Source organism: Streptomyces sp. NPDC043854 (assembly GCF_056436005.1).
This window is the reverse complement of sequence record NZ_JBWKDK010000001.1, coordinates 1-114,097: the sequence shown is the minus strand read 5'-3', so window position 1 is coordinate 114,097 and position 114,097 is coordinate 1. Positions and strand designations below refer to the sequence as shown.

The following is a 114,097-nucleotide window of genomic DNA, read 5'->3' as shown; positions in this document are numbered from 1 at the left end:
CCGTCCCGGCGCGGGCAAAACGACCGCCCTGCGCCGGCTGGCCGCGCTGCTGCCCGCCCGCGCGGCCACCGGCTTCACCACGGAGGAGATCCGGCAGTCCGGCGCCCGCGTCGGCTTCGCCCTGGAGACCCTGGCGGGCCGACGGCAGGTGCTCGCCCATGTCGACCTGCCCGGTCCGCCGCGGGTGGGCAAGTACGGAGTCGACCTGGGCGTCCTGGAACGCCTGGCGCTTCCGTCGCTGCGGTCGGCGACAACCGGGGAGGCCACAGGCCGGCTGGTGCTCATCGACGAACTGGGACGGATGGAACTGGCGTGCGGGGCGTTCCGGGACGCGGTCGACTCGCTGTTCTCCGCAGATGTCGACGTCGTCGCCACGGTCCACGCACACCACGACCCGTTCACCGACGCCCTCAAGCAACGTACCGACGTCGAGGTCGTCCACCTCACGCCGGCCAACCGGGACGCCCTGCCCGTGGAGCTCGCGTCCCGACTGAAGCAGTCCGGGGCGCACGGCTGAAGCAACCCGGCCTGTTCGCGGCTCAGCCGCGTGGGATCGCGAAGTACGTGAGCACTGCGGTGGCCGGGTTGAGCGCGGGCCAGGGCGCGGGGCAACGGAGGACGGCGACGGCCGAGGTCGGGAACTTGGTCTCGATACGGTCCAGGTCTCGGTCGGGGGCTTCGCCGGCCAGGAGCAGGATCAGCTCCTGCAGGCCCGGGTTGTGGCCGATGAGGAGCAGCCGGGCGACCTCGGCAGGCGTGTCCCGTACGGCCTCGAGGAGGTCCTCGGCGTCGGCCCCGTACAGCCGCGGCGCGAAGCGTACGGGCGGCTGACCGGGAAGTTCCGCGGCGGCCAGCTCCCAGGTCTGGCGGGTGCGCCGGGCCGGGGAGCACAGGACGAGGTCCGGCAGCAGGGCGGCCTGAGCCAGCAGCCGCCCGGCTGCGGGGGCATCCCGCAGTCCGCGCGGGCCGAGGGGACGCTCACGGTCGGGCACGCCCTGCGGCCAGGCGCTCTTGGCGTGCCGAAGGATCACCAGGTCCGGCATGGGCCGAGCCTAGTGGACAGTCGGCAGGCCGGATGGCAGCGCATACTGATCGCCACGTCCCGGCCGGGTCGCGCGGGTGATCACCGTACGTCGCGGTCACGCCCGCGGGCCGCAGGGACATCGCCCCCGGTCACCCACCGGCTGGCCTCGGTGCCGCGGACCTGCCGTTCCGGAACGGCTGCCGGGGAGATCCTGACCGGACTCCGGCAGCGGGGTCCCGTGGCGGCGGCCGCCACGAAGCCCGGACCACAACGCGGCCCGGGTACGCAGACGACCTATGAAACGGGCTCCCTGCGCCGGCATTGTCCGGATCAGGTGCTGGGGGTCGCCTTCGGGTCACCACACCCTCCGGCCTCTCAGCCCGACAGCCGCTGTCGGCCCCGGCGGACGTCATTCTCTTCCGCCAAAGTCGGCTACTCCGGTCGAGCTCCCTCGCTCGCTTCATAGGCCTACTTGTCCCTTACCCCGCAGCCAACTAGGGAAACATCCGGATTTGCCAAATTTATCCCCGTCGAGGCCGGTGCTTCTTGCCCGCGGGGCGTCGACCCCGCGAGTCACGCCGCACCCCTTTGCTCGGCCGACGCCCTCGGCGGTGTAACACCCTGTGCGGCGGCGCGGTCGGCGCTCCGTGACCCGGACGGCCCCCTCACCGGCCACCCGTCGGCCAGACCCTGGTTACCGTGCGGGAAGGGTGAGTTCGCCTCCGCGGTAGAAACCTTCCCGCTCCTCGACAACGTACGGGGCCATCACCTCACGCCGCCGTTTCTCCGCGTCCGAGGACCGCCACGCGTCACACGCTTGCCTGGAGTCCCAGACAGACACGCCGGTGATCTCCTGTCCGTCCTCGGACCAGTACGCGTAAGCGTGTCGCATGCCGTCCGGGAGGGAACCGGGGCGCCACGCACGCTCGAACTCCTCCAGCTTGCCCGGCTTGATGCGGCGCGTTGTCACCCAGACGAAACGCTCCTCCATTCCGGCCTCCTCACGAGCGAGAATCGACCCTCCCCCCTCTTCGACCACCGTAGGTCCATGGGGCACCTTCCGCCTGGGCGGCGGAAGGAGCAGGCCGGCTGCTGCGCGAGGGCGACGCCCCGCTCGCCGCAATCGCCCGTTCCAATTCCTCCCCGAGGAGACCTCCTGGGGGCCGGCCCCGCACCACCGAGGCCGCCCCGTCGACGCGGAGCGTGGCCGGTCCGACAGGGATCGGGGCGAGGACATGGCTTGACACCGCTGTCCTGCGACCCGCAGGATCGCTCCGTGAACCTGTCAGACAGCCAGACAGGTGGTCGGATGCCCCGGCGCGTCAGCGCGATGGAAGCGGTGTTCGGTCACCTCCGCAGCGCCATCGAGCGCGGCGACTACGCCGTAGGCGACAAGCTCCCGTCCGAGGCGGAGCTGTGCCGCGTCCTGGAGGTCAGCCGACCCGTGCTGCGGGAAGCACTGCGGGCCCTGCAGGCCATGGGCCTGACGGTCTCGAGGACCGGCAAGGGCACCTTCGTCGTCGCGAACACCGTCGAGGACCCCACCTTCGGTGACTACGCGGCCAGCGACCTGCTGGAGGTGCGCCGGCACGTCGAGATCCCGGTCGCCGGGTATGCGGCTCTGCGCCGTACCCCGGAAGACCTGGATCACCTGGCCCACCTCCTCGACCGGATGGAGCGGGAGACCGATACCACCGCGTGGGTCGCGATGGACACCGTTTTCCACCTGGCCGTGGCCGAGGCCGCCCAGAACCCGGTCTTCCGCCGGGTCATCGAGGAGATCCGCGACGCGCTGGCGCGTCAGTCGGCATTCCTCACCGAGCTGGGCGGTCGACGCGATCAGTCCAACCGCGAGCACCGTGCGATCGTCGAAGCGCTGATCGACGGTTCCGAGCACGACGCGGTGGAGGCCATGTCCCACCACCTCCACCGCGTCGAGTCCACTCTCACCGACATCGTGCGCCACGGGCGTACGGAGGCCGACGGCTGAACCCCGCAGTCGTCCACGACGGCCCACGGGGCACGCACGCCTGCACCGCGGGCCGACGCACGCCCCCGCACACCGGTCAGCAGCAACCCACCATTGATCGAGGCAGTGATGCGCAGCAGTCTCCTCGCGGACGCCCCCGCGATCCGCGAACCCCTGCACTCGCCGGTCGCCCACGTCACCCGGGGCGGGGTGATCGAGGGTATCCACTACGGCTCCGTCGTCGTCCTCGGCGGCGACGGCGAGGTCCGGTTCCACATCGGCGACATCGAGGCCGCCTTCCATCCGCGCTCGGCCCTCAAGCCCGTCCAGGCCGTGGCCATGGTGCGGGCCGGGTTGCCGCTCGACGGTGGCCTGCTCTCGCTCGCGATGGGCAGCCACTCCGGCGAGGAACGCCACCTCGCCGGCACCCGACGGATCCTCGAGCTGGCCGGCGTCACCGAGGGCGACCTGCGCAACGTCCCGGACATGCCGTACGACCCGGCCGTCCGGGACTCCTGGGTGCGCGAGGGCCGACCGCCCTCCCGGCTCGCCCAGAACTGCTCCGGCAAGCACGCCGCGATGCTCCATGTCTGCAAGCTCAACGGCTGGCCGCTGGAGAACTACCTCGACCCCGCCCACCCACTCCAGGCAACGATCGCCGAGACGGTCGAGGACCTCACCGGTCAGCGGATCGCGCAGGTCACCGTCGATGGTTGCGGCGCCCCGCTGTTCTCCGTCTCCCTCCACGGCCTCGCCCGGGCCGCCGCCCGCATCGCCACCGCCGCACCGGGCACACCCGAGCTGCGCGTGGCGGATGCGCTGCGTGGGCACGCGGAGATGGCCTCCGGTACGGGACGGGACGTGGCCGCGCTGATGCGTGCGGTGCCCGGGCTGCTCACCAAGGACGGCTTCGAGGGCGTCCAGGTCGCCGCGCTGCCGGACGGCCGCGCCGTCGCCGTGAAGATCGCCGACGGGGCGAACCGGGCGCGCATCCCGGTGGCTGCGGCCGCCCTGGCACGGGCGGGAGTCGACCCGGAGTTGCTCACCGGGTTCGCGGGGGAGCCGATGGCCGGCGGCGGCCGACCCGTCGGCAGCGTCCGGCCGGTGGAAGCGCTGGACCCGCTGACCGGTCTCGCCCCCGCCTGACCCGACTCCTGACGCGACTCCCGACCCTACTCCTGCCCCGACCCGCTTCAAGACCCTGGCCCACCCACCTCAGGAAGAGGACCCGCACACCCATGACCGCCGCCACCCGGAGCGAACACGACCTGCTCGGAGACCGCGACGTCCCCGCCGACGCGTACTGGGGCGTCCACACCCTGCGCGCCACGGAGAACTTCCCCATCACGGGCACGCCGATCTCCGCCTACCCGCATCTGATCGACGCCCTTGCCGCCGTCAAGGAGGCTGCCGCCCTCGCCAACGAGGAACTCGGCCTGCTGGATCCCGAGAAGGCCGCCGCGATCGTCGCCGCCTGCCGCGAGATCCGCGAGGGCAAACTGCACGACCAGTTCGTCGTCGACGTCATCCAGGGCGGCGCCGGCACCTCGACCAACATGAACACCAACGAGGTCGTCGCCAACCGGGCGCTGGAGCTGCTGGGTCATGCCAAGGGCCAGTACGAGCATCTGCACCCCAACGAGGACGTCAACCTCGGCCAGTCCACCAACGACGTCTACCCGACTGCCGTCAGGATCGCGACCGTCTTCGCGGTGCGCGGCCTGCTCGAGGCGATGGCCGTCCTCCAGGACGCCTTCGCCCACAAGGCCGTCGAGTTCCGCGACGTACTGAAGATGGGCCGTACGCAGCTGCAGGATGCCGTGCCGATGACGCTCGGGCAGGAGTTCTCGGCGTTCGCGGTCATGCTCGACGAGGACCGCAGCCGGCTCGCGGAGGCCGTCGAGCTGGTTCACGAGATCAACCTCGGGGCGACTGCGATCGGCACGGGTCTCAACGCCCCCGCCGGATACGCCGAGTCGGCCCGCCGCCACCTCGCCGCCATCAGCGGGCTGCCCCTGATCACCGCCGCCAACCTGGTCGAAGCCACTCAGGACTGCGGCGCTTTCGTCCAGATGTCCGGCGTGCTCAAGCGCGTCGCCGTCAAGCTGTCGAAAACCTGCAATGACCTGCGACTCCTCTCCTCCGGGCCGCGCGCGGGCCTCGGCGAGATCAACCTGCCGCCGGTGCAAGCGGGTTCCAGCATCATGCCCGGCAAGGTCAACCCGGTGATCCCCGAGGTCGTCAACCAGGTCGCCTTCGAGGTGATCGGCAACGACGTCGCCGTCACCATGGCCGCCGAGGCCGGGCAGCTCCAGCTGAACGCCTTCGAGCCGATCATCCTGCACTCCCTGTCGGAGTCCATCACACACCTGCGCGCCGCCTGCCTCACCCTCGCCGAACGCTGTGTGGTCGGCATCACCGCCAACACCGAGGTTCTGCGCGCGACCGTCGAGAACTCCATCGGCCTGGTGACCGCCCTGAACCCGCACATCGGGTACACGGCCGCCACCGACATCGCCAAGGAGGCCCTCGTCAGCGGCCGGGGTGTGGCCGAGCTCGTCCTGGAGAGGGGGCTGCTTCCCGCGGAGAGGCTCACGGCGTTGCTGCGACCGGAGGTCATCGCCGGCAGCGGCGCGCCCGTGGCCTGATGGACGACCTGCGGTAAGGCTTCCCACCAGCCCGGCTCAGCCCACGGACCACGACGAGCCGCGGAGGCTCCGCTCTGGCGGCACTGGGTCGGGACGGCCAGGAATCCTGGTCGACCACCACGATCCCGCCGCCATCGCCACCGCCCTGCGTGCCGTACTCGACGACCGGACAGCGGCGGCCGGGATGGCGTCCGCGGCACGCTCCGCAGCCGGGGACGCGCGCTGGCAGACCGTGGCCGCCCAGTACGCCAGGGGCCGGGCAGGGCACGTACGACGAAGTCTCCGCACCCCACGACATCATCCGACACCGTGTCGTGCCCGCTCGTCGGTCAGTCCACCGGGTCCGCAAGGGTGTTGGGGACGGAGCGGGCGCGGCGCACACGGAGTGCGTGGCCCGCGAGGACGGCGAGGAGGGCGGCCGCGTACACCACGGTCCCGGCGCCGGGCAGCGCTCGCGAGGTGAGGTAGGCCGCTGCGCCCGCGACGGCCACACCGAGCCATTCCCAGCGGCCGTCGAGGGCCACGAGCGCGATCAGGAGCAGTGCGTACCAGGAGTAGCCGGGGGTGGTCAGGAGGAAGGCGGTGCCGGTGACGAGGAGGGCTCCGGACCAGGGGCGTTCGGGGTCGCCGCGGACGATCGCGTACAGGCTGATCGCGGCCATGCCGACGAGCACGGCCGCCGGCGCCCAGGAGTCCGGGAGGACGAGGCGCAGCAGGGCGTAGCGGTTGCCGGTGGCGGGGTCCTGGTACCCCTCCTCCTCGGTGTATCCACCGAGGTAGCCCAGTACGGAGGACCGGGAGAGGAGGACGTACGGCAGGTAGAGCGCCGTGAGGACGCCGGCGGCGGGGAGCAGGGTGGCGGCGGCGTCCCGAGGCCGGCGTACGCCGGACAGCGCGCCGGGGAGCAGCACGGCGGGCAGCAGCTTGGCAGCGGTGGCCAGGCCCAGCAGCGCGCCGCCGACCACCCGGTGGCGGACCGTCAGGGCGAGGCCGGCCACGGACAGCAGGACGGCGAGCACGTCGGCGTGCGCGTTGTTGACCGCTTCGACGGCCACTGCCGGGCACCAGGCCCACCAGGCGGCGTTCCGGGGATCGCCGCGGCGCCGCAGGACGCGCAGCAGCACCAGGGTGGTGGCCACGGCCAGCACCGCGCCGCCGGTCTGGAGCGCTTTGTGGCGGACGCCGTCCGGGGAAAGGGTGTGGACGAGGAGGAAGTACGCCTCGCCGGCGGGCGGGTAGATCGTGTGCACCGTGGGGCGGTTGATGCGGGTGCAGCCGCCGGCCGGCAGCGACGAAAGGTCCGGGCGGCCGCAGGCCTCGGTCGGCGGGAAGAGCCAGCCGTCGCGGAGGGCTGCGAGGGCCGGGTCTGCCGGGGCGTGGTCGTACGGGGAAATGCCGGCGGCCTGCACCCGGCCGTCCCAGGCGTAGCGGAAGGAATCGGTGCTGGTCCGGGGTGCGGCGGCCAGGCCGGTGGCGGCCACGGCGATGCCCCCGGCGAGGACCAGGGCCGCGGTGTGCCGTGCGGGCGCGCTCCGCAGCGTCCACACCGCCGCCCCGGACAGCGCCCAGCAGAGCGCGTACCGCCAGCTGAGTCCGGCCGGGTCGGCGAAGTACCCGTCGTGGCGGACGGTGAGGACGAGCGCGGCAGTGAGGGCGGTCAGCAGGACGGCGGTGGCCGCGGTGGCACGGACCGTGCCGGCCCGGGCCGGGCCGGGGGCGCGGGTGCCGCCGGACCGGGCCTGGCCGGTGGCGCCGGTGGCGTGCCGGGCCTGGCCGGTGGCGCCGGTGCCGGACCGGGCCGGGTCGGGGGCCGACGGGGCGTGGCGCGGATCGCCGGGATCGGGTCGGGCCGAGCGGGGGTGGGTCACGGGACCACCCTGGCAGCGGTCGGGCCGCCGACGGGCCCGGCATGGCGGGCCGTTCGCGTTCCGTAAGGTGTCGGACCCGCCTCCGCAACCGGTCCAGGCGGTTGCATGAGGGCATGGAAACTCCTCCCGGCCGACGGCGCCCCACCTTCCCCAGGCTTCGGCCACCGGCCCTGCGCCGGCCCGTCCTCCGTCCGCCCTCGTTCTCGGGCCGGTTGCACGATCCCCGCACGGCGACGGCGGTCGGGCGGTGGCTGGGCGCGGCCCTGGCCGTGTGCTTCCTGACCGGACTGGTCAGCCACTTCCTCCAGCAGCCGCCGCCCTGGCTCGCCGGCCACCTGCCGTCGCGGCCGGCCTGGGGCTACCGGCTGACCCAGGGGCTGCACGTGGCCGTCGGGCTCGCGGCGATCGTGCTGCTGTTCGCAAAGCTGTGGGCGGTCTACCCGCGGTTGTTCGTGTGGCCGCCGGTCCGCTCGGCGCGGCACGCGCTGGAGCGGCTGTCGGTGGCGGTGCTGGTGGCGGCGGCGGTCTTCCAAGTGCTGACCGGGCTGCTGAACATCGCCGAGTGGTACCCGTGGCCGTTCTCCTTCGTGCCCGTGCACTATGCGGTGGCGTGGGTGGTGGCGGGATCGGTGTTGCTGCACCTCGCCGTGAAGGCGCCGGAGATCCGCTCCCACTGGAGCCGCAGGTCCGCCGGAACGCTCGCCCTGCCCGACGGGGAACGGGACGGGCCCGACCGGCGGGCCCTGCTGCTCGGCGTGGGCACGGCCGTGGGCGCGGTCACGGTGACCACGGTGGGGCAGGCGTTCACCCCGCTGGCGTCCCTGGACCTGCTGGCACCCCGCCATCCCGGATACGGACCGCAGGGACTGCCGGTGAACCGGACCGCGGCCGCGGCCGGGGTGACGGCAGCGGCCGCGCGGGACTGGCGGCTGGAGGTGCTGGGCCCGGCCCCGTACCGGCTGACGCTCGCCGAGCTGGCCGCCCTGCCGCAGCGCCGGGTCCGGCTGCCGATCGCGTGCGTGGAGGGCTGGAGCATGGACGCCGACTGGGGCGGCGTACGGATCCGGGACCTGATGGAGCGGGCGGGGGCACCGCCCGGGTCCGGGCTGCGGGTGGTGTCGCTGGAGGTGGCCGGCGCGTACCGGGTGATGCAGATGGGACGCGAGTACGCCCAGGACCCGCTGACCCTGCTCGCGCTGCGGCTGAACGGCGAGGTGCTGTCGGCCGACCACGGGTACCCGGCGCGGATCATCGCGCCGAACCGGCCCGGTGTACTGCAGACCAAGTGGGTCACCCGACTGGAGGTGCTGTGATGTCCCCGTCCGAGCCCTGGCCGGCGCCCGATCCGGAGCCGGAGCCTGCACCTGCGCCTGCGCCGAAAGCGGCCGCACCAGGGTCCGGCTCGGCGGCGGGTGCCCGATCCGCCCCCGGGCCGGAATCCACACCCGGTCCGGGATCCGGTCCGGTGTCCGGCCCGGCGCAGGGGCGCAAAGCCGGTACCGCGGCCGGATCCACCGGCTTCACCGGCCCCGCGGCCGGGGCCGGATCCGGTGGGGGAACGGGGACGGGAGGGGGGGGGGGGGGGCCCCGGGGGGGGGCCCCCCCCCCCCCCCCCTCCCCCCCCCCCCCCCCCCTCCCCCGTGGCCCCCACCCGCTGGGCACTCGGCACCTTGGGGGTGCTGCTGATCGGCATCGGCGGATGGCACCTCGCGGCGCAGCCCGACCCGTACGGCGTACTGGTGTGGCTGGGCGGGGCACTGGTCCTGCACGACGCGCTGGTCGCACCCCTGGTGCTGGTCATCGGCCTGCTCGTGGCGGCCGTACCCGCGCGGCCCGTGGTACGCGGTGCACTGATCACGGCGGGGGCGCTGGTCCTGGTGACCCTGCCCCTGCTCCTGCGGCCGGGAGCACCACCGAACCCGTCTGCGCTGCCCCTGCCGTACGCCCGCAACCTGCTGCTGGTGCTGGCGGTCGTGGCGCTGTGCGCGACGGTCGCGGCGCTGCTCGCCGCACGGCGACGGACACGGCCGCCGGAGCAGGGTGGCGTCCGGCAGCGGGCGGAGGACTGAGTTCCGGGCGCGAGCGGTCCGAGTCCGGGTCAGGGTTCGACTTCGACTTCGACTTCGACTTCGAGTTCGGTAAAGGTCCGGCCGGACACCGTCCAGCTCCGTATGGTCGTCCACCCCGCGCGTTCGGCGTGGCGGCGGAGGGCCTGCGGCCCGACACGGGCCCAGGCGAACGGGACACCGGGAGTGCCGCGGCAGTCGTCGAGGCGGACCTCGCACCGCTCGTCCACCTCGACCGGGGCGGCTTCGGCGATCACCCGGCCGCCGGGGCCCAGCAGGGCGGCCGCCCGGCCGAGCAGCGCGTCCGGGTCTCCGCCGATGCCGATGTTGCCGTCGATCAGGAGAACGGTCCTCCAGCGTCCCTCGCCGGGCAGCGGGCCGAAGACCGACCGGCACAGGGCCGTCCCTCCGCGTCGGACGGTCCGGGTCACGGCGGCCGGGCTCACGTCCACGCCGAGGACCCGGTGGCCGCGGCCGGCGAGGGCTGCGACCAGGCGGCCGGGCCCGCAGCCGATGTCGAGGACGGCGCCGCGGCACCGGGTGAGCACGCTCTCGTCGGCGGCGTCCGCGTCGGCGAGCCACCGCTCCACCTCCAGCGGCAGCAGCCATCCGTCCCCACGGCGCAGGAAGAGCGGGCCGCGCCCGGCGCGCAGGGCCCGGGCGTACGGATCGTCCTGCCAGGGAGCCGCACCGGCCGGGTATCCCGAACGGGGTGCCGTTGCGCCGGGGGCGGTCACCGGGCGGCCCGCAGCGTGCCCGTGAGCCGGGCGTGCAGGGCGGCGAACCTGCCGTACGGAGCAGCTGCGGCCACCTCGTGGGCATCGGCCGCGGTGTCCACGTCCCGCAGGACGGGCAGCCGCCCCACGCGCAGCCCCGCCGCGCGCAGCCGCCCGAACTGCACGGCCCCGGTCTGGGGCACCGACATGGGTACGCCGAGAAGCAGGGCCGGATCGGGTGCGGCCAGCCCCAGGGCCCAGAAGCCTCCGTCCTCCGCGGGTCCGAACCAGGCGTCGTACCGGCCGAAGTCCAGGCCCGGCGACAGGAGTTCCGGGGTGACCTGGGGCGTGTCCATGCCGATCAGCAGGGCCGGGCCGGCGCAGTCGGCGAAGGCCGCGGCCAGCCGCTCGTCGAGGCCGTTGCCGCGCTGCGGTACGACCTCGTAACCGGACGGCAGCCAGTCGCCGGGACGGCCGTCGAGGACCAGGACCCGGCGGTCGGCCGGGGCCGCGGCCACGACGTCGAGGGTGTCTGCCAGGGCCGCCCTGGCCAGGCCGGCGGCCTCGGACGGGGTGAACGGCGGGGTCAGCCGGGTCTTCACCCGGCCGGGCACGGGCTCCTTGGCGATCACGAGCAGAGTGGTCACCGGGCACCCCCCGCGGACGAGGCCGGGGAGGCGGAGCGGGGCGGCTCGGCAAGCACGGCGCGCATGTCGCGGACCGCCTGCCAGGTGCCCCGCCAGGTGCCGGTGACCTTGGACTTCCCCGCCCGGGGCAGGTAGGGGACGTCCTCCTCGCGGACCCGCCAGCCGGCGTCCGCGGCCCGGACGACCATCTGGAGCGGGTAGCCGCTGCGGCGGTCGGTCAGGTGCAGGGCCAGCAGTGCCTCCCGCCGGGCGGCCCGCAGCGGCCCGAGGTCGTGCAGTCGCAGGCCGGTGCGACGGCGCAGCATCCGGGACAGGGCCAGGTTGCCCGCCCGCGCGTGCGCGGGCCAGGCGCCGCGCCCCCGCGGCCGGCGGCGGCCCAGCACCAGGTCGGCCTCGCCCGCGGAAATCCGGCTCACGAATCCGGTCAGCAGCCCGGGGTCGAGGGAGGCGTCGCAGTCGCAGAAGCAGACGAACTCGGCGTCCGACGCGAGGAGTCCGGCGTGGCAGGCGGCCCCGAAGCCGCGCCGGGCCTCGGGCACGACGGTGGCGCCGAGGGAACGGGCGATGTCCGCCGATCCGTCGGTGGAGCCGTTGTCCACGACCAGGGCCCGCCAGCCGGCGGGGATACGGGCGAGGACCCAAGGCAGCGCCTCGGCCTCGTTCAGGCAGGGAAGGACGACGTCCACGGCAGTGTCCAGGGGGTGATCAGTCACGCTTGTCACCGTAGGAAGCCGATCCCGGAAATGGAGCGATCGACTCCTTACGAAACGCGGACGGCAGAGCGGGGCAGGCGAGCGGAGGGCGACGGTCCACGGTCCTCCGTACGACACTGGTGCGCATGAGCACGCCAGCAGCCCCCGCCCGGATCCTCGTCGTGGACGACGACCCGACCGTCGCGGAAGTCGTCACCGGATACCTCCGCAGGGCCGGCCACACGGTCGGCCACGCCGCCGACGGCCCCGCCGCCCTCGCCCTGGCCGCCCGCGACATGCCCGACCTGGTCGTCCTCGACCTGATGCTGCCGGGCCTCGACGGGTTGGAGGTCTGCCGCCGGCTGCGCGCCGACCGCCCGGTGCCCGTGATCATGCTGACCGCGCGGGGCGGGGAGGACGACCGGATCGCAGGCCTCGAACTGGGTGCGGACGACTACGTCACCAAACCGTTCAGCCCGCGCGAACTGGTCCTGCGGGTGGAGTCCGTACTGCGCCGCAGCCGACACGGCGCGGAGCCCGCCGGCCGGGGTGCGGGCACTCCGCTGCGAGCGGCCGGGATCACCGTCGACCCCACCACCCGCAAGGCGTCCAGGAACGGCGCTGAACTGGCCCTCACCCTGCGCGAATTCGACCTCCTGGCCCACTTCATGGCACACCCGGGCCGGGCCCACACCCGCGAGCAGCTCATGCGGGACGTGTGGGGCTGGGACTTCGGGGACCTGTCCACCGTCACCGTCCACGTCCGCCGGCTCCGTACCAAGGTCGAGGACGACCCCGCCGCGCCCCGGCTGATCCACACCGTGTGGGGTGTCGGATACCGCTTCGAGGACGCGACGCCGGACGGGGCCGACGCGCTCCCCGCCGGGCAGGAGGAGGGCCGGTCGTGACCGACGTCCTGCTCATCGCCCTCTTCGCCCTCGGCGGCGCGGCCTGCGCCGGGGCGGCCGGGGCGCTGGCCCTGCGCCTGCTGCGGCGGCGGTCGGTCTCGGTCTCCCTGACCGTGGTCGCGGCGGTGGCGGTCGCCGCCATGCTCGCCGGAACGCTGGCCGTGGCCCGGGCCATGTTCCTCTCGCCCCACGACCTGACGGTGGTCACCCTCGTCGTCGCGATGGCCGCCGTCGTCTCGTTGGCCACCGCCCTGCTGATGGGCCGCTGGGTGGTCGCCCGCAGCCGCGACCTGGCACTCGCCGCCCGGGACTTCGGGGAGGGCGGCAGCTTCGCCGCCCCTCCCGCACCTGCCACCGCCGAACTCTCGGAACTGGCCCGGGAACTCGCCGCCACCAGCGCGAAGCTGGCCGCCTCCCGGGAGCGGGAACGCGCCCTGGAAAGCTCCCGGCGCGAGCTGGTCGCCTGGATCTCCCACGACCTGCGCACTCCGCTCGCCGGACTGCGGGCCATGGCCGAGGCCCTGGAGGACGGCGTCGCCGACGACGCCGCCCGCTACCACCGCCGGATCCGCACGGAGGTGGAACGCCTCGACGTCATGGTGGGCGATCTGTTCGAGCTGTCCCGCATCCATGCCGGCGCGCTGGAGCTGGCCCCCAGCCGGCTCTCCCTGCGGGACCTGGCGGCCGACGCGCTGCTGGGCGCCGATCCGCTCGCCCGCGAGCGCGGGGTGAGGCTGATGGGTGAGGAGATCGTCCATGTGCCGGTGGACGTGGACGGCAAAGAGATGACCAGGGTGCTGGCCAATCTCCTGGTCAACGCCATCCGCCACACCCCGGCCGACGGCACCGTCGCCGTGGCCGTCGACCAGCGTGCGGAATCGGCCGTGCTGTCCGTCACCGACGGCTGCGGCGGCATCCCCGACGAGGACCTGGAGCGGGTGTTCGACACCGGATGGCGCGGCAGCCCCGCGCGCACGCCCCCGTCCGGCGCCGGGCTCGGGCTGGCGATCGTACGCGGCATCGTGGAGGCCCACGCCGGTCGCGCCGAGGTCCGCAACGTCCCCGGCGGCTGCCGGTTCGAGGTGACGCTGCCCCTGGCCTGACCGTGGCCTAACCGGCGACGCGGTCGGCACCCGCCGGGGCCCGCTGCTCGGCGCCCGCGAACTCCGCCATGCCCTCGGCGAAGCCGACCTCCGGCAGCCAGCCCAGTTCCCGGCGGGCCCGCGAGGAGTCGGCCGTGATGTGCCGGACGTCCCCGAGCCGGAACTCCCCGGTCACCACCGGATCGGGACCGCCGTGGGCCCCGGCCAGTGCCGTGGCCATCTCACCGACGGTGCGGGGCTCACCACTGCCGACGTTGTACGCCAGGTGGCGCCCGTCGCCCGTGGCCGCGAGACACGTCAGCGCCGCCGTGTTGGCCCGCGCGACGTCCCGGACGTGGACGAAGTCCCTGCGCTGCCGCCCGTCCTCGAAGACCCGCGGCGCCTCGCCCCGGGCCAGGGCGGACCGGAAGAACGAGGCCACGCCCGCGTACGGGGTGTCCCGCGGCATGCCCGGCCCGTACACGTTGTGGTACCGGAGCGAGACCGCCGAACCGCCGGTGCAGCGGGCCCACGAGGCCGCCAGGTGCTCCTGGGCCAGCTTGGTGGTCGCGTAGACGTTGCGGGGGTCGGCCGGGGCCTCCTCGGCCACGAGCCCCGGCACCAGGTCGGCGCCGCAGTGCGGGCAGCGGGGCTCGAACCGGCCGGCCTCGAGGTCCGCCAGGGCCCGCGGTCCGGGTCGCACCACACCGTGGTCGGGGCACTCGTAGCGGCCCTCCCCGTACACCACCATCGACCCCGCCTGGACCAGCCTGCGCAAACCGGCCTCCGCCATGCCGGCCAGCAGCACGGCCGTCCCCAGGTCGTTGCAGGCCACGTAGTCCGCCGCGTCGGAGAAGTCCTTCCCCAGCCCGACCATGGCCGCCTGGTGGCACACCGCGTCCACCCCGCGCAGGGCCCGCCGGACCGCGTCGGCGTCCCGGAGGTCCCCGCGCAGGAACTCCGCGTCGGGGAGCAGCGGCTCCGCCGGATGTGCGGCCGGCAGCAGCACGTCGAGCACCACCGGTTCGTGCCCCTGCACCCGCAGGTCATCGACCACATGTGCGCCGATGAACCCGGCGCCTCCCGTCACAAGTACGCGCATGCCCGCACGCTACGCACCCGGGCGTGCCGCCGGGGGATCCCACACCGCCCCGTAAGGCTTCCGTCATCCCCGCCGGTCCGGCACCTACGCCTTGGCGAGTTCGGCAGCTCCGAAGGAGACGTCGAAGCGGTCGCACCAGATGGCGACACTGCTGTAGTCGGCCAGGTTCACATCCGCCGGGATCCCGTAGTTCTGGTCGCCCTTGTTCCCCTTGAGCTTGCCGAGGCTGACGTGCTTGCCGTCGTCGAACACCCGCCAGCCCGCCACGCCTTCCTTCACCGGCGCGTCCGTGAGCCACACCCTCAGGTCCGGCCCGTTGCTCGTGTCCAGGCCCTCCAGTCGGAGCACGTGGGAACCGTCGGCCAGGCGCACGAGCTTCGCCTTCCCCTCGGTCTTGTGCTCGTGGCTGATGAAGGAGCCTTGGGCAAGGGTCTGCGGCTGGGCGGCCGGAGCCGGGGATCCGGGGACGGGCGTCGCGGCATCCCCCTTCGGCGAGCTCTGCGCGGGTGCGGGGAGCGCCTCGCTCACCGTCTCGTCCTGCCACAGCTTCCACGGCTCCAACAGGTACAGGCCCACCGCCAGGACGCTCGCCAGCAGGACGGCCACGACCCCCACCAGCGGTCCGCGCCGCCCACGACCCAGCTTCATCTCGCTACTCCCTACTCCGTGCCCCGCGGGGCATGCGTCTTTTCGACTGCATTCAACGGGACGGCGCGCCCGCAGGCCATTACGCCCGTATTACGGCCGGGAACCGCGTACATCCGGACCACGGCGACGAGGCCGGGGCGGCGTGGAACCCACTCTCCTGCGCGGCCCGACGTGACTGTCCGTCGTCGCCTGGCAGAGTGAGGGCTTCGTGAGCGAGGTCGAAGTGGCCGACCACGGGGCTACGGCTGCCGACGGGGTCAGCCGAGCTCGAGGCTGGTGATGCCGAACAATCCGGCGTGGTCGATGTGTGGGGGCGCGCCCGTGTACATGCGCGCGGTCTCGAAGGAGGGCGTGAGGCCGAGTTGCTCCGCGAGCCGCACGGCCGGTCCGTTGACGTCAGGTACGTCGATCGCGACGGGCTTGCCCGGCAGGGTGTCCGACAATGCGTTCACCAGGGCGGCCGCCACATCGGGTGAGGCGGCGTAGAGGGGCCCGATGCGTGAGGCTGCGCGGCCGGCACGTATGACGGCGAAGCCCTGTATTTCCCCGTCGCGCACCGCGGCCAGGGCGCTGCGGTGCGGAGCGGAGATCCAGGACGCCAGGAAATGGTCGCGGCCCGCGGGGAAGAAGCGGCGGTCGTAGGCAGCGAGTCGGTCGAAGGGCAGGCTTCGGGCATCGACGAGGACGACATCGCTCGTCAGCGCGGTGTCCGCTGAGGGGGTGCCTTCGTAGCGGATGTTGTTCCAAGCTGTTCGGAAACCGGATGTGCGGTAGTTGTCTTGTTGGGCGACCACCCCGTCGAGGCCCACGGTGCGGCCGGCCAGCCGCGCCAGACCGGCGCGCCACAGCTGGATCCCGTAACCCTGGCCGCGCAGCGGTGGGCAGGTGATGTAAAGGCCCAGGAAGCCAAAGGTGTCGCCGTAACGGACGACCGAGATGCAGGCGACGGGCTCCCCGTCGAGTCGCCCGACCAGGAAGCCGTGCGGATCTGCGGCGAAAAAGGCCAAACCATCGGTGAGGCCGGGGTTCCAGCCCTCGGCGTCGGCCCAGTCAGCCATGCGCGCGAGATCGTCGGCGCTGGCGGTGGTGATCTCAAAAGCTGACACTGGTCACTCCAGGAACGTAGTCGGCGACGTGACGAGGCGTCGGACAGGACAGCGGGCAGAAGGAGCGGCCCCGGTCCGGGACCTGTGCTCCGCCCACCCCAAACGCACCTCACCTCGGCGATGAGCTGCTTGACGAGTCTGTCCGTTCACGGGCCGGGAGAGCACGGCCAATCCAGGGAAAGTGGTCTGACGGATACCCGTCCTCTCCACTCCGTGGACAGGACGAACCAGACGATGAGCAGTCGGCGACGGCGCCCACGGCCGTCGGCGTGGTCGTCGTCGCCGCAGCGTGCAGCAGACGAAGAACGTTTACGTCGTGTACCTGACCATTGGCACCGGGAATTCTCTTGTAGGGCTGAGGCCCGCAGCTGCGTCTCGTAGGCCCGGTGCCGCGCGCGTACTGTGGAAGTGTGGCCGGACGGGTACGCCGGTGGAGGCACTGCTGACCGCAGCTGCGGCGACCGCCCGCCGCGATGCGGTGTTCTGCTCCCACACAGGAGGGAAAAGGCAATGCCCGAGCACAGGGTCGGCACACAGGAGGAATTCGAAGCGGCCCGAGAAGAGCTGCTCGTGGAGGAGAAGAAACTCACCCGGCGCAGCGACGAGCTCGCGCGGAAGCGGCGGGAGCTTCCCTGGGTGCCGGTCGAAAAGGACTACAGCTTCGAGACCGAGCACGGCACCAAGTCACTCGCGGACCTCTTCGACGGGCGCTCCCAGCTGCTCGTCTACCACTTCATGTTCGGCCCTCCGTACAAGGCCGGATGCACGGTCTGCTCCTCGATCGCGGACACCCTCGACCCCAACGTGCCCCACCTCAAGGCCCGCGACGTGACGCTGATCTGCTCCTCGCGGGCGCCGCTCGACAAGCTCCTCGCCTACAGGAAGCGGATGGGCTGGAGCTTCGACTGGGTCTCCCCCGTCGGCAGCGACTTCCACCGCGACCTCGGCTTCCTGCACACCGAGGAGGAGCTGAGGCCGTTCCTCGAGGGCGGGATTCCACCGACCGTGACTCAGATGGCGGAGGCGTCCGGCACCGACGTGCTCGGGTACGTCACCGAGGGGCCCGGGCTGAGCGCCTACGCGCGATCGGACGACACCGTCTACCGGACGTACGTCACCACCGCGCGCGGCCTCGAGCCCGCCATGGCCTACTACGGCCTTCTCGACCGCACGCCGATGGGCCGCCACGAGGACGGCGAGGAAGCCTTCTGGCTGCGCCGCCACGACGAGTACGGGAAGACCTGAGAGGTCGTTCGGAGCGGGCCGGGCGCGATGTGGAGGGCTCGGTCTCACAGACTGGCCAGCAGGCGCCCGGTGTGACCCGCCATGACGGTCCAGAACAGGCCCGCATATCCGCGCTCACCGATCCTGGTGTTGAATCCAGCGCCAGTCCGCGGACCGCAAGGCCCTTGAGGGGTCCGGACGTACCGCTGAATCCGGACGTCGCGCCCGAGGCGAACGCCATCACCGGGGAGCCCCAGAAACGCGGCAGCGAAGCTGAAGGATGACCGCGAGGGTCACGGCCCGTTCGGGCGCGGAAACCAGCAACTTTGTCCCTCTGGTTTGGGAGGGCAGCAACCAGGGCCGCACCGGTCAACGTTCGCCCTGTCGGGCGGTCCGGGACGATGAGGTCCCCCACGCACGGGTCATGGATGGCTGGAAGACTCCGCCCAGGGAGCCAACGCGCCGTGAATTCCTCGTAGTTGTTACCGCGGGATTAGCCGATCTGTGCGTGAATGGTCAACCGGGTGGTACAGGCTGCCGCCTCAGGGTGGGGTCGCGCGGATGGCTGGGGGGCATGCGTGGTTGTCGGAGAGAGACCGATCATCGAGGAGCCCCGCCTGGCGGTCCGGCGCCGGTCGTCCGGCTCGTGGTCGCGGCGGGGCCTGCTGTTGTTCTTCCTGCCCGCGCTGGCCACCGTTCTGACGGGGCTCGCCACGCTGGCCGTGTCGGGCAATCTGCTGCTGCCCTTCGAGAGCGTCGTCGTCCTCGAAGGCAAGATGGCCTCCAAGAGGGACTTCTTCGAGGACGAGGAGGTCCAGCGGATCCTGCTGAAGCACCACATCAAGGTCCACATCACCAGTTCGGGCTCGCGCGAGGTCGCCCTGCGGGACATCGCCGCCTTCGACTTCGTCTTCCCCTCCGGCCAGCCGGCCGGCGATCTGATCACCGGAATGCGCGCGGCGGCCGGCCAGTACGCCAAGGTCCACCGCCCGTTCGTCAGCCCCATCGTGCTCGCGACCTACCGGGAGTACGCCCAGACCCTGCGCGACGCCGGCATCGCCACCCCGCTGCCCGCCGAGGGCGCCGACCAGCCGCTCTACTACTCGCTGGACATGCAGAAGTTCCTCGACAGAATCGACCAGGGAAAGCGCTGGAACGACCTCGGCATCCACCGGCACGGGATCTCCAACGCCAACCGGATCGTCGCCCAGAGTCCCGACGTGTGCGGTTCCAACTCGGCCGGCACCTATCTGGCGCTGGTCTCCTTCACCCGGCGCGGCAACGGTCCCGACGTGCCTTCCACCGCACAGGAGGCGAGCAGCCGCGCACAGTCCGTCAAGCACCTCATGGAGCAGGGCCTGCCCGCCGCCGACGTGTTCAGGACATACATCTCGCCGGAGGGCAAGGGGATCGCCCCGGTGGTCGTGGCGTACGAGCACCAGTACCTCACCTATCAGCTCCGGTACCGCGCCGAATCCGAGCGGCTCGACTCGGAGCGGGTACTGCTGTACCCCTCCAGCCAGTTCGTCACCCAGCCCCAGTTCATCGCCCTGAACGACAAGGGCGAGCGCCTCGCCGAACTCATGGTCTCCGACCCGGAGTTGCGTCGGCGCGCGATGGAGCTGGGCTTCCGGATCCTGGACCCGGCCGGCGAGGTCGCCGGCGACCAGCTGACGCAGTTCCTGACCGAGCGGAGAATCCCGGTGCCGGCCCTACGGAGTGACAACACCCGCTCGCCCATGCCCCGGATCCGCCATCTGGAACAGATGATCTCCATCGTCGGCGACTGCCCGCCCGCCCAGTTCCCGGACGGGGCGCCGTGACGGCGCGCGACACCTCCGGCCGGCGGCGCCGCAGGGCCCTGGCCGCGCTCACGCTGGCCTGCCTGTGGGTGCTGGCCATGCTCACCGCCTGCTCCCCGGGCAGGGGCGAGCCGGTGACCCTGCGGGTCCTCGCCAGTTCCGAACTCGCCGACATGGAACCTCTGTTCGACGACTTGCGCCGCGACACCGGCATCAGGCTGACGATGGAGTACCAGGGCACCGTGGAGGCTGCCGCCTCCCTGGCCTCCGGCCGCTACCGGCACGACCTGGCCTGGCTCTCCTCCTCCCGCCCCTTCCAGCTCCTGCTGAAGGAGAGCGGACGGCAGACGGACAGCCCGCTGTCGACGAGCACCATGCGCTCCCCCGTCGTCGTGGGCATGAAGCCCGAGGTGGCGCAGCGGCTGCGGCGAGCGGCCCCCGACGGGCACCTGTCCTGGGCGGACCTGGCCGACGCCGCGGCGGCCGGCACGCTGAAGTACGCCATGGCCGACCCCCGCAGGTCGAACAGCGGACTCGCCGCGCTGGTGGGCGTCGCGACCGCCGCCGCGGGCACCGGCAGCGCGCTGCGCCCCGAGGAGGTGTCCTGCGACCGGCTGCGCGGCTTCTTCTCCGGGCACGCGCTGGCCGAGGACTCCTCCGGCCGCCTCACCGACGCGTACGCACGGGGCGAGGAGGGCCTCGACGCACTGATCACGTACGAATCCGAACTGCTCTCCCTCAACCGCGCGGGCACCCTGCGCACCCCCCTGGAGATCGTCTACCCGAAGGACGGCATCGTGCTGTCCGACTACCCGCTGATGCTGCTCGACCCGGCCAAGCGGGACGCGTACGACCGGCTGACGTCCTGGCTCCGGAGCGAACCGGTGCAGCAGAAGATCATGGAGCGTACGCTGCGCCGGCCTGTCGACCCCGGCCTCACCCGCATACCCAGCCTGCGCGCCCCGCTCGGCAACGCGCTGTACTTCCCGGACAGCCAGGCGGTCGTCGACCGGCTGCTGGCCCACTACGGCAGCGCGCGGAGCGGCCGCCCGGCACGGGTGATCTTCCTGCTCGACTTCTCCACGTCCATGCGCGGCGAGCGGATCGCGAACCTCCGCGCGACGATCGACGGGCTCAGCGGCGCGGACGACTCCAGCTCCGGCAAGTTCACCCGGTTCCACCAGGGCGAGACCCTCACGGTGCTGCGCTTCGGCGGCCGCGTACTGGACGAGCGGAGCGTGACGTACACGGGAGCGCCCGACCTGGACCGGCTGCGCGGCATGGTCGCCGAGGACGGCTTCGACGCGGGCACCGCCGTGTGGTCGGCCCTCGACCACGCCTACCGGACGGCGGCCGACGCCGTGGCGAAGGACTCCCGGCAGCGCGTCTCCATCGTGCTCATGACCGACGGGGAGAACAACGCCGGGATGAGCCTCGATGCGTTCCTCGCCCGGTACGCCGCCCTGCCGCCGGCCGCCCGCGCGGTCCGCACGTACACCGTCCGGTACGGCGAGGCCGACGCGCGGGAGCTCGACCGGGCTGCCAGGGCCACCGGCGGGCACATGGCCGATGCCACCGGGCAGTCCCTTCTCAATGCCTTCAAGGAGATCCGTGGGTGTGACGAGTGAAGCATGGTGGGCCGTCTGGTGGCCCTGGATGCTGCTGTGGGTGGCCACCGGGGCGGGCCTCGCGGCGCTCCTGGCGGTGGCGTTGCTGCGGCTGGTCCGCGCCCGGCGGGCCGCCGCCCAGGACATCACGGACGGCATCTGCTTCTACCTGCACGACCGAACGGTCATGGACCACTACCAGATGCGCGGCTACACGGCCGCCCTGCGCAAGGAGGTCGAACAGCGCACCAGTGACAGCAAGGACGGCACCGTCCGTGCGAAGGTCTTCGGTGTCGGCGCGGACGGCGGCCGCAGGGAGAACACCGAGATCGTCAGCCGCTACATGGAGGTCGCGGAACCGATCTCGGTGATCGGCCTGATCATGAAGGTCCTGGAGGAGAAGCGCGTCATCGTCCACGTCGACCTCCCGAGCCAATCCGTCACCCGCAGCACCGCTCTGCGGACGGCCGCCGACGCGCAGGGCGCCGTCCGGCTGCGCGACATCGAGGGCTTCGTCCTGATCCGGGGCCGGTTCCGCACGACGGGCGACGGCCCGGCGGGAGCCGACTCGACCGTCTTCCTCGCCCCGTACGGAGACCCGGCCGACCCCTCGCGGGGCCCTCGCGTCCGCGTTACCTGCGCCACGGAGGGCCTGCGCAACCAGGTCCCCCAGGGCGCCTTCTCGGCCCGCTGCCTGGGCAAGGTCCAGGAATGGAACCCGGACGAAGGGTTTCTGGAGGTCCAGGCGATGGCCATCTTCCGCTGAGAAGACGCAGCCGCCGGGACGTGCGGGTGGCGACGGCCCGCTCGACGAGGGCCCGGATCCTCGTGGGACCGGATGCCGTGTCGGTGCTGCGGGCAGCGTTCCCGTTACGGGCTCGGGGGGATCTCGTTCACCGGTCATGAGCTTTTCTGATTCCGCGGTGGCCGCGGGCGTGTGCGACGACTCGAACGAAGCCGTGGTCATGGCGGTGCGGCAGCTGACGCGGAGCACCCCCTGGACAGTGGTGGGGCGGGTAGCGCTGGACTTCCCCGCCCACCATCCGCAAGGCGTCACGCGTGGCCATGACCACCGCCTGTACGTGTCGACGGCGGAGATCACCGAGGCAACCCGTTTCCACGAGCGTCCGGTGGACGGCTACGACCGGACCCCCGGCCGGGGCCAGGGTCATGTGTTCGTCACGGACGCCCAGGGCACGGCGCTGGGCCGGGTGAGCGTGGGCGAGGGCACGATCTACCACCCGGGTGGTATCGACTTCGACGGCGAATCCCTGTGGGTACCGACGGCGGAGTACCGGCCCGACTCCCATTCCATCGTCTACCGGGTGGACCCCGACACCCTGGACGTGCGGGAGGCCTTCCGCTTCGACGACCACATCGGCGGGATCGTGCGGGACCGCCACAGCGGCCTGCTGCACGCCGTCACCTGGGGTTCCCGCCGGCTGCTCACCTTCACCGTCGACGGCCGGCTCACCCACCGGGTCGACAACAAGAGCCACTTCGTCGACTACCAGACCTGTGTGACCGCGGGCGGCGGCCACATGGTGTGCACGGGCATCGCAGAGTACCCCCTGGCCGGGGCGGGCGTCTTCAGCCTCGGCGGCATCGCCGTCGTCGACATCGAGTCCGGCCGCATCGAGCACGAGGCTCCGGTGACCACGCTGTCCCCGGCCGGCCGCGTGGTCACGTACAACGCGGTGCACCTGGAGACGGACGGGCTCGTCCTCCGGATGTTCGCCGTCCCCGACGACGGGGAGAGGGCTGGCGAGTCACACCTGATCACCTTGGAGACGGCCCTGGTTTCTTGACCCGAACGGCGAGGAAGTAGAGCCCCTCGTACATCAGCTCGCCGTTCAGCTCCGAGCGCAGGCTCTGCGGGGTGAATCGGCGCCGGTAGATGGGATATGTGGTTCCGGCGACGGAGCGCAGCTCTGTCCTCTCCTCGTGCAGGTCGCCGTCGGCGCGCAGGTCGATCACGATCAGCTCGCGCGCCGTACGACGTGCCTCCGCGAGGAATGCGGCGCGCTCCTCAGGCCGGAGCAGCCCGTAGAAGTTGGCGGTGACCATGCGGTCGAAGGATCCGGCGGCGAACGGCAGGGGCGGGAACAGCGCCCGCACACGCTGCGCCCGAGGTACCCGGGCGTGCGTCAGTTCCAGCATCTCTCCGCTCTGGTCCAGGGCGACGACCGGGCCGCGGAGGAATTGAGTCCATATTCCGGTTCCGCAACCGACGTCGAGCACCCGCCCCTCGGGCAGCGCGGTGAGCAGTTTCCCGATGTCGGCGGTTTCCCGGTCCAGGCCGGCGTTCACCACGGGATCGCCGCGATAGCTGGTCTCGTCGTAGACCGGGGCACGATCCCGGTAGTACTGCTCCCGCACCAAGTCACGCATGCCCGACAGCTACCCCCGCCCGAACAACAGGCAAACGGCGGGGATCCTGCCCATCGGGAAAGGGCCGGAAAGAGCGCCTGACCGCGGGGCGTCGAGACCAGCGAGTCACGCCGCACCACAGTGTTCGGTGGCCGACGTAGGAGCAACCCTCCGCAAGCCGCAGTGGCGGGTGGTTCCCATCCGGTTGAATGAATGCCGTGACACATGGTTTGGGTTTCACCGAGAAGGACCTGCGCCGGTTGGCAGGCACGCGCTCCTACGACCGGGGACTCGGCTACCTGTCCGCCGTCTCCCGGCTGGAGATCGGGGAAGACGCGATCACCGCAACCGTGGACGGCAGCGACGCCTACGAAGTCGAGCTGGTCGAAGACGAGGACGGTGGTCTCACCGGCTGGTGCGACTGTCCCTACGGCCAGGAGGGCAACTTCTGCAAGCACTGCGTGGCGGTGGGCCTGACCGTCCTGGGGCATGCCGAATCCGTGCCGCGGCAGCGGTCCGCGGCCGCCTCCCGCACCCGGCTGCTGGACGGCTGGCTGGAGTCCCGTACACGTGAGGAACTGGTCTCCCTGGTGCGGGAACAGCTCGCCGACGACCGTGACCTGCGCCGCCGCCTGGAGCTGCGCGCGGCCACCGCCGGAGAGGACATCGGCATCGTCCGCGAACGCGTTCTGAGCCTCCTGGACACCCGCCCCTTCGCCCGGTACGGCTACGTCGAGTACTCCGACGCCCACGCCTACGGCCAGCAGGCGGCCGAGGCGGTCACCGCCCTGCGGGCGCTGACGGCAAGCGGCCGGTCGGCGGACGCGGTGGAGGTGGCCCGGGAGGCGCTGCGGGTGCTCGGCCGTACATACGGGGAGATCGACGACTCGGACGGGTTGATCGGCGAAGTGGCGACCCAACTGGCCGAGTCCCATCTGGAGGCATGCCGCACGGCCCGGCCGGACCCGGCGGAGACCGCCGAGTGGTTGGTGCGCCACCTCCTGGACGACCTGAACGACGCCACCGGCATCGACCTCTTCGACTACCGGGACGTGCTGGGCGAGCCGGGCCTGGCCCGAGCCCGGGAGATCGTGGTGGCCGCCTGGCGGGCCAAGCCCAAGGGGTGGGCGGAGAAGCACCTCATGGAGCAGCTGCTGAGAGCTGCCGGCGGCAGCGTGGACGCGCTGGTCGCGGTCCACGCCGCGGACCTCGCCCCGAACGGTCGTACGCACCTGGTGATCGCCAAGGAGCTGGAGGCCGCGGGCCGCGCGGTCGATGCGTTGGAGTGGGCGGAACGCGGCTTGCGGGAGGCCGTGACCGACTGGGGTCCGGACGACGGGCTGGTCACCTTCGTCTGCGACCGGTACGCGCGGGCCGGCCGCCTCGCCGACGTGGTCACGATCCGCCGGGACCTGCTGCGGACCCGCCTCTCGCTGGCCGCCTACCAGCATCTGCGTACGGCGGCCCGCGCGGCCGGTGCCTGGGAGGGCGCCGAACGCGCAGGCGCCCTGGAGACACTGAAGGCCGCCGCCCAGCCACAGAAGAACCGCCGGTACGGCGGCTCGGCACTGATGGACGCCCTCATGGACGACGGCGACCTGGACGTCGCCTGGCAGGCGGCCGCCGACGGATACGCGGACCAGCGGCAATGGCTGGCCCTCGCCGACCGGGTCCGCGACCGGCGGCCCGCCGACGCACTGACCGTCTACCTGCAGGAAATCGAGCCCCTGCGCACGCAGACCGGTGACGGCACGTACGAACGCGTGGCGGAGCTGCTGCTCAGCGCCCGCGCCTGCCACCGCACGCTGGGCACCGAGGCCGAGTTCGCCACCTACCTCGCCGCCCTGCGTACCGACCAGAAGCGCAAGCGGAAGCTCATGGCGATCCTCGACCGCCACGGACTCTGAGCGGCGACCGGAGCGTTCAGGCCCTTGCGGCTGGCCGGGGGCCGGACGGACCGCCGGGGAGCGGTGACACCTGGTGCAGTGTCACGGACGCGTGAGCGCGCCCGATCAGGCGCAGCGCCTGTGGGACGTCTTCGAACGCCTGGAGCAGATACCGGGTCCGTTCCCTCACCGATCGTTTCATCAGCCCGTTCCCACCGCCCGGCAACACGTCGGCCACCTGCACAGCGGCAGGCGAACGGAGCGTCATGACGGGGTGACCGGCACACCGGCCGCTAATGTGAGTGCCCCGTCTCCGCATTCCGCACGACCCGGCCGGACGACGCCTCACGCGTCTTGCGGGCAGGCCGCCGGGATGCCCCGGTGCCGGCCGGCACCAGGCCGCCGACTTGCACGGATCCTGCTCCTCGGCCACGCCTCATCGGCTCCGCCACGTCATGACGGGCCATGAATTCCCCTCGGAAGGAAAAGAAGTGAGGATCAAGCGCACGATCGGCAGCGGTCTCGCGAGACGTGCCCGGCTTCTCGCCATGGCGTCCGCACTCCTGGCCGCCGTCGGACTCGCCGTCCCCCAGGCGAATGCCCACCCCTCCCCCACCCGGTACGACGACGCCGTGCTCACCCGCTTGGGCGAAACCATGGCGGCAGTCGACGTGGCCGGAACCGCTTGGTACATCGACCACGAGGCGAACCGGCTCGTCCTCGTCGTGGACAGCACCGTCCCGGCCGCGGAGCTCTTGCGGATCCGGAACGCCGCGGGGACCGACGCCGAGGCCTTGAAGGTCGAGTCCATCCCCGGAAAGCTCACGACGCTCATCTCCGGCGGCGACGCCATCTACGCGAACACCTGGCGCTGTTCGCTCGGCTTCAACGTCCGCAGCGGCACCACCTTCTACTTCCTGACCGCCGGACACTGCACCAAGGGCGCGGGCACCTGGTACGCCAATGCGTCACGCACGACGGTGCTCGGCCCCACGACCGGCTCCAGCTTCCCGGTGAACGACTACGGCATCGTCCGCTACTCCAACCTCCTGATCACGAAGCCGGGAACCGTCGGCAGCCAGGACATCACCTCCGCCGCCAACCCGTCCGTCGGCCAGTCGGCCTGTCGCCGCGGCTCCACCACCGGCACCCGGTGCGGCACCGTCACCGGGCTCAACGCCACCGTGAACTACGGCAACGGCAACATCGTCTACGGCATGATCCGCACCAACATCTGCGCCGAACCCGGCGACTCCGGCGGTCCCCTCTACTCCGGCAGCACGGCCCTCGGCCTCACCTCCGGCGGAAGCGGAAATTGCACCTCCGGCGGCACGACGTTCTTCCAGCCCGTCGTGGAGGCACTCAACGCCTATGGCGTCAGCGTGTACTGAGCCCCCGTTCGCGACGAAGGACGGCGGTGAGGTCCTGGCGGTTGGTCGTGGCCTCGGAGGCCTCCCGCCAGGACTGATCAGTCGAGGACCGCGGTGGCCTCGATCTCGACCAGGTGCTCGGGCACGTCCAGCGCCGCGACGCCGATCAGCGTGGCAGGCGGCACCGGGGCGACCCCGAGCTTCGCGGCCGCCCGGGAGACCCCGTCCATGAGCAGGGGCATCTTGTCGGGGGCCCAGTCGACGACGTAGACGGTCAGCTTCGCGACGTCGTCGAAGGAACCTCCGGCCCCGGCCAGGGCGGTGCCGATGTTGAGGTAGCACTGCTCGACCTGGGCGGCCAGGTCGCCCTCGCCGACCGTGACTCCGTCGGCGCCCCAGGCGACCTGTCCGGCGATGAAGACCATCCTCGTACCGGACGTGATCGCCACTTGCCGGTAGACGTCGGTCTTGGGTAGTCCGTCGGGGTTCAGCAGGGTGACGGCCATGGCTGTCTGCCTCCTCGTGCTCTCTTGCGGTTACTGGGAAACCGTAGGAGAGTGGCCGCTGACGTGGAAGAACGCACTTTTCGGTGACTGGGGAACCTCATGGTGACCAAGCAGGTCAAGGGCTCGGCCAAGGACGAAGCCGATGTGACACGGGCGGATTCCCTCGCGCGGGAGATCTTCACGGACATCGCCAACAAGTGGGCGCTGCTGATCATCGAAGCGGTGGGCGACCGCACCCTGCGCTTCACCGAGCTGCGGGGCGAGATCGAGGGCATCAGCCACAAGATGCTCACGCAGAACCTGCGCCTGCTGGAGCGCAACGGCCTGGTCGAGCGCACGGTGCACCCCACCGTGCCGCCACGCGTGGAGTACACCCTCACGGAGCCGGGCCGGGCCCTGCGCGCAACCGTCGACGCCATGTGCGACTGGACCCACCGCCATCTGGGCGCCATCGAAACGGCCCGCCACCGCTTCGACTCGGCCTGACCGCGGCGTACTCGGGATCAGTACGCCTCACAGCGATCAGTACGCCTCACAGCGCTCCCGGGTGGCCGTGGTCACGGGCGAAGGATCCGAACACCTGGCGTGCCGCCCCCTGGGTGTGCAGAAAGCGGTGGTCGAGGATCGCGGCCAGGTCGTCCAGAGCGGCACGGAGCACGGCGGCCGACAACCTGACGTCGGGATGGCGGGCCACCGAGGCCTGGTCCGCCAGGTTCATGGCGCCCGGGAGCTGGCGGGCGAGCGAGATGGCGTCGTCGCCGTCGTGGAAGTAGTACGACTCGGCGTACTGGAGGAAGTCGACGGAGACCACGGAGATGTCGGAGGCGAGGCTGTCGAGGATCGCAGCGCCCGCGTCGGTGTCGACCTGGTCCGTCGCGGGATGGGTGCGGACCAGATGCGAGATCCGCAGCGCGAGGGCGCGGCGGCGGGCCAGAGCCGGAAAGATGCCCAGCGTCCAGGCCACCGTTGCGCTCAGCAGCGCGAATCCGAACAGGGACTCCATCGGGGCGGCGATCCTCAACCAGCCCTCGGCGGGGGCGATGTCACCCAGACCGAGTGTGGAGATGTGGACCAGGGACACGTACAGCGCGTCCAGGAACTCCGCGTGCTCGGCGGGCCGCAGACCGGGCGTGTAGGTGAAGGCTTCCGGCATGTGCGGCCAGTAGACGAGGGCCCAGCCGAGGACCGCGGTGAAGGACCAGGCGGCGACGACGGCCGCCATTCCGATGGGACCCGCGAGCCCTGTGGCCCGACGGCGCGGGGAGGTCTTCGACAGGCGCCACACACCGGTCATGACCAGGCGGCTCAGGCCCCCGTGGCGGGTCGGGTGCCACAGGGTGTGGAACACGTCCCGGAGGACGATCAGCACCAACACCCCGCCTGCGGCGGTCGCCGGCCAGCCCATCCGGGTGCCTCCCTGGTTGCCTCGGTGTGGCCGTCGCGGTGTCCATCGGTGGGCCCGGCGCCGTGTTCTGGTTGATCCTGTGCGGTCTGCCGGGCACGGCGACGACCCGCCGCATTTCGGAAACCGTATCGGCCGACTCCGACGGCAGTCCACCACCGCCTCCCGTCGGCCCCGCCGCCGTTTGGCACAGCCGGCGGAGGCGAGGGTGTCGCGGGGGGTGTTCAGCACGTGGCCGGCCTCGTCAGATCAGGCCATCAGGCCTCTTCGGCCCTCGTTGCGGGCTTCGCCGTCCACCGGGGTGACACACACGAACGAACGACGCGAGCAAATGCGAAGTCAGTGCACCACGATTGATGCATGCACATTTCATTCGGCATCGATTAACAGGCAATGTGCGGCCTTTGATCAGATGATCAGCCCGGACGCTGGCTAAAGTTCGACCACCGGGCCGGCATATGCGATTGCCGGTCACGGGCGTCCACGGAGAATGCGACTGATTGCAGGGGCATGTCAGAGATTGATGTACCGGCACGCCGGAAACCATCAAGAGCGACGCTCGACCTGGCCAGGGCACTCACCGAGGCATCGCGGGACCGGCTCTCCGGAACGCTGCTGGTGGCAGGTGATCCGGGAGGAGCCTTCCACCTGCAGTGCGGGGCCCTCATCGAAGTGGCTTCACCCGGCGCCCCGGGGGTCGAGACGCTGCTCCTGCGCTCGGGCCGGGTCAGCGAGACGGACTGGACATCGGTCACCCGGTCGGGAGCCGTGGCCGGCCGCATCGGGGGCGAACTGGTCGCCCGGGAACTGGTCGGCAGCGCGGAACTGCACTTGATATGCGTGATGGCCGCACTGGACGGAGCCCTGGCCATGGGCATGGGACGGATCGACGGATTCACCGTCGACCAGCATGTGCACTCCTGCCGGCTGGCTGCGCCGGAGGGCATCGAACCGGAATGGCTGGTGCACGAAGCCGGGCGTCGGATCCGGGTCCTCGGTTCCCTCGCGCCCTCCCTCTCCCCCTTCCGCAGCCGACTCGCCCGGACCGACGCCGGCTCCGCACAGCTGGGCGGCCCGGCCACCGGCGAGCGCAGGGAGATCCTCCTGCGGGCCAACGGCCGCCGCAGCGTCCGGGACATCGCCTTCCTGCTCGGCCGCAGCCTGTACGCCGTCACCGTCGCAGTCTCACGGCTGATGGGCGAAGGCCTGATGGAAACGATGGTGAGCGCCCAGCCCCAGAGCAGTGGCGGCCCGTCCCCCACCGGCAGCCGCCCCCCTCAGGCGGAACTGCCGCACCGCCTCCCGGGAGCGAGCGGCATCAACGCAGTCCTTCCGCTGCGGCCCGTGGGTGGCCACTGGCAGCCCCCGCCCGCACTCGTCGCGAAGTACCTGGCCCCCGGCGGACACCTGTGAATGCCCGTGCCGGCCGTACATGGAACGAACACAACAGGAGAGTCGTGACAACCAGGAACACGCAGCTCGTCACCGAGATGCGGGCGCTTCGGGAGAAGGTCGTCGGCGTCACCGACGTCGTGGTGGCCTCCGTCGACGGTCTGCTGATCACAGCCGAGACCGACGACGTCGCGGATCCGGAGAGCCTGGCCGCACTCACTGCGGCAACCCTCAACATCGCCCGCCGCACCGGAACCATGACCAGCAAAGGCCTACTCCACCACACCGTCTCGCGGTTCACCGACGGATACCTCGTCGCGCAAGCGGTCGGCGAGATGGCGCTCATCGGTGTCCTCGGCGACGCGGGCCTGGACGTCGGACGCCTGCACGCCGAAACGCAGGCCTCCGTGCAGCGCCTCACCGCGCTGCTCACCTCCGCCGAATCCCCGACTCCGGGCAACTGACCAAGTTCCGGAACCACACACAACCAAGGAGCACGATGAGCGGAACGGAAACCCGAGGGGCCCAGAGCCTGTCCGAGCGGGTTTCGAGCCTGGTCAAGAGCCTGCGTTCGGAAGTGCCGGACTGCGTGGCCGCAGGCATCATCGACATGTCCACGGGCATGCTGCTGTCGGTGGAGACCGTCGACTCACACCCGGCGGAAGTCCTCGACATGCTCGCGGCGGCAACCCTCGACCTGTTCCAGGGCCGCAACGTCGTGATGATCGAAGGGATCTTCAAGGAGCGCCGCGGGATCATCAGCGACCGCCACTACTTCCAGGAGATCCTGGTCAACAGCGATAACCTGGCGCACCTCTTCCTGCGGATCGACAGCGCCGACGAGGTGGTCGCCGTGGTCGTGTGCCGCAAGACCGTGAACGTGGGCATGCTCTTCGCCCAAGCCCGCCGCGTCCTGAAAGACCACGGACAGCTGTAACCGGTCAGAGTCTCGGCGGTGGCCAACCTCGATCTTCCGTGACGGTCCGCCGGTTTCTTCGGCGGGCCGTTTCGGTTGTGCTGTCGGTTCTGTCTGCCCCTTTGTGCCCCGATCGACCGGACGGCGGTTCACCCGGAGGTGCAGATCGCCTCGACGAAGCGGCCCACCTGTCCGTCGGAGAGGTTCCGGGCGAGATCGGCTTCGCTGATCATGCCGACGAGGCGGTGGTCGGCGATGACGGGCACCCGCCGGATGCGGTGGTCCTGCATCGTGGCCAGGACCTGGTCCGCTCCCGCTTCGGCGTCAACCGTCACGGGTTTGCCCTGCGCGAGCTGCCCGGCCGTCATGTGGCTCGGGTCCTTTCCCTTGGCCAGGCACTTGATCACGATGTCACGGTCGGTGATGATTCCGTGCAGGCGGTCGTCCGGGCCGCAGATGGGGAGCGCTCCGACATCCAGCTCGCTCATGCGGCGTGCTGCATCCATGAGCGTTTCGGTCTCCTGCACGCAGGCGGCGCCGGCATGCATGATCTCCCGTGCGGTTTTCATGGCTGCCTCCTCGGCTTGTCCCCTGTCCAGTCTGGCTTCGGGTCCACGGGCCCGCGCGTCGGGCATGCCGATCCGGCTGTCGCCGGCATGCGGCCCGGTTCCGTGGTCGGCGTCGCGCTGCTGGAACACATCGTGTCGGACGGCGTGCTCTGGATCGACCTGCAGGATCCTGTTCTGGCGGCCGTACTGCTCACACATGGCGGACTGGTGCGGCAGCAGGTCGAGCCCGGCACACGGTGCACGGACGAGCCCCCGCCGGAGAGGAGGGAGCGCGCATGGACGGTGCGGCGAGAGACGCGGGTGCAGCGGACCTGGTCGTCCCGCTGGGGCGACCGGGGCGGACGGCGCTGGACGTCGCGGGCGGGAAGGGCGCGAACCTCGGAGAGCTCATCCGCGCCGGCTTTCCGGTGCCCCCGGGGTTCGTCGTCACCACGGCGGCGTACCGGCCGCCCGATCTCGGCCCGCTGGGAACGGTCGCTCCGGCGGCGGTCCGCGAGGCGGTCGAGAGGACCGGGCTACCGGACGATGTGGCCGGCGCGGTGCGTGCCGCGTACCGGAGTCTCGGCGGCGCGGTGGCGGTGCGTTCGAGCGCCACCGCGGAGGATCTGCCGGAGGCGGCGTTCGCAGGCCAGCAGGAGACGTTCCTCAACGTCATCGGGGAGCAGGACGTTCTCGACGCGGTCGTCCGCTGCTGGGGTTCCCTGTGGACCGACCGGGCGGTCGACTACCGCGCCGGTCACGGCATCGACCACGGCCGGGTGAGGATGGCGGTCGTCGTGCAGCGCATGGTGGACGCCGAGTTCGCGGGAGTGGCGTTCACCAGCGACCCCGTCACGGGCAATCGGCATGTACTGGTCATCGACGGGAGCCCGGGGCTCGGCGAGGCCGTGGTCTCCGGGCTGGTCTCCCCCGAACACATCGTGGTCGACACACGGCGCTCGAAGGTGGTCCACCGCACCACCGGACATCACGAAGTCCTTGTGCGGCCCCGCCCCGGCGGCGGCACCGAGCAGGTCACCGGGCCCCGGGCCGCCGCTGCGGCGCTGCCTGCTTCGGCGGTACGGCAACTCGTCCGCGTCGCCAGGGACGTCGAACGGCATTTCGGCCGGCCGCAGGACATCGAATGGGCCTGGGCCGACGGGCAGCTGTACGTCCTCCAGACGCGCCCGATCACCGCTCTGCCCGAGCGGACGGGCCTTCCGGGCCTGCCGGGCCTGCCGGGCCGCTTCCAGCGGATGGTGAACGCGATGCTCCGCGAAGTCCTGCCGGTCCGCCCCTACCCGATCGACATGACGGCGTGGCTGGTGCCGCTGATCGCACTGCTGGACAAGGCCGTCAAAGCGACCGGCGTCGCCTGTCCGCCGGCTTCCCGGATGTTCATCGAGGACGACGGCGTGGTGGTCCGCGTGAAAATGCCGCTGCCCCGCCCCACGTCGCGGCTGCTCACGGCGCCCGTCCGCCTCGTACGCGCGGCCAGACGCCGGGACCCGGCCCGGTGGAGGTCCGATCCGCTCATCATGACCATGCGGCGGCGCGCGGACGAGCACCGGGCACAGGACATCGGCGGCTGTTCCTGGCCTGAACTCACGGCCTCGCTGAAGGAGGGCCCCCGGATCGCCGCACCGCTGCTGGAACTGCGGCTGCGCTACTTCCCGCGAACCCTGCTGGCACTGGCGGTGCTGTACGCCTCGCTGTCCCTGCTCCGGCGGCGCCGGCTCCTCGGCGCCCTCCTGGCCGGTGTGGACACCCTGACCGCCGACGCGAACCGCGCGCTGGAGGACCTGGCAACCGCGATCCGGGCCGACACGGGGCTCTCGGAGGCCTTCGCCCGGCGTACCGCCGACGAGCTGTACGAGGCGCTGCACACCGGCCTGCAGGAGGCGGCTCCCGCCTTCGTGGCCGGCTTCGACGCGTTCCTCGACCGGTACGGACACCGGGACACCGTGACACCGCTGCTGCTCACGCAGGGGACGTGGCGCGACAGGCCGGACATCGTCCTCGGCATGCTCAGGAGCCTCGCCTCCCAGGACCCGCCGCCGCCCGGGCCGCGCCCCGGCGAGCAGGCGGAACAGGCCCTCTTCCACCACCCGGTGCTCCGCCTGGGACCGGGACCGATCCGGTCGGCGGTCCGTGTACTGCTCCGGCAGGCACGCTGGTTCCAGCAGATCCGCGACGACACGCGTTTCCTGGCGATGCTGCCGCTGCCTGTGATGCGACAGGCCCTGCTGGAGATGGGACATCGACTCGTCGCCGCCGGGGTGCTCGACACGGCGGAGGACGTCTACCATCTGCGCCTCGACGAACTCGACCGCATCGGTACCTGGCCGCCCGCGCCCGAACTCGCCGCCGGGCTTCGCGAGCGGGCATCCCGTCGCAAGGCGCGGCGCGCCGCCCTCGCCCGGACCCCGCTCGTCCCGCCGCCGCCCGCGCTGCCACCCGGCCGGACACCTGCGGACGTTCTGCTGCGCGGAGTCCCGGGCAGTGCCGGCACCGCGGAGGGTCCGGTCCGTGTGGTCCGCGGTCCGGACGGATTCGCCGCTCTCCGCAACGGCGACGTCCTGGTCGCCGCCTATACGAGTCCCGCCTGGACACCCCTCTTCCGCCGGGCGGCCGCCGTCGTCACCGACACTGGCGGCATGGCCTCCCACGCCGCGATCGTCGCCCGCGAATACGGCATCCCGGCGGTCATGGCCACCGTCGACGCGACCACGCGGCTGAGCGACGGCCAGAAGGTCCTCGTCGACGGCGACCACGGGCTGGTCCTCCCGACCGGTCGCTGAGGAATCCCAGCCCCCAGCGCGGGCGCGGCCGGGGCCGTCAGGTCCCTGCGGGGCCGGCGTCCGCACTGCCGTAGCCACCGCCGCCGGGGGTGTGCAGGACGAACACGTCCCCGGGGCGCACCTCCACGGAGTCGCAGCCCGCCATCGCCACGACAGTGCCGTCCGCCCGCTCGACGTGGTGGGCACCGAGCGCGCCCGGCTCCCCTCCCGCCATTCCGTACGGCGGTACGCGCCGGTGCCCGGACAGCACGCTGACCGTCATCGGCTCCCGGAAACGGATCCGGCGCACCACGCCGTCGCCGCCGTGCCAGCGGCCCGCTCCGCCGCTGGCGGCGCGTACCGAGAACTCCTCGACGAGGACCGGCAGGCGCAGCTCCAGCACCTCCGGGTCGGTCAGGCGGGAGTTCGTCATGTGCGTCTGCACCGCCGAGGCCCCGTGGAAGCCGGGCCCGGCCCCCGCGCCCGAGGCGACCGTCTCGTAGTACTGGTGGTGCTCGTTGCCGAAGGTGACGTTGTTCATGGTGCCGCTGCCCTCCGCCTGGGCGCCGAGGGCCGCGTAGAGGGCCCCGGTGACTGCCTGGGAGGTCTCGACGTTGCCCGCGGCGATGGCGGCGGGCGCTTCGGGTGCGATCATCGAGCCGGGCGGGGCGATGATGCGCAGCGGCCGCAGGCAGCCGTCGTTCAGGGGGATGTCCTGGGCGATCAGCGTGCGGAAGACGTACAGCACGGCGGCCGTGACGACCGCGGTCGGGGCGTTGAAGTTCGCATCGAGCTGGGGCGAGGTGCCGGTGAAGTCGATGGTCGCGGAACGCTGTTCGCGGTCGACGGTGACGCGGACGGCGATCATGGCGCCGGAGTCGGTCTCGTAGCGGTACTCCCCGTCGGCGAGGGTGTCGAGGGCCTGGCGGACCGCGCCCTCGGCATTGTCCTGGACGTGCCGCATGTACGCCTGCACCACGTCGAGACCGAAGTGGCGGATCATCCGGTCCACTTCCTCGACGCCCTTGGCGTTGGCGGCGATCTGGGCCCGCAGGTCCGCGAGGTTGGTGGCGGGAGCGCGGGAGGGGTAAGGGGCCTCGCTGAGGAGGGCCAGGGTCTCGTCCTCGCGCATCCGGCCGTCCTGGACCAGCAGCCAGTTGTCGAACAGGACGCCCTCCTCGTCGATGCGGCGGCTGCCGGCCGGCATGGATCCGGGGGTCAGGCCGCCGATCTCCGCGTGGTGGCCGCGGGAGGCGACGAAGAACAGGATCCGGTCCTCGTGGGCGGTCCCGCGCTCCCCGAACACCGGGCTGATCACGGTGATGTCGGGCAGGTGGGTGCCACCGTGGTACGGGTCGTTGACCGCGTAGGCGTCGCCCGGGCGCATGGTCCCGGCGCGCCGGTGGACGATCTCCCGGACGGCGGTCCCCATGGAGCCCAGGTGGACCGGGATGTGGGGCGCGTTGGCGACGAGGTTGCCCTCCGGGTCGAACAGGGCACAGGAGAAGTCCAGCCGCTCCTTGATGTTGACGGACTGGGCGGTGGCCGCGAGGCGGGCGCCCATCTGCTCGGCGACGGAGACGAACTGGCTGTTGAAAATCTCCAGCATGACGGGGTCGGCGCGGGTCGCCACGTCCACGGTGTCGGGGGCGGCCACCCGTTCCATGCGCAGGTGGCCGAGCTCGGCAACGGTGGCTTCCCATCCGCCGTCCACGACGGTGGTGGCGTTCGCCTCGGTGATCACAGCGGGCCCGCGGACCACCGCGCCCGGCCCCAGCCGCTCACGTTCACGGAGCGGGACGGCCCGCCAGGCCCCGTCGGTGTAGAGGCGCGTGGTGGGGGCAGCCACGTCCTCGTACGCCGTCCCCGGGGTGAGGAGGTGGCGGAGGTCGGGCTGCGGTGTCAGCCCCCGGGCCTCGACGGAGAGGGAGTCGACGGACACGGGCCGGTCGAGCAGGAACGAGTAGAGGGCACGGTGGCGCTGCGCGAACTCCCCTTCCATGGCGGCGGCTCCGGCCAGCTGCACCGTGACCGGTGTGTCGGTGCCGTCGTAGCGCAGCCGAGCGGTCCGCGTGACACGGACGGAGGCGTCGGGAACCTCCTCGTCGTGCAGCACCGCACGGGCGGCGGCTTCGAGTTCGTCTGCGGTGGCGTCGATCACCGCCATGTTCGCTTCGGCCAAGGGGAGTTCGACGGACCGTTCGCGTACGGTCGTCACGTCCGCGAGGCCGATGCCGAGCGCGGACAGCACCCCGGCCAGGGGCGGCACCAGCACGGTCCGGATGCCGAGCGAGTCCGCAACGGCGCAGGCGTGCTGGCCGCCGGCCCCGCCGAAGGTCGTCAGGGCATAGCCCCGGATGTCGTGACCGCGCTGTACGGAGATGCGTTTGACCGCGGCGGCCACGTTGGCGACGGCGACCTGGAGGAAGCCCTCGGCCACCTCCTCCGGGGTCCGCCGGTCGCCGGAGGCCTCGTGGATGCGGGTGGCCAGTGCGGCGAACTCCCGCCGGACGAGCCCGTCGTCCAGCGGCTGGTCCCCGCCGGGGCCGAAGACGCGAGGGAAGTGGGCGGGGGAGATGCGCCCGAGCATCACGTTGGCGTCGGTCACGGTCAGCGGGCCGCCGGCGCGGTAGCAGGCGGGGCCGGGGTGCGCGCCGGCGGAGTCGGGGCCGACGCGATAGCGGCCGCCGTCGAAGCGCAGGACGGAGCCGCCGCCGGCGGCCACGGTGTGGATGTCCAGCATCGGCGCCTGGAGGCGGACCCCGGCGACCTGGGAGACCGACACCCGCTCGAACTCGCCGGCGAAGTGCGAGACATCGGTGGAGGTGCCGCCCATGTCGAAACCGACGACGCGGTCATGCCCGGCCTGCTGCGACAGCCGGGCCATCCCGACGATGCCGCCGGCCGGGCCCGAGAGCACGGCGTCCTTGCCCCGGAAGTGTCCCGCCGCGGCCAGCCCCCCGTTGGACTGCATGAACAGCAGCCGGATGCCGTCGAGCTCCCGCGCCACCCGGCGCACGTACCGCCGCAGGACCGGGGAGAGGTATGCGTCGACGACGGCGGTGTCACCGCGTGGGACGAGCCGGGTGAGCCGCCCCGTGGCGCAGGAGAGGGAAATCTGGGGGAAGCCGAGGCCGGCGGCGAGCTCCCCGATCGCGTGCTCGTGCGCCGGGTGCAGGGCGCTGTGCAGGCAGACCACGGCGACAGCGCGGACACCGTCGTCGTACGCGCGCCGCAGTTCGGCGGCGAGGGCATCGAGGTCGGGCGGGCGAAGGACCTCACCCTCGGCGGTGACACGCTCGTCGACCTCGACCACGCGCTCGTACAGGGCCTCGGGCAGTACGATCTCGCGGGCGAAGAGGTGCGGGCGGTTCTGGTAGCCGATCCGCAGGGCGTCGCGGAAACCCCGGGTGATGACGAGGAGCGTGCGTTCGCCGGTGTGCTCCAGCAGGGCATTGGTCGCCACGGTCGTTCCCATGCGCACGCTGTGCACCGCCTCGGCGGGGATCGGCTCGCCCGGGGGCAGTCCCAGCAGCGTCCTGATGCCCTCGATGGCCGCGTCCTGGTAGCGGTCCGGTATCTCGGAGAGGAGCTTGAGGCTCCGCAGGCGCCCGTCCGGCAGGCGTGCCACCACGTCCGTGAACGTGCCGCCCCGGTCGATCCAGAACTGCACACCGGAGCGGGTGCTGGAGGGCATGCGCGCCTTCTCCTTCCCGTGCCTGCTGCGCCGGCGGGCCGCCGCCGGCGGCTTCCAGCATGGCCCCTGTGGGGCCGGGGTGCGGGGTTGCCACGCACGGCCGGCCCTGCGGCCGGACGGGCCTCCCACCGGACGGACGCGCCTTCGGGTCGATGTGGCAGCCGTCCCCGTTAGAAAATGGACTATGCGCGACTTCCCGGAGCATTTCTGGCGTCGACGGCCCGGCTCGACCGCGGGTTCCCCGTCTCCCCCTCGGCGTCCCGGCTCAGGACACCACCAGGAACATCAGGAACACGCCCGGCCCCCGGGGGAAAGGGCGCCGCGGCCGCAGCGGCTGTCCTCCCTCCTGAGCGTGCGCAGCGTGGCCGGCGAGGTGTTCCTCCTGCAGCTGGCCGTCGTGGTGCTTCTCGTCGTCGCCGCGGTGGTGGCGCTCGTGGTGCAGGCCCGGAGCGCCGCCATGCTGGACGCCCGGCACCGTACGCTCGCCGCCGCCGGAACGTTCGCGGAATCCCCCGGGATCGTCGCGGCCCTGCGCAGCGCCCATCCGAGCGCGGTGCTGCAGCCGAGCGCGGAGGCGGCGCGGAAGATCGCCGGGGTCGACGGCATCAACGTGTACACGCTCGACGGGGTCACCCTCACCCACAGCAATCCGAAGCAGATCGGGAAACACGTCGTCGGCCCCTTCTCCAAGGCGGCGGCCGGCGCGTCCTTCACCGAGACGTTCGAAGGGTCCCTGGGGCAGTCCGTCGTCTCGGTGGTGCCCGTCAAGGACCCCGCGGGCCGCGTCATCGCCATCGTCTCCTCCCCGGTCACGGTCCAGAACGTGCAGAGCATGGTGAACCGGCAGCTGCCGGTCGTCCTCGGCAGCGCAGCCGTCGTACTCGCCCTGTCCGCGGGTGGAACGGCTCTGGTGAGCCGCCGGCTGCTGCGCCGGACCCACGGCCTGGGGCCGGCCGAGATGACGAGGATGTACGAGCACCACGACGCGGTGCTGCACGCGGTGCGGGAGGGCGTGCTGATCGTCGGCGGCGGCGGACGGCTGCTGCTGGCCAATGACGAGGCGCGGCGGCTGCTGGAGCTGCCGGCGGACGCGGAGGGCCGCCCCGTCGCGGACCTGGGTCTGGAGGAGGGGATCGCCGAGCCGATCGCATCGGGTCGTTCCGCGACCGACGAGGTGCACATGGCGGCCGATCGGCTGCTGGCGGTGAACATCCGGCCCACCGCCCCCTACGGGCAGGCCGGAACCGTCGTCACGCTGCGCGACACCACCGAGCTGATGGCACTCTCCGGCAGGGCGGAGGTGGCCCGCGAGCGGCTGAAGCTGCTCTACGACGCGGGGGTGCGGGTGGGAACGACGCTGAACGTGGAGCGCACTGCGGAGGAGCTGGCGGAGGTGGCGGCCCCGCGGTTCGCCGACGTGGTCACGGTCGACCTGCTGGACCCGGTGCTGCGCGGCGAGGAGCCACCCGAAACGAGCACCGAGATGCGCCGCACCGCCGCCGTCGGGCTTCAGGGCGACCACCCGCTGTACCCCGTCGGCAGGCTGATCCGGTTCGTTCCCGACAGCCCCATGGCCACCGGGCTGGCCGACGGCCGTGCCGTCCTGGAGGCGGACCTGCGCGCCACCCACGGCTGGCGGAACCAGGACCCGGCCAACGCCCGGCGGATCCTGGACCGCGGCATCCACTCCATGATCGCCGTGCCCCTGCGGGCCCGGGGAGTGGTGCTGGGCATGGCCGGCTACTGGCGGGCACAGGACTCTCCGCCGTTCGACGAGGAGGACGTGTCCTTCGCCGAGGAGCTGACCGCCCGGGCGGCGGTGTCCGTCGACAATGCCCGCCGCTACACCCGCGAGCACACCATGGCCGTCACCCTGCAGCGCAGCCTGCTGCCACGGGGCGTGCCGGAGCAGTCCGCCGTCGAGGTCGCGCACCGCTATCTGGCCGCCCAGGCCGGTGTGAGCGGTGACTGGTTCGACGTCATTCCGCTGCCCGGGGCCCGGGTGGCCCTGGTCGTCGGCGACGTCGTCGGCCACGGGCTGCACGCCGCCGCCACCATGGGCCGCCTGCGCACCGCCGTGTACAACTTCTCCACCCTCGACCTGCCCCCGGACGAGCTCCTGAGCCACCTGGACGAGCTGGTCGCCCACATCGACGCCGACCAGCAGGAGTGGCAGGGGATCACCGGAGCCACCTGCCTGTGCGCCGTCTACGATCCCGTCTCGGGGCAGGTGACGGCCGCCACCGCCGGCCATCCGAGCCCCGCTCTGGTCCGCCCCGACGGCACCGTGTCCTTCCCCGAGGTGCCGGTCTCCCCGCCGCTGGGCCTGGGCGCGGGGCTGCCCGTGGAGACCACGTCGCTCACCCTGCCCGAGGGCTCCCTGCTGGCGCTCTTCACCGACGGGCTGATCGAGAGCCGCGACCGCGATCCGGACGCGGGCCTGGCAGCGCTGCGTGCCGCCCTGTCCGGGCCCGCCCGCACCCCGGAGGACACCTGCACCGCGGTGATCGACGCGATGCTGCCCGCCAGGCCCAGCGACGACATCGCGCTGCTGGTGGCCCGTACCCGCCGGCTGGATCCCGCGCGGATCGCCGAGTGGGACGTGCCCCCCGACCCCGCGGCGGTGTCCCCGGTGCGCAACGCCTGCTCCCGCCGGCTGGCCGACTGGGGCCTGGAGGAGATCGCCTTCACCACGGAGCTCATCCTCAGCGAGCTGATCACCAACGCCATCCGCTACGGCAGCGAGCCCATCCGGGTGAGGCTGCTGCACGACCGCAGCCTGATCTGCGAGGTCTCCGACGGATCCAGCACCTCCCCCCACCTGCGCCGGGCCGAGGACACCGACGAGGGCGGCCGCGGCCTGTTCCTCGTCGCGCAGTTCGCCGAGCGCTGGGGCACCCGCTACACCACGCGCGGCAAGATCATCTGGAGCGAGCAGGCCCTCCACGACGGGGCGGCCCTGCCCGGGGCGGATCCGGGAGAGGCGCTCCTGGCCGCGTGGGACGACGAGGCGCTCTGAGAGCGGCGCCGGTGCGGGAGCCGCGGGGAAGGCGGCGGACACCACCGGCTCGGACTGCGTTGCCGGGGCCGCCGAACGTACGCTGGCCTCGATCGGTACGCGACCGCCCGTTATGGAGCCTTTGTGCCCGCATCCCGCCTCCGTAAAGCCTCCGTCGCCGCCTTCCTGGCCCTTGTGGCGGCGCCCCTCGGCGCCTGCGGAGAAGAGCCCACGGCCGCACCCAGAACGCCCGCGGCGGCCACCTCCGCCGCGGACGCCGGCGGTATGGCGGCCCTGACCGCAGCGGCGAAGAAGGAGGGCGCCCTCAATGCGATCGCGCTCCCGAGCGACTGGGCCAACTACGGCGCACTGATCGACGGCTTCGAAAAGAAGTACGGGATCAAGGTCACGGTGGAGAACCCGGAAGGTACCAGCCAGGACGAGATCAACGCCCTGAAGGAGCACCGGCGCGACGGCCGCGCCCCCGACACGATCGACGTGGGGGGCTCGTTCGCGCAGTCCGCGGCCCGGCAGGGCCTGCTCGCTCCGTACGAGGTCGCCGCGTACGACAAGATCCCCGAGGAGCAGAAGGATCCGCGGGCCCGCTGGTACAACAACTACGGCGGCTACGTCTCCATCGGCTGTGACGCCAAGCGCGTCAAGACCTGCCCCTCGACCTTCGCCGATCTGCGCAAGCCCGAGTACAAGGGCCAGGTCGCGCTGAACGGCAACCCCACCAAGTCCGGCTCCGCCTTCGCCGGAGTGTATGCGGCGGCCCTGGCGAACGGGGGTTCCTTCGACGACATCCAGCCCGGTATCGACTTCTTCGCCGGGCTCAGCAAGAACGGCAACTTCATCCCGGTCGAATCCTCATCGGCCACGATCGAGAAGGGCCAGACCCCGATCAGCATCGACTGGGACTTCCTCAACCTCGGATACGCCGACGATTTCCGCAAGAAGGGCGCGGACGTCGACTGGCGGACCGCCATCCCCTTCGACGGCAGCTTCGCCGAGTACTACGCGGAAGGGGTGAACAAGGACGCCCCGCACCCCGCGGCGGCCCGTCTGTGGCAGGAGTACCTCTTCAGCCCGGAGGGCCAGAACCTCCGGCTGGGCGCCCATGCGCGCCCCGTCCTCATGGACGCCATGAAGAAGGACGGCACCCTCGATGAAGCCGCCGCGGAGAAGCTGCCGACGGTCGAGGGCACCCCGGCGTTCCCGACGGAGGCGCAGACGGAGAAGGCGAGGAAGACCGTCAACCGCGAGTGGGCGAAGGCCGTCTCGGGCTGAGTGCCCGGGCCCCGGTGCCGGGCGTGCGCCGTGCCGCAGCCGTTCGCCGTTCGCCGCGCCGGATCGGGTGCACCAGGAGGCGAACCGGGCCCACCGGTGGAAGGGCTCGGGCAGCAGCCCGCAATGCGCGGCCGCCGCCCCTGGCCGGGCCGGGGGTCCTGCCAGGGGCGGCAGCCGGACCGCCGCGCGGTCAGAAGTCGGCGTGGACGCGGGCGTCGGCTCGGCCGACGGATTCGAGGCCGTACATGCGGCAGTAGAGGGCGCGGATGTACTCGATGTCGCGGTCCCGGGCGCGGGATTCGGCGACCGGGTAGAGGACGGTGAGTTCCCAGGACTTCTCGCGGTTGATGTCCCCGTCCTTGTCGCGCCACTGGCCGCGGGCCTCCTGGAGGGTCAGGCCGGCGGGGAAGCGGGGGGTGATCACGTCGGCGACGAACTTCGAGAACTCCTCGTCGCCGATGGGCGGTTGGCCGCCGTGCCGGCCCGTCCCGAAGTACAGGTGGGTGGAGACGTACGGGAGGCCGCGCTCCGCCGCGGCCGCCTCCTGGCGTGCGGCCGGGGCGGCGTCCGAGACCGGGCTGCCGGAGGCGACGAAGAACGCGGCCGAGGCGAGCACGGCGACGGCCGCGGACATCGGGATCCGGATCTGGCGCATGAAGGGGCTTCCTATCGTTCGGTCGGGGATGTGGGGGTGGCGCGGCGCGCACCGGCGGGCAGTGCGGCCCGCAGGTGGACGGCCGCGTCGCGCAGGCGCGCGGGGACCCCGGCGGTGCGGCACAGTGCCCCGGCCGTCCTGCCGAGGGTTTCGGTGGTGCGGGCCGAGCCGATGCCGGCGGCGCGGGGGGCGAGGTCGGCGATCAGCTGCTCGGCCTCGGTCCACGCGCCGGCGCCGGCCAGCGCGGACAGCAGCTGCGCCGTGAACAGGTGCCGGTACGAGGGGCCGGGGGCGGTCGCCGCCCGGTGCAGCAGCGGGACGGCCCGGTCCCAGCGGCCCAGCCGGGCCAGCACCCAGCCCTGGTGGCCGATCAGCTCGGTCTCGTCGATCCACCAGGCCCAGTGCGGGTCGTGGCGGGAGATCCCGTCGAGGAAGCGGCTGCGGGCCCGGTCGATGAGGTCCAGGGGTTCGCGGCAGGCGCCGAGCAGCGCGGTCGCGTGGGCCCGGCGGATCAGGGTGAGGCTGTGGACCCTGGCGGGCAGCGGGCGCGTGCCGGGCACTCGGGAAACGGTCTCGAGGGCGGCCCGGGCCCGGCCGGTGTGGGTCTGGAGCATGGCGTGGTTGAGGTGGACGAGGCGGGCGGTCCAGTGGTCCCCGGCGAGGTGGGCGAGGTCCAGCGCCCGCCGGTTGGCGGCGTGGGCGGGCGCGTAGCGGCCGGCGTCGAAGAGGATCCAGCCGATGACCTCGCACAGTTCGGCGAGGGCGGCCAGCCGGTCGCGGTCCCGGCGCCGGGCGGGCAGGCCGGCGGGGGCGGCGGTGAGTTCGGGGAATTCGCGTACGGCGGCCCGGGCGGCGGGGACCGCGGCCGTGGCGCCGTGTTCCGCGTCCAGGGCCACGAGCCGCTCGACGGTACGGAGGGCGGCGCTGCTCACCGGGCCGCGGTCCGGGAACCGGTGCCGGTGCCGCTGTCGGTGTCCGTGCCGGTGCCGCCGGTGCCGCCGGTGCCGCTGCCGGCGCCCGTGCGCGTACGGGTGCGGGGAGCGCCGGCGGTCCGGCCGAGGGCGCGGAACGCGGCGGCCACCTCGGTCAGCCAGGCCACTTCGGCGCGGAAGTCCTCGTACGGGGGCCGGTGCGGCATGTCGGAGGGCTCGGACGGCTCGGCGCGCGGGGCGGTCGGGCGGTCCACGGCGGCCCGCAGCTGCAGGGCCTCGCCGAGGGGCGTGGTCGGGTCCTCGGGCAGGCCGAGGGAGCGGGCGACCCGGGTGAACTCGGCCTGGGGGAGGCAGGCGCGCAGCATCAGCTGGCCGTCGCGGATCTCGACCACGCGCCGGTAGAGGCTGTAGTGGGGGTCTCGGGGCGGCAGCAGGTCGCGCGGCCAGGAGCGGGGCGGGTCGAGGGCGATGTCGGGGGTGGCCCGGTGCAGGGCCTGCCACAGGGGCCGGAGCCGGAGGTAGGCGTGGTAGCTGCGGATCCAGCCGCGGGCCCGGGTGAGGTGGATGCCCCAGGAGGGGATGGTCCACCCGGTGACCTGGAGCAGGGCGCCGACGCTGCCGCAGGTCCACTGGACGGGGTCGAGGGCGGCTCCGTCGAAGTGCAGCCGGGTCCCGGCGATCTGGATGCCGCGGGTCACGCAGTAGACCAGGATGAGGCTCGCGCCGACGGTCACCGTGCGCATGCCGACGACGAGCCACTGGCGGTTGGCGACGCGGGTGAAGCGCAGGGACAGCCGTACCGTCTCCCACTGTCCGATGGCGCAGATCAGCAGGTAGCCGGACATGTAGAGGGCGTATCCGCCGTCCTGGATGCTGAGCAGGATCGTCGAGGTGGCCGTCTCGGACTTGGCGACCGGGCCGACGTGGAAGGAGGCCGCGACCAGTGCGGCGAGCGCCGCGGCGAAGAACAGGACGCGGCGGCGGCTCCTGCGGCGGGCCTCGGCGGGCGGCGCCGACCAGTGGACGAGCACGACCTGCTGTGCGGCGGTCAGGACCACGACCGCGACCTGGGTGATCAGGGAGGTGATGTTCGGCAGGCCGACGAAGGCGGAGATCTTCAGCCGGATCAGGTCCAGGTCGACGAGGAAGCTGATGCCGGAGCAGAGGAAGTACACGCACAGCGCCCACAGGGCGGTGTCGCGGGGCCGGCGCCGCAGGTCGGGCAGCCGGTAGGCGAACGCGGCGAGGCCGACGAGGGTGCAGATCCACGCCAGGGCCGTGTAGAGCGCCGTCACGGCTGGTCCGTTCGGCCGAGGCCGAGTTCGATCCGGGCCACGACGTCGGCGGCTTCGGCCGGGACGCGCCAGGCGGGCTCCACCCAGCGCTGGCCGGCGCGGGACAGCAGCAGCGACGCCAGCGTCTCCGCCTCCTGCTCCTCGTCGTCGCTGTAGCGGGAGCGCATCAGCAGGCCGCGCACCTCCCCCGGGTCGACGTCGGACAGCAGGCGGCTCGAGTCGTCCTGGCTCAGCTGGACCGGGCCTTGGTGGTCGAAAGCGATGTGGGCGAGTTCGTGGGCGATGATGTGTTCCTTGTGCGCCGGGGAGGCCGACTTCTCGAAGGCGACGATGTCGAATTCATCCAGCTTCAGCCAGATGCCGAACAGGTGGCGGTCCGGGAATGAGGTGGGAATCAGATGGATCGGACGTCCGCGCCGCGCGCACAAATACCGGTGGAGTTCGTCGATGCCGAATCCCTGCTCCATGCCCCACTCCGCGATCCGCGCCTCGCATGTGCGGCGGACCTGCTTGAGCCGGCGTCTGAGCAGTCTGCCCTCCGAAGTCGGTAAGCCTGCGCCAGGTATCTTCATTCCCATCTCCGAGCAGACGACGCGGCCATGATGCCACAGCGGCAACTCGCCACCGTCCGGGGCGAGTTCGATTCGGCCAAGGAGACTTCGGGCGGTACGGGCGGAATTCCGGCACCGCATGACGGATTTCCGGCGCGGGCGGGAGTACGCCTGGCAATTGCCCGGTGAGGCCCGGCGGGTGGCACACCCGGCCCGGGCCGATCGGCCTCGCTTCCTGCGGTCCGGGCGCACGCCTCCGCGGTCGGACGGACTGGCCGGATTGGCCGGATCACCGCGGGCGGCCGCGGGGCCGCCGGTACCCGACTCCCTTGATCACGCCAGGGTTGTACGCTACCGTACACATCGATTATACGTTGCCGTATAGAAACGGGGAGGGCCCAGCCGTGCCGGGACAGACGAAGACCACCCACAGCGGGAAGCGGCTGGTCCGCTGGGCGAGCGGGATCCTGATCTGGCTGGGGGCCGGGCACCTGTCCCTGCTGGCGTTCGCCGCCCGCGAGGACATCGCCGGATGGGCGGACCGCGGCATCTGGGCCGCCGTCCCACTGGCGCTCGCGGACCGGGGCGCCGACCCGACGGTGGGGTCCCTCCAGAACGCGGTCACCTTCTGGGCCGGCCCGGGGAGCTTCGCCGTGCCCCTGGTCCTGCTGGGCTGCCTGATGTGGCACCTCGCCGGGCGCGGGGTGGCGGTGCCCGCCTGGGTCGGCTGGGGCCTCGCCGCCTGGTGTGCGCTGGGCGGCGTCCTGCTGGTGCCGTCCCCCTACTTCGCCGGGACCGCCGCCGGGGTGCTCGTCGTCCTCGCGGCGCGGCGCGGGCAGGCGCGGCCGGAGGCGGCCCGCGGGTGACACCAGGGGTGAGCCCGGGGTCCGCGGCGGCGCGTCGCCGGGGCGCCCGGGGCCGCCTGCGCCGAGGATGGGGCCCCGAGCGGCTGGAGGCACCGTGGAGATCAGTGAAGGGACCGTGTCCTTCAGGGGCCGGCGCACCTGGTACCGGGTCGCCGGGCCCCGGCCCGCCGACCCGGGGCGGCCGCCGCTGCTGGTGCTGCACGGCGGGCCCGGGGTGCCGCACGGCTACCTCACCGACCTGGACGACCTGACCTCCCGAGGCCGCACCGTCGTCTACTACGACCAGGCGGGCTGCGGCCGGTCGGATCCCCTCGACAACCCGGCGCAGTGGACCCCGGAAACCTTCGTCGAGGAGGTCGGCGCCGTCCGCGACGGGATCGGGCTCGACCGGGTCCACCTCCTCGGCCACTCCTGGGGCGGCATGCTCGCCCTCGAGTACGCGCTCCGGCGCCCCCCGGGGCTGGCGAGCCTGACCCTCGCCGGGACCAGCGCGAGCGTCCCGCTGCTCGCCTCCGAGGTGCGGCGCCTGATGGAGCGCCTGCCGGCCGGGGTGCGCGAGACCCTCGTCCGGCACGAGGCCGCCGGGACCACCGGCAGCCCCGAGTACGAGGAGGCCGCGGCCTCCTTCTTCAAGCTCTGGGTGTGCCGTGTCACGCCGCTCCCGGAGCACGTGGCGCAGGCCTTGGCCACCGTCAACGCGGACCTGTACGGGGCCATGTTCGGCGCCGAGTGGAACGTCACGGGAACGCTCAAGGACTGGGACGTCACCGCGCGCCTCGGCGAGCTCGACCTGCCGGTGCTGGTCACGACGGGCCGGTACGACGAGATCACCCCGACGGCCGTCCAGCCCCTGGTGGAGGGGATCCCCGGGGCCCAGTGGATGGTCTTCGAGGAGAGCGCGCACCTGGCGATGGTCGAGGAGCCCGAGCGCTACCGGGCCGGGCTGGACTCGTTCCTCTCCCGTGTGGAGAGCGACGCCCGGCACCCGTAGCCGGCCGGCCGGGGCACCGCGCCCGCCCCGCCGGGCGACGGGCGGCGCCGTGCCGGCTGGACCAGGCCCGCAAGGGGAGCCCGCTTCCACCAGGGATCCGGCGGACCGGCTCACGGGGACGGATGGCCCCCGTGCGGGGAGGAGCCATGGGCGGGGGCGGATTCGATGGTGCCGCCCAGCCGGTCGCGCAGGGGGCCGAGGGCCTCGGGGGTGGCGGCCGTCACGACCCAGCGGGGGCCGACGAGGTAGGTGCCGCCGTACATGCGGGCCTCCGTCAGCCAGGCGCTGCGGCGCTCCTCGGTGGAGAAGGTGGCCATCCGGTACGCCTGCGGGCCCGTGCCGCACGCCCCCTCGCGGAGCTCCTCCGCATCGACCGTGATCTCGGGCGCGCAGCCGAGCACGGCGGCTATCTCCTCGAAAGAGCCGGGGCGGGCGGCGGTCGGGCTCGCGGGCGGTGCCGCGGACGCGGCGGCGGGGCCGGAGCCCCGCGGCGGGTCGGCCGTGCCCCCGCCGGCGCAGCCGCCGCACAGGAACAGCACCGGCAGGACGGCGCAGGCCGCGAGGTGGCGGGAGGTCGGGGGCACGGCTGCCTCACAGGGGTTGGGGAGGGGCGGGGGACTGCCGAGGGGCCGTCAGGCGGCCTTCTTGCCGGTCTCGGTGACCGCGAACCACAGGTTCTGCTTCTTGTGGCCGTTCGTCTGGCCGGGCTCGGTGTCCCCGGTGAAGGTGTAGACGGGCCAGCAGTCGATCGTCAGCTGCTCGCTCCCGTCCGGCCGCTTCACCGTGCCGATGAGCTCGGGCCGTATTCCGGTGGTCTTCGTCTTGTCCACGGGGGCGGCCGGCTTCCAGGTGTCCGTGCAGGAGCCGACGCACCCGATCTTCATGGGCCACGCACTGTCCTTGTCGAAGCGGTAGAGGGTGCGCCACTGGCCGTCCACCAGAATCTTGCCGAGTTTTTCGTTCGCTGCCACGGAGAGCTCCGTTCCCGTCTTCGCCGACTGGTCGCCCGATCCGGAACCGGATCCGGATCCGTATCCGGACCCCATTCCCGATCCCATTTCCATTCCGGAATGGCCTCCTGTCTTCTGTTTCTTGTCGACCGCCTTCTTGCCGTCCGGCGCCAGTGCGTGCCATGTGCCGCCGACGCCTTCGCCGTTCGCCTCACCTGCCTTCGTGTCCTTGGCGTACCGGTACACCGGCCAGCCCGCGAGGGTGAGCTGCTTGGTGCCGTCGGAGCGGGTGACCGCGCCGAGGAGGCCCGCCTCGATTCCGGCCGAGGCCGACGCGTCGTCCGCGGGGACCGGCGGCCAGGCGGTGGCGCAGTCCCCGTCGCAGTTGGACTTGGGGGGCTGCGGGGTGTCCTTGTCGAAGCGGTAGAGGGTGGCACCGGCGCTGTCGGTGACCACACTGCCCACGTTCGCGATCTCCCGTACGGCGAGCTGGCCCGCCGCCCCGCCCTTGCCGGCGGCGTCCGCCCCGGCGCCCGAACCGCTCAGCTGCCCGGGGTTCGCCCCGTACCCGCCCGTTCCGTTTCCCGAGCCGTACGCGTCCGCCAAGGCCTTTCCGGCACCGGCGGGCTGTACGGAATTCCCGCCGCCGGCGGTGTTTCCACCGCTGCCGCAGCCGGCCGCCAGCAACAGGACGGCGGCCACCGATCCGGCAGTTGTCACGCGGCGCATCTTGTTCACGGTCACTCCTTCGGGTTGGTCCCGGGGGGTTGTCTTGCTGAGTAATTCATAAACCCTGCGGAGGTCCCGCAATTGAAATGCCCGGGAATTTATCAGATCCCGCTAATCGCTGAACTCCGGTCGGCGGCCTCCGGTTGCGGCGGGCTCATTCCTGAATGCGCAGCGCGAGCGCGGGGCAGCGGCGCACGGCGCGCAGGGCCTTCGGCCGCAGCCGTGCCGGGAGCGGCATGACGGCCTTGTCCGGGTAGCCGTCGATGTCGAGGCGCACGACCTCCGGCAGGAGGTCCACGCACAGGCCGTGGCCCCTGCACAGGGTCCAGTCCACGACGAGCTGTTCGGGGCTCTCGTCGTCCTCGGGCAGCGCCAGGGACCCGAGGACACGGCGTCCGCAGCCGCTGCCGAGGGCGTGGTCGCGCAGTTCGTCGGGGAAGGTGGCGAGCGCGGACGCGACGAAGGACGCGGTGCCGTCGGGATGGCTGCAGGCGCCGCGCTTGCGCACCGCCTGCATGCGCAGCTCGATCGCGTCCAAGGCGGCGCGGCCTCCCCCGGAGACCGCCTCCTCCAAGGCGGAGGCGAGCGAGGGCAGCCCTCGGAAGCACGGCCCGCACTGGCCGGCGGTTTCGTCGGCCATCCAGCGGGCCACCCGGGCGATCTCCCCCGCCGGGCAGGTGTCCTCCGGCAGCGGCAGCACCGCCCCGGCCCCGAGCACGGCCTTGACCGTGGCCAGGGACTGCCGGGACAGCAGCACGTTGCGGGCCGCCTGGGCGGTCAGCCACCGGCCGTGGTAGCCGCCGATCAGGACGCCCTGGCCCGGCGAGGAGCCGCACAGGTCCAGGACGTACGCCAGTGAGGTCCCGAGCGGCACTTCGAGGACGGTCGAGCCGGCGACCGTGAGCAGGGTCGTGCCCGGCTCGGTCGGGAGGCCGGCGGTGCGGTAGCCGGCGGCGCCCATCCGGGCGGCAATGGCGAGCTGGGCGTAGGTCTCGGTGTTGGACAGCAGGGTCGGCACGCCGCCGAGACCCCGGTCGCTGGTCCGTACCTTCTGCCCGGACGGGACCGTGGGCCCGCCCTCGATGCCGTTGATCATCGATGTTCCCTCGCCGGTGACGAAGCGCTCGGGCAGCATGGCGACCCGCACCAGGCCGCCGGCCCCCCGTTCGGCGATGGCGGTGCGCAGGGACCGCTCGACGTCGTCCCGGGTCACGCCGAAGACGACGTCCTCGGCGTTGATCGCCGAGGCGGCGAGCAGGGCTCCGTCGATGACCAGGTGCGGGGAGTTGAGCAGGATGGCCTTGTCCTTGAGGCAGCTCGGCTCGCCCTCGCTTCCGTTGACGACGAGGGCGGTGCGCCCGTCGCGCGCACGGGCGGTGCGCATGACGGCGCGCAGCTTGCGGGCGAACGGGAATCCCGCTCCGCCGCGGCCGCGCAGGTCGATGTCCTCGGCGAGTTCCACGAGTTCCTCGGGCCCGTACGAGGGCACGGGCCCGTGTACGGCGAGGTGGTCTTGCCGGTCCAGGCGCGGCAGGATGTCGAGCCCTGCGAGCACCCGGGGCTGGCCCACGCAGCCGAGGGCCGGGGTCACCGTCACGACCGCCTCCGTGCGCCGCCCGCGGGCCGGCCGCCGGGCCGGTCGGTGGAGACGTCGAGCCGGCTGGTGACGAAGGCCGAGCCCGCACCGTACGGCGGGCTCGCGGGTACGGGGGACAGCGGCGGCCGCGGCGAGGGCACGCCCTGTGCGGTGGCGGAGGCGAACAGCGGGTCCTGCACCGGCTCGGCGAAGGTGCCGGCGTACGGATCCGGGGGCGGGTCGGCTAGCAGCCCCGGCCGGGATCCGGCGGGGCTGCCGTCCGCCTGCCGGGCGAGCCGCGCGGTCAGTCGCTCGGCGGCCCACTCCGCGGGCCGCCGCAGGAACCGGTCGGACGACCGCGGCCCGTCCGGTCCGGGGACCCGGGCCCCGGCCTGCGGCTGCGCGGCGGCCGGCCGGCCGCGCTCCGCGCGCAGCCTCCTGCGGAGCCGTACGAGGAGCACCGCGGCGACCGCGACGAGGCACATCCCGTACGCGACGGTGACCCAACCGCTCGCGGAGCGGCCGGACTTGAGGCCGTGCACCAGCGACGCACCCCAGGCCGGGTAGGCGCCGACGTGCAGGGCCCGCCACCACAGGGAGCGCCCTTTGGTGGCGAACGCACTGCGCACCGCGCCGGAGACGGCGACGCTGACGAAGAAGTATCCGGCCAGGCTCCCGAGCCCGATCAGCACCGGCTGGTCCTGGTCCGTGAACGGAACGAGGGCGCTGACGACGCCGGTGCGCGACTCGGCGATCTTGATCCAGATGTGCAGGACGAGGAAGCCGAGGCCGGCGACGGCGAGTCCGCGGTGCACCCCCTGGGCGACGATCCTGAGGCCGGAGGTGAACAGGAGGCGGTCGGTGGCGGCGAGGCCCCACAGCACGGCGGAGGTGAGGGAGACGAGCGAGAGGACGCCCGCCCCGTAGTCGAGGAAGTCCCACAGGTTGGTGAGCGCGCCCGCCCGGGCGGCGACGCCCAGGGCGAGCAGGGCGGCGAGGGCGGCGACGGCCAGGGCGGCGGGGTGCAGGCCTCCGGCCGCGGACAGCATGGGCGGCCGGCGCAGGGCCCGTCGGCCGGCGGCCGCGGCGGCGGCCGCGCCGGCACGGCGTCTGGTGCTGCGGGCCCGGTGAGAGCGGGGCGCGCGGGTCTGGGACAGGGGCATCGGTTCTCCCATACGCCCGGGCCCGAGGCACTCCACTTCGCACTCGGCGCCCGGGGTAGTCGACGGAACTGCTCCGCGGCGGGCCGGAGATGAGGGCCGCGCCGGCCGGGAGCGGGGGCCGGAGTGCAGAAGCATCGTGGACCTTTGCAACGCCTCCACAGGATTTATCGAATCGTGACAAGTTCTTGTGCGTGTGGCATCGTCCTGCCGATCGCCCCCGGAAGATTCCGTTCCAACGGTGTGGTGGGAACCGGGGTGACGCCTTGTCCGCCACCACACGTCCCCGTCGGCAAAATCGAGGCAAAGCCGCGGGACCGCAAGTGGATGGCCCTCTCCTGGAGGGTGTACGAGGAGCTCAACTCCCTCGTCTGCACAGGCGCCGACGAGGGAGGGGGCTGCTCGACGGGCCTGCTGACACCCCCATGGGGCAGGCCGTACCCCGGCATGAACGAGGTAACAATGTGCGAACTGCTGAACCGTATCTGGGCCCGCCCCCGCGGCGAATGGACCCGGGTCCTGCGCAGGGAACTGCCCGCGCTGGCGTCCGGGATGGTGGAGGAGCTGAGGGACGGGATCCCGGGCTTCGCCGCACTGGTCGACGACCTCGACGATGAGGTGGTCAGAGCGCAGTTCGAGGCCGCCCTGCTCACCGCCCTCGGCTACCGCGAGCCGGTGACACAGGACCAGGGCCCGCAGGCGGAGCACGGCGCCGCCCCCGACCACCGGCCCGGAGCGGCCCGCGGTGCGGGCGCGTACGACGCCGCCGCCGGGCATCCCGACCTCGACGAGGACGGCCTCGGGGCCGGCGACGAGTACGAGGACCCGGACGCGGACCGGTACCCGGACCCGGGCCGGGAGCTGGACCCCGACGAGGGCGTGCTGGGCGAGATCCGTGGCCGGATTCCGCAGCAGGGCCGCAGGAGGATCGCGGCCCCACTGACGGTCGTGTCCTCGGACGGCGTGGGCGGCCCCGCCTCCGAACGGGCGCGGCGGGAGCTGTTTTCCGCCCTTATATCTGACATGCCCATGGCCGAAATCGCCCTGTCGGAGCTGGCCCGCGCGGCCGGCTGGCCCCTGCCCCCCGAGATACGCGCCATCGCCCTGGCGACGCCCGGCGAGACCCAGCAGCTCGCGGCCGCCCTGGACGACGCCCTCGCCGGCATGGTCGGAGGCCAGCCGTGCCTGCTGGTCCCGAGCCCGGAGGACCCGGACGCCCGCACCGCTCTGGATGCCCTGCTGCGCGGCCGGTTCGCCGCCGTGGGCCACCCGGTCGCCCCCCGCGACACCTCCCACTCCCTGCGCTGGGCCCTGCGGCTGCTGGCGCTCACCCCGAACCGCCCCGGCCTGGACGGGCGGCCCCTCTTCGTCGACGACCACCTCTCCACCCTGCTGCTCCTCCAGGACGAGCCGCTGGCGCACGCACTGGCCGCGCGCTGGCTGCGACCGCTGGCCGATCTGACACCCCGCCAGAGCGAACGGCTCGAAGTGACCCTGCTCGCCTGGCTGGAGGGGGGCGGAGCGCCCGAGGCGGCGAAGGCGCTGAGCGTGCACCCGCAGACGGTGCGCTACCGCATGCGCCAGCTGGAGAAGCTCTTCGGACCCGGACTGCGCGACCCCCGCACCCGCTTCGAGCTCGAGATGGCACTGCGCAGCCGCCGCCTCATGGCCCAGGTGCGGCGCCAGTACTCGCGGGTGGGACGCAAGGCGCGCGCCGCCGCGACCGACTTCCGTCCCCTGGGCGGGGGGCGCATGGCCCGCGTCAACGGCCTGTAGCGGCCGCCGGCCGTGCGCGGGGCGGCGCCCCTCCCCCGCGCCCCGCGCACGGCCCGGTCCGGCGCCCCCTTCGGCCCCGGTCCCCCACCGCCCACGCGGCGCGAGGGGCCGGGGCCGCGGCGTGTCAGCGGCCGGCGGGTACCGGCGGGGCCGCGGAGCACAACGCGGCATCGAGGTCGAGGAGTTCGGCGTACGCCCGCGAGCAGGACCGGCACCCCGCCAGGTGGCGGGCCAGGAACCGGCCGCGGGGTGTTCCGCGGCGCCGGACGGCCGCACCGAGCACGCTGCCGAAGCGGCGGCAGCGGTCGTCGGCGGCGGAGTCGAAGTGGGCCCGCAGATACGCCTCGCGCAGTCCCTCGCGGGCCCGGAAGGCCAGCGAGGTCACGGCGCTCGGGGTGATGCCGAGCAGGAGGGGCACGGGGTGCGGGCAGTCGTCCTCGACGAGGGTGTGCCACAGGACGGCCTTCCACCGCTCGGGCAGCGTGTGGAAGGAGCGGGCGACGAGCCTGCGGTCCTCGTGCTCCAGCAGTCGGCGCTGCGGGTCGTCCCCGCCCGGCCCCGGCGGGCACCACGGCTCGACGTCGGGCGTCAGGACGGTCCGCCCCGCCCCGGCCCGCCACTCGATGGCCGTGTGGCGGACCACCGTCAGCAGGTACGGGCGCCAGCGGTCGCGCGGTCCGGCGCCCGAGCGGACGGCCTGGAGGGTGCGGATGAAGGCCTCGGAGGCCAGGTCCTCGGCGTCCTGCGGGGCGCGGCAGCAGCGGCGCGCGCAGGCGAAGGCGGCGGCGCCGTGCCGCCGGTGGAGGAGCTCGCAGGCCTCGGGGGCGCCCGTCCCGGAGGCGTACGCCTGACGGAGCCGCCGGATGAGGTCCCCGTCGGAGGGCTCGCCCCGCCGGGCAGCGGAGCCGCCGGAACCGGAGCCGGGTCCATGGCCGGGCTCGGGGCCGGGCTCGGGGCCGGGTCCCGACCCGGATCCGGATCGGGGCGCTAACCGGGGCGGGGACTCGGCCGCGGAGGCGCGGGCGGACAGGGAAGCGGGCCCCTCCGCGCGGTGCGGACGGGCCGTGGGACGGCGGGAGCCGGACATGGCGGGCACTCCTGGGTGTGTTCCGGGACCCCTCGGGCCCCTGCGGGCGTCGGCACAAGCACGTGCGCGGTGCCGGCCCGAAGTCTGCTTCGGGCCGACACCGCTCTCGGGGCGACGCAGGGAAGGGGGGAGGGGGTGTACGCCGCCGCCGAGGGACCGGGTGGATCAGCGGCAGGCGCGCCCGTCGTTGATGCAGCCCACCGCACGCCGCATCAGGCCGTCCGACATCACGTTGATGAAGTCGCCGTGGTCGGTCGCCGGCTTGTGCAACTGCTCGGGGAAGCTGTCCACGGCGAAGCGCGAACCGGACGGCACGCTGTACACGATGCGCTGCACCAGCTGCGGAATGGCCTTGAAGCCGGGCTTGCAGGAGCCGTCCTTCTTGGCGAAGTCCACGTGGGTGCGGTGGTTGGCGCTGTCGATGTTCCTGCCGTCCCAGCAGCTCTGGAAGTTGAACGTCCGGACCACGTCACTGCCCTTGGGGCACACCGGGTACTTGTCCTTCAGCTGGCGGTTCTCGAAGCCGGTGCAGCTCCACGAGGCGTTGGCGTTGCCGTTGCCGTTGGTGAGGGCCTTGGCGTCGCCCGTGATGATCCGCAGGAAGCGGGGCATGGCCTCGACCTTGGAGACGGGACTGCCCTTGAACTCGATCGTCACCTGCTTGGGCTTCAGGATGGTGCCGACGTTCAGGTCCTGTCCGCCGCCGGGCGCCTTGGCGTCGCGTTCGGCCCGGCCGTCGCGCAGTCGCAGCACCGGCCAGTAGTAGGTGGACTGGTCGCCGTTGGTGCAGGTGGTCCCGGAGGCCGCGAGGCTGTTGTTGGTGGAGAACGCGTCCGTGGTCAGGTTGCCGACGTAGTCGTGCATGTGGTGGGCGCCGTTGCTGACTCCCGGCGCGACGATGACGTTGTCGGGGTTGAAGTGGCCGTTCTCGTTGCGGCCGCAGTTCACCGAGAAGGACCCGCGGGACGCGCCCGAACGGGCGCCCGGCTTGTTGACGTTCGGCTTGACCGAGCCGATGGCGACGAAGTCGCTGCGGGCCGGGCCGCCCTTGGCCTGCTGGGCACCGCTGCTCTGCGCGGCGGCGCCCTGTTCGGCGGCGCCGCCCGCGGCGGCCGGCTCGTCCTTCGGGTCGGCGGCCGCCGCCTTCTTCATCTGGCAGCCGCTGAGGCCCTCCAGCCCCTGCGGGCGGGCGCCCGCCTTGGCCAGTGCGTCGCCGATGGCGGAAATGGTCGTGCCGCGCTGCTGTTTCAGCCCGCTGAGCAGGGCGTCGCCCTTGGCACGGCCCGAGGAGAGCTGCGTGTACGCGTCGGCGACCTGGGTGTCGAGCTGCGCGAGGTTCTTGTCGACCTCGCCCCGGGCCTGCTCGGGAACGTTGTCGAGCTTGTCCCCCACGTCGGGGCAGTCGATGGTGGCCGTCGCCGGTGCCGCGCGGCCGTCCTGTCCGGCGAAGGCGCCCTGCGACACGAACAGGACCCCGCCGCCGCCCAGGACCAGGGCGGACACCATGACGAGGACCTTGTGCGACGTTCGCAGACGGCGCTTGTGGCCCTTTTGACTCATGCGATCACTTCACTTCGTCGGTCGGGAAAGGGTGGAGGAGGCGGGGACGGGTACGGGGACGACACCGGAGCCCGAGCCGGAGCCCGCAGCGGGGCGGGACCCCGCGGGCGGGGTGTCCGCGAGCCCGTCGAAGTCGACGAGTCCGGTGGCCTCCAGCACGGAGATGTGGTCCAGGACGGTGTTGTTGGCGTCCGTGGCCAGTGCCCTCACCATCGAATTGCGGGTCTGCGCGCGCACTTGGGCCACCAGCGTGAACACCTTCCCGTGCGCCCGGCGCAGCAGCTGGGCGAACAGCTGCTCGTACTGGGTGCCCTGGGCCGCGGCGAGCTGGGCCAGCCAGGCCTGCTGCTGGGCGCTGGGCTGGTCGGGCAGTTCCATGCCGAGGGCCTGGCCCACTTCCAGGACGCGGCGGTCCAGTTCGGCGTGGCCCTCGATGAGGTGCTCGCCCGCGGTGCGGACGGCCGGGCGCTTGCCGCGCTGGAGCGCGTCCCGTCCTGCGGGCAGTTCCCAGAGCCCGGCGAGCCGCACCTTGCGGACGAAGTCCCGGTCCTGGGCGGTCAGCGGCCCGAAGGCCGTGCTCATGGTGCCGAGGCCGTCGTCGTCGCCCGCGGCGGTTGTGGTCGCCGCGGCGGATCTGTCGCCGAAGCTCTGCACCGGAATCAGCAACGCGATCAGCGTGAAGGCGAGGGCGCCGATGACGGCGCCCGTGCCCAGCACGTGTTTCGAAGCGACCGACAAGCTGCCGACGGCCGACCGGCGGAATGACAGCACTGTGCCTCCTTGCTGCGAGGGGCCGGGAGGGGCGGCAGGGGCGGAAGGCCGCGGCAGTCGTGCCGTCGTGCACCCGCGCTCCCCGGGTGCCAAGGGACGCTAGTGCCAGTTGTGCTGTCCGTTTGGAAGGACCATCACGAATGGACAAACATCCGGGCAAGACCCCGGAGGGCTGGTACCGTGCCCCGGCGCTGCCTTCCCGCGCGCACCGTCCCCGCGCACCTCCGCGCGCACCGTCCCCGCGCACCTCCGTGCGCGCCGGTCCTAGAGCGGCCGGGCGCGTGCGATGAGGAGGGCGACGTCGTCGCGGTCGTCCGGCCGGCGCAGCCTGCCCAGCAGCAGGTCGCAGGTCTCCTCCAGGGGGCGCGCCGGGTCGTCGAGGAGCGCGGTGAGGGCCTGGAGCCGGATGTCGATGTCCTGGTCGCGGGTCTCGACCAGCCCATCGGTGTACAGGACCAGTTCGTCGCCCACCCCCAGGTCGAGGGCGGTGGCCTCGAAGGGCACGCCGCCGACCCCCAGGGGCGCGCCCGTCGGCAGGTCGAGGAGCTCGGGCGGGCGGCCCGGGCCGGTCCGTACGGGCGGCAGGTGGCCGGCGGTGGCGATGCGGCACGTGCCGCCGTGCGGGTCGTAGACGGCGATGACGCAGGTGGCCATGGTGTGGCCGACGCCGGTGGCGGTGTGGTCCAGGCGGGTCAGGACGGCGGCGGGGTCGAGGTCGAGCTCGGCGAGCGTGCGGGCGGCGGTCCGCAACTGCCCCATGGCCGCGGCCGCGTTGATGCCGCTGCCCATGACGTCCCCGACGACGAGGGCGGTCTTGCCGTCGGGCAGCGGGACGACGTCGAACCAGTCCCCGCCGACCTCGGCGCCGCTCCCGGCCGGCTGGTAGCGGTAGGCGATCTCCAGGCCCGGCGTGGGCGTCGGGTGGTGCGGCAGCAGGTGGCGCTGGAGCGTCAGGGCGGTGTGGCGCTGCTTCTGGTACCAGCGGGCGTTGTCGATGCAGACGGCCGCGCGGGCCGCCAGTTCGCCGGCGAGCAGGACGTCGTCCTCGTCGAACGGCAGCGGGTTGGAGGTGCGCTGGAGGCCGAGGGCGCCGATGACCTCGCCGCGGGCAATGAGCGGCACGGCGAGGTAGGAGTGCAGTCCGGCCTCGGCGAGCAGCTCGGCGGCCTCGGCGTCGCGTGCGATGCGGCCGAGGTCCTGCTTCGAGGCGTGCGCCAGCAGGGCGGGGCGGCCGGTGCGTACGCACTGGGTGACCAGCCGGGTGGCGTCGTAGCGCGCGAGCGAGCCCACCGGGTCCGCCGCCCGGGTGGCGGGGGTCGGCCGGGCCGCCTTGACGGCCAGGGCCCGGAACTGCACGGTGCCGCCGGCCCCGACGCCGGGCGGCTGGTCGCCGGTGAGGACCTGGTCGATGACGTCGACCGTGGCCACGTCCGCGAGCTGCGGCACGGCGATGTCGCCCAGCTCGCGGGCGGTGACGCCGAGGTCGAGGGTGGTGCCGATGCGCACGGAGGCGTCGGCGATCAGGGCGAGCCGCTGCCGGGCCTGGGCCACGGCCTGGGAGGTCTTGTACTGCTCGGTGACGTCGACGACGGAGGCGGCGATCCCGATGGGCCGCCCGCCCGGATCGTCGAGCCGGTAGAAGGAGACCGACCAGGCGTGGTCCTGGTCGGGATCGGCGGGGGTCCGGCCGGTGGTGAACTGGTCCAGCAGGGGCACGCCGCTGCGCAGGACCTCGGCCATGTGCGCCTCGATGGCCGTGTCGAGGTGCGGAAGGGCCTCGTGGATCTTGAGGCCCAGGTGCTGCGCGGCCGGCAGGCCGTTGATCCGTTCGAGTGCCGGGTTGACCAGGACGTAGCGCAGGTCCGTGTCCAGGACGGCCAGGCCGATCGGGGACTGGGCGACGAGCCGCAGCGACAGGGCGAGGTCGCGCTCCAGGCGGCGCAGGGTGGCCTGGTCGGAGGCGATCCCGAGGGCGTAGTGCCGGCCGCCCTGGTCCTCCAGGCGCATGTTGCGGAACTCGGCCAGGCGGGTGCTGCCGTCCTTGCGCAGGACGGGGAACACCCCGGCCCACGGCTCCCCGGTCGCCATGACCTTCTCGAAGAGGGCCAGGACCAGGCCCAGGTGCTCCTGGTCCACGAGCAGGCGGGCCGCGTACCGGCCCAGGGCCTCCTGCGCGGTGTAGCCGAACAGGCCCTCGGCCTGCGGGCTCCACAGGGTGATCCGCCCCTCCGCGTCGAGGACCACCGCCGCGACGCCGAGCACGTCCAGCAGGCCCCGCCCGCTGGAGGCGCCGACGGGCTCGGGAGCGGCACCGGGGGCGGCGCCGGAGTCGGAGCCACGGTCGGAGCCGCGGTCGGAGCCGGATCCCGCTCGGGACCCGGGATCGGCCGGGAGGCCGTCCGCCGTGTTCATGCCGACCGCTCCTTCCCGTCCGCCGCCGAGGGAGCGGTGCACCGGCCCGCTCGTGGTGCTCCGGGCTCCGACCCCCGGGTGCCTCCATCCTCCCCCCGACGCCCCCGCCCGGCAGCCGCAGCCGCGCACGGATTCGGCCGTACGAGGCCCCGGGGCGGCCGGGTGCCGGGCGCGGGCGGGGAGCGCAAGGCCGTACGGGTGACGGTGCGGCCGCCGCTGCACCGGGGAGCTCCGAGGGCACTGCGGGAACGCGTACCGCCCGCGCCGCCGTGCTCCGCCGACCGCTGCTGCTCCTGCCGTCCTCCCCAAGTCGTACGCCCGCCGGCCCACCCCCCGGCTACCGGTCGGACCCGCGCTGACCGGCCCTGATGCCCCGCGCCGCGCGCGGTTGCGGGCCGGTCGCCGCCATGCGCGGGCAACACCCGTGGCGTGTCGGCCAGTTGTCCGGATGTCCAGTCATTCGCGAGGAGCATACGAGTCGGCCCTTCGGACGGATTCCGCCCGGCCGCGGCGTGCAACAGGGTGGTGGCGCCACCGACTTAACGGGAAGGGAACCGCTCTTCGTGAACATCACACGCCTCGGGCCGGCGCTCGCCGCCGCAGGTCTCCTCGCCACCACCGTCCCCCTGCTGTCCGCCACGCAGGCCTCGGCCGCCCCGGCAGCGGAGTTCACCCCGCAGAAGCCGGCGTGGGCGCGGTGCAGCGCCGACCTGCCGGCCTCGTACGAGTGCGCCACCCTCAAGGTGCCGCTCGACTACCGGCGGCCCCAGGGGCGCACCATCGACGTCGCCATATCCCGGATCAAGAGCGAGAACCCGGCCAAGCGGCACGGCGCGCTGCTCTTCAACCCGGGCGGTCCGGGCGGCACCGGGCTCGACATGCCGCTGATGGCCCAGGAGTTGATGCCGAAGGAGGTCCGCGACCAGTACGACCTGATCGGCTTCGACCCGCGCGGCACCGGCGCCAGCAGCCCGATCACCTGCGCAATGACCGAGGAGGAGCAGAACATCGTCCGGCCGTACCGGGAGGAGACCTTCCCCGCGGACGTGGAGTGGGCGCGCAGGGTCGCCGACAAGTGCCGCGAGAAGTCCGGGTCGGTACTGCCCTTCATCACCACCCGCAACACCGCCCGCGACATGGACGCGATCCGCGCGGCCCTCGGCGAGAAGAAGATCAGCTACGTGGGCTACTCGTACGGGACCTACCTCGGCGCGGTCTACACGCAGATGTTCCCGAACCGCACCGACCGCTTCGTCCTCGACAGCGGCGTCGACCCGCAGCGCGCCTGGCGCGGCATGATCCAGGTGTGGGCGACCGAGGCGGAACCCGCCTTCAAGCGGTGGACGCAGTGGACGGCCGAGCGCAATGCCGAGTTCGGGCTGGGCGCCACCCCCGACGCGGTGTCGAAGACCTTCTGGGATCTGGTCGCCCGGGCCGACCGGGAGCCGATCGAGATCGAGGGGCAGAAGTACTCGGGCGATGACATCCGCGCCGGGCGGGCCATGTTCTTCTACCCGGCGCAGGCGGCGCCGGCCGTCAAGGCGCTGAAGGACGCGGCCGAGGGCAAGCCCGCCGCGCTCCCCGCGGAGCAGCGCAGGCTGCTGAAGCCTGCGGCGGAGCCCGCCTCGGACACCGGTACGGCCGTGTTCTGGTCCGTGGTGTGCGGGGACGTGGAATGGCCGCGCTACCCCGAGCAGTACGCGAAGGAGGCCGCGGCCGACAAGGCGAAGTACCCGCTGTACGGGGACTTCGCGTCCAACATCAAGCCGTGCGCCTACTGGCAGCGGCCCATCGAGCCGCCCACGAAGATGAACACCAGGGCGAACGTGCTGACCGTGCAGAACGAGTGGGATTCCCAGACGCCGCTCACCAGCGGCGAGGGCCTGCACCGGGCCCTGAAGGGCTCGCGGATGCTCCTGGTCCGCGGCGGTGAGGGCCACGGCGTGTACCTCACCGATCCCAGGTCCTGCGCCGACGCCGCGGTCAACGCCTACCTCGGAACCGGCAGGCTGCCCGCCGGGGACGTGACCTGCCAGGCCGCCCCGGGCGGCAACGAGCGCAAGGCGGACCTCGTGCCGCAGTCGCCGCAGCGCTTCCCGGGCGCCGCACCCAACCGGTTCTGAACCGGGGCCGGGCCGCCGCCCGGGGTGCCGCCACGGCAGCCCCGGGCGGCGCTGCGGGCCCGCGCCGCACCCCGCGTACGGCGGACCGGGCCGGCTACCGGCGCTGGCGCGCGCGGGCCGGCGGCTCGGACACGGCCGGGCCGGCCGCGGTCCGGCCGCCGGCCCGCAGCGGGGTCAGCAGCCCCGCGACGACGATGAGCAGGCAGAACGCGCCGGCCGCCACGCTGACGGCGGGGACCCCGTGCCGGGCGGCCAGGACGGTCAGCAGGGCCGCACCCACCGGGCCCGAGGCGTTGTGGACGGTCCAGAAGGCCGAGGTGACCCGGCCGAGCAGGCGGTCCGGGGTGACCTCCTGGCGCAGGGTCATCGAGACGACCCCGCCGAGGGTCATCCCGAACATGAACACGGCCGCGAGGACGGCGGTCACCGGCACGCTCCGGCTGACGCCGATCCCCGCCACGGCCGCCGCGATCAGGGCGGCCGAGCCGAGCCAGCAGGGGCCGAAGCCGAAGACCCGGCGCAGGGTCCCGGCGGCGAGCGCCGCGGCGACCACGCCGATCCCGCTGACGGCGATCACGTAGCCGAGGGTGGCCGCGTCCTGGCCGAGGTCGTGCCGGATCCGGTAGATCAGCAGGTCGGTGGCGCCCATGGTGACGAAGGTCAGCAGGGTGAGGAGCACGGTGAGCGGGCGCAGCTGCGGATGGGCCCACAGGTAGCGGAAGCCGACGACGAACATCTCCCGCATCCGCCCGCCGCCGGAACCGGAGCCCGCCCCGCCGACCCCGCCGACCCTGCCCGCCCCGCCGGCGCCCCCGTACCGGCCGAAGGAGACCCAGCGCAGGCTGACGGCGGAGATCAGGAACGTCGCCCCGTCCACCCCGAGGGCCCAGTCGGCGCCCACCGAGGCCGTGATGAACCCGGCCGCCACCGGCCCGCCCAGGGTCCCGACGGCGAAGGTGCCCATGAGGCGTGCGTTGGCGGTGGTCAGGTCCCGCGGGGGCACCAGGTTCGGCACGGAGCTCACGTACGCCACGTCGAACAGCGTCTTCAGGGCGGTGACCAGCGCCGTCAGCAGGTACAGCACCCAGATGCGGGGCCCGGCCAGCCAGACCACCGGGACCGCGCCCAGCAGCACGGCCCGGGCGAGATCGCACGCGATCATCAGGCGGCGCCGGTCCGTCCGGTCCACCACGTACCCGGCGAACATGCCCGTCGCGATGCCGGTGACCCCGGAGATCACCGTGACGACGCCCATCTGGACGATGGACCCGGTGGCGTCGAGGACGAGCAGCGGCAGGGCGAGCAGGGAGATCGAACCGCCGAGGACGGACAGCGCCTGGCCGAGCCAGAAGACGTTGAAGTCCCGGTTCCGCCACAGGGGGACGGGGTCCGGCACCCCGCTCAGCCCAGCAGGGCGTACACGGTGGAGGCGGTCGCGGCCGGCTCCTGCGCCCCGTTCGCGGTCATCGTGATGTCGGCGAAGGCCATCCGCTTGCCGAGCTTGGTGACCCGCACCTCGATCAGCACGTCCGTGCCGGTCACGGGACGCTGGAAGCTCGTCGACTGCTGGACGGTGGTCATCGGCCCGTACCCGCCGCGGGCGGCGCTGATAGCGATGACGGTGGCGGTGTCGGCGGCCGCCATCAGGGCCTGGCCGGACAGGCCGCCGCCGTCCCGGGCCAGGGCCCCGGACCAGGGCAGCCTGAGCACGGCGTGCCGGTCGCCGGTCTCCTCGACGGTCAGGCCCAGGTCGAGGACCCAGGGGGCGAAGTTGTCCTTGAGGACCTTGTCTGCATCTGCCGGTGTCAGGGTCACCCGGAGATTGTGGCGGCCCGGCGGGGCCGCCACAACACCCTTGGTCCCCCTGATGTGCCGGAGCGGGTCAGAGCGCGGCGGCCAGCTCGGTGCCCTGGCGGATGGCCCGCTTGGCGTCCAGCTCGGCGGCGACGTCGGCACCGCCGATCAGGTGCGCCTCGATGCCGGCCGTGCGCAGCGCCTCGTACAGGTCGCGCCGCGGCTCCTGGCCGGTGCACAGGACGACCGTGTCGGCCGGGACGAGCCGCTGCTCGCCGCCGACGGTGATGTGCAGGCCCTCGTCGTCGATCCGGTCGTACGCGGCGCCCGCGACCGAGACGACGCCGCGGTGCTTGAGCTCGGCGCGGTGGATCCAGCCCGTGGTGGTGCCGAGGCCCGCGCCGACCTTGGTGGTCTTGCGCTGGAGGAGGTGGACCTGGCGGGGGGAGGCCGGCCGCTCGGGGGCGGTGAGGCCGCCGGGGCCCTCGTACGCGGTGTCGACGCCCCAGTGGCGGAAGTAGACGGCGGGGTCCTGGGAGGCGCCCTCGCCGCTGTCGGTGAGGTATTCGGCGACGTCGAAGCCGATGCCGCCGGCGCCGACGACGGCGACGCGCTCGCCGACGGGGGCGCCGTCGCGCAGCACGTCGAGGTAGCTGACGACGCTGGCGTGGTCGACGCCCTCGATGTCGGGCGTGCGCGGGGTGACGCCGGTGGCGACGACGACCTCGTCGTAGCCCCGGAGGGTGTCGGTGTCCGCGACGGTGTCCAGCCGGACCTCGACCCCGGCCTCGGCGAGCCGGTTGCCGAAGTAGCGGATGGTCTCCTCGAACTCCTCCTTGCCCGGGATGCGGCGGGCGATGTCGAGCTGTCCGCCGATGTGGCCGGAGGCCTCGAAGAGGGTGACCCGGTGGCCGCGTTCGGCGGCGGTGACGGCACAGGCGAGGCCTGCGGGGCCGGCGCCGACGACGGCGACGCTCTTGGCGAGGCGGGTGGGCGACAGGACGAGCTCGGTCTCGTGGCAGGCGCGCGGGTTGACCAGGCAGCTGGTGATCTTGCCGCTGAAGGTGTGGTCGAGGCAGGCCTGGTTGCAGCCGATGCAGGTGTTGATGGACTCGGGGCGGCCGGCGGCGGCCTTGGCCACGAAGTCGGCGTCGGCGAGGAAGGGGCGGGCCAGGGAGACCAGGTCGGCGCGGCCCTCGGCGAGGATCTCCTCGGCCTTCTCGGGGGTGTTGATGCGGTTGCTGGTGACGAGGGGGACGGAGACCGCGCCCATCAGCCGCTGGGTGACCCAGGTGTACGCGCCGCGCGGGACGGAGGTGGCGATGGTGGGGATGCGGGCCTCGTGCCAGCCGATGCCGGTGTTGATGATGGTGGCGCCGGCTGCCTCGATCTCCTTGGCGAGGTGGACGACCTCGTCGAGGGTGGAGCCGCCGGGGACCAGGTCGAGCATGGACAGGCGGTAGATCAGGATGAAGTCGGGGCCCACGGCCTCGCGGGTGCGCCGGACGATCTCCAGGGGGAAGCGGACGCGGTTCTCGTACGAGCCTCCCCAGCGGTCCTCGCGGCGGTTGGTGGCGGCGGCGATGAACTCGTTGATGAGGTAGCCCTCGGAGCCCATGATCTCGACGCCGTCGTAGCCGGCGAGCTTCGCGAGGCGGGCGGCGCGGACGAAGTCCTCGACGGTCTGCCCGACCTCGGCGTCGGTGAGCTCGTTCGGGACGAAGGGGCTGATGGGTGCCTGGAGGGCGCTGGGGGCGACGAGGTCCCTGTGGTACGCGTAGCGGCCGAAGTGGAGGATCTGCATCGCGATCTTGCCGCCCTCGGCGTGCACGGCCTCGGTGATCAGGCGGTGCTCGGCGGCCTCCTCCTCGGTGGTGAGGCGGGAGCCCCCCTCGAAGGGGCGGCCGGCGTCGTTGGGGGCGATGCCCCCGGTGACGATGAGGCCGGCGCCGCCGCGGGCGCGCTCGGCGTAGAAGGCGGCGAGGCGCTCGAAGCCGCGCTCGTGCTCCTCGAGGCCGGTGTGCATCGAGCCCATGATCACGCGGTTCGGCAGGGTGGTGAAGCCGAGGTCCAGCGGGCTCAGCAAGTGCGGGTACCGGCTCTGGGAACTCATGGGGGCGCCTCCTCGCGCGGGGTGGATGCACCCTGTTGTAGCGAGCCGGCCCCGGTTATGCAACAAGGTGCATAACCGGGGGCCCAGGGCCCGACCCCTCTGCCCCGCAACGACGGGCCGGCGCCCGTCGGCCCTGTGGCGCAGTTCACGCCCCCGGGCCGCTGCGGGGTGGCCCCAGCCGGGCGAAGCCCGCCTCCGGGGTGTGCAGGGTGACGGTGCCCCCGCCGAGCATCTCGGCCTTCCGCCGGAGCGCCTGTACGGCCGCCGGGCCCGGCCGCCCGTACACGTCGATCGACCTCAAGCGGATGTGCGGACCGAACTCGCGGAATTTCGGTCCGCCGATCTCCATGTGGAACTCCATCGACTCCGTATCGGGATGGACGGCCACCACGCTCATCGTGGACTCGGACTCGTCGAGGTAGCAGCCGTAGGCGATCAGCTGCGGCTCGTGCGCCTCGACGAGCGCGGCGAGCTCGCGCATCAGGTCCCTGACCTCCGAGATCCTCCCCTCGTGGATGTCCGAGTGGTCCACGTAGTAAATGGGAGCTGCGTACATGGGCGCTGCGTGGATGGGGTCCGCGGGGACGGGTTCCGTCATGGCGCCCGAACCTACCGCCGGACCCCCGAGCCGTCCGGTCAGGCGCGGCGGAGGCGGACCGTGACGATCTGGAAGGGGCGCAGTGTCAGCGGGACCGCGCCGTCCGTGGCGAGCGGGCCGACCGCCGTGCCGGGCAGGGGCCGCTCCAGCAGGTCGCTCTCCACCGCCGCCGTGAGCGGGAAGTCCGCCGTCAGGGTGGCCGTCGCGCGGCCGCCCCGGGATTCGTACAGCCGGACGACCACGTCGCCGCTGCGGTCCTCGGCCAGCTTGACGGCCTCGAGCACCACGGCGTCGCCCGCCACCGTGACCAGCGGGGCGACCGGGTCCGCCCCCGGCACCACCCGTTCGGGCAGGTTGAGCGCGTGCCCCTCGCGGACCGCGTCCGCGATCCGCGCGCCCGGCGCGAGGGAGAACCGCACGGTGTGGGCGCCCTGGTCGGTCTCCGGGTCGGGGTAGCGGGGGGCGCGCAGCAGGGAGAGGCGGATCGTGGTGGTCTGGCCGCCGTCGGGCCGCATGGCGCGGGTGACGTCGTGGCCGTACGTGGAGTCGTTGAGCAAGGCCACGCCCCACCCGGGTTCCTCCGCGTGGATCCACCGGTGGGCGCAGATTTCGAACTTGGCCGCCTCCCAGGAGGTGTTGGTGTGGGTGGCCCGGTACACGTGCCCGAACTGGGTCTCGGAGGCGGTCCGTTCGGCCTTGACGTCGAGGGGGAAGGCGGCCTTCAGGAGTTTCTCCGTCTCGCGCCAGTCGACCTCGGTGACGATGTCCACCGTCGCGGCGTCCGCCCGCAGGGTGATCCACTGGGTCGCCTTCGACCGGCCGAAGGACCGGGTGACCCGGACCGCCGCCGCGTCCGGGCCGGCTTGCGCGACCTCCAGGACGTCCGCCTCGACGAGGTCGGTCACGTTGTTGCGGTAGAAGGCGTCGATGTCCCACGCGTCCCACATGTTCGGGAAGTCCGGGTGGATCTGGAGCAGGTTGGCGGCCTCCCCCGGGGCCACCGACTCGCGGCCGGCGTCGAGGTCGTACGCCGAGACGATCAGCCCGCGGCCGTCGACCTCCACCCGCAGCCGCCCGTTGCCCAGGATCCACCCGCCGCCGGGCCGCTCCCGGAGGTCCACCGGCCGCGACGGCGCCTCCGGCAGGCCCGCTCCGCCCGCCGGGACGCCGCGCCGGGCGTGCGGGGCGCAGTTGAAGACCAGCTCCGCGGTGCCCTCCCCCGCGAGCGCGACCTGCGCCGCGAGGGTGATCGCACGCAGTTCGTCCGCCACCCGGGCGTACGTCGCGCGGGCCTCGCGGTGCACCCAGGCGATCGACGATCCCGGCAGGATGTCGTGGAACTGGTGCAGCAGCACGGTCTTCCAGATCCGTTCCAGGTCCTCGTACGGGTAGGCGTACCCGGGCACCCGCACCGCCGCCGTCGCCGCCCACAGCTCGGCCTCGCGGAGCAGGGATTCGCTGCGCCGGTTGCCCTGCTTGGTCTTGGCCTGCGAGGTGTAGGTGCCGCGGTGCAGCTCCAGGTAGAGCTCGCCGGCCCACACGGGCGCGTCCGGGTACTCGGCGCGGGCCTTGTCGAAGAACGCGTCGGGCGTCTCGACCTCGACCCGCGGGGAGCCTTCGAGGTCCCGCTGCCGCCGGGCCCGGGCGAGCTGCTCGCGGGTGGGGCCGCCGCCGCCGTCGCCCCAGCCGAACGGGGCGAGCGAGCGCGAACCCCGGCCCTTCTCCCGGTAGTTGCGGGCGGCGTGGGCCAGCTGCGAGCCGCCCAGGTCGCAGTTGTAGGTGTCGACGGGCGGGAAGTGGGTGAAGACGCGGGTGCCGTCGATGCCCTCCCACCAGAAGGTGTGGTGGGGGAACCTGTTCACCTGCGACCAGGAAATCTTCTGCGTCAGGAACCACTCGGAGCCGGAGAGCCGGACGATCTGCGGCAGCGCCGCCGTGTAACCGAAGGAGTCGGGCAGCCAGACGCCCCGGGTCTCGATGCCGAACTCGTCCAGGAAGAACCTCTTGCCGTACAGGAACTGCCGCACCATGGCCTCGCCGCCGACCATGTTGGTGTCGGACTCCACCCACATGCCGCCGACCGGCACGAACCGGCCCGACGCGGCCTTCTTCTTGATCCGCTCGAACAGCTCGGGCCGGTGGGTCTTGACCCACTCCAGCTGCTGGGCCTGCGACATGGCGAAGACGAACTCGGGGTGCTCGTCCATCAGGCCGAGCACGTTGGACGTGGTCCGGGCCACCTTGCGGACGGTCTCGCGCAGCGGCCACAGCCAGGCCGAGTCGATGTGGGCGTGGCCGACGGCGCTGATGCGGTGTGCGGAGGCGTGGGCGGGGGCGCCCAGGACCGGGGCGAGGCGGGCGCGGGCGGCGGCCGCCGAGGCGGGCACGTCGGCCAGGTCCACCGCGTCGAGGGCCTCCTCCAGGGCGCGCAGGATCCCGTACCGGCGGGCGTCGGCCCCGTCGAGCTCCACCATCAGGTCGTGGAGGACCTCGAGGTCCTGGACGAGTTCCCAGACCTCGGACTCGAAGACGGCCAGGTCCATCCGGGCGAGCCGGTAGAGCGGCCGGTCGCCGCTGGTCTGCCGGTCGCCCTCGTACGTGGGGCTGTGCTCGACGAGGACCGGGTTCGAGGCGGCCTCGACGTACCACTCGATCCGCTCGCCGCCATCCGCCGCGTCGGCGACGCGCACCCAGTCGTTGTACGGGTTGAGCGCCTTGACCTCGCTGCCGTCGGCGCGGTGGACCAGGCCCTCGCACTGGAAGCCGGGCATCATCCGGTCGAAGCCCAGGTCGAGGACGGCCTCGACGGTACGGCCCGCCCAGCCGGCCGGGACGCTGCCGGTGACCCGGAACCAGGTGGTGCCCCAGGCCGGACCCCACTGCGCGCCGACCGCGCAGGGCTCGTACGGGGCGGCCAGGCCCTCGGCGACGGACACGGGCTCGCCCGGGGCCTCCCACCGCTCGACGGTGAGCGGGACCGGGCGGGAGTGGACTGCCGGCTTGATGCGCTCCTTCAGGACACGGCGCAGGCGGTCTTCGGTGATGCTGCGGTCGTCGTGCATGACGGCGGCTCCAGGGGGAGGGGGCGGGCGCGGAGCGGGACGGGGCGGGCTGGAAGGGGGCCGGGCGGCGGGGCGCCTCAGGTCTTGACGGCTCCCTCGCCCACCCCCTTGAAGAAGTAACGCTGGAGGGCGAAGAAGAGGAGCACCATCGGCAGGAGTGCCGCCATGGCGCCGGCCGCGATGATCCGCTGGTCGTTCGTGGTGGTGGCGCCGGCCAGGGTCTTCAGGCCGAGCTGGAGGGTGTAGTGCTCGCTGTCGGTGAGGACGAGCAGCGGCCAGAGGAAGTCGTCCCAGGCGCCCATGAAGCTGGTGATGCAGACGACGGCCAGGGAGCCCTTCGCGGCGGGCAGGAAGACCCGGGCGAAGCGGGTCCACTCGCCCGCCCCGTCGAGAACCGCGGCCTCCTCGATCTCCCGGGGGACGGCGAGGAAGGCCGAGCGCATGATCATGATGTTGAGGACGGAGACCGCACCCGGGAGCCAGACGCCGACGAGGGTGTCGACCAGGCCCATGCCGCGGACCGTGAGGAACATCGAGACCATCACGGATTCGAAGGGGAACATCAGGGTGGCGACGAGCACCGTGAAGACGGTCCTGCGGCCCTTCCAGCCGGCCCGGGACAGGGCGTAGCCGGCCATGGCGGAGAACAGCAGGTTCGAGGTGACGGCGAGGGCGGCGACGGTGAGGGTGTTGCCCGCGTACTGCAGCAGCGGGAAGGACTCGGCGACGCGGGCGTAGTTGTCGAGGGTGGGCTGCGCGGGCAGCACCCCGTCGTACACGTTCTCGGTGCGGCCGCGGATCGAGGTGAGGAACTGCCAGGCGATCGGCCCGATCAGCACCGCGAGCATCAGGAGCAGCACGGCGTACCGGGCGGCCCGTCCGGCCAGGCGGCGGCCCCGGTGGCCCCGGTGGTCCCGGCGGGCCTGGTGGTCCCGGCGGCCCCGGCGGGCGGTGCGCGGCGGGGCGGCGGTCGCGTTCACGTCTCGTCCCCCTTCGCCAGGCGGCGGCCCAGCAGGCTGAAGCCGAGGGTGAGCAGGAACAGCAGGAGGGAGATGGCGGAGGCGTAGCCGGTCTCGCCGGCGAAGCCCAGTCCGACCTGCCGGATGAGGAAGGGCAGGGTGCGGGCCCCGCCGCCGGGGCCGCCGCTCTCGCCGCCGAGGATGTATATCTCGGTGAAGACGCGCAGTGCGGAGATCGCGGAGAGGGTGCCGACCAGCAGCATCATCGGCTTGACCTGCGGGATGGTGATGCTGAGGAAGCGGCGGACGGGGCCGGCGCCGTCCAGGGCTGCCGCCTCGTGGAGGGAGGCGGGCACGTTCCCGAGGGCTGCGAGGTAGAACACCATGTAGTAGCCGAGGCCCTTCCAGACGGTCACGATCATCGCGGAGACGAGCAGCATGGTGCTGTCGGTCAGGAACGGGACCGGCTCGGAGACGATCCGCAGCCGCCGGAAGACCGTGTTGACGAGCCCGTCGCTGCGCAGCACCCACTGCCACATCAGGCCGACGACCACGGCCGAGGCGATCACCGGCGTGTAGAAGGCGGAGCGGAAGAACCCGATGCCCGGGATCCTCGCCTGCACCAGGACGGCGAGGGCCAGCGGCAGCAGGACCAGGCACGGGACGACGACCAGCAGGTACAGCACGCTGTTGCCGGCGGCGGTCCAGAAGTCGGGGTCGGCCAGGGCGCGCCGGTAGTTGTCGAGGCCGACGAAGGTTCCGCCGCGCAGGATCCGGGCGTCGGTGAGGGACAGGATGACGGTGTTGGCGAACGGCCACAGGCTGAACAGCGCCACCGTCACCAGGCCGGGGGCGAGGAAGAGGTACGGGGTCCACCACCGTCGGTGGCCCGGCCCCGGCTCCGCCTCCATGGCCCGCAGGGCCGCCCTGCGTGCGCGGGTCACTTCCGGGCCGTGTCGGCGAGCAGCTTGTTGGCCTCCTCCTGGGCCCTGCGTACGGCCGTCGGGGCGTCCTGCTGGCCCGTGACGGCCTTCTGCACCTCGCGTACGACCGCGTCGCCGACCTGGTTGGTCCACTCGACCGGGGTGTTGGCGTCGAGTGCGGCGGACTTCAGCTGTTCGGCGCCGACCGCGCGGGCGACCGTGTCGGCGTCCCTGCCATCGCCGCGGTCGGAGAAGCGGGGGTCGGCGAGGCCCCGGGCGTTGGACGGGTAGATGGTCGCGTTCCTGGAGAACTCGACCTGGTTGGGGCCGTTGGTGACCCACTTGGCGAACTCGACGGCCGCGTCGAGGTGACGGGTGTCCTTCCTGATGCCGAGGGACTGGGCGTAGACGCCGATGTGGCTGAGCTTTCCGGTGACGGCTCCGGCGACCCGGGTCTGGGCGTAGACCTGCGGGGCGTTCTGCTTGATGTCCTTGACGAAGCCCGGGGAGCCGGGGCCGAAGACGAGTTTGCCGCTGCCGTAGAGCTGGTTGATGTCGTCGGCCTTGAGGAGGGACTCCTTGGGCATGGCGCCCTTGGCGTAGAGGGAGGTCATCCGCTCGACCCAGGCGACGGCCTGGAGGGTGTCGAAGACGAAGCGCTCCCGCCGGTCGTCGAGGAGGGGGATGCCCATCTTCTGCCAGTCCCCGGGGAGCCTGCCCTTGGGGTCGGCCATGAAGGCGGAGAACCGGCCGCCGGAGCGGGCGGCGATCTGCTCGGCGTAGTCGAAGAACTGCTCGACGCTGGTCGGCGGTGCGTCGGGATTCAGTCCGGCCTTGCGGAAGAGCTCCTCGTTGTAGGTGAGGATCTCCGGGGTGACGTACCAGGGGTACGCGAACACGCCGTCGCCCTTGCCGGGGAGCTTGAACTGCTCCCAGGCGCCGGGGACGTACTCCTTGGCGGCGTCGCCGTCGAGTGCGGCGACGTCGGCGAGCAGGCCGCGGTCGCCGAGGAGCTGGAAGGAGTCGGTGGAGAGGTTGACGACGTCGGGGAGGGCGCCGGCCTGGGCGTCGGCGACGAGTTTCTCGTTGTAGCCGTCGCCGGGGACGTCCTCCCACCTGACCTTCGCCGCGGGGTGCTTCCTCTCGAAGGCGTCGATGACGCCCTGGACGTACGCGGTGTACTTGGGCTTGAGCTGGAGCGTGCGGAACGTGATCTCGCCGGCCACCCTGCCGGTCCTCTGCGCCTCCTCCCCGTCCGCGGGGCCGCCGCTCAGGCCGCACGCGGAGGCGGCGAGGAGGGTGCCGGCCACGAGCATGGCGAGGGCTGTGCGGGGCAGGTGCACACGGTTCATCGTCGACTGCCTCCGGGGTAGTTCCGGCCTCGCTGCCGGATCGCGGGTGCCCACGCTGGGCCCGGCGGCGGCGCGCGTCAATGAGGCCCGGACGCGTGTGGCCGGTATTCCGCTCGTGCGCTTTGCCTCGCCCGCCGCAAAACCGCTTCAGCCGCCGGTGTGCGCTGTTCCGGGCCGGGGCGACCGGGCGGTGCAAGGAGGCCGAAAAGCTGTTCCGGGCGGCCGGCCCCACAGGACACACTCGTCCCATGACCGATCGTGACCACGGTGAACCCCGGCAGCCCGAAGTCCCCGCGCGTGCGCCCGGTTTCGGCCCGGCACCGGAGCCGTACTCGCCCGCCCCGGCCGGGGCCGGGCGGTCCCGGCGCGAGTCCGCCGTGATCGCCGGGGCGCTGGCGGCGGTCGTGCTGGCCGCCACCGGCTTCGCGTACGCCGTGTGGGGCGGCGGTGACGGCGGCGGGGCCGGGAAGTCCGCCGCCGCCAGCGGGACGCCGACGGCGAACCCCTCGGTGTCCGCGTCCGTGGACAAGGGCGACGGCAAGGGGACCGGCAACGGGCCGGACACCGTCGACCCCAACGCCGGGATCAAGCCGGGCGAGGCGCCGATCTGGCTGCGGGAGAACCGGACCGAGGTGGCGGGATCGGGGGCCAGGCAGTTCGGCCCGTGGCGCGTGGGCGACGTCGTGGTCCGGGCGATGGACAAGGAGGTCACCGCCTACGCGGTGGCCGACGGCCAGGAGAAGTGGAAGGTGGCACTCCAGACTCCGCTGTGCGGGGCGCCGCAGGCCCCGGCCGCGGGCGGGAAGCTGGTCCTCGGCGTCCGGGAGAGCGACAGCGCCACGGCCAAGTGCACCGCCCTCCAGCAGGTGGACCTCGCCGCGGGCAAGGCGGGCTGGAAGGTCCCGGTACCGCAGGAGAACCGGTACGACACCACGAACGAGTTCCAGATGGCCGTCTCCGGCGACACGGTGGCCGTCGCCCGCTCCGCCGTCATGAGCGCCTTCTCCGCCACCGACGGCCGGAAGCTCTTCGGGACGTCGAAGCCGAACGGCTGCTATCCGGTGGCCTTCGGCGGCGGGGCCAGGCTGATCGCCGTACGCAACTGCCCCGACCCGAAGGACCCGGCCGGGGGCCTGGCGATGGTCGAGGAGCTGGATCCGGCCACGGGCGGGTCCCGGTGGAGCCACCGGTACGAGAAGGGCTGGAACCTCGGCCGGATCCTGTCCTCGGAGCCGCTGGTCGTCGCCGCCTACCACTCCGGGAGGAAGGCCTGGAGCCTCACCGCGTTCACGGCGGACGGGAAGGTCCGCTCGCACGGCGAGCCGCCGTTCGGGATCGACCAGCGGTGCAACGGCTGGGGCGACGGCTCCGGCCGCCTGCACGAGTGCAATGCCGCCGTGGCCGACGCCGACACCCTCTACCTCGCCGGCGGCAAGGCGGCCGGGACCCTCGGCATCGACCTCACCGACGAGGTCGTCGCCGTCGATCTCGCCACCGGAAAGGAGAAGTGGCACGCCAAGGCCCCGAAGAACCGCAGGATCTGGCCGCTGGCGATCGAGGACGGCAAGGTCCTCGCCTACCTTGCGCCGGGCGAGGGCGAGGCCGGCGAGGCCGGCGCGGTCGCCGCGCTCGCCCCGGCCGACGGCGCCCTGACGGTGGTCCTGCAGAGCCCGGCGGCCGCCGCCGGCGCCCAAGGGGTGTTCTACTCCCACAACGTGCACGCCGCCTGGGCCGGCGGGCGGCTGTTCCTGCTCAACGGGACGGTGAAGAGCCCGGCGCGCGGGAACGTGACCCACGCGCTGCTCTCCTTCGGCAGGTAGGACCGGGAGTCCTGCCCGGGACTCCTGCATCCCCACTCCCGGGACTCCTACTTCATGGGGTAGTCGGCCTTCTCGGCGAGCTTGCCGTCCTTGAAGCAGAAGCGGTACACGGTCTCCTCGCCGACGGCGGTGTCGCCGCCCGCGATGTACCAGGAGCAGACGCTGTCGGCGGGCTGGGCCGGGCCGCCCTCCTTCAGGGCCTCCTTGAGGAACGAATCGCCCGAGGGCAGCTTCGCGCGGACGGCGTCCTCGGGGTCGCCGACCTTCACGGAGGCGTACACCTCGGGCTCGATCATGGTCTTGCCGGCGGCGTCGACCACCTTCCCGATGCCGAGTACCAGCGCCACGGCGATCGCGATGCCGACGACCAGCGCCACTCCGCAACCGATCAGACAACCCTTGCGCTGTGCCATGCCCGTTCCTCCGTGCGTGTTCTGTGCGTCGTGTTCCTGTGTGACACGCAGACCTTCGCAGGCAGGCGGGGGCGTGCGCTGTCCCCGAAAGTCGCAGGCCGGCGCAACGATGGTCGTCCGTAAGGCGGGTGACGCCCGGTGTACTACCCCGGCCCGGGGCCGGGTGTCAGGTCCGCCGGGTCGGTGTTCGCCCCGCACAGCACCACGGCGACGCGCTTGCCCAGCGGTTCCGGCGCGGTGCGCAGGGCGGCCAGGGCCGTTGCCGCGCCCGCCTCGACCACGATCCGGTGCTCCTCCCACAGGGCCCGCCGGGCCGCGGCGATCTCCGTGTCCGGGACCAGGACCGAGCGGACGTCGCCCTGCTGCGCGGCGGCCAGCGCGTCCGCCGAGACGCGGGTGGCGCCCAGCGAGTCGGCGGCCAGCGACTCCACGGGGACGTCGACGGGCCGGCCCGCCGCCAGCGCCGCGTTCAGGGCCCGGCAGTTCTCCGGTTCGGCGGCGACCACGCGGATGCCGTGTTCCCGGGCGGCGGTGGCGACACCGGCGAACAGCCCGCCACCGCCGACGGCGACGACCACGGTGTCCACCGCGGGCAGCCCGGCCCGGATGTCGTCGAGCAGGGTGCCCGCGCCCGCGGCGACGAGGGGGTGGTCGTAGGCGTGGCTGCCCAGGGCACCGGAGGACGCCGCGAACTCCTCGGCGGCGGCCTGCGCCTCGGCGAACCGGTCCCCGACGAGCCGCACCTCGGCCCCGTACCGGCGCAGCCGCTCCACCTTGATCCGGGGCGCGTTGACCGGCACGAACACGGTGGCGGGCACGGAGTGGGCACGGGCCGCCCAGGCGCAGGCCAGGCCCGCGTTGCCGCCGGAGGCGATGGTCACGCCGGCCTCGGGCAGGGCGCCGGCCTCGCGGTGGGCGGCGAGGAAGTTGTGTGCGCCCCGGGCCTTGAAGGAGCCGGTGTGCTGGAGGTGTTCCAGCACGTACCAGACGCCCTCGGCGGCGGGCACCACCGGGGCGGGGCGGACGGCTCCGGCGATCCGGTCGGCGGCGGCGCGCACGGCGGCGCGGTCGAGCTGGTGTTCCACGGTCGTTCTCCCCTTCGGGCTCGAGGATGGAGATGGCGTCAGGACGTGAGGGGCGGTCAGGCGCCGGGCCGCGCGGCCCGGATCAGCTGGCGCAGGGCGCCGTGGTAGACGTCGTGGCCGGTCAGGGCGGGCAGTACGTCGTTCAGCCCGGCCGACAGGACGGGGAACTCCCCCGGGTCCAGCGCCGCCAGGGCCGCCCGGGAGGCGGCGGTGGCCCCGGCGGGGTCGCGGTGGTCGACGAAGGCGGCGCAGCCCAGGGTGAGCAGGTACATGCGGCGGTAGACGGTCATCGCCTCGGCGGGGGTCATCCCGGCGGCCACGCTGTCGGCGAGCGCGGGCTCGACGAGCCGGGCCAGCAGCCGGCGGCCCAGCCACGGCCGGGCGCCGCGCAGCACGAGCAGTCCGGGGTGGGCGGTGAGCAGCCGGTAGAGGGCGGTGAAGCGGCGCTCGGTGGCCTCGGCCCAGTCGGTCCCGGCCGGGATCTCGGGCAGCTGTCCCGCGAGGTGCTCGGTGCACAGGTCGAGCAGGCCGGCGAGGTCGGTACAGCGGCGCTGGACGGTGGCGTGGGAGACGTCGAGCCGGTCGGCGAGGGCGCGGAAGCTGAGCGCGCCGTGCCCTTCCTCGTCGATGATCCGCAGGGCGGCGACCGCGATCGCCTCGGGTGTCGCCCGGTCCAGGGCCGCTGATCTCCTCGGCATGAGATACAGCGTATCAGCCGGTGTCACATACGCCGTATCTCCCCGATCGTGTGACGGCGGCTACGCCCATATTGCTGGTCATCACCGCACAACGAACGACTTGCGTTGACAGTGGGTAGTCGCACGGCTGCACTGGGCGCACCACAGCGCCGTCCAGCCTCCGCCCGCTCCCCACCGCAAGGAGTCTCCGTGCCGCCTCGCCTGTGTGCGTCGCTCCCCTGCCTGACCGCGGCCGCCCTGCTCGCCCTGTGCCTCGCCCCCGTCCCGGCGGCCGCCGAGCCGACCGCGACCTCGGACACCCCGCTCGCCCTCACCCCGCCCATGGGCTGGAACAACTGGGCGCACTACATGTGCGACATCGACGAGGCCAAGGTGGTCGCCAACGCCGACGCGCTCGTCTCCAGCGGCCTCGCGGCCAAGGGCTACGACACGGTGACCGTCGACGACTGCTGGATGGCCAAGAGCCGCGACGCGCAGGGCGCGCTGGTCGTCGACACGCAGAAGTTCCCGCACGGCATGGCCTGGCTGGGCGAGTACCTGCACGCCAAGGGCCTGAAGTTCGGCATCTACCAGGACGCCGGCTCCCTGACCTGCGAGAAGTACCCGGGCAGCGGCTCCCCCGAGGGCGGCGGCCCGGACCACTACGCGCAGGACGCACGGCAGTTCGCGTCCTGGAAGGTCGACTACGTCAAGATGGACGGCTGCAACCTGTGGGTGCCGCCGGGCAAGACCAAGGAGCAGGCCTACCGCGACGCGTACGCCGCCGTGGCGGAGGCGCTGCGGGCGAGCGGACGCAGCATGGTGCTCTCCGCCTCCGCGCCCGCCTACTTCCAGCAGGGCGAATGGGGCAGCCCCGACTGGCACAGGGTGCTCGGCTGGGTCGGCTCGACCGGCCAGCTGTGGCGCGAGGGCAAGGACATCAAGGTCTACAACCCGGCCGCGCCGGCGACCTCCCGCTGGAGCTCCGTCCTCGGCAACTACGGCTACAACCGCTGGCTCGGCCGGTACGCGGGCCCCGGCAACTGGAACGACCCCGACTTCCTGATCGCGGGCGCCCCGGGCCTCACCGACGCGGAGAGCCGCAGCCAGGTCGGGCTGTGGGCGATGATGGCGGCCCCCTTCATCCTGTCCTCCGACGTCTCCGCGCTCACGCCGGGCGGGCTCGCCGCCCTCGGCAACACCGGCCTGATCGCCCTGGACCAGGACCCGATGGGCCGCCAGGGCGCGGTGGTCTCCGCCAATGCCACCTTCGAGGTGCTGGCGCGGCCGCTGGCGAACGGCGACCGCGCCGTCGCCGTCCTCAACCGGTCCGGCAGCACCCGCGACATCTCGGTCCCGCTCGCCGACATCGGCCTGTACGACTGCACCGTCGACGCCGAGGACCTGTGGACCGGCAAGCACACCGAGGTCTCCGACTCCCTGACCGGGCGGCTCGCCGCGCACGACACGGCGGTGTGGCGGCTCACCCCCCGCGCCGGGTGCGGCGAGGCCGTGCCCACCGGGCAGATCACCGGTGACGGCGTGAAGTGCATGGACGGCGCCGACACCGCCGGCGCCGGCGCGGTCGTCCTGTCCGCGTGCACCGCGGCCTCCGACCAGCGGTGGGTCCTCGGCGAGGCGGACAGCCTGCGGCTGGACGGCACGTGCCTGACGGCGAGCGGGGGCGAGCTGGTGGAACTGGCCCGCTGCGTACCGTGGAAGGAACGGCAGAGCTGGACCCATCTGCGGGGCGGGAACCTGGTCGAGAAGGTGAGCGGGCTGTGCCTGACCGCACCCCCCGCGCCCGCGACGGCGGACGCCCCGGCCGAGCGGCTGCGGCTGGCCGAGTGCGGCGACCACCGCGTGGACCAGGCCTGGTCCCTGCCGGTCTGACGGGCATCCGCATGACGAACCTCCGCACCGCGGGCCGGCGCCGCCGGGCGGCCCGGTCCCTGCGCCCCGCCGCCCTCGCCGCCCTGCTGACCCTGCTGTGCGCGGGCCCGCCCGCGCTCGCCGGCGTACGGGCCCACTCCCCGACGGCGGTGCCGGGCGCGCCGGGCTCCCCGGGAACGCCGGGTGCGCCGGGTGCGCCGGGTGCGCCGGGTGCGCCGGGTGCGCCCGGCGGGGTCAGGCCGCCCGGTGCGGCCGCCTTCGACGCCGGCCCGGCGCGGGCCGCGCTGAGGCGGCTGCTGCCGCGCCATGCCGACCAGTTCACGCTCGTACCGGACGCGGCCGCCGGGGCCGACACCTTCACCGTGTCCGGGCAGGCGGGGGCGATCACGGTCCGCGGATCGACCGGCGCCACCCTGCTGACCGGCGTCGGCTGGTACCTCCAGCACGTCGCCGGCGTCGACATCGGCTGGCCCGGCGACAGCATCGGGATGCTGCCCGCGCGCCTGCCCGCGGTGCCGGCCCCGGTCACCCGCAGCGCGCTGGTCCCCCACCGGTACGCCCTCAACGACACCGACGACGGCTACTCGGGCCCGTACCGCTCCTTCGAGCAGCACCAGCGGCAGATCGACCTGCTGGCCCTGCACGGCATCAACGAGGTGTTCGTGCAGGTCGGCGCCGAATACCCGTACTACCGGGCGCTCCAGGGCTTCGGCTACTCCGCCGCGGAGCTGCAGGCGTGGATCCCCGCGCCCGGCCACCAGAGCTGGTGGCTGCTCCAGAACCTGAGCGGGTTCGGCGGCCCGGTCTCCGAGCGGCTGATGCGCGAGCGCGCCGAACTCGGCGGCCGGATCGCGGAACAGCTGCGCGGACTCGGCATGACCCCGGTCCTGCCCGGCTACTTCGGCACCGTTCCCCCCGGCTTCGCCGACCGCAACCCGGGCGCGGTGACGGTGCCGCAGGGCGACTGGGCGGGTTTCGAGCGGCCCGACTGGCTGGACCCGTCCTCGGCCGCGTTCCCGAAGGTGGCGGCGGCGTACTACGCGGAGCAGCGCGCCGTGTTCGGGGACAGCACCATGTACCGGATGAGCCCGCTCCACGAGGGCGGGGCGGAGGGCGCGGTCGACGTGAAGGCGGCGGCCGGAGCCGTCCAGTCGGCCCTGCACGCCGCCCACCCGGGGGCGCTGTGGGCGGTGCTGGGCTGGCAGGACAGCCCCCGCGGGGAGCTGCTGGCCGGGGTGGACACCTCGAAGGTGCTGATCCTCGACGGGCTGTCGGACCGGTACAACCGGCTGGACCGGGAGACCCGCTGGGGCGGGGTGCCGTACGCGCTGGGCACGATCTACAACTTCGGCGGGCACACCACCGTCGGAGCCAACACCTCCGTGTGGATCGACCGGTTCGGCGCCTGGCGGGCCAAGGGCAACAGCGCGCTGAGCGGCATCGCCTACCTGCCGGAGGCCACCGGGACCAATCCGGCCGCCTTCGACCTGTTCACCGATCTGGCGTGGGAGCCGGGGCCGATCGACCAGAAGGCGTGGTTCGCCGGGTTCGCGGCGCGCCGGTACGGGCGGCCCGACGCGGAGGCGGCGGCCGCCTGGGAGGAACTGCGCACGGGCCCGTACAGCACCTCGTCGGGGCTGTGGTCGGAGTCGCAGGACAGCCTGTTCGCCGCCCGGCCGAGCCTGACCGCGGTGGGCGCCGCGTACTGGAGCCCCCGGTCGATGCGCTACCCGGCCGATTCCGTACGCCGGGCCCTGGACCACCTCCTCAGGGTGGACCCGCTGCTGCGCGGCTCCAGCGCCTACCGCTTCGACCTGGTGGACACCGCGCGGCAGGCGCTGGCCAACCACTCGCGGGTGCTGCTGCCGAGGATCCGGGCGGCGTACGAGGCGAAGGACCTGGCGCAGTTCCGGGCGCTGACCACGGCATGGCAGGACGCGGAGCGGCGGTTGGACGCCCTGACCGGCTCCGATCCGAACTTCCTGCTGGGCGACTGGCTGGCCCCGGCCCGCGCCGCGGGCGCCGACCCGGCGGAGCAGGACCGGTACGAGTACGACGCCCGGTCGATCCTGAGCGTGTGGGGCGCGCGCAGCACCAGCGAGGGCGGCTTCCTCCACGACTATGCGAACCGGGAGTGGAGCGGCCTGGTCAGGGAGCTGTACGCGCCGCGCTGGGCGGCGTACTTCAAGGCGCTGGACGAGGCGCTGGTCAGGGGGACCGCGCCGGCGGAGATCGACTGGCACGCCTTCGAGGAGGCGTGGGCCCGCCGGACCACCCGGCATCCGGGCGGCGCGAACGGCCCGAGCGGGGACCCGCACACGCTGGCCACGGCCGTGGCGGAGCTCCTGAAGGCGACCGGGTAGGCCGACCGAGTGGGCCGGGGCCCGGGGGGCGGGCGGCACGCTGCCGCCCGCTGCCCGGCCTCTCTGCTGTCGGCTGTCGGCTCGCGCCGTGTACACGATCCGATGGGTGGATGATCGGACCGCGCAGGAGGGTCACCCCTTCGGGGGAATCTCGGTACCCCTGCGGGGGAGAACCCCGCCCGCGGGCCGCCGCTCGGGGCGGGCGGTCGTTTCACTGGCCCCCGGAAGCGAACGGGGCGGCCGCCGAATCGATACGGCAGCCGCCCCTGCCGATGCCGTGACGGCCCGACGCGAGCAGGAGTGCACCGAGCATGTCCCAGACCGGACACGAGCGGCCCGGCCGGCCCGGGCAGGACGTCCCCGCGCAAGGGGCGGCAACCGCCGGGAGCCCGGAGACCCCCGCCGGCCGGTCCGCGTCGGTGCCCTGGCCCGCCGAACCGGGTGAGCGCCTCACCGACGGGGTGGTGGAGCTGCGCAAGCGCGGCGGGCCGGCGGCGCACCAACCCGGCGGGGAGGCGGCCCACCACCTGGACGCGGTGGCCCGGCAGGCTGCCGAGCGCGTCGCCGCCGAAGGCCGCCCGCGGGGCTGACCGCGGCCCCGCGAGCCGACCGGGAGCCGAAACCCGCGGCCGTAGCCCGGGGCCGAAACCCGGGGCCGACCCGCGGCGGACCCGCGGCGGACCCGGCGGGCCGGCCTCGTACCCGCCCCCGGCCTGTCCGGCAGCCGTGCACGACCCCGCGGCGCCACGTCACACTGGACCCGGTGGGCGGGGCCGGACCGGCGGACGGTGGGTGCGCATGACCTCTGAGAAGACGGAGCCCCCACGGAAGACGGAGCCCCCACGCCCGCGCCGCACCCTGGCCGGCGCCGCCTGCGGCCTGGCCGCGACCTGCGCGGGCCTGGCCGTGGCCCAGCTGGCCGCCGCCTGGGTCCGGCCCGATGCCGCACCCGTGACCGCGGTCGGCGGGGCCGTGGTCGACCGGACGCCCGTCGGGCTCAGGGAATGGGCGGTGGCGCAGTTCGGTACCGCCAACAAGCTGGTCCTGACCCTCGGCATCATCGCCGTACTGGGCCTGCTCGCCGCCGCGGCCGGGATCCTCGCCGTACGCCGCCCGCCGGCCGGGATGGCCGTGGTTGGCGCGGTCGGGCTGCTCGGGGCGCTGGCCGCGGTCAGCCGCCCCCAGGCGGCCTGGCAGGACGCGCTGCCGTCGGCGGCCGGCACCCTCACCACGGCCGGCGTGCTGTACCTGCTGGTCCGTGCGCTGCGCACGCCCCGCCCGGCGGGTGCGCCGCCGGGCGGCGCCTGGGCGATGGACCGGCGCGGCTTCGGCAGGCTCGTCGCCGGCACGCTCGTCGCGGCGGCCGGGATCGGCTACGCGGGGCGGCGGCTCGGGGCCCACGGCTCGGCCGGGGCCGGCGCCTCCCGGGCCGGGTTCGTTCTGCCCCCGCCGGACGTGCCCGCCGCGCCCGTCCCGGCCGGCGCGGACCTGCCGGTGGCCGGTATCTCCCCGTTCCTCACGCCGAACCGGGACTTCTACCGGGTGGACACCGCCCTGGTGGTCCCGCGGGTGGACGCCGGCACCTGGCGCCTGCGCATCCACGGCGAGGGCGTCACCCGCCCCCTCGAACTGGACCTGCCCGCGCTGCTGTCCCGCCCGCTGGTCGAGCACGACATCACGCTGACCTGCGTGTCGAACCCGGTCGGCGGCCCGTACGCGGGCAACGCCCGCTGGCTCGGCGTGCGCCTGGCCGACCTGCTGCGCGAGGCGGGGGTACGGCCGCCCTCGCAGGGAGGTCCGGCCGACCAGCTGGTGGCCCGCTCGGTGGACGGGATGACCATCGGCACGCCCGTCGAGACCGTCATGGACGGCCGGGAGGCGCTGCTGGCCGTCGGGATGAACGGCGAGCCGCTGCCCTTCGCGCACGGCTTCCCCGTACGGATGGTCGTACCGGGCCTGTACGGGTACGTCTCGGCGTGCAAGTGGCTGCGCGAACTCCGGCTGACCACGTTCGCGGCGTACGACGCCTACTGGGTGCGCAGGTCGTGGGCGCAGCAGGCGCCGGTCAAGACGCAGTCCCGCATCGACACGCCGCGGGCCGGCGCCGCACCCCCGGCGGGCCGGGTGGCGGTCGGCGGGGTGGCGTGGGCACAGCACCGGGGGATCGCCCGGGTGGAGGTACGCGTCGACGGGGGCCCGTGGCACGAGGCCCGGCTCGCCGACGCGGACGGCGTCGACACCTGGCGGCTGTGGACGTGGCCGTGGGAGGCGACGCCGGGGCGGCACACCCTCCAGGTCCGGGCCACCGACGGGACGGGCGCGGTGCAGACCGAGCGGAGCACGCCGACCGTTCCCGACGGCGCGACCGGACTGCACACCGTGACGGTGCAGGTTCGGCCGGGCCCGGCCGCGCGGGAGCGCTGACGGCCTGCCCGGATTCCCGCCGTCCCACCGCCGGCCGCTGACCGGTGACCGCCGGACGGCGGACGCCGCCCGGGATTCGGACGCCGCGACTCCGGCCGGCGGCTCCGGCTAGTGGGGCGGCGCCCCGCGCAGGTGACGCACGAGCTGTTGGAGGGCGGGGCGCTCAGGTCCCGGCGCGCCTCGCGCAACTGGCACATCATGGTCTTCAGCCCGTACCGGGTCACCAGCTCGTCGGCCGGCCCCGGCAGGGCCTCCAGGGCCGGCTCCTCCCCGGGACCGTAGCCCAGGGTGGGGGTGACGTCCTCCTCCACGCCCTCCGAGGTCCGGATCACGCGCAGGGTGGCAATGGCAGGCCGGTCCGGGGTGCCGACGGCCACCGTCCAGGTGGACCGGGGTGCGCGCTCGTACGCCAGCTCGGTCAGCTGCCGCCGCGACCAGGGTTCCGGAGAATTCCGGGCGCCGGACCTCCTCCAGCAGCGGCACCAGATCGTCGAGCAACACCGCGATGTCGCAGCGGTACGTCAGCCGGCCCGGCACCTGGTTCCACGCGAAGACGGCGTCCTCCGCTAGCAATGCGCCCCGGGTTGGGCATCTACCCAAGTGCGGCGCCGGTGAGGTCCGGTCCCCGCCCGTCGATGATGTCGGGAGCCTTGAGTCCGTAGCCCTCGGCCCGTCCGTAGTACGTCGGCTCACCGGGCTCCGCCGCGACTCCGAGCAACTGGTCGAGCTCCTGCAGGGCCGAGGCGAGCCGCGGCGCGTTGTTGGCGTGGATGGCCGGCTGCGGCTCGCCCCGGAAATCACACTGACCCCAGACGTCGTGGTATATGGACAGTTCGATCCAGAGGTCCGTCTCGTCCGGTGCCACCATGAGTTCCACCAGACGGTATTCCCTGTGCCGTTCTCCGTCCGCGTCGAACCAGGTGCCCGATCCCAGCACGAGGATTCCGCCGATCTCTGCCTGCGGATGACCGGTCGGCCGACAGGCGCGGAGCGCATCGGGCAGTGCCGGATCGTCGAGCGAACGCGTGACGAGGTTCAGGCGGCTGTGGACACCGAGGCCGCCCTTGCCGGTCTGGAACCAGGCCCACTCGAGTGAGGACGGCACCAGCAAGGCGTGCTTCTCCAGCACCGCACTCATGCGCGCCGCGGTCATGAGCGCGAACTCCAGACCGGGCTCCTCGACGTCCTCCAGGTTCCAGGACCACGAGCCGCTCTCTTTGGGCGCGCGCATCAGCATGGTCAGAAAACTCCTTAAGGTTTGGCGGCATTGGTCGGAAAGATGGTGACGGACCCGTCATCGAACTTGAGTGCCCGCTCACGTGGCGGCGTCCTTCTTACCGGCGATCTGAGCTCGGACGATGCCGTTTACGGCGGTCTTGACCCCGTCGGCACCCGCCACGCCGGGCCGTGATCCGCGTCCATCGCCGAACGCAGCAGCGCGGTGATCGGGCGGGCCTCGACGGCTGCACCGCCCCCAGCGCCGCTTCTCGCCGCGGCACTGCCCGAGACACCGTCGATCTGGAAGTCGGCTCGAACACCCACGGCCGCACTGCCGTTGCGTGTCTATCAACTCACCTTTCAGCTAGCAAAGTTGTTGCCCCGTTGGCGCCGGCCTTTTGTGCATGACTCTCCGCGTCTCACGACAATCGGAGCCGGGCCGGGTGAGCAACGTGCCGTGTGGGGCCAGCGGCCGCAGTGACCTCCTGTCACACGGCGCGGCGTCCGGTCGGGCGGACGGGCAGGGCTTCGACGCTGTTGCCGATGAAGCTGCGCTGGCGGGGCAGGTCTGCCTCGGGGACGGCGAGGTCGAGGTCGGGGAAGCGGGTGAACAGCCGCTCCAGGGCGATCACTGCCTCCAGCCGGGCGAGCGGGGCGCCCACGCAGTAGTGCACGCCGTGCCCGAAGGAGAGGTGGCGGGCTGCGCCGGGGCGGGTGAGGTCGAAGCGGTCGGCGTCCGGTCCGTGAATGGCCTCGTCGCGGCCCGCCGCCGTGTAGCCGGCGAGGACCGGGGTGCCCTGCGGGATCGCGTGTCCGCCGAGGTCCAGGTCGCGGGTCGGGTAGCGGAACGGGAACCAGCTGACCGGGCCGTCCCAGCGCAGTGTCTCGTCCACCACGTCCGACCAGCTCGCCTTGCCGTCGAGCACCAGCGCGAGCTGGTCCCGGTGGGTGCACAGTGCGCGGACGGCGTTGCTGATCAGGTTGAGGGTGGTCTCGTGCCCGGCGACCAGCATCAGGCGCATGGTGCCGATGAGTTCGGCCTCGCTGAGCCGGTCACCGTCCTTGCCGTCGCCGTCGCCGTCGCCGCGGGCCGCTATCAGGGCGCTGGTCAGGTCGTCGCCGGGGTCGGCCCGGCGGGCTGCCGCGATGGCGCCCATCAGTTCGATCAGCTCGCGTGCGGCGGCCGTCTTCTCGGCGGGGCTGGCGCCGGTGTCGATGATCACCGTGTAGGAGAGGTGGTGCAGCCGCTCGCGGTGCTCGGGGTCCACGCCGAGGAGTTCGCAGATCACGCTCATCGGCAGCGGGAGCGCGAGGTGGGTGCGCAGGTCGGCGACGCCGTCCGGGTCGGCGGCGGCCGCCCGGTCGAGGTCGTCCAGCAGTCCGGCGGTCAGCTCCTCGATGCGCGGGCGCAGCCGTTCCACCTGGCGGGCGGTGAAGGCGTTGCCGACGAGGGAGCGCAGCCGGCGGTGGTCGGCCCCGTCGGCGGTGTGCATGCCCTGCGCGTTGGCGAAGACCCGCAGCGGCCAGTCCGGCGGGATGGTGCCGTCGGTCAGGGCCGGGCAGTGCCGGGAGTCCTTGGCCACGTCGGGGTGGGCGAGGAACTCCTTGAGCGCGTCGTGGCCGAGGACGACCGCGCCGGGGACCCCGCCGGGCAGGACCACGTCCGCGACGGGTCCCCGGGCGCGCAGGGAGGCGTTGAGGGCGTGCGGGCAGCCGCCGGAGGGGTCGATGGCGTACGGGGACGCGGGCTCGGCCCCCGGCGTGGGCGTGGCGGTGCGGGCCGGTGTGTGGGGTGACAAGCGGGCTCTCCCGATCGTATGGATGGTCCTCGGCCAACAGTGCGATGCGGAGGGCGGGTTGGACAAGTGCGGGTTACCGGGTCGTGGTCGCTCCGCCGGCCGGCCGGGCCAGGTGCAGCCGGGTGTGGAACCAGCCCGCGGCCTCCTTCCCGGCCGGGTCCTCGCCGAGGGCGGTGACGGCCTCCACCGCGCGCCGCTGCTCCTCGGGGTCCGTGAAGCGCCGCTGCGGGTTGGTGTCGTCGGCCCGTTCGACGGTGAGCCCGTACGACTCCAGGCAGCCGGCGATCGCCTGGTAGTCATGTGTGCGCAGGACGAACGCGGCCACCGGCACCGGCCGTCCGACGGCGGTGAGGAGCCGGCCGAAGGTGCGCTCGGTGAGGAAGCTGGTGCCTCCGGTGACGGTGATCAGGCCGACTCCGGCGGCCGCGCGCCGCAGCCGCTCCCCCGGTTCGGCGGTCTCCAGGTCCACGGCGTGGCCCTCGTCGAGGAGTCCGGCCGCGACCGCGTACTCCACCGCGGGCTCCGAGGCGTCGATGCCGATGGCCGGGACGGCGTCGGGGCGGCGCCGGGCGGCGTAGAAGTCGCGGTCCCGGGCGATGAGTGCGGCGGTGTCGAGACGGGCCGCCGCCGGCGCGGTGTAGTGCGCGTACAGCTCGTCCAGCGTCACGTCGTGGTTGACGAGCGCGGAGTTGATCCCGTACGAGCAGCACAGGTCCAGCATCGCGGGCCGGGCGGGCCCGAGTTCGGCGGCGAGGGCGCGGAAGACCGGCTGGGCGTGGGCGGGGGTCTGGTAGGCGTACGGTCCGAGGCGGGTGAAGTACCCGCGGGGGTCGGGGAGTGTGTAGACCTCGTCGAAGCTGGTCATGCCGGTCGGGCTCATCGGGCGTGGTTCTCCTCGGAGGGCGGGGGCCGGTCGGTGTGGTGGGGGCGTCGCGGGTTCGGTCGTATTGGGGCGCGGGCGCCGCCGAAAGGGGCCGGTCCGGCCACCGTGCGGGGTCCGCAACGGCGGCCGGGGACACGCCCGGGCGCCGCCCGCGGCACGGCCCGCGGCACGGCCGGGCGGCATAGGGTCGGACGATGACGCAGACACGGCGGACTCTCGAAGGCAAGGTCGCTCTGGTGGCGGGGGCGACGCGGGGCGCGGGCCGGGGCATCGCGGTCCAGCTGGGAGCGCAGGGCGCGACAGTGTACGCGAGCGGGCGCAGCACGCGCGGCCGCCGTTCGGAGTACGACCGGCCGGAGACCGTCGAGGAGACCGCGGAACTGGTCACGGCGGCGGGCGGGCACGGAATCGCGGTGTGCGCGGATCACCTGGTGGCGGAGCAGGTCGAGGCGCTGGTCGGGCGGATCGGTGCCGAGCAGGGGCGCCTCGACGTGCTGGTGAACGACATCTGGGGCGGGGAGCGGCTGTTCGAGTGGGACAGCACGGTGTGGGAGCACGACCTCGACAAGGGGCTGCGGCTGCTCCGGCTCGCCGTGGACACCCACGCGATCACCAGCCATTTCGCGCTTCCGCTGCTGCTGCGGGAGCCGGGCGGGCTGGTGGTGGAGATGACGGACGGCACCGCCGACTACAACGCCGGCCGCTACCGGGTGTCGTTCTTCTACGACATCGCCAAGGCGGCCGTACTGCGCATGGCGTTCGCGCTCGGGCACGAGCTGGGGCCGCGGGGGGCGACGGCGGTGGCCCTGACGCCGGGATGGCTGCGTTCGGAGATGATGCTGGACGCCTTCGGGGTGACGGAGGCGAACTGGCGCGACGCGCTGGAGAAGGTCCCGCACTTCGCGATCTCCGAGACCCCGTCGTACGTCGGCCGGGCGGTGGCGGCGCTGGCCGCTGACCCGGAGGCGGCCCGCTGGAACGGGCAGTCGCTGTCGAGCGGGCAGCTCGCCCGGGAGTACGGCTTCACCGACCTCGACGGGAGCCGGCCGGACGCCTGGCGGTACCTGGTCGAGGTCCAGGACCCGGGCCGCCCGGCCGACACCACCGGCTACCGGTGAGCCGGCGGTTCGGGCAGCTCCAGTTCGCGGCCGGGGCCGAGGGGGGCGAAGAACCGGGCCACGTCCTCGTCGGTGACGTCGCTCAGCGCCGGCGGCGACCAGCGCGGCGTGCGGTCCTTGTCGACGACCTGGGCCCGGATGCCCTCGACCATGTCGGGTGAGCGCAGCGCGTTGCAGGAGATCCGGTACTCCTGGGCGAGGACCCGCTCCAGGGTGCCCAGGCCGCGGGCCCGGCGGACGGCGGCGTGGGTGACCTTGAGGGCGGTCGGGGACTTGGCCAGGATCGTCTCGGCGGTCTCCTTGGCGGCGGGGTCGCCCTCGGCGAGGAGCCGCTCGACGATCTCCTCGACGGTGTCGGCGGCGTAGCAGCGGTCGATCCAGTCCCGGCGGCCGGCCAGCTCGCCGGGTTCGGGGGCGGCGGAAAACTGCGGGAGCACCTCGCGGGCGGGCGCGTCGGCGAGGGCGGCGGTCAGCTCCGGGAGCCGGGCGGCGGGGACGAAGTGGTCGGCGAGGCCGCACAGGATCGCGTCGGCGGCGCCCACGGCGGCGCCGGTGAGCGCGAGGTGGGTGCCGAGCAGGCCGGGGGCCCGGCCGAGGAGGTGGGTGCCGCCGATGTCCGGGACGAATCCGATGCCGGTCTCGGGCATGGCGACGCGGGAGCGTTCGGTGACGACGCGGACGCTGCCGTGGGCGGAGACGCCGACGCCGCCGCCCATCACGATGCCGTCCATGAGGGCCACGTACGGCTTGGGGTAGTGGGCGATCAGGGCGTTGAGCCGGTACTCGTCGCGCCAGAAGCCGGCGGAGGCCGAGGTGCCGGCCCTGGCGTCGTCGTGGATGGCGCGGATGTCCCCGCCGGCGCACAGGCCGCGCTCGCCGGCGCCGCGGATGAGGACCTGGGCGACGGCGGGGTCCTGCTCCCAGGCGCGCAGGGTCTCCTCGATCCGCAGCACCATGGGGTGGGTGAGGGCGTTGAGGGCCCGGGGGCGGTTGAGGGTGATCGCCCCCGTTCGCCCTTCGGAGTGGAACAGGACGGGGTGGTCTGCGGCGGCTTCGGTCTTCACGGCAGCCAGTATGTGCGACGAGCTGCACCGGCACTTCAACGAGGAGCTCCGCCCGATGGGCGCCTTCCTCAGCGGGCGGGTCGTCCACGAGCTCATGGCCGACTCAGCCCGCCGAGGGGCCGGTACCAGCGACGCAGTTCCGCTCCGGGCAGTGCCGAATTCCGTGCGGGCCGGGATTCCTCGATATTCGTACACGAGTTCTCATTTGAATTGCCACGTCCCGGCGCCGACCCCGCCGCCTCAGGTGTACGCACAAGTGTTCGAAATGACCTTGCCGCGCATCGGCAAGGTCCGGACCATCCGCGGGATCAACGCCGCCCCGGACGGCCGGGCAGGGAAGCAATCCGGGCAACTTCCGGCCGGTTACCGGAATTTGGCCGGACACGATCCCTGACGTGCCATCAAATGGCCGGAATTGTAGCCGTTTCTGCTGTGGCTATGCTCATGCCTTGAGTGACTGATGACTTTTATCGATCACTTTTGGGCAGAGTGGGGCGGCCGAGAAACACCCCCACAGGACCGCAGCAGGACCGGAGAACCGATGGACAGCAACCTCGTCATCCAGACCCCCAGGGGTGGCAAGGCGTTCGACGAGAGCCAAGTGCCGCTCTACTACACCCGCAAGACGGCGGACATCCTCCACAAGTACGGGCCCGGCCCCCGAGTCCACTTCCACATGGGCATGTTCGGCCCCGGCGCCACCCCCAACACCACGGTCTCCCAGCGCGTGCTCAAGCGCCGCATCGTGGAGTCGCAGGAGGCCATAGTCGAGCACGCCGCCCGCTCGTGGGGCGCGTACGCCAACCCGCCCGGCCGGCTCCTCGACATCGGCTGCGGGGTCGGCGGAGGCTCCCTCTACTGGGCGCAGGAGCACGGCGCGCACGTCACCGGCCTGACCGTCGCGGCCGACCACGTCCCCGTGATCCAGGACTTCGCCCGCCAGGCCGGGGTGGCCGACCGGGTCACCCCGCTCCTCGCCGACGTGCACCACTACACCGCCGGCCGCGAGTACGACGCCGCGTACGCCAACGAGAGCTCCGGCTACATGGACCGCGAGCGGCTCTTCCAGGTGGTGGCGGGCTGTCTGAAGCCGGGCGGCTGGTTCGGCATCCAGGAGCACTTCATCTGCCGGCCCGAGTGGACCGAGTTCATCGACGGCTACTACAAGACCCGTCTGGGCACGCTCACCGAGTACCTCTGCGCCGCCGAGGCGGCCGGGTTCGAGCTGGAGCAGGACGAGGACGTCACCGACCGGGTGGCCGAGTTCTGGGTGCAGTCCATGGCCTGGAACACCGCCGAGCTGGACGGCATCGAGCTCCACGGCGCCCGCTCGGCCTGGTCGCGCGAGCGCCTGCAGGAGTCCGCGATCACGCACGGAAAACTGTTCCGCATCTGGCGCGACCACGCGCTGGAGACCCGGCTGCTGCTCTTCCGCCTGACCGGGGGGAACTGACTCCGTGCCCCCCTCGTACGCGGAGGACTCCGCCCCCTCCCGCATCGGCTGGCAACTGCCGCCGCTCTACTGCCCTTTCGAACAGGGCCTGATCCATCCGAAGGCCGCCGAACTGGAAGAGCGCGCCGTGGCGTGGCTCGACGGGCACCACCTGTACGCCGACGACACCGAACGCGCCTGGGGCCTCGCCACGCGCAGCGCGGAGTTCACCGCCCGGATCATCCCGTACGGCGACGTGGAGACGATGCTGCTGTTCGCCCAGTGGAACTACTGGGCCTTCGCCATCGACGACTGGCAGGACTCCGGCTCCGATTCCGGGCTGTCCCGCACGGCCGTCGTGGCCGACCACGGCGCGCGGCTCGTACGGTCCGTGAAGGCCCCGGGGTCCGGCCTCCTGGCCCCCGGGCCGTTCACGGCGGCCCTGGAGGATCTGGCCGTCCGCACCCACGAAATGCTCACCCCGGCCCAGCTGAACCGTTTCGTCCAGGGAATCCAGGACTGGGTGTTCGGCTCGGCCTGGCAGACCGGATACGAGGAGCGGGGCCTCATGCCCTCGCTGAACGAATTCGCCGCGATGCGGATGGCGGTGAACGGCACCCGTTTCACCCTCACGTGGTGCGATGCCGCCAACGGGATCGAACTGCCGCCGGCGGTCCTGTACTCGGCACCGGTCCAGGCCCTGACCGACGCGGCCGGCTTCATCGTCGGATGTGACAACGACTTCTTCTCGTACAACAAGGACGACCACCAGGAGTCCCTGGAGGAGAACCTGGTCAACGTCCTGGCACAGGAGCGCGGTTGCCCGCCGGCGCAGGCGCTGGCGGAGGCGGTGGCCCTCAGGGACCGCGTGGTCGGGCTGTTCACCAGGCTCCGCGACCATGTGGCGTGCGGCGCCGACGCGGAGCTCCTGCGGTACCTGCGGTCGCTGGAGCACTGGATCGCCGGCGATGCCGAATACCACAACCGGGCGCCCCGGTACACGAGCCCCCGCAACCGGAACGTCCTCCCGGTCGAAGGGGCTTCGTACGACGTCGTGTACAGCGACGCGCCCTCGGACCCGAGCGTCGAGCCGCTGCCGGTACCGACTCTCGCCGGGTGGTGGCAGCAGCTCGACGGGTGACCCCGGACGGAGCGGCTCACGCCCGCCGGGTCAGCCGGGCCCACCAGGAGGCCCGGCTGGCCGGCCGCTCCGCCGCCGCGGGTGCGGCCATGCGCACGGGCGCCGGAGCGGGTACGCGTGCGGGTACCGGGTTGGAGCCGGTGACCGTGGCCCCGTGCGGGGAGAAGGCGACGGGCAGCTCGATCAGGTGGCGCGACATCAGCGAGGACTTCCACTGCAACTCGCCCTGCGACACTGCCAGTTCCAGGTCGGGCAGGCGCGCGAGGAGGGTGTCGATCCCGGTGTCGGCAATGGCGCGGCCGATGTCCTGTCCCGGGCACTCGTGCGGCCCGCTGCTGAAGGCCAGGTGCGAGCGGTTGCCGTGGACGGGCACCGTGAGGTCGGGGCGGATATCGGGGTCCACGTTGCCGGGGCCCAGGCCCAGCAGCAGCATGTCCCCGGCCTTGATCGGCGTTCCGCCGAGCTCGGTGTCCCCGGTGGCCCAGCGTCCCAGGATCGTCATGAAGGGCGGGTCGTCCCAGAGGACCTGCTCCAGGGCGTCCGGCAGGGTCATGTGGCCGCCGGACAGGTTCGCCCGGAAGCGGCGGTCGGTCAGGACCACGCGCAGCGTGTTCGCGATCAGGTTGGCCGTCGACTCGAAGGCGGCGATCAGTACGAGCCGCAGGTGCTCGACGATCTCCTCGTCGGTGAGGTGCGTGCGGTGCTCCAGCAGCCAGGAGGTGAAGTCCCGGCCGGGGACGACCCGTTTGCGGTCGACCAGCTGCTCGAGGGTCTCGGTGACGTACTTGTTGCTCGCGACGGCGGTCTCAGTGCCCTTGATCATGTCACGGGCGGCCTCCACGAGGCGCGGACCGTAGGACTCGGGCATGCCGACGAGCTGCGTCATCACCAGCATCGGCAGCGGTTCGGCGAAGTCCGAGACGAGGTCGGCCCGGCCCGTCTGCACGAACCCGTCGACCAGCTGGTTGGCGAAGCGCGTCACGTAGCGGCGGATGCCGCGCCGGTCGAAGCGCTCCAGCGAGTCGGTGACCGCGCCGCGCAGCCGCTCGTGCTCGGGCCCTTCGACCAGGTGGCACACCGGCTGCCAGGCGGTCATCGGGGTCAGCGGGTGCTCCGGCGGGACCTTGCCGTCCTGCATGTCCCGCCAGCGGCGCGGGTCGCGGGAGAAGCGGGAGGGGGTGCGGGCCACGTCGAGGTTCTCGCGGTGGCCGAGGACGAGCCAGGCGGGCAGGTCGCCCTGGACCAGCACCGGGGCGACGGAGCCGTACTCGGCGCGCAGCTTCTCGTACAGGGCCGTCGGGTCGGCTTCCGCCTCGGGGCCGTAGAGCCGGTGCGCCGGGCAGCCCGGCGGCGGGGCGGCGGGGTCGGACGACGAGGGGGTGCTCACAAGGCCTCCGGGGTCACGGCGAGGGAGTGCAGGTAGCGCATGAGCGTCATCAGGACGTCACGGCTGGAGTCGCGGCGCCGGGCGTCGCAGACGACGAGCGGTACGGAATCGGGCAGGTCGAGGGCGGCGCGCACGTCCTGGAGGGGGTGCTCGGGCGCGTCGGGGAAGGAGTTGACGGCGACGACGAACGGCACGCCGCGCTCCTCGAGCCGGCCGATCACGTCGAAGCTGACCTCCAGCCGGCGGGTGTCGACGAGGACCACCGCGCCGAGAGCGCCCTCGAACAGGCCCCGCCACAGGAACCAGAAGCGCTCCTGGCCGGGGGTGCCGAACAGGTAGAGCACCAGCTCCTCGTTGATGCTGATGCGGCCGAAGTCCATGGCCACGGTGGTGGAGGTCTTGCGCTCCACCCCGGCGGTGTCGTCGACGCCGACCCCGGCCTGGGTCATCGTCTCCTCGGTGGTCAGCGGCCGGATCTCGCTCACGGAGCCGACCAGGGTCGTCTTGCCGACCCCGAAGCCGCCCACGATCACCACCTTGACCGCGGCGGCGGCCGTGGCGGGGAGCGCGTCCTCGCGCCGCGGGCCGGCCCGGAGGTGTCCGTGGTGGGGTGCCGCGGACGGCTCAGAGCTTTCGAAGTCCATCGATGACTGCCTCAATCAGTGCCAGGTCGGGGAGTTTGGCGGGGGCGACGGGCGGGCGGGACAGCACATGGCCGCCGGTGATCAGGTCGCCGAGGAGCACGGTGACCACGCTCACCGGCAGGCCGAGGTACGCGGACACCTCGGCCACCGAGAGCGGTGACTGGCACAGCCTCATGATGGCCGTGTGCTCCGGCTGCATCCCGGGCTTGGGCCCCGACCTGGCGATGATCAGCGTGACCAGGTCCAGCGGGGCGGGTGTGTCCGCCCCGCTGCGCCCGCCGGTGATCACGTAGAGCCGCTCGGGCGTGCCGTCCTCCCAGTCCCGGCCCGGGTTGTTCACGCGGGCTGCCCGTCGCGCCGCGGCGGGCTGCTGAGGTGCTCTCCGATCCGGGCGACGAGGTCGCGCATCCGCTGTCCCATCAGGCCGGCGTCGACGCCCTCGTCCGCCAGGACGGCGAGGTAGGCGCCGGCGCCGGCCGCCATCAGGTAGAAGAACCCGCCGTCCATCTCGATGACGACGAGCCGCATCCGGCCGCTGCTGTGCGGCAGTTCGGCGGCGACGGCGCCGGCGAGGCTCTGCAGCCCGGCGCAGGCGGCGGCGAGCCGGTCGGCGGTGTCGGTCGCCGCTCCGTACTGCGCCATGCGCAGGCCGTCGGCGGACAGGACGATGACGTGCCGGGTCTGCGGAACGCTCTCGGCCAGGTCCTTGAGCATCCAGTCCATGTTGCTCTGCTGCTGACTCACGGCTGTTCCCCCTTGCTCGCCGGGCTCGGCGAGGCGTCTGTGTTCTGGCTTGCTGCGCCGCTGCGGCCGGCGACGGTCCTGCTGCTGGTCTCTCCGGTCAGGCCGCCCTGGAAGGCGGCCAGCCACATGCCGGGCTGTACCTCCGGCTCCGGTTCGGCCGCCGGTGCGGCTCCGGCGCGGGCGGCGGCGGCCGCCGCCGCCTCGATGACCGGGTCGGTGCCGGTTCCGGTGCCGGGCAGGTCAGGCCCGGTCACACGGGTCCGGCGGCGGCGCTGCGGGAGGCCGGTGGCGGACCGCTCCGTCACCACGGGCACCTCGTCGGCCTCCAGCGGGTGCCGCGGGCCGGTGACCGGCCGGGTCCGTGCAGCGGGTGCGGCCGGCGCGCCTGCGGCAGCCGGTGTGCCCGCCGGGTCGAGTGCGCCGGCCGGGCCGGACCCCTGCGGCAGGGCCGCCCGGGGGCCGGAGGAGGTGCCGATGCCGTGCGCGACGCCGGTCGCGGACGCGGCCGTGGTGATCAGTTCCTGCGGGATCACCAGGACGGCGCGCACACCGCCGTACGCCGACGAGCGCAGGGAGACCTGGAAGTCGTACGCCTGCGACAGCCGGCCGACGACCGCGAGGCCCAGGCGGGGCGTCTCGCCGAGGTCGGTGAGGTCGATGCCCTCCTGTGCCTGGCGGAGCATGCGCTCGGCCCGCTTGCGGGCCTCCTCGCTCATGCTCACGCCGCCGTCCTCGATCTCGACGGCGATGCCCGAGTTCACGTCGACCGCGGTCAGGTGGACCTTGGTCTGCGGCGGCGAGTAGCGGGTGGCGTTGTCGAGGAGCTCGGCCAGTGCGTGGATGAGCGGTTCGACGGCCGGGCCGACCACGGCCACCTGGGAGACCGAGTGGAGCTCGACGCGCTGGTAGTCCATGATCCGCGACATGGCGCCGCGGAGCACACTGTAGAGCGGGACCGCCTTGGACCACTGGCGGCCGGGGCGGGCACCGCCGAGGACGGCGATGGAGTCGGCGAGGCGGCCGATGAGCGCCGTGCCGTGGTCCAGGCGCAGCAGGTCGCCGAAGACGTCGGGGCTGCGGCCGTGCCGGTCCTCCATCTCCCGGAGTTCCTGGGCCTGCTGGTGCACAATGGCCTGAACTCGTCGGGCGATGTTGACGAAGGCGCGCTGCGCGGAGTCGCGCAGGTCCTCCTCGGCGACGACGGCGTCGAGCACGGAACGGAGCACCGCCTGGTGGGCGGCCCTGAACTCGGGGGTCAGGCCGGGCCCGTGGGTGCCGGGCTCCTCCAGGGAGGTGAGCACCTCCTCGGGGAACTCGCCCCTGCGCAGCCGCTCCACGACATCGGGCAGCAGCTCCTGGGCCAGCCGTACGGTCTCCGCCTGCTGCCGGGCGAGCGCCGCCTCCTGGGCGGCGGCCACGGCCCGCAGGGCGGCCACGGCCTTGCCGCGGCGGGCGGCCTCACCGCAGGCCAGGGCGACCACGACACAGGCGACGGCACCGACCCAGGCCACGGCAGTGCGGGCGGGTGCGGACACCAGCACCAGGGCCACGACCGTGGCAGCGGCGGTCGCCAGGGCAGGCAGTGCCCATACGGCGGGTGAGGTGGGCCCTGGACTTCCGGGCGACGATCCCACGCGAACCATCAGAACCCTCAAACGATCGAAAGCGAATGATCATATGACAACGGCCCGGAATCTTAGCGGCTTTGAACACCGGTCTTGACAGCAGGTCACGTTCTGGACACAGCAGGCGTGTTGGGGGCTCCAGTTCTGGCCGAATCCCGTTTGTGAGCCGGTCCGAAGGGGTTCGCACGCCCGTCCGGTTCGCAGTCCCACCCAGTGCGGAGCAAACCCTTCCCCCCAGGGACAATGGCCCTTGACCGGGCAAGATCATCCCCAGTCCGGCACCCATTAACGGACCGAACCACGGAAATGGAACAGGAGCGCACGCGTTGAACCGTCAGGCGCGCGAACACGCCCAGAACTTCTTGCACCAGGGCGAGCGGCTGATCGCCGCATGCGGCTACGAACTCGGCCCGGGCGTGCCGTCGCCGCCCGAAGACCTGATCCCCCCGGCGGAGCCCTCGGCGCTCACCCAGCGCATCGAGGACCGGATCCCGGGCCCGCTGCGCCGGCTGATGGCGGCCACTCAGCTCGACCCCCGGCACTCCAGGCCGGCCGCCGCCGCGAACGCCGTCGACCGGATGCCGGACGCGGTGGACAACCTCGGCTCCCGGATGATGCACGGCAAGAGCATGGAGGGCGGCTGGCAGAGCGCGGCCGGACACTTCCTCATCAGCCGGGCCGGCGCCCGCGGTTCGGTCGAGGGCGTCCTCGCCGTCACCGACCGCCGCTGGATCGCACTGACCGACGTCTCCCCGCTGTGGCGGTCGACGCCCACGATGAAGCAGTACTGGGAGGCCCCTCGGGCGGCGGTGTCCGCGCTGCGCGCCAACCCGAAGGGCATGCTCCAGAAGGGCCGGGTGGACATCGAGTTCACCGACGGCTCGTGGGTCGCGGTCCTGGCCGCGCCCGCCGCCAACGCGGCGCCCTTCGCGGCGGCGGCCGCCTACCACCGCTGATCACTGCGGCCCGGCCTCAGCGCTCGGCACGGTCCAGTTCCCCGTCGAGGGCCAGCGCCGCCGTGATGAGCGCCAGGTGGGTGAACGCCTGTGGGAAGTTGCCCAGTTGCTCGCCGGTCGGGCCGATCTCCTCGGCGAACAGCCCGACGTGGTTGGCATACGTCAGCATCTTGTCGAAGGCGTAGCGGGCCATGTCGAGCCGCCCGGCCCGGGCGAGGGCACTGACGTACAGGAAGGTGCACAGGGAGAACGTGCCCTCGTCGCCGGCGAGTCCGTCCGGGGACAGCCCGGGGTCATAGCGGTGCACCAGGCTGTCGGAGACCAGGTCCGCCTCGATGGCGTCCAGGGTCGACAGCCATCGGCGGTCCTTCGGGGACAGGAAGCCGACCGTCGGCATCAGCAGCAGCGAGGCGTCCAGCACGTGCCCGTCGAGGTGCTGGACGAACGCCTGCCGGGCGGTGCTGTACCCGCGGTCGATGATCTGCTGGAACACCGCGTCCCGCGCCGCGGTCCAGCCGGCCACGTCGGCCGGCCGGGCCAGTTCGGTGGCCAGCCGGATGCCCCGGTCGAAGGCCGTCCAGCACATCAGCCGGCTGTAGGTGAAGTCGCGGCGGCCGCCCCGGGTCTCCCAGATGCCCTCGTCGGGCCGGTCCCAGTGGCCGGCCAGCCAGTCGAGGAGCCCGCTGAGTTTCACCCAGCCGTCGTACCCGGCCAGCTGGGCCAGGTCGGCGCCGTGGCTCAGGGCGTAGACGGCCTCGCCGTAGATGTCGAGCTGGAGTTGCCCGGCCGCGCCGTTGCCGACCCGCACCGGGAACGATCCGCGGTACCCCTCGAAGTGGTCGAGGACCTCCTCGTCGAGGTGCGGGTCGCCGTCCACCCGGTACATGATCTGCAGCGGCTCGCCGGTCACCGTCCGGCCGTGCTGCACGCGCGCGCCGAGCCAGCGCCGGAACGCCTCCGCCTCCTCCTCCAGCCCCAGGTCGACCAGCGCCTTCACGGACAGGGACGCGTCCCGCACCCAGGTGTAGCGGTAGTCCCAGTTCCGCTCGCCGCCGACCCGCTCCGGCAGGCCCGTGGTGACCGCGGCCACGGGCGCGCCCGTCGGGGCGTACGTCATGAGCTTCAGGGTGATCGCGGACCGGTTGACCATCTGCTGCCAGCGGCCCCGGTAGCGGCTGCGCCGCATCCAGCGGTGCCAGTAGCCGTACGTGGCGAGGAACGCCCGGCGCAGCCCCGCCGTGGTGGGCGGCTCCGGCACCCCGGCCCCCGGGTCGTGGCACACCGTCAGGACGGCCGCGGTGGTGTCGCCCGTCCGGAGGACGGCCTCCCCCCGTACGCCCGCCCCGTCCGCGGTGAGCCGCAGCAGGCTCCCGGCCTGGAGGAAGGCGGTGAGGCCCGGGGTGGTGAAGTGGGCGGTGTCCGCGGCCAGGGCCAGGCCGTGCTCCTCCCGCCCGTAGTCGAAGGCGGGCCGGCAGTCCAGCAGGAAGCGGACGGTGCCGCGGGTGACCCGCATGATCCGGATGATCCGGTGCCGGTCGCCGGGGGCCTCGGCCTCGCCCAGCGGCATGAAGTCGATGACCTCGCCGACCCCCTCCTCGGTCATGAAACGGGTGACGAGGATGGCCGTGTCCGCCAGGTAGAGCTGGCGGGTGACGGCCCCGGGGGCGTCGGCGGCGATGGCGAAGTGCCCGCCGCGATCGTGGTCCAGGAGCGACGCGAACAGGCTGGGCGAGTCGAAGCGCGGGGCACAGAACCAGTCGAGGACCCCGTCGGAGGAGACCAGCGCGGCCGTCCGCAGGTCCCCGATCAGCCCGTGGTCCCCGATCGGCGGATATCGGCGCATACGAGTCCCTTCGCCGGCGCATCCCGTCCTCCCCTCCCCGCCTCAACGCTAAGGCCGCGGGCGGCGGCGGGCACCCGGTGCCGGAGCCCGGGCCGCGTGTCGTGCGGGACCGGGCTCCGGTGCGGGTTGCGGGGGCGTCCGGTTGCGGGGGCGCCCGGTCTCAGACGCACTCGTTGACGGCTCCGGACAGCAGGCCCGGCTGCTCGCACAGGAGCCGCAGCTGGTCCGGGTGGGTGACAAGGGCCGCGAGGCTGTTGGTGATCAGCTGCGCGGTGGTGTCGCCGACCCCGCCCCCACCCCCACCCCCGCTAGCGGATCGCGCTGAACTGCCGGGAGTTCAGCAGGGAGAGGAAGTACGGGAGCTTGTCCACGGCCCGCTTGGGCAGGGTGGCGATCTGCACGGTGTCCCGGAGCCGGTCCGTGACCACGAGCGTGTAGGTGCCGTCCTCTTCGACGAGTTCGGCCGAGTACAGGGTCGTCTCCATCAGCGGTGCTTTCTGTGTGCGTGGTGCGTGGTGCGGGGCCGTCTTACGGGGCGTCTCGGCCAGACACGCCTCCCACTCCCCCGCCGCCTGCTCGGCGTCGGCGCCGTCGTCGGCATCGCGGAGAAGAGGTGGTGGCCCAGCCGGATCGGCCAGTTCCAGGCGCTGCCGTCGAAGAAGCGGTAGAGGGCGTCGGCGCATGCGGGCGTAGAGCGGGTCGGGGTCGCGGCGGAAGGCCTCGGTCGGCATGTCCGCCGTGATGCCCCCGGGGCGCCGGCACCGCGCTGCCACCGGCGCGGGGGTGCGGCGTGGCCCGGGGTGCCGGGCACGCCGCTGCCGGTGGCGGTGGTCACGAAGCCGCCGGCTCCCCGCTCGGGCCGCCCATCGCCTCGATGAGGCTCTTGGGCCGCATGTCGGTCCAGGTCCGCTCGATGTACTCCAGGCAGGCGGCGCGGCTGTCCTCCGGGTGGGCGACGGTCCAGCCGGCGGGCACGTCGGCGAAGGAGGGCCACAGGGAGTACTGGGCCTCGTTGTTGACGAGCACCAGGTAGGTGGCGTCCTCGTCCTCGAAGGGGTTGCTGTTCATGACGGATTCTCCTCGTGGTCGTGGTAGGGGCTGCTCGGGTGGTGGCCGGGGGCCGGGCGCAGGCGCTCGTCGAGCACGTACGCCCGCATGCCGGGCAGGGGCCGGCCGATCGGCACGGTGCGGGTGACGTCGCCGCCCGTCCACACCTCGTCCACGCCCTTGAGCCCGCCCGGCTCCTCCTCCGCGAGGAGCCGGAACAGGCCTGCGGTCAGCTGCAGTCCGGTCGCGCCGTGCTCGGCGACGGCGATCCGGCCGCCGCCCGGCAGCGGTACCCGCAGCTCGTAGGTGGAGGCGTCGAAGGCCGTCGGCGAGTGCATGGGCACCCGTTCGTGGGCGCCGCCGGACCAGCAGTCGGCCAGGGCCGGACCAGCAGTCGGCCAGGGTCGGCCCGGTCACGTCGGCGTGGGTGACGGCGACGCCCTTGGGGTGCCCGGTGGTGCCGGAGGTGTACATCACGTACGCCGGCTGCCCGGGGCGGCAGACGGTGCCGGGTGCACCGGTGCGGGTCAGGAAGCCATCAGGGCGGCGACCAGGTCCGCGGAGCGTTCCATGAGCACCGCGACCCGGGTCTGCTGGAGACGGCGTAGTCGGCGGTGGCGCAGGCCGTGGCGGCGCCCGCCGCCAGGAACCCCAGCTGTGCGGAGGCGCTGGCCAGGCCGAGAGCGGCACCCGGAAGGCGCCCGCCGGCGGAGCCGCCGGATTGCGGTGCGGCCCCTTCGGGGGTACCGGACGAGGGTGCAGGAGACCGGCCCGGATTCTCCGCGCACCGGATGATTGCCGAAAGCACACCTTCCACATCGGCCGGGCCGGGATTCTCGGCGTACAGAACGAGAACCGCACCCGTCACCTGGTTCGCACGCGCGGACCTGATCCGGGAAACGCTTTCCAGCGCTTCCCGGAGGACCTCGGCCGGGTGCCGTTTCCCGGCCGGCTCCGGAATCTTCCGGCGTTGCCTGCCGGGAAGGGCGGAGCACATCGTCAACGCGTATGCGTACGTGTCCGCCGGCAGCCGGAGAGGCTGTCGAATGGCCGCAGGTCCCACCCGCAGTGTCATTTCTCCCCCGTTCCTGAGGGTTGTCTCCATGCCCTTTTCCGCAAGGGCGACCGGGTGGCGCGGCGGCCGAAAGCAGGAGGGGCGTCACGCCTTGGCGGGTGCGGCGGAGGGTCCGCGCCCCTTGGCCTGCTGGCCCCCGGGCACGTCCGTCGACGCGGACTTGCCCGGCTCCGGGCCCCGCCCGTCCTTCTGCGGGGCCGGATCCGCTTGTTCGTCCGATTCGGAGGCCACCTGCGGGGCGGCCACCTCGGCGGCCACCTCGGCCGCGAGGTCCTGGAGGCTCTCGGTGGCGTCGTGAGCTGCCCGCTTCACCTCCAGCACCAGCCCGACGGAGGTCTTCACGATGCCGCGCACCAGCGGTTTGGCGATCCGCTTGGCCAGAGGTGCGGCGATGAGTCCGATCAGGAACGGGGGAACGACAGGCGGCATGGTCCCCTGCCTCTCTTCGTTGGATGGACGAGCGTCGTTGAACGGAGCGGGGGTCTTCGGCGGGAACGCCGAACGGTGGGAATTGCCGGGACCGCGGCAACACGCGGACCGCTGGTAATCGACAGCGACGAGGACAGCCAAAACGATGCGCACACCGGTCGGTGGTTGTGCCGCAACGACCGGTCTGCCGGCCGCGGGGCGGTGTTTCCCGACCCTGGCCTTTGCGAAGCCCCCTCAGGTTAGCGGCAGCGAAACGCGACGCTCGTACACCGTCACCCGGAAGAGTAACGAGGGGCAGGAAGGACCGATTGCTTTGCGCCAGCAATGCCGATCGAAACGCGGGAAGCCCCTCCCCACCGCCCCCGGAATCCCGGGATCCGCCGCGACCTCTCCCCAGACATCGCACGGACGGTGTCGGCGCGTATTCGCCTCTCGCCCGAGTGCATTCCCGAAGACGCGCCCCCGTCACCACACGGGTGAACCCGCACCCCGCGCGCATCGCGGGGTGCGGGCGTGGCGGTGCGGGCGTGGGGGGTGCGGGCGTGGGGGGGATGGGGTCAGAGGACGTTGTCTCGGGTGGTGGTGTCGTGGAGGAAGCCGCCGGACTGGTGCTGCCACAGGCGGGCGTAGGCGCCGTCCGAGGCGAGGAGTTCGTCGTGCGTGCCCTGCTCGACGATGCGTCCGCGGTCGAGTACGACGAGCCGGTCCATGCTGGCCACCGTGCTCAGCCGGTGCGCCACGACGAGCGCCGTCCGCCCGTCCATGAGCCGCCACAGCGCCTCCTGGACGAGGATCTCGCTCTCGGAGTCCAGGGCGCTGGTGGCCTCGTCGAGCAGCAGGATCGGTGCGTCGCGCAGGATCGCCCTGGCGAGGGCGACCCGCTGGCGTTGCCCGCCGGACAGTTTGACGCCGCGTTCGCCGACCATGGTGTCGAAGCCGTTGGGGAGGGCGTCGGCGAACTCGGTGACGTGTGCCGCCCCGGCGGCGCGGCGGATCTCGGCGTCGGTGGCGTCCGGCCGGGCGAACGCGATGTTGTCCCGCAGTGTGCGGTGGAACATCGCCGGGTCCTGCGGCACGTAGGCGATCAGGCTGCGCAGGTCGGCCTGGCACAGCCGGCTGATGTCCTGGCCGCCGATCAGGATCCGGCCGGCGTCGATGTCCGTCATCCGCAGCAGCAGCCGCGTGAGGGTGGTCTTGCCCCCGCCGGACCGGCCGACGAGGCCGATCTTCGCCCCGCCGGCCACGTCCAGGTCGAGGCCCTGGAACAGCGGCTTCCCTCCCCCGTGGGCGAAGGTCACCCGCTCGAAGCGCACATCGGCGGACGCCCGGGGCCGAAGCGGCTCCGGCGACGCCGGGTCGAGCACGGTCGGCGGGGTCAGCAGCAGTTCGGTGAACTGTGCGGCCTCCGTCATCGAACTCTCCAGGCGGCGGTAGATCTGGTTGAACTCGAACATGATCCGGGTGGCGCTGGAGTAGTAGGCGAAGGCGACGATGACCGCCTCGACCCCGTGCTCCCCCGCGCCGAGCGCGACGGCGACCAGCAGGCCCAGTGCGTTGGTCAGTACGGACATGGGCGCGACCAGCGTGTCGATGCGCAGGTTGCCGTAGTCCCACGAACGGAGCATGAGCCGCCTGGACTCCGCCACCCGCGACCGGTGCTCGGCGGCCTCGCGCTCCTCGGCGGCGAACGCCCGGACCGTGTCCATGTTCATCAGGCTGTCGGCGACGTGGCCGGACACCCGGGCGATGGCCTCCTCGCGCTCGTCGACGAGGGCCTGGCGGCGTCGGATCAGCGGCGCCACGCACAGCGCCGTCACGGCGATCATCACCAGGAGCCCCACGACGAGCAGCGGTTCGTAGAACCACAGCACGACGGAGGCAAAGACCAGCGGTACGAAGCTGCCCATGACCGAGAAGGTCAGGGTGTCGACGAACTCCTCGAAGCGGGAGGCGAAGCTGAGGACCCGCTTCGTCAGCGATCCGGCGAAGTTGTCGTGGAAGAACGCGGCGTCCTTGGCGAACAGCTCGTCCATCCCGATCACGTACAGCTGCTCGATGCCGAGGGCGTCGAGGCGGTTGAGGCAGTGCAGGCCGATGCGCCACAGCGCCTCGGCGAGCAGCAGGACGCCGCCGAAGCCGAGGACGTAGGGCAGCATCGCGCCGATGCCGGTGTTGCCGCCTCCGGCCATCCGGCCGACGAGCTTGGCGACGATCAGCGGCGCAATGTAGTTGATCCCGATGTTGCCGAGTGCGGGGAGCAGCATCGCCGGCGCGGTCAGCCGGCGGAGCCTGGCCAGCTCCCTTAAGTAGTAACGGAGCGCGAGGAGCACCGAGCCCCTGCGCGGTGGACTTTCGGGTGTTTCAGGCGATCCCATCGCAACCCTGTGCTGTTGGACCGGCAGGACAGGATCCGCAGTGTCCCGCAGGGCCGCCCGCGCCGTCCAAGCGTTTTTTCCGGCCGTCAGTGGTAGGCGTGGACGACGGCGTGGCCCTTGCCGCGGCCGATCATCCACTTGTTGACCGGGGTGGTGACCAGGAACGCGACGACGAAGCCGCCCAGCAGTGCGCCCCAGAACAGCCCCTCGTCCAGGTGGGCGTCCATCGCGCCCGGCACCAGGGCGATGATCCCGTTGTCGACCAGCTCCATGATGGCGATCGACACGGTGTCGGCGGCCAGCGCCACCTTGATCGCGGACTTGAGGTCCAGGCCGGCCCGGCGGACCGCGAACAGGGTGAACGAGTAGCCGAAGAGGAACGCGAGGGTGATCGCCAGGACCATCGTCGCGGCATTGCCCCAGAGCAGGGCGGTGCCGATGACCATGCCGAGGATCTCGCCGATGGCGCACCCGGTCAGGCAGTGCAGGGTCGCCTTCGCGGCCGTCCCCCACGAGGCGCCGCCGTGGCCCGCGTGCGCTGCACGGGCGGCGCCCTCCTGTGCGGCGGAGTGCTGGTGGTGTGCGCTCTGGCCCATGGCCCTCAACCCCGTTTCCGTCCGGCACAAGGCCCGTGCCCTGTGCCCCACACCCGGAAACCATATACCCCCTAGGGGTATTCCTCCAGGGTGCGGCACAGGCCGGGGACGCCCGCCCTCACCCTTCCGGCGGCCCGTCCAGGCGCCGGAGGGCGACTCCGTGCTCCGCCAGCACCTCCGGGAGACGGGCCAGGGCCGGAAGCTGCTCGATGTGGTGGACCCCGGCGGGCAGGGAGCCGGTGAGCAGCTCCCCGGTGACGTACGCCGCGACCAGTCCGGTGACACGGCTCTGCGCCCGCCCGGTGAGCGCGTAGGCCGCGTGGAGGTCGCCGCGCCGGGCGTCGGCCCGTACGGCGAAGCCGTCGCCCCCGGCGTGGACCCTGCGGAAGGCGGCGGTCAGGGCCTGCCGCACCGCCGGGCGGCGGGCGGCCCGCCGCAGCGCGAAGAGTGTGGAGGTCAGCGGCCTGGAGTCCAGGCACAGCCGGGTGGTCACCTGCGCGGTTCCGAGCGTGCGGGGCAGCGTGTACTGGTCGGAGAAGGGGAAGGGGTACGCGGTGCGCCGGCCGTATCCGGGCAGCTCGACCCGCAGCGGGCGGGCGGTCGCGGGCTCGGCCAGGTGCTCGACCGTCCAGCGGACCGCGTCGGCGCCGTGCCGCTCGCCGGCGCCCAGGAGCACCGTCAGGTCGATGCGCTCCGCGCCGCCGACGGCCTCGTACGCCCGGCGGGCGAGGAGGTTGGTCAGCCCGGGGGCGACCCCGACGCTGAGCACGGCCGTGGCCCCGCCGGCCGCCGCCACGCCGTCCAGCTCCGCCACGCCGTCGAGCAGCCGCCGGGTGGCGCCGATGTCGACCAGGTGGACGCCGCGCTCGAGGCAGGCGTGCGCGACCCCGGCGTCGGGCGGTTCCACACACATCACGACCGCCGCCACGTCGCCGAGGCCGTCGAGCGTCCGCCGGAAGCCGGCCGGATCGGTGACGTCGACGCGGACGCCGCCGAGCCGCTGCGCCCGCGCCCCGTCGCGTCCCGCGACGACGACCCGCCCGGGGAACCGGTCGGCAAGCGCGCCGGCCACCGTCGCGCCCACGGCGCCGTAGCCGCCGACCACCAGGATGCGATCCCATTTCACTGTAGTCATACTCCAGTGAATTACACTGTAGTCTCACTACAGTCAAAGAGCCCGGTACCGACCGACCCGAGGGAGAACCGGTGGCCGCACCCCTGACCCGCGCGGAGAAGGCCCGCCGCACCCGGCAGCGGATGCTCGACGCCGCCGCCCGGCTGTTCGCCGAGAAGGGCTGGACCGGGACCACCGTCGAGGACATCGCCCGCACCGCGGAAGTCGGTGTGCAGACCGTGTACTTCACCTTCGGCAGCAAGCGGGCACTGCTGAAGGAGCTGCTGGACACGGCCGTCGCCGGTGACGCGGACCCGGTCGCCACCCTCGACCGCCCCTGGGCCCGCGAGGTCCTCGACGCGCCCGGCCCCGCCGCCCAGCTCGCCCTCCAGGCCGCGGGTGCCCGGCGCATCCTGGAGCGGGCCGCACCGGTCCTGGAGGTCGTACGGGGAGCCGCGACCGCCGATCCGGAACTCGCCGAACTGTGGCGGCTGAACCACGAACAGCGCCACGCCGTCCAGCTCCGCTTCGCGCAGGCACTGCACGCGAAGGCCGGCGGGTCCCTGCGGCACGGCCACGACAGCGCGGCGGCGGCAGACATCGCGCTGACCGTGCTCGGCCCGGAAACCTACGACCTGCTCGTCACCCGGCGCGGCTGGCCCCCCGCCCGCTGGGAGGAGTGGGCCGCAGACGCCCTCGTACGCCAGCTCCTGCCCTGAGCCGTACCCGAACCCGGCGCCGGCGCCCCGCCCGTCCACCGGCCCGCTTGCCCGCCTGCCGTACCCGGCCGCGCCCGGCCGCTACGGTTGCTGCATGGAACAGCGGATCAGCCTGATCACCCTGGGTGTGGCGGACCTCGCCCGCGCCAAGAGCTTCTACTCGGCCCTCGGTTGGCGCGGCACCGAGGTCCAGGAGACGGTCTTCCACCAGGCGGGCGGCCTGGCCCTGGTGCTGTGGGACCGCGGGAAACTGGCCGCCGACTGCGGTCTCTCCGACGCCCCGCCGACCGGCTTCGGCGGCATCGCCCTGGCCCACAACGTGCGTTCGGACGCCGAGGTCGATGCCGTCCTCGAGGCCGCCGCGCGGGCCGGCGGCACGGTCACCCGGCCCGCCGCCGTCAACGCGATCGGCTTCTACTCGGGCGTCTTCACCGACCCCGACGGCCATGCCTGGGAGATCGCCCACAACCCCGGCTTCACGCTCGCCGAGGACGGCTCCCTCGTCCTCCCCGACTTCAACGCGTAGCAACACCAACCCCTTTGCACCTGCCGCGAGTTCCGAATCGGCAGGTTTGCCCGGCTCGTTCCTGAGTCGACCCTTCGGGCTTCCTTAAGGGAACCTGAAGAACCCCTCCAGACGGCTTTTTCCGCTGGTCACCGCCCTAGGCTCGGACGGAGTTCCGCTCCCCCTGCCCTAGTGAGGTGTTACCGGCATGAGCCGCAGCCGAACCACCGGAACCCCGTCCCGCGTCGAGGCCCGGCGGAGGAAGACGGCGCGCACCCGCATCGTCCTGTCCGTCACCGCGGCGGCCGCGGCGGTGGCGGTCGGGGTCGCCGTGGCCGACTCCGACGGTGACGCCCGCGTGGACCAGCGGGCCGGCGGGGCCGCCGGCAAGACGTCCGCGGCGGGTACCGCCGACGGGTCGGCGGCCGCCACCCCGACCACCGCCGCCCCCACTCCCGAGGCCACGGCCTCGGCGAGCCCGAGTCCGTCCGGGTCGCCCGAGGCCGGCGCCTCGGGATCCGCCACCCCCTCCAGCCCCGCGGGGGAGGAGGGCACGGCGGCCAAGTCGGCGGCGAACCAGGGCAGCAAGCCCGCGAGCAAGCCCGCTTCGGGCACGGGCGGCGGCTCCGGAGGTTCGGGCGGATCCGGCGGCTCCAGCGGGTCCGGCGGGTCCGGGAGCTCCGGTGGCACCGTGAACGCCGACGCCGAGTCCGCGGTCCTCGCCCTCGTCAACAAGGAGCGGTCCGCCGCCGGTTGCGGCCCCCTGAGCACGAACGCCAAGCTGAGCGCCGCCGCACGGGGGTACAGCGACACCATGGCCCGCGCCGGCGTCATGTCGCACACCGGACCGGACGGTTCCACCATGACCAGCCGGGTGGAGGCCGCCGGTTACAAGTGGTCCAACCTGGGCGAGAACATAGCCCGCGGCCAGGCCGACGCCGACGCGGTCATGAAGGCGTGGATGAACAGCGCCGGCCACCGGGCCAACATACTCAACTGCGCCTTCAAGGAGATCGGCATAGGAGTCCACAAGGGCGACGGCGGCCCCTGGTGGACGCAGAACTTCGGCGCTCCGAGGTAACGGACACCCCCGACCCCCCGAACCCCCCGCCCTCCCCCCTGATCCACCCCCCACACCCCCTCCGCCACGTCCTCCGGCCCGTTCGCGGGCCGGAGGACGTCGGCGTTGGCCGGCTCCACGGGGCTCGGGCGGCTCCCCGCGCGTTTCGGGGGAGCCGGTGACGGGCCGGCCGGCGCGTCGGCCAGTATGGGGCCGTGCCCCGACTTCCGCGTTACCTGCTCATATGGCTGTCGTGCACGGCCGCCAGCGTGACTGCCGTGCTCGCCACGGTCCAGTTCGTGGTCGGTACGACCCGGCATACGCCCCCGGTCGCGCGGTCCGCTCCGACGGTCATCGAGACCCCGCCGGCCTGGCAGGCGGGGCAGGAGCCCTCGCCCGGCTCGCCCTCCCCGAGCGCATCCGCGAGCCCCTCCCCCTCGGCGACGCAGCGGCCCTCCCCCTCGGCCGCGAGCGCCGGCCCCGCCAAGGCCGCGTCGGGAACCCCCCGCACCAGCGCGACGAAGCCGGACGTCGACTGCGAGGACGGCGGAGTGGGACTGCACACCGTCCCCTCGCAGGGCGGCAAGGTCACCGTGCGGTACGGGAGCCGGGGCGTGTGCCTGATCTCCGCGATCCCCAGCCGCGGATTCAAGGCCACCACCTCGCAGACCGCGGACGACACCCTCACGGTCACGTTCACCAGCGACGACCACCGGTCGGTCGTCACGGCGACGATCGACCCGGGGCCGCGGGCCAGCGTCCGCGAAACCTCGTTCTGAACCCATCCGCACCGCTCGGCCGTCCCGGTCCCTTTCGCGGGGTTCACCACCTGTGGGCGGTCATGGGCAGAGGTCCGGCGAAGCGGAAGGTGAGCTGTTCCTTAGGGCAAGCTGAAGATCACGCCGAGACGGTTACGGCGGCCCCCGGCGGTCCTATGCTCGCGTCAGCCGAGCGGCCCTCGGCGCCGGGGCACGACTCCCCGGCGGACCATGCGGGCCGCCGTGCCGCCGAGCGGCGGGCGTTGCGCCCGTCCCGCAGTCCGAACCGTGCCTTGGGGTGTCTTCGCCATGAGTTCCCGCATGCTCCGACCCGTCCGCGCCGACCGCCGTACGACACCGTCCCGCTCCGCCGCGCCCCTGGGGATACGCCTGCCGCTGGCCGCCGCAGCCGTGATCGCGGCGGGGCTGACCGCCGCCTGCGGGCCGTCGTCCCAGCCGGTCGGATCCGCGGCGCCGACCGCGGCCCGGCCGTCCTCGGAGGCGCTCCCCTCCGCGTCGGAGCCGGCCGGCGCATCCGCCGAGGCGTCTCCGTCCGCCTCCGCCTCGCCGTCCGCGTCCGCGTCCGCATCCGCCTCCGCGTCCGCCGGTTCCCCGCAGGCCGGGACCGGGTCCGCCGCCCCCGCCCGGACGTCGGCCAAGCCGGCGACCCGTTCGTCGGCCGCGCCCGCGCCGGCGGCGGTTCCCGGCCCCGGCTACGACAGTTCGGCCGACTCCCAGAAGCAGATCGACGCGGCGCTTCGCGCGGCCAAGGCGGACGGGCGGATGGTGCTGCTCGACTTCGGCGCGAACTGGTGCGGCAACTGCAAGGCCGCCGACAAGGTGTTCGCCCAGTCGCAGACCTCGGCGATCCTCGGGTCCTCGTACCACATGGTCAAGGTGGACATCGGCGGCAACAACTCCGCCAACTCCGCGCTCCTGCAGAAGTACAGCCCCTCGGGCGGCACCTACAAGATGCCCGTGCTGGTCGTCGTCTCCCCGTCCGGCACGGTGCGCACCGACACCCACGTCACGGGCAACCCGCCCCTGACCTCGGAGGGCCTGGGCGCCTTCCTCCGCCAGTGGGCGTCATGACACGAGCGGTGCGGGCCGCGGCGGCCGGCCTCGCCGCCGCCGCCGGCTGCGTCCTCGTCGGCGTCCTGACGGACAGCGGGGGCGACGGGGGCAGCGCCGGCGCGCAGGACGGCGGGGTCCGCTTCCCCACCGCGACCGCCCGCCCGAGAACCGGATCGATCCCTTGACACGTGACACAGAGGCGCACATGAACGTTTCCCCGCAGGCCGGGCACGCCCGGAAGACCCGTATCGCGGCGGCCCTGCTGTCCCTGGCGGCCCTGACGGCGTGTGGCGAGCAGCACGCGGCGGACGCCGGCACCTCGGCAGCGGCACCCGCATCCGCGTCCGCGTCCACGACGAGCTTCAGCGAGAAGGGGGTCACCGTCACCCTCTCGGTGTCCGACTGGCACGCCTCGAAGGGCACCCTCACCGCGGTCTTCACCCCCGAGGAGAAGGGCTTCCACCTCTACAGCACCGATCTGCCGGCCGACGGCGTCGAGGGCGTGGGCCGGCCGACCTCGGTGTCCGTCACCGGGGCCCTCAAGGCGGAGGGCAGGTTGACGGCGGCTGCGGAGGTGCGGTCGATCAGCCTGCCCGGTGTCGGCGCCCCGGTCCCGGTCTATCCGGACGGCCCGGTCACCACCACGCTGCCCGTCCGCGCCGACGGGAACGGGGACGCGACGGTGCTGCTCGGCTACGCGAGCTGCAGCGAGCGGGACGGCTGCACCATCCCGGTCTCCGACCACCCCGTACGCCTGCACATCACCGCGGACGGCCCGGTGTTCGATGCCCGCCAGGGTGCGCGAAACCCCGGTCGGCCGAGCCCCTAAGGTGTCCCCATGCCCAGCGTCCTGGTCGTGGAAGACGACCCCAGCATCCGCCAGTCACTGATAGAGGTCCTGGCGGAACACGGGTTCGCCGTGCGCAGCGCGGCCGACGGGTTCGGCGCCCTGCGCGAGGTCACCCAGACGCCCGTCGACGCGGTGGTCCTCGACCTGGGACTGCCCGATCTGGACGGAGGAGACGCCCTGCGCATGATCCGCGGCATTTCCTCTGTGCCCGTGCTGGTGGCCACCGCCCGCGACGACGAGCGGGAGATCATCAGCCTCCTCAACGCGGGTGCCGACGACTACCTGGTCAAGCCCTTCTCCGGAGGGCAGCTCATCGCCCGCCTGTCCGCCGTCCTGCGGCGCACCGGCCAGGTTCCGGCCGCCGGTCCCGCGGCGGCGGGCGCACCGGTGGCGGCAGCGGCGGCGGCCGAACCGCTGCGCGCCACCACCGTGGGCGAGCTGACGGTGGATCCGGGCGCGCGCACCGCGCACCTGGCCGGCCGGGAGCTCCGCCTGACCCGCCGCGAGTTCGACCTGCTGGCCTTCCTCGCCCGCCACGCCGGCCAGGTGGTCTCCAAGCGCCTGCTGCTGACGGAGGTGTGGCGCGAGCCGTACGTGGACGACCAGACCGTCGACGTGCACCTGTCGTCGCTGCGCCGCAAGCTCGGCGAACGCGCGGCGGCCCCGCGGTACCTGCTGACCGTCCGCGGGGTGGGCATCAAGCTGGTGGCTCCGCGTTGAGACGCTCGCTGGCCGGAGTGGCGCTCGCCGTGACCTCCATGGTCGCGCTGTCCTTCCTCATACCGCTGGCCGCCCTGGTGATGTCGCTGGTCAAGGAGCAGGGCGTCACCGCGGCCGAGCAGCGCGCCGCGGCCCTGGCGCCCGTACTCACGCTGACCACGGACCCGTCCGCGCTGCGGGAGTCCGCGGCAGGCCTGGACGCGGCCGAGCGCCTGGTCGTCCACCTGCCGGATTCCGGCCCGCTCGGCAGCTCCAAGGCCCCTGCGGCGCTGCTCGAACGGGCGCAGAAGGGGCGGGAGTCCATCTCCCGGGAGATTCCGGGCGGCTGGATCTGCCTTCAGCCGGTGGTGCTCCCCGGTGACCGGGTCGCCGTCATCGAGAACTTCGTTCCCGAGGAGGAGCTGACCCGCGGGGTGATGGAATCGTGGGCGGTGATGTGCTTCCTCGCCGTGGGGCTGATCGGCGGTTCGGTGCTGGTCGCCGACCGGCTCGGCGCGAAGGTCGTCCGGTCCTCGAAGCGGCTCGCGCAGGCTTCGCGCGCGCTCGGCCAGGGCGATCTGGACGCCCGCGTGGACCCCATGGGCCCCGAGGAACTGCGGGACGCGGGCGTCGCCTTCAACGCGATGGCCCACCGGATGACCGAGCTGCTCGCCGTCGAACGCGAACTGGTCGCCGACCTGTCCCACCGGCTGCGCACCCCGCTGACCGCCCTGCACCTGGCCTCGGAGCGCATGGCCGGCACACCGGAGTCGGCCAGGGTCGAGGCGGCGGTCGGCGAACTGGAGGCGGAGCTCCGGGCCATCATCGCCGCGGCGCGCACCCCGCTCGCCGTGGGCCCCATGGGCCAGGGCATGCTCGGCGCGGAACCGCCGTCGGGCCGGCCGGGCGGCGGCGCGCCGGAGGGGTCCGGGCCCCGCTGCGAGGTGGCCGATGTGGTCCGCCGCCGCACCACGTTCTGGGCGGTCCTGGCGGAGCAGCAGGACCGGTCCTGCTCCGTCGACCTCACCCCGGAGCCCACGGCCGTCAGCCTCTCGGACGACGACATCGCCGCCGTGGTGGACGCGCTGATCGGCAACATCTTCCGCCACACGGCGCCGGGGAGCCCGTTCGGCGTCCATGTCGTACGCACGGCCCAGGCCGTGGAGCTGGTCGTGGAGGACGGCGGACCGGGCATCCCCGAACCGGAGCGGGCGCTGTCCCGCGGGAGCAGCACCGGGTCCACCGGGCTGGGCCTGGACATCGCGCAACGGGCGTCGACCGCCGCGGGCGGGTCGGTGCGCATCGGCCGCAGCCCCCTGGGAGGGGCGCACATCACCGTGACCTTCGCGCTGGCCGCGCCGGCCCTGTCCGCCGGACGCAGGTCCCGCATCTCCCGCCGCCGCCCGGCCCGGCCGCGCACCCGGTAGGCGGGCCGCGGCCGGTGCGCTGCGGGGCACCCGGCGTTGCGGCGAACCACCGGCTGCGGCGAACCACCGGCTGCGCCGGGCGCCCGGCCCTTCGCGACCGCCGCAGCCCTCACCGCCGGTTCAAGTGCCGTTCACGCGGGGCTCGTTGGGGATCCCTAACCTCCCCCTGTCCACCCCCCGACCGGAAGGGAAACCGGTGTCGTCCACCGTCTCCGCCCGCCGAGCGGCTCTCCCCGCCGCAGTACTCGCCGCACTGCTCATACCCTCCGCGCCCGCCCACGCGGCCGGCGTCTCCGTCACCGCGACCGTGGAGACCGCCCCCGTTCCGCACAGCGGCGACGCCGCCGACGACCCGGCGATCTGGGTCCACCCGACCGACCCGGCCAGGTCCGTGGTCATCGGCACGGACAAGAAGGGCGCGCTGGAGGTCTACGACATGACCGGCGCACGCCTCCAGCGGATCACCGGCGACTACGGCAACAACGTCGACCTGCGCGGCAACATCGTCGTCTCGGCGGACGACGAGGCCGCCGGCGGCAACGGCGCCATGCACATCTACCGCATCGACCCCGGCACCCGGAAGCTGACCCGGCTGCGGGACGTCCCGACCGAGGTCACCGCGCACGGCATCTGCCTCTACTCCTCCCCGGCCTCGGGCAAGCTGTACGCCTTCCCCAACTCCACCTCCGGCCGCGTCGAGCAGTGGGAGCTGGCCGTGAGCGGGAACTCCGTGACCGCGACCTCGGTCCGCCTGTGGGACGCGGGCTCCGCCGTCGAGGGCTGCTACGCCGACGACACCACCGGCAAGCTCTACCTCGGCGAGGAGGACGTCGGCGTCTGGGTCTACGGCGCCGAGCCGACCGCCGGCACCGCCCGCACCAAGCTCGACTCCGCCGGGTCGGGCGGCCACATCACCGCGGACACCGAAGGCATCACCGCCGCCGGGAACCGTATCTACGTGTCCTCCCAGGGCAGCAACGACTTCACCGTCTACGACCGCACCACCCACGCCTACCTGGGCCGGTTCTCCGTCGCGAACGGCAGCGCCGCCGACGACTGCGAGGACACCGACGGCATCGACGCCACCGCCGCCGACCTCGGCCCGGCGTTCCCGCAGGGCGTCTTCGTCTGCCAGGACGGCTCCAACGGCTCTCCCGGCACGAGCGGCAACCAGAACTTCAAGTTCGTCCCGCTCCAGCGCATCACGGCGAACTTCGGCTGACGCCCCGCACCGGGGGGGGGAACAAGAGGGGGGGGCACAAACAGCGGCGGACAGATTGGGGTGGGGGGGGGGGGGGGGGGGGGGGGGGGGGGGAGGGGGGGGGGGGGGGTGGCAACAAC

The 114,097-nt window shown here is 73.1% G+C and carries 101 protein-coding genes and 2 pseudogenes (1 of these 103 cut by a window edge); 48 read left to right on the top strand and 55 right to left on the bottom strand.

The annotated features are described in order from the left end of the window. Positions 1–517, top strand: partial view of a nucleoside-triphosphatase gene (locus AC068A_RS00515; RefSeq protein WP_478578641.1) — the 3' portion only. The gene continues 26 nt to the left of window position 1, outside the view; only the last 517 of its 543 coding nucleotides appear in the window; the start codon falls outside the window, past its left edge; its stop codon occupies positions 515–517. A gap of 22 nt (positions 518–539) precedes the next feature. Here AC068A_RS00515 and AC068A_RS00510 read toward each other — a convergent pair whose 3' ends face one another. Together AC068A_RS00510 and AC068A_RS00505 are read right to left on the bottom strand one after the other, a co-directional pair. After that, on the bottom strand, positions 540–1,043 hold the full coding sequence (locus AC068A_RS00510; RefSeq protein ID WP_478578639.1) for a SixA phosphatase family protein: 504 nt from the start codon (positions 1,041–1,043) through the stop codon (positions 540–542). 675 nt (positions 1,044–1,718) lie between these two features. Beyond that, positions 1,719–2,015, bottom strand: coding sequence for a putative quinol monooxygenase (locus AC068A_RS00505; RefSeq protein ID WP_478578637.1), 297 nt, complete (start codon positions 2,013–2,015; stop codon positions 1,719–1,721). A gap of 285 nt (positions 2,016–2,300) precedes the next feature. On the opposite strand from AC068A_RS00505, the gene AC068A_RS00500 reads away from it, so the two are divergent. The 3 genes from AC068A_RS00500 (at position 2,301) to aspA (ending at position 5,641) form a co-directional block, all read left to right on the top strand. After that, a complete protein-coding gene (locus tag AC068A_RS00500) occupies positions 2,301–3,014 on the top strand; it encodes a FadR/GntR family transcriptional regulator (protein ID WP_478578635.1) in 714 nt (237 codons plus the stop codon). A gap of 108 nt (positions 3,015–3,122) precedes the next feature. Then, on the top strand, positions 3,123–4,139 hold the full coding sequence (locus AC068A_RS00495) for an asparaginase (protein WP_478578632.1): 1,017 nt from the start codon (positions 3,123–3,125) through the stop codon (positions 4,137–4,139). Positions 4,140–4,231: 92 nt separating this feature from the next. Then, positions 4,232–5,641, top strand: coding sequence for an aspartate ammonia-lyase (aspA, locus tag AC068A_RS00490; protein ID WP_478578629.1), 1,410 nt, complete (start codon positions 4,232–4,234; stop codon positions 5,639–5,641). A gap of 329 nt (positions 5,642–5,970) precedes the next feature. Here the strand turns inward: aspA and AC068A_RS00485 are convergent, their stop codons facing one another. Further along, positions 5,971–7,509 carry a glycosyltransferase 87 family protein gene (locus AC068A_RS00485; RefSeq protein ID WP_478578626.1) on the bottom strand — a complete coding sequence of 513 codons (1,539 nt, stop codon included), beginning with the start codon at positions 7,507–7,509 and terminating at the stop codon, positions 5,971–5,973. Between the two features lie 113 nt (positions 7,510–7,622). On the opposite strand from AC068A_RS00485, the gene AC068A_RS00480 reads away from it, so the two are divergent. Both AC068A_RS00480 and AC068A_RS00475 read left to right on the top strand, forming a co-directional pair. After that, entirely contained in the window at positions 7,623–8,822 is a 1,200-nt protein-coding gene (locus tag AC068A_RS00480; protein ID WP_478578624.1) for a molybdopterin-dependent oxidoreductase, read from the top strand. Between the two features lie 327 nt (positions 8,823–9,149). Continuing rightward, a complete protein-coding gene (locus AC068A_RS00475) occupies positions 9,150–9,578 on the top strand; it encodes a hypothetical protein (RefSeq protein ID WP_478578622.1) in 429 nt (142 codons plus the stop codon). 29 nt (positions 9,579–9,607) lie between these two features. On the opposite strand, the gene AC068A_RS00470 is transcribed toward AC068A_RS00475, so the two are convergent. From AC068A_RS00470 to AC068A_RS00460, 3 genes are read right to left on the bottom strand one after another with little or no spacing between them, the layout of a single operon-like run. Then, entirely contained in the window at positions 9,608–10,312 is a 705-nt protein-coding gene (locus AC068A_RS00470; protein WP_478578619.1) for a class I SAM-dependent methyltransferase, read from the bottom strand. Further along, on the bottom strand, positions 10,309–10,938 hold the full coding sequence (locus tag AC068A_RS00465; protein ID WP_478578617.1) for a TIGR04282 family arsenosugar biosynthesis glycosyltransferase: 630 nt from the start codon (positions 10,936–10,938) through the stop codon (positions 10,309–10,311). Before AC068A_RS00465 ends, AC068A_RS00470 begins: the two co-directional genes overlap by 4 nt. After that, entirely contained in the window at positions 10,935–11,651 is a 717-nt protein-coding gene (locus tag AC068A_RS00460; RefSeq protein WP_478578615.1) for a glycosyltransferase family 2 protein, read from the bottom strand. Before AC068A_RS00460 ends, AC068A_RS00465 begins: the two co-directional genes overlap by 4 nt. A 125-nt stretch (positions 11,652–11,776) precedes the next feature. On the opposite strand from AC068A_RS00460, the gene AC068A_RS00455 reads away from it, so the two are divergent. Together AC068A_RS00455 and AC068A_RS00450 are read left to right on the top strand one after the other, a co-directional pair. Further along, positions 11,777–12,538 (top strand): response regulator transcription factor, encoded by a 762-nt coding sequence (locus AC068A_RS00455; protein ID WP_478578612.1) that lies wholly within the window; start codon positions 11,777–11,779, stop codon positions 12,536–12,538. After that, on the top strand, positions 12,535–13,641 hold the full coding sequence (locus AC068A_RS00450; protein WP_478578609.1) for a sensor histidine kinase: 1,107 nt from the start codon (positions 12,535–12,537) through the stop codon (positions 13,639–13,641). Before AC068A_RS00455 ends, AC068A_RS00450 begins: the two co-directional genes overlap by 4 nt. Before the next feature lie 7 nt (positions 13,642–13,648). On the opposite strand, the gene AC068A_RS00445 is transcribed toward AC068A_RS00450, so the two are convergent. The 3 genes from AC068A_RS00445 to AC068A_RS00435 form a co-directional block, all read right to left on the bottom strand. Continuing rightward, positions 13,649–14,722 carry an NAD-dependent epimerase/dehydratase family protein gene (locus tag AC068A_RS00445; RefSeq protein ID WP_478578606.1) on the bottom strand — a complete coding sequence of 358 codons (1,074 nt, stop codon included), beginning with the start codon at positions 14,720–14,722 and terminating at the stop codon, positions 13,649–13,651. An 84-nt stretch (positions 14,723–14,806) separates the two neighbouring features. Beyond that, the gene (locus AC068A_RS00440) at positions 14,807–15,370 is read right to left on the bottom strand and encodes a DM13 domain-containing protein (RefSeq protein WP_478578603.1); all 564 of its coding nucleotides are present in this window, start codon (positions 15,368–15,370) and stop codon (positions 14,807–14,809) included. A 257-nt stretch (positions 15,371–15,627) separates the two neighbouring features. Beyond that, positions 15,628–16,476 (bottom strand): GNAT family N-acetyltransferase, encoded by an 849-nt coding sequence (locus AC068A_RS00435; protein WP_478578600.1) that lies wholly within the window; start codon positions 16,474–16,476, stop codon positions 15,628–15,630. A gap of 510 nt (positions 16,477–16,986) precedes the next feature. Here AC068A_RS00435 and AC068A_RS00430 point away from each other — a divergent pair. The 5 genes from AC068A_RS00430 to AC068A_RS00410 all read left to right on the top strand — a co-directional run bounded on the left by AC068A_RS00430 (position 16,987) and on the right by AC068A_RS00410 (position 22,917). Continuing rightward, a complete protein-coding gene (locus AC068A_RS00430; protein ID WP_478578598.1) occupies positions 16,987–17,721 on the top strand; it encodes a DUF899 domain-containing protein in 735 nt (244 codons plus the stop codon). 557 nt (positions 17,722–18,278) lie between these two features. After that, positions 18,279–19,523 carry a hypothetical protein gene (locus AC068A_RS00425; RefSeq protein ID WP_478578595.1) on the top strand — a complete coding sequence of 415 codons (1,245 nt, stop codon included), beginning with the start codon at positions 18,279–18,281 and terminating at the stop codon, positions 19,521–19,523. Next, positions 19,520–21,130 (top strand): substrate-binding domain-containing protein, encoded by a 1,611-nt coding sequence (locus tag AC068A_RS00420; RefSeq protein WP_478578594.1) that lies wholly within the window; start codon positions 19,520–19,522, stop codon positions 21,128–21,130. Before AC068A_RS00425 ends, AC068A_RS00420 begins: the two co-directional genes overlap by 4 nt. After that, positions 21,120–21,875, top strand: coding sequence for a hypothetical protein (locus tag AC068A_RS00415; protein ID WP_478578591.1), 756 nt, complete (start codon positions 21,120–21,122; stop codon positions 21,873–21,875). Before AC068A_RS00420 ends, AC068A_RS00415 begins: the two co-directional genes overlap by 11 nt. Before the next feature lie 136 nt (positions 21,876–22,011). After that, positions 22,012–22,917 (top strand): DUF6454 family protein, encoded by a 906-nt coding sequence (locus AC068A_RS00410; RefSeq protein ID WP_478578588.1) that lies wholly within the window; start codon positions 22,012–22,014, stop codon positions 22,915–22,917. Here AC068A_RS00410 and AC068A_RS00405 read toward each other — a convergent pair. Beyond that, positions 22,889–23,500 (bottom strand): class I SAM-dependent methyltransferase, encoded by a 612-nt coding sequence (locus AC068A_RS00405; RefSeq protein ID WP_478578585.1) that lies wholly within the window; start codon positions 23,498–23,500, stop codon positions 22,889–22,891. The two genes, AC068A_RS00410 and AC068A_RS00405, sit on opposite strands and share 29 nt — an antisense overlap. Before the next feature lie 197 nt (positions 23,501–23,697). Between AC068A_RS00405 and AC068A_RS00400 the strand changes: the two genes are divergently transcribed. Further along, entirely contained in the window at positions 23,698–25,386 is a 1,689-nt protein-coding gene (locus AC068A_RS00400) for an SWIM zinc finger family protein (protein ID WP_478578582.1), read from the top strand. 470 nt (positions 25,387–25,856) lie between these two features. Next, the gene (locus AC068A_RS00395; protein ID WP_478578579.1) at positions 25,857–26,756 is read left to right on the top strand and encodes a S1 family peptidase; all 900 of its coding nucleotides are present in this window, start codon (positions 25,857–25,859) and stop codon (positions 26,754–26,756) included. A gap of 77 nt (positions 26,757–26,833) precedes the next feature. Here the strand turns inward: AC068A_RS00395 and AC068A_RS00390 are convergent, their stop codons facing one another. Beyond that, on the bottom strand, positions 26,834–27,241 hold the full coding sequence (locus tag AC068A_RS00390; protein WP_478578578.1) for a RidA family protein: 408 nt from the start codon (positions 27,239–27,241) through the stop codon (positions 26,834–26,836). Between the two features lie 99 nt (positions 27,242–27,340). Here AC068A_RS00390 and AC068A_RS00385 point away from each other — a divergent pair, with 99 nt between their 5' ends. Continuing rightward, complete coding sequence (locus AC068A_RS00385) at positions 27,341–27,727, top strand: winged helix-turn-helix transcriptional regulator (protein ID WP_478578575.1); 387 nt, start codon at positions 27,341–27,343, stop codon at positions 27,725–27,727. 46 nt (positions 27,728–27,773) lie between these two features. Here AC068A_RS00385 and AC068A_RS00380 read toward each other — a convergent pair whose 3' ends face one another. Then, complete coding sequence (locus tag AC068A_RS00380; RefSeq protein ID WP_478578572.1) at positions 27,774–28,646, bottom strand: potassium channel family protein; 873 nt, start codon at positions 28,644–28,646, stop codon at positions 27,774–27,776. 23 nt (positions 28,647–28,669) lie between these two features. On the opposite strand from AC068A_RS00380, the pseudogene AC068A_RS00375 reads away from it, so the two are divergent. The 4 genes and pseudogenes from AC068A_RS00375 to AC068A_RS00360 form a co-directional block, all read left to right on the top strand. Beyond that, positions 28,670–28,750: pseudogene (locus tag AC068A_RS00375) on the top strand (alanine:cation symporter family protein); the annotation flags it as partial. Positions 28,751–29,153: 403 nt separating this feature from the next. Next, on the top strand, positions 29,154–30,056 hold the full coding sequence (locus AC068A_RS00370; protein WP_478578570.1) for a hypothetical protein: 903 nt from the start codon (positions 29,154–29,156) through the stop codon (positions 30,054–30,056). 44 nt (positions 30,057–30,100) lie between these two features. Then, the gene (locus AC068A_RS00365) at positions 30,101–30,499 is read left to right on the top strand and encodes a roadblock/LC7 domain-containing protein (protein WP_478578569.1); all 399 of its coding nucleotides are present in this window, start codon (positions 30,101–30,103) and stop codon (positions 30,497–30,499) included. A gap of 35 nt (positions 30,500–30,534) precedes the next feature. Then, the gene (locus AC068A_RS00360) at positions 30,535–30,972 is read left to right on the top strand and encodes a hypothetical protein (RefSeq protein WP_478578566.1); all 438 of its coding nucleotides are present in this window, start codon (positions 30,535–30,537) and stop codon (positions 30,970–30,972) included. 128 nt (positions 30,973–31,100) lie between these two features. Here AC068A_RS00360 and AC068A_RS00355 read toward each other — a convergent pair whose 3' ends face one another. Further along, positions 31,101–31,718, bottom strand: a complete 618-nt coding sequence (locus AC068A_RS00355) for a CBS domain-containing protein (protein WP_478578563.1) — start codon at positions 31,716–31,718, stop codon at positions 31,101–31,103. Positions 31,719–31,795: 77 nt separating this feature from the next. Between AC068A_RS00355 and AC068A_RS00350 the strand changes: the two genes are divergently transcribed. Further along, complete coding sequence (locus AC068A_RS00350; protein WP_478578560.1) at positions 31,796–34,300, top strand: PEP/pyruvate-binding domain-containing protein; 2,505 nt, start codon at positions 31,796–31,798, stop codon at positions 34,298–34,300. A gap of 37 nt (positions 34,301–34,337) precedes the next feature. On the opposite strand, the gene AC068A_RS00345 is transcribed toward AC068A_RS00350, so the two are convergent. Then, positions 34,338–37,976 carry a hydantoinase B/oxoprolinase family protein gene (locus tag AC068A_RS00345; RefSeq protein ID WP_478578558.1) on the bottom strand — a complete coding sequence of 1,213 codons (3,639 nt, stop codon included), beginning with the start codon at positions 37,974–37,976 and terminating at the stop codon, positions 34,338–34,340. Between the two features lie 352 nt (positions 37,977–38,328). On the opposite strand from AC068A_RS00345, the gene AC068A_RS00340 reads away from it, so the two are divergent. After that, complete coding sequence (locus tag AC068A_RS00340; protein ID WP_478578555.1) at positions 38,329–40,995, top strand: SpoIIE family protein phosphatase; 2,667 nt, start codon at positions 38,329–38,331, stop codon at positions 40,993–40,995. Positions 40,996–41,118: 123 nt separating this feature from the next. Next, positions 41,119–42,264 carry an ABC transporter substrate-binding protein gene (locus tag AC068A_RS00335; protein WP_478578554.1) on the top strand — a complete coding sequence of 382 codons (1,146 nt, stop codon included), beginning with the start codon at positions 41,119–41,121 and terminating at the stop codon, positions 42,262–42,264. Positions 42,265–42,454: 190 nt separating this feature from the next. Here the strand turns inward: AC068A_RS00335 and AC068A_RS00330 are convergent, their stop codons facing one another. From AC068A_RS00330 to AC068A_RS00315, 4 genes are read right to left on the bottom strand one after another with little or no spacing between them, the layout of a single operon-like run. Then, positions 42,455–42,919, bottom strand: coding sequence for a DUF3574 domain-containing protein (locus AC068A_RS00330; RefSeq protein WP_478578551.1), 465 nt, complete (start codon positions 42,917–42,919; stop codon positions 42,455–42,457). Positions 42,920–42,930: 11 nt separating this feature from the next. Next, positions 42,931–43,851 (bottom strand): DNA-binding protein, encoded by a 921-nt coding sequence (locus AC068A_RS00325; protein WP_478578549.1) that lies wholly within the window; start codon positions 43,849–43,851, stop codon positions 42,931–42,933. Beyond that, positions 43,848–45,146 carry an MAB_1171c family putative transporter gene (locus AC068A_RS00320; protein WP_478578546.1) on the bottom strand — a complete coding sequence of 433 codons (1,299 nt, stop codon included), beginning with the start codon at positions 45,144–45,146 and terminating at the stop codon, positions 43,848–43,850. The genes AC068A_RS00325 and AC068A_RS00320 overlap by 4 nt, the downstream gene beginning before the upstream one ends. Beyond that, positions 45,143–45,613, bottom strand: coding sequence for a hypothetical protein (locus AC068A_RS00315; protein ID WP_478578543.1), 471 nt, complete (start codon positions 45,611–45,613; stop codon positions 45,143–45,145). The genes AC068A_RS00320 and AC068A_RS00315 overlap by 4 nt, the downstream gene beginning before the upstream one ends. 488 nt (positions 45,614–46,101) lie before the next feature. Here AC068A_RS00315 and AC068A_RS00310 point away from each other — a divergent pair, with 488 nt between their 5' ends. Further along, entirely contained in the window at positions 46,102–46,563 is a 462-nt protein-coding gene (locus AC068A_RS00310; protein WP_478578541.1) for a DUF6463 family protein, read from the top strand. 94 nt (positions 46,564–46,657) lie between these two features. Next, positions 46,658–47,554 (top strand): proline iminopeptidase-family hydrolase, encoded by an 897-nt coding sequence (locus tag AC068A_RS00305; protein WP_478578538.1) that lies wholly within the window; start codon positions 46,658–46,660, stop codon positions 47,552–47,554. Positions 47,555–47,664: 110 nt separating this feature from the next. Here the strand turns inward: AC068A_RS00305 and AC068A_RS00300 are convergent, their stop codons facing one another. The 4 genes from AC068A_RS00300 to AC068A_RS00285 form a co-directional block, all read right to left on the bottom strand. Continuing rightward, on the bottom strand, positions 47,665–48,138 hold the full coding sequence (locus tag AC068A_RS00300) for a hypothetical protein (protein ID WP_478578535.1): 474 nt from the start codon (positions 48,136–48,138) through the stop codon (positions 47,665–47,667). Positions 48,139–48,186: 48 nt separating this feature from the next. Next, the gene (locus tag AC068A_RS00295; RefSeq protein WP_478579378.1) at positions 48,187–49,233 is read right to left on the bottom strand and encodes an SCO0930 family lipoprotein; all 1,047 of its coding nucleotides are present in this window, start codon (positions 49,231–49,233) and stop codon (positions 48,187–48,189) included. Between the two features lie 154 nt (positions 49,234–49,387). Continuing rightward, positions 49,388–50,830 (bottom strand): NADH-ubiquinone oxidoreductase-F iron-sulfur binding region domain-containing protein, encoded by a 1,443-nt coding sequence (locus AC068A_RS00290; protein ID WP_478578532.1) that lies wholly within the window; start codon positions 50,828–50,830, stop codon positions 49,388–49,390. Further along, entirely contained in the window at positions 50,827–51,972 is a 1,146-nt protein-coding gene (locus tag AC068A_RS00285; protein ID WP_478578529.1) for a hypothetical protein, read from the bottom strand. The genes AC068A_RS00290 and AC068A_RS00285 overlap by 4 nt, the downstream gene beginning before the upstream one ends. Before the next feature lie 324 nt (positions 51,973–52,296). Between AC068A_RS00285 and AC068A_RS00280 the strand changes: the two genes are divergently transcribed. Further along, positions 52,297–53,745 carry a PucR family transcriptional regulator gene (locus AC068A_RS00280; RefSeq protein WP_478578527.1) on the top strand — a complete coding sequence of 483 codons (1,449 nt, stop codon included), beginning with the start codon at positions 52,297–52,299 and terminating at the stop codon, positions 53,743–53,745. A gap of 124 nt (positions 53,746–53,869) precedes the next feature. Here AC068A_RS00280 and AC068A_RS00275 read toward each other — a convergent pair whose 3' ends face one another. From AC068A_RS00275 to AC068A_RS00260, 4 genes are all read right to left on the bottom strand, one after another. After that, positions 53,870–54,832, bottom strand: coding sequence for an RNA polymerase sigma factor (locus AC068A_RS00275; protein ID WP_478578526.1), 963 nt, complete (start codon positions 54,830–54,832; stop codon positions 53,870–53,872). Between the two features lie 165 nt (positions 54,833–54,997). Further along, on the bottom strand, positions 54,998–56,392 hold the full coding sequence (locus tag AC068A_RS00270) for a DUF1996 domain-containing protein (protein WP_478578524.1): 1,395 nt from the start codon (positions 56,390–56,392) through the stop codon (positions 54,998–55,000). A gap of 9 nt (positions 56,393–56,401) precedes the next feature. Then, entirely contained in the window at positions 56,402–57,163 is a 762-nt protein-coding gene (locus tag AC068A_RS00265; protein ID WP_478578522.1) for a DUF4142 domain-containing protein, read from the bottom strand. A gap of 264 nt (positions 57,164–57,427) precedes the next feature. After that, positions 57,428–59,575 (bottom strand): SpoIIE family protein phosphatase, encoded by a 2,148-nt coding sequence (locus AC068A_RS00260; RefSeq protein WP_478578521.1) that lies wholly within the window; start codon positions 59,573–59,575, stop codon positions 57,428–57,430. A gap of 563 nt (positions 59,576–60,138) precedes the next feature. Between AC068A_RS00260 and AC068A_RS00255 the strand changes: the two genes are divergently transcribed. Next, the gene (locus tag AC068A_RS00255; protein ID WP_478578519.1) at positions 60,139–61,698 is read left to right on the top strand and encodes an alpha/beta hydrolase; all 1,560 of its coding nucleotides are present in this window, start codon (positions 60,139–60,141) and stop codon (positions 61,696–61,698) included. Between the two features lie 94 nt (positions 61,699–61,792). On the opposite strand, the gene AC068A_RS00250 is transcribed toward AC068A_RS00255, so the two are convergent. From AC068A_RS00250 to AC068A_RS00215, 8 genes are all read right to left on the bottom strand, one after another. Continuing rightward, positions 61,793–63,094, bottom strand: coding sequence for an MFS transporter (locus tag AC068A_RS00250; RefSeq protein ID WP_478578517.1), 1,302 nt, complete (start codon positions 63,092–63,094; stop codon positions 61,793–61,795). A 5-nt stretch (positions 63,095–63,099) separates the two neighbouring features. After that, on the bottom strand, positions 63,100–63,513 hold the full coding sequence (locus AC068A_RS00245; RefSeq protein ID WP_478578516.1) for a PaaI family thioesterase: 414 nt from the start codon (positions 63,511–63,513) through the stop codon (positions 63,100–63,102). Positions 63,514–63,580: 67 nt separating this feature from the next. After that, entirely contained in the window at positions 63,581–65,605 is a 2,025-nt protein-coding gene (locus AC068A_RS00240) for an oxidoreductase (RefSeq protein ID WP_478578515.1), read from the bottom strand. 145 nt (positions 65,606–65,750) lie between these two features. Continuing rightward, positions 65,751–66,203: a hypothetical protein gene (locus AC068A_RS00235; protein WP_478578512.1), complete on the bottom strand. Its 453-nt coding sequence runs from the start codon at positions 66,201–66,203 to the stop codon at positions 65,751–65,753. A 38-nt stretch (positions 66,204–66,241) separates the two neighbouring features. Then, positions 66,242–69,265 carry an alpha-mannosidase gene (locus AC068A_RS00230; RefSeq protein WP_478578509.1) on the bottom strand — a complete coding sequence of 1,008 codons (3,024 nt, stop codon included), beginning with the start codon at positions 69,263–69,265 and terminating at the stop codon, positions 66,242–66,244. 77 nt (positions 69,266–69,342) lie between these two features. Next, positions 69,343–70,245, bottom strand: a complete 903-nt coding sequence (locus AC068A_RS00225; protein WP_478578506.1) for a carbohydrate ABC transporter permease — start codon at positions 70,243–70,245, stop codon at positions 69,343–69,345. After that, positions 70,242–71,135, bottom strand: a complete 894-nt coding sequence (locus tag AC068A_RS00220; protein WP_478579375.1) for a carbohydrate ABC transporter permease — start codon at positions 71,133–71,135, stop codon at positions 70,242–70,244. Before AC068A_RS00220 ends, AC068A_RS00225 begins: the two co-directional genes overlap by 4 nt. 29 nt (positions 71,136–71,164) lie before the next feature. Then, positions 71,165–72,499: an ABC transporter substrate-binding protein gene (locus AC068A_RS00215; protein ID WP_478578503.1), complete on the bottom strand. Its 1,335-nt coding sequence runs from the start codon at positions 72,497–72,499 to the stop codon at positions 71,165–71,167. 248 nt (positions 72,500–72,747) lie between these two features. Between AC068A_RS00215 and AC068A_RS00210 the strand changes: the two genes are divergently transcribed. Further along, the gene (locus AC068A_RS00210; RefSeq protein WP_478578500.1) at positions 72,748–74,319 is read left to right on the top strand and encodes an outer membrane protein assembly factor BamB family protein; all 1,572 of its coding nucleotides are present in this window, start codon (positions 72,748–72,750) and stop codon (positions 74,317–74,319) included. 47 nt (positions 74,320–74,366) lie between these two features. On the opposite strand, the gene AC068A_RS00205 is transcribed toward AC068A_RS00210, so the two are convergent. The 3 genes from AC068A_RS00205 to AC068A_RS00195 form a co-directional block, all read right to left on the bottom strand. Next, a complete protein-coding gene (locus AC068A_RS00205; RefSeq protein WP_478578498.1) occupies positions 74,367–74,732 on the bottom strand; it encodes a hypothetical protein in 366 nt (121 codons plus the stop codon). Between the two features lie 143 nt (positions 74,733–74,875). Beyond that, positions 74,876–75,817, bottom strand: a complete 942-nt coding sequence (locus AC068A_RS00200) for a serine/threonine dehydratase (protein WP_478578496.1) — start codon at positions 75,815–75,817, stop codon at positions 74,876–74,878. Between the two features lie 56 nt (positions 75,818–75,873). Continuing rightward, a complete protein-coding gene (locus tag AC068A_RS00195; protein ID WP_478578494.1) occupies positions 75,874–76,515 on the bottom strand; it encodes a TetR/AcrR family transcriptional regulator in 642 nt (213 codons plus the stop codon). A 189-nt stretch (positions 76,516–76,704) separates the two neighbouring features. On the opposite strand from AC068A_RS00195, the gene AC068A_RS00190 reads away from it, so the two are divergent. The 4 genes from AC068A_RS00190 (at position 76,705) to AC068A_RS00175 (ending at position 83,174) form a co-directional block, all read left to right on the top strand. Then, entirely contained in the window at positions 76,705–78,387 is a 1,683-nt protein-coding gene (locus AC068A_RS00190) for a ricin-type beta-trefoil lectin domain protein (RefSeq protein ID WP_478578492.1), read from the top strand. 11 nt (positions 78,388–78,398) lie between these two features. Next, positions 78,399–80,750 (top strand): alpha-N-acetylglucosaminidase, encoded by a 2,352-nt coding sequence (locus AC068A_RS00185; RefSeq protein ID WP_478578489.1) that lies wholly within the window; start codon positions 78,399–78,401, stop codon positions 80,748–80,750. 311 nt (positions 80,751–81,061) lie between these two features. After that, entirely contained in the window at positions 81,062–81,340 is a 279-nt protein-coding gene (locus tag AC068A_RS00180) for a hypothetical protein (protein ID WP_478578486.1), read from the top strand. A gap of 208 nt (positions 81,341–81,548) precedes the next feature. Continuing rightward, positions 81,549–83,174 (top strand): molybdopterin-dependent oxidoreductase, encoded by a 1,626-nt coding sequence (locus AC068A_RS00175; protein WP_478578484.1) that lies wholly within the window; start codon positions 81,549–81,551, stop codon positions 83,172–83,174. Between the two features lie 209 nt (positions 83,175–83,383). Here the strand turns inward: AC068A_RS00175 and AC068A_RS00170 are convergent. Then, positions 83,384–83,587, bottom strand: a pseudogene (locus tag AC068A_RS00170) (DUF6177 family protein); the annotation flags it as partial. Here AC068A_RS00170 and AC068A_RS00165 point away from each other — a divergent pair. After that, positions 83,520–83,744, top strand: coding sequence for a hypothetical protein (locus AC068A_RS00165; protein WP_478578481.1), 225 nt, complete (start codon positions 83,520–83,522; stop codon positions 83,742–83,744). The pseudogene AC068A_RS00170 and the gene AC068A_RS00165 overlap by 68 nt on opposite strands. A 22-nt stretch (positions 83,745–83,766) precedes the next feature. On the opposite strand, the gene AC068A_RS00160 is transcribed toward AC068A_RS00165, so the two are convergent. The 3 genes from AC068A_RS00160 to AC068A_RS00150 form a co-directional block, all read right to left on the bottom strand. Then, positions 83,767–84,411 (bottom strand): hypothetical protein, encoded by a 645-nt coding sequence (locus AC068A_RS00160; protein WP_478578479.1) that lies wholly within the window; start codon positions 84,409–84,411, stop codon positions 83,767–83,769. A 469-nt stretch (positions 84,412–84,880) separates the two neighbouring features. Beyond that, on the bottom strand, positions 84,881–86,191 hold the full coding sequence (locus tag AC068A_RS00155) for a cytochrome P450 family protein (protein ID WP_478578476.1): 1,311 nt from the start codon (positions 86,189–86,191) through the stop codon (positions 84,881–84,883). 73 nt (positions 86,192–86,264) lie between these two features. Continuing rightward, positions 86,265–87,071 carry a hypothetical protein gene (locus tag AC068A_RS00150; RefSeq protein WP_478578473.1) on the bottom strand — a complete coding sequence of 269 codons (807 nt, stop codon included), beginning with the start codon at positions 87,069–87,071 and terminating at the stop codon, positions 86,265–86,267. Between the two features lie 197 nt (positions 87,072–87,268). Here AC068A_RS00150 and AC068A_RS00145 point away from each other — a divergent pair, with 197 nt between their 5' ends. Beyond that, the gene (locus tag AC068A_RS00145) at positions 87,269–88,192 is read left to right on the top strand and encodes an SDR family oxidoreductase (protein WP_478578470.1); all 924 of its coding nucleotides are present in this window, start codon (positions 87,269–87,271) and stop codon (positions 88,190–88,192) included. On the opposite strand, the gene AC068A_RS00140 is transcribed toward AC068A_RS00145, so the two are convergent. Next, positions 88,183–89,265 carry an enoyl-CoA hydratase/isomerase family protein gene (locus tag AC068A_RS00140; protein WP_478579372.1) on the bottom strand — a complete coding sequence of 361 codons (1,083 nt, stop codon included), beginning with the start codon at positions 89,263–89,265 and terminating at the stop codon, positions 88,183–88,185. The genes AC068A_RS00145 and AC068A_RS00140 overlap by 10 nt on opposite strands. A 247-nt stretch (positions 89,266–89,512) precedes the next feature. On the opposite strand from AC068A_RS00140, the gene AC068A_RS00135 reads away from it, so the two are divergent. The 3 genes from AC068A_RS00135 (at position 89,513) to AC068A_RS00125 (ending at position 91,829) form a co-directional block, all read left to right on the top strand. Then, positions 89,513–89,650 carry a hypothetical protein gene (locus AC068A_RS00135; protein WP_478578467.1) on the top strand — a complete coding sequence of 46 codons (138 nt, stop codon included), beginning with the start codon at positions 89,513–89,515 and terminating at the stop codon, positions 89,648–89,650. A gap of 147 nt (positions 89,651–89,797) precedes the next feature. Further along, positions 89,798–90,709: an SAM-dependent methyltransferase gene (locus AC068A_RS00130; protein WP_478578464.1), complete on the top strand. Its 912-nt coding sequence runs from the start codon at positions 89,798–89,800 to the stop codon at positions 90,707–90,709. Positions 90,710–90,713: 4 nt separating this feature from the next. Continuing rightward, a complete protein-coding gene (locus tag AC068A_RS00125; RefSeq protein WP_478578461.1) occupies positions 90,714–91,829 on the top strand; it encodes a terpene synthase family protein in 1,116 nt (371 codons plus the stop codon). A 16-nt stretch (positions 91,830–91,845) separates the two neighbouring features. On the opposite strand, the gene AC068A_RS00120 is transcribed toward AC068A_RS00125, so the two are convergent. Genes AC068A_RS00120 through AC068A_RS00100 form a run of 5 tightly spaced genes read right to left on the bottom strand, consistent with a single transcriptional unit; the run spans position 91,846 to position 96,247 of the window. Continuing rightward, positions 91,846–93,216, bottom strand: a complete 1,371-nt coding sequence (locus AC068A_RS00120; RefSeq protein WP_478578458.1) for a cytochrome P450 — start codon at positions 93,214–93,216, stop codon at positions 91,846–91,848. Beyond that, positions 93,213–93,860: a GTP-binding protein gene (locus tag AC068A_RS00115; protein WP_478578455.1), complete on the bottom strand. Its 648-nt coding sequence runs from the start codon at positions 93,858–93,860 to the stop codon at positions 93,213–93,215. Before AC068A_RS00115 ends, AC068A_RS00120 begins: the two co-directional genes overlap by 4 nt. Beyond that, positions 93,841–94,200: a DUF742 domain-containing protein gene (locus AC068A_RS00110; RefSeq protein ID WP_478578452.1), complete on the bottom strand. Its 360-nt coding sequence runs from the start codon at positions 94,198–94,200 to the stop codon at positions 93,841–93,843. The genes AC068A_RS00115 and AC068A_RS00110 overlap by 20 nt, the downstream gene beginning before the upstream one ends. Continuing rightward, positions 94,197–94,583: a roadblock/LC7 domain-containing protein gene (locus AC068A_RS00105; RefSeq protein WP_478579369.1), complete on the bottom strand. Its 387-nt coding sequence runs from the start codon at positions 94,581–94,583 to the stop codon at positions 94,197–94,199. The genes AC068A_RS00110 and AC068A_RS00105 overlap by 4 nt, the downstream gene beginning before the upstream one ends. A 17-nt stretch (positions 94,584–94,600) precedes the next feature. Next, the gene (locus AC068A_RS00100; RefSeq protein ID WP_478578449.1) at positions 94,601–96,247 is read right to left on the bottom strand and encodes a sensor histidine kinase; all 1,647 of its coding nucleotides are present in this window, start codon (positions 96,245–96,247) and stop codon (positions 94,601–94,603) included. Between the two features lie 308 nt (positions 96,248–96,555). Between AC068A_RS00100 and AC068A_RS00095 the strand changes: the two genes are divergently transcribed. After that, positions 96,556–97,185: an LSm family protein gene (locus tag AC068A_RS00095; protein ID WP_478578447.1), complete on the top strand. Its 630-nt coding sequence runs from the start codon at positions 96,556–96,558 to the stop codon at positions 97,183–97,185. A gap of 16 nt (positions 97,186–97,201) precedes the next feature. Here the strand turns inward: AC068A_RS00095 and AC068A_RS00090 are convergent, their stop codons facing one another. The 8 genes from AC068A_RS00090 to AC068A_RS00055 all read right to left on the bottom strand — a co-directional run bounded on the left by AC068A_RS00090 (position 97,202) and on the right by AC068A_RS00055 (position 105,685). Beyond that, on the bottom strand, positions 97,202–99,028 hold the full coding sequence (locus tag AC068A_RS00090; RefSeq protein ID WP_478578444.1) for a glycoside hydrolase family 15 protein: 1,827 nt from the start codon (positions 99,026–99,028) through the stop codon (positions 97,202–97,204). 308 nt (positions 99,029–99,336) lie between these two features. Then, positions 99,337–99,759: a hypothetical protein gene (locus tag AC068A_RS00085; RefSeq protein WP_478578441.1), complete on the bottom strand. Its 423-nt coding sequence runs from the start codon at positions 99,757–99,759 to the stop codon at positions 99,337–99,339. 100 nt (positions 99,760–99,859) lie between these two features. Continuing rightward, entirely contained in the window at positions 99,860–100,096 is a 237-nt protein-coding gene (locus tag AC068A_RS00080; RefSeq protein WP_478579366.1) for an MbtH family protein, read from the bottom strand. After that, the gene (locus AC068A_RS00075; RefSeq protein ID WP_478579397.1) at positions 100,093–100,413 is read right to left on the bottom strand and encodes a hypothetical protein; all 321 of its coding nucleotides are present in this window, start codon (positions 100,411–100,413) and stop codon (positions 100,093–100,095) included. The genes AC068A_RS00080 and AC068A_RS00075 overlap by 4 nt, the downstream gene beginning before the upstream one ends. A gap of 821 nt (positions 100,414–101,234) precedes the next feature. After that, positions 101,235–101,579 carry a DUF5132 domain-containing protein gene (locus AC068A_RS00070; protein ID WP_478578438.1) on the bottom strand — a complete coding sequence of 115 codons (345 nt, stop codon included), beginning with the start codon at positions 101,577–101,579 and terminating at the stop codon, positions 101,235–101,237. A gap of 557 nt (positions 101,580–102,136) precedes the next feature. Continuing rightward, entirely contained in the window at positions 102,137–103,954 is a 1,818-nt protein-coding gene (locus AC068A_RS00065; RefSeq protein ID WP_478578435.1) for an ABC transporter ATP-binding protein, read from the bottom strand. A gap of 86 nt (positions 103,955–104,040) precedes the next feature. After that, positions 104,041–104,550, bottom strand: coding sequence for a DUF4396 domain-containing protein (locus tag AC068A_RS00060; RefSeq protein ID WP_478578432.1), 510 nt, complete (start codon positions 104,548–104,550; stop codon positions 104,041–104,043). A gap of 118 nt (positions 104,551–104,668) precedes the next feature. Next, positions 104,669–105,685 (bottom strand): saccharopine dehydrogenase NADP-binding domain-containing protein, encoded by a 1,017-nt coding sequence (locus AC068A_RS00055; protein WP_478578429.1) that lies wholly within the window; start codon positions 105,683–105,685, stop codon positions 104,669–104,671. A 71-nt stretch (positions 105,686–105,756) separates the two neighbouring features. On the opposite strand from AC068A_RS00055, the gene AC068A_RS00050 reads away from it, so the two are divergent. The 10 genes from AC068A_RS00050 to AC068A_RS00005 all read left to right on the top strand — a co-directional run bounded on the left by AC068A_RS00050 (position 105,757) and on the right by AC068A_RS00005 (position 113,978). Then, entirely contained in the window at positions 105,757–106,383 is a 627-nt protein-coding gene (locus tag AC068A_RS00050; RefSeq protein WP_478578426.1) for a TetR/AcrR family transcriptional regulator, read from the top strand. A 94-nt stretch (positions 106,384–106,477) separates the two neighbouring features. After that, positions 106,478–106,909 carry a VOC family protein gene (locus AC068A_RS00045; RefSeq protein WP_478578423.1) on the top strand — a complete coding sequence of 144 codons (432 nt, stop codon included), beginning with the start codon at positions 106,478–106,480 and terminating at the stop codon, positions 106,907–106,909. Positions 106,910–107,096: 187 nt separating this feature from the next. After that, positions 107,097–107,969 (top strand): CAP domain-containing protein, encoded by an 873-nt coding sequence (locus AC068A_RS00040; RefSeq protein ID WP_478578420.1) that lies wholly within the window; start codon positions 107,097–107,099, stop codon positions 107,967–107,969. Between the two features lie 194 nt (positions 107,970–108,163). Continuing rightward, a complete protein-coding gene (locus AC068A_RS00035; protein ID WP_478578416.1) occupies positions 108,164–108,727 on the top strand; it encodes a hypothetical protein in 564 nt (187 codons plus the stop codon). Between the two features lie 300 nt (positions 108,728–109,027). Beyond that, positions 109,028–109,798, top strand: a complete 771-nt coding sequence (locus AC068A_RS00030; protein WP_478578413.1) for a thioredoxin family protein — start codon at positions 109,028–109,030, stop codon at positions 109,796–109,798. Then, positions 109,795–109,965, top strand: a complete 171-nt coding sequence (locus AC068A_RS00025) for a hypothetical protein (RefSeq protein WP_478578410.1) — start codon at positions 109,795–109,797, stop codon at positions 109,963–109,965. Before AC068A_RS00030 ends, AC068A_RS00025 begins: the two co-directional genes overlap by 4 nt. 20 nt (positions 109,966–109,985) lie before the next feature. After that, positions 109,986–110,609, top strand: coding sequence for a hypothetical protein (locus AC068A_RS00020; RefSeq protein ID WP_478578407.1), 624 nt, complete (start codon positions 109,986–109,988; stop codon positions 110,607–110,609). 9 nt (positions 110,610–110,618) lie between these two features. Continuing rightward, complete coding sequence (locus AC068A_RS00015; protein ID WP_478578404.1) at positions 110,619–111,350, top strand: response regulator transcription factor; 732 nt, start codon at positions 110,619–110,621, stop codon at positions 111,348–111,350. Further along, the gene (locus AC068A_RS00010; protein ID WP_478578401.1) at positions 111,347–112,756 is read left to right on the top strand and encodes a HAMP domain-containing sensor histidine kinase; all 1,410 of its coding nucleotides are present in this window, start codon (positions 111,347–111,349) and stop codon (positions 112,754–112,756) included. The genes AC068A_RS00015 and AC068A_RS00010 overlap by 4 nt, the downstream gene beginning before the upstream one ends. A gap of 196 nt (positions 112,757–112,952) precedes the next feature. Next, positions 112,953–113,978, top strand: a complete 1,026-nt coding sequence (locus tag AC068A_RS00005) for a phytase (RefSeq protein WP_478578398.1) — start codon at positions 112,953–112,955, stop codon at positions 113,976–113,978. The last annotated feature ends 119 nt before the right edge of the window (positions 113,979–114,097 follow it).

What these genes read in the sequence shown, in the direction of transcription:
- AC068A_RS00510 (WP_478578639.1), bottom strand. Translation starts at nt 1,043, where the DNA reads ATGCCGGACCTGGTGATCCTTCGGCACGCCAAGAGCGCCTGGCCGCAG.
- AC068A_RS00505 (WP_478578637.1), bottom strand. Translation starts at nt 2,015, where the DNA reads ATGGAGGAGCGTTTCGTCTGGGTGACAACGCGCCGCATCAAGCCGGGC.
- AC068A_RS00495 (WP_478578632.1), top strand. Translation starts at nt 3,123, where the DNA reads ATGCGCAGCAGTCTCCTCGCGGACGCCCCCGCGATCCGCGAACCCCTG.
- aspA (WP_478578629.1), top strand. Translation starts at nt 4,232, where the DNA reads ATGACCGCCGCCACCCGGAGCGAACACGACCTGCTCGGAGACCGCGAC.
- AC068A_RS00480 (WP_478578624.1), top strand. Translation starts at nt 7,623, where the DNA reads ATGGAAACTCCTCCCGGCCGACGGCGCCCCACCTTCCCCAGGCTTCGG.
- AC068A_RS00455 (WP_478578612.1), top strand. Translation starts at nt 11,777, where the DNA reads ATGAGCACGCCAGCAGCCCCCGCCCGGATCCTCGTCGTGGACGACGAC.
- AC068A_RS00445 (WP_478578606.1), bottom strand. Translation starts at nt 14,722, where the DNA reads ATGCGCGTACTTGTGACGGGAGGCGCCGGGTTCATCGGCGCACATGTG.
- AC068A_RS00440 (WP_478578603.1), bottom strand. Translation starts at nt 15,370, where the DNA reads ATGAAGCTGGGTCGTGGGCGGCGCGGACCGCTGGTGGGGGTCGTGGCC.
- AC068A_RS00430 (WP_478578598.1), top strand. Translation starts at nt 16,987, where the DNA reads ATGCCCGAGCACAGGGTCGGCACACAGGAGGAATTCGAAGCGGCCCGA.
- AC068A_RS00410 (WP_478578588.1), top strand. Translation starts at nt 22,012, where the DNA reads ATGAGCTTTTCTGATTCCGCGGTGGCCGCGGGCGTGTGCGACGACTCG.
- AC068A_RS00405 (WP_478578585.1), bottom strand. Translation starts at nt 23,500, where the DNA reads ATGCGTGACTTGGTGCGGGAGCAGTACTACCGGGATCGTGCCCCGGTC.
- AC068A_RS00390 (WP_478578578.1), bottom strand. Translation starts at nt 27,241, where the DNA reads ATGGCCGTCACCCTGCTGAACCCCGACGGACTACCCAAGACCGACGTC.
- AC068A_RS00385 (WP_478578575.1), top strand. Translation starts at nt 27,341, where the DNA reads ATGGTGACCAAGCAGGTCAAGGGCTCGGCCAAGGACGAAGCCGATGTG.
- AC068A_RS00380 (WP_478578572.1), bottom strand. Translation starts at nt 28,646, where the DNA reads ATGGGCTGGCCGGCGACCGCCGCAGGCGGGGTGTTGGTGCTGATCGTC.
- AC068A_RS00370 (WP_478578570.1), top strand. Translation starts at nt 29,154, where the DNA reads ATGTCAGAGATTGATGTACCGGCACGCCGGAAACCATCAAGAGCGACG.
- AC068A_RS00360 (WP_478578566.1), top strand. Translation starts at nt 30,535, where the DNA reads ATGAGCGGAACGGAAACCCGAGGGGCCCAGAGCCTGTCCGAGCGGGTT.
- AC068A_RS00355 (WP_478578563.1), bottom strand. Translation starts at nt 31,718, where the DNA reads ATGTGTGAGCAGTACGGCCGCCAGAACAGGATCCTGCAGGTCGATCCA.
- AC068A_RS00350 (WP_478578560.1), top strand. Translation starts at nt 31,796, where the DNA reads ATGGACGGTGCGGCGAGAGACGCGGGTGCAGCGGACCTGGTCGTCCCG.
- AC068A_RS00345 (WP_478578558.1), bottom strand. Translation starts at nt 37,976, where the DNA reads ATGCCCTCCAGCACCCGCTCCGGTGTGCAGTTCTGGATCGACCGGGGC.
- AC068A_RS00330 (WP_478578551.1), bottom strand. Translation starts at nt 42,919, where the DNA reads ATGCGCCAGATCCGGATCCCGATGTCCGCGGCCGTCGCCGTGCTCGCC.
- AC068A_RS00315 (WP_478578543.1), bottom strand. Translation starts at nt 45,613, where the DNA reads ATGGAGCAGGGATTCGGCATCGACGAACTCCACCGGTATTTGTGCGCG.
- AC068A_RS00295 (WP_478579378.1), bottom strand. Translation starts at nt 49,233, where the DNA reads ATGCGCCGCGTGACAACTGCCGGATCGGTGGCCGCCGTCCTGTTGCTG.
- AC068A_RS00285 (WP_478578529.1), bottom strand. Translation starts at nt 51,972, where the DNA reads ATGCCCCTGTCCCAGACCCGCGCGCCCCGCTCTCACCGGGCCCGCAGC.
- AC068A_RS00280 (WP_478578527.1), top strand. Translation starts at nt 52,297, where the DNA reads ATGGCCCTCTCCTGGAGGGTGTACGAGGAGCTCAACTCCCTCGTCTGC.
- AC068A_RS00275 (WP_478578526.1), bottom strand. Translation starts at nt 54,832, where the DNA reads ATGTCCGGCTCCCGCCGTCCCACGGCCCGTCCGCACCGCGCGGAGGGG.
- AC068A_RS00270 (WP_478578524.1), bottom strand. Translation starts at nt 56,392, where the DNA reads ATGAGTCAAAAGGGCCACAAGCGCCGTCTGCGAACGTCGCACAAGGTC.
- AC068A_RS00260 (WP_478578521.1), bottom strand. Translation starts at nt 59,575, where the DNA reads ATGAACACGGCGGACGGCCTCCCGGCCGATCCCGGGTCCCGAGCGGGA.
- AC068A_RS00240 (WP_478578515.1), bottom strand. Translation starts at nt 65,605, where the DNA reads ATGAGTTCCCAGAGCCGGTACCCGCACTTGCTGAGCCCGCTGGACCTC.
- AC068A_RS00235 (WP_478578512.1), bottom strand. Translation starts at nt 66,203, where the DNA reads ATGACGGAACCCGTCCCCGCGGACCCCATCCACGCAGCGCCCATGTAC.
- AC068A_RS00230 (WP_478578509.1), bottom strand. Translation starts at nt 69,265, where the DNA reads ATGCACGACGACCGCAGCATCACCGAAGACCGCCTGCGCCGTGTCCTG.
- AC068A_RS00220 (WP_478579375.1), bottom strand. Translation starts at nt 71,135, where the DNA reads ATGGAGGCGGAGCCGGGGCCGGGCCACCGACGGTGGTGGACCCCGTAC.
- AC068A_RS00215 (WP_478578503.1), bottom strand. Translation starts at nt 72,499, where the DNA reads ATGAACCGTGTGCACCTGCCCCGCACAGCCCTCGCCATGCTCGTGGCC.
- AC068A_RS00210 (WP_478578500.1), top strand. Translation starts at nt 72,748, where the DNA reads ATGACCGATCGTGACCACGGTGAACCCCGGCAGCCCGAAGTCCCCGCG.
- AC068A_RS00205 (WP_478578498.1), bottom strand. Translation starts at nt 74,732, where the DNA reads ATGGCACAGCGCAAGGGTTGTCTGATCGGTTGCGGAGTGGCGCTGGTC.
- AC068A_RS00195 (WP_478578494.1), bottom strand. Translation starts at nt 76,515, where the DNA reads ATGCCGAGGAGATCAGCGGCCCTGGACCGGGCGACACCCGAGGCGATC.
- AC068A_RS00185 (WP_478578489.1), top strand. Translation starts at nt 78,399, where the DNA reads ATGACGAACCTCCGCACCGCGGGCCGGCGCCGCCGGGCGGCCCGGTCC.
- AC068A_RS00180 (WP_478578486.1), top strand. Translation starts at nt 81,062, where the DNA reads ATGTCCCAGACCGGACACGAGCGGCCCGGCCGGCCCGGGCAGGACGTC.
- AC068A_RS00175 (WP_478578484.1), top strand. Translation starts at nt 81,549, where the DNA reads ATGACCTCTGAGAAGACGGAGCCCCCACGGAAGACGGAGCCCCCACGC.
- AC068A_RS00165 (WP_478578481.1), top strand. Translation starts at nt 83,520, where the DNA reads ATGGCAGGCCGGTCCGGGGTGCCGACGGCCACCGTCCAGGTGGACCGG.
- AC068A_RS00160 (WP_478578479.1), bottom strand. Translation starts at nt 84,411, where the DNA reads ATGCTGATGCGCGCGCCCAAAGAGAGCGGCTCGTGGTCCTGGAACCTG.
- AC068A_RS00150 (WP_478578473.1), bottom strand. Translation starts at nt 87,071, where the DNA reads ATGAGCCCGACCGGCATGACCAGCTTCGACGAGGTCTACACACTCCCC.
- AC068A_RS00145 (WP_478578470.1), top strand. Translation starts at nt 87,269, where the DNA reads ATGACGCAGACACGGCGGACTCTCGAAGGCAAGGTCGCTCTGGTGGCG.
- AC068A_RS00130 (WP_478578464.1), top strand. Translation starts at nt 89,798, where the DNA reads ATGGACAGCAACCTCGTCATCCAGACCCCCAGGGGTGGCAAGGCGTTC.
- AC068A_RS00115 (WP_478578455.1), bottom strand. Translation starts at nt 93,860, where the DNA reads ATGGACTTCGAAAGCTCTGAGCCGTCCGCGGCACCCCACCACGGACAC.
- AC068A_RS00105 (WP_478579369.1), bottom strand. Translation starts at nt 94,583, where the DNA reads ATGGACTGGATGCTCAAGGACCTGGCCGAGAGCGTTCCGCAGACCCGG.
- AC068A_RS00100 (WP_478578449.1), bottom strand. Translation starts at nt 96,247, where the DNA reads ATGGTTCGCGTGGGATCGTCGCCCGGAAGTCCAGGGCCCACCTCACCC.
- AC068A_RS00090 (WP_478578444.1), bottom strand. Translation starts at nt 99,028, where the DNA reads ATGCGCCGATATCCGCCGATCGGGGACCACGGGCTGATCGGGGACCTG.
- AC068A_RS00085 (WP_478578441.1), bottom strand. Translation starts at nt 99,759, where the DNA reads ATGCCGACCGAGGCCTTCCGCCGCGACCCCGACCCGCTCTACGCCCGC.
- AC068A_RS00080 (WP_478579366.1), bottom strand. Translation starts at nt 100,096, where the DNA reads ATGAACAGCAACCCCTTCGAGGACGAGGACGCCACCTACCTGGTGCTC.
- AC068A_RS00075 (WP_478579397.1), bottom strand. Translation starts at nt 100,413, where the DNA reads ATGCACTCGCCGACGGCCTTCGACGCCTCCACCTACGAGCTGCGGGTA.
- AC068A_RS00070 (WP_478578438.1), bottom strand. Translation starts at nt 101,579, where the DNA reads ATGCCGCCTGTCGTTCCCCCGTTCCTGATCGGACTCATCGCCGCACCT.
- AC068A_RS00065 (WP_478578435.1), bottom strand. Translation starts at nt 103,954, where the DNA reads ATGGGATCGCCTGAAACACCCGAAAGTCCACCGCGCAGGGGCTCGGTG.
- AC068A_RS00060 (WP_478578432.1), bottom strand. Translation starts at nt 104,550, where the DNA reads ATGGGCCAGAGCGCACACCACCAGCACTCCGCCGCACAGGAGGGCGCC.
- AC068A_RS00055 (WP_478578429.1), bottom strand. Translation starts at nt 105,685, where the DNA reads ATGACTACAGTGAAATGGGATCGCATCCTGGTGGTCGGCGGCTACGGC.
- AC068A_RS00045 (WP_478578423.1), top strand. Translation starts at nt 106,478, where the DNA reads ATGGAACAGCGGATCAGCCTGATCACCCTGGGTGTGGCGGACCTCGCC.
- AC068A_RS00040 (WP_478578420.1), top strand. Translation starts at nt 107,097, where the DNA reads ATGAGCCGCAGCCGAACCACCGGAACCCCGTCCCGCGTCGAGGCCCGG.
- AC068A_RS00030 (WP_478578413.1), top strand. Translation starts at nt 109,028, where the DNA reads ATGCTCCGACCCGTCCGCGCCGACCGCCGTACGACACCGTCCCGCTCC.
- AC068A_RS00025 (WP_478578410.1), top strand. Translation starts at nt 109,795, where the DNA reads ATGACACGAGCGGTGCGGGCCGCGGCGGCCGGCCTCGCCGCCGCCGCC.
- AC068A_RS00020 (WP_478578407.1), top strand. Translation starts at nt 109,986, where the DNA reads ATGAACGTTTCCCCGCAGGCCGGGCACGCCCGGAAGACCCGTATCGCG.
- AC068A_RS00015 (WP_478578404.1), top strand. Translation starts at nt 110,619, where the DNA reads ATGCCCAGCGTCCTGGTCGTGGAAGACGACCCCAGCATCCGCCAGTCA.